The sequence below is a fragment of the Pedobacter sp. AC212 genome (assembly GCF_979258625.1).
Window position 1 is genome coordinate 2,652,891 of sequence record NZ_OZ409870.1, and the last position, 115,343, is coordinate 2,768,233.

Here is a 115,343-nt window from a genome sequence, read left to right on the forward strand (position 1 = left end):
CCATCCTGATGAAAATATTTTTTGAAATATTTCGGTGGCACTTCTTTACTGATACTCACAGGATATTGGTTTCTGGAAGCAATTTCAATGCTTTTGTCGTCAATATCAGTAGCAAAAATTTTAATATCAATTTTCTTTTTCGATTTCTCTACACATTCATTGGCTATAATGGCAACAGTATATGCTTCTTGTCCGGTGCTACAGGCACAAACCCATATTTTCAGCGTGTCACCAGCAGATTTTTCTTTTAAAACTTGATTAACCTGATCGGCAAATGCTTCAAAAGCACCTTTATCTCTAAAAAATTTAGTTACTCCAATTAAAAAATCCTGCCCTAAAATGGCAACTTCCTTTTCGTTTTTTCTCAGAAATGCGACGTATTGATCGAGCGTTTTGATACCATTCTCGTTCATCCTTCGCCCAATTCTCCTGATGATTGTTGGCGTTTTATATAAATTAAAATCGTTGCCACTCTGTAAATGAACGAGTTTAAAAATCTCATCCAAGAGCTTTTCATTTATTTTGCCATTCTCAAGAACTTTCACAGGCTCCTCATTAACATAGTTGAAAAGTTCCTTGTGCATATCTGGCGCAGCAAGTATATGATCTACATTGCCAGATGAGATTGCACTATTGGGCATTCCATCAAACTTTGCGGTTGAGGGTTCCTGAACGATAACCATACCGCCATTTTCTTTAATGGCCTGAATCCCTTTGGTACCATCAGTACCTGTGCCTGAAAGTATTACCGCGATTGCTTTTTCTCTTTTATCTGTGGCTAGCGTGTATAAAAAATGATCTATCGCAGTGTTAGGTGCTTTGATAACGGACTTGTCTGCCAGTTTTAATCGCCCCTGGCTTACCGTCATTAATTTGTTGTTGGGGATGATATAAACACAATCTTGTTGAATAGCCATGTTATTGGCTGCTTCAAAAACCTTCATGTGGGTATGCTTGGCGACAAGTTCTACCAGCAAACTTTTATAATCTGATGAGAGATGTTGAATAACTACAAAAGAGAAGCTGGTGTTGCTAGGCATGTGATCAAAAAACTCATGTATAGCTTCTAAACCACCTGCCGACGCTCCAATTGCAACAATATATTTATCGTATCTTTTTGAAGTTTCTTTAACTACTTGCTCAGTCATTCCGTTTAATTATAAATTTGTTTAGCCCTAAATTCAAAAAGGAAGTTTCTTAAAGATTCCGCCATTTCCAACTCAGTATCTTGCCAATCGCTAGATTGCCCGTAAATAGTTTGTAACCATTGTTTAAATGAATTTCTTGGATGATAATTAACACCGTCTTTTTCGAATTTTATAGCCTGATTAGGATCTCCGCCCCACTTAATATCTTCTATTACCTCAGGCCTAAAGCAAATCAAAAACTCTCCTTTGCTCGCTTCAATTGGAATAACCAGTAAACCACTCGCTACAGGAGCATAGTTTTTCGCCTCCTCGTAAATTTCTCCTAAATTTTCATTCGCAAAAACTTTATTAACCCCTTTTCCTTCAAGCCAAAGTACAAGATTTTCCAAATCATCTATATCTGGTACAGTGCCTAAAGTTTTAATTTTTCCGTTTAAGCTCAAGGCCGCACCAGTAGCATTAAACAACGAAAGCAGGTTTTGGTTTTCGTCTGTTAAAATTCCTTTAACGATGTCGTTTTCGGAGTAAACCAAATCGGTAATAATACTTCGTTGATGCAACAATTTAGCGTGATCCATTAACTGCTCATGTTTTATAATGGACGAAATCCGATAGGAAATTTCCATGCTTAACCAATCAAAAACTGATCTGCTTTCTACGCTGAGGGATTTGCTGGTAATGTGGTGGCAGGAGATTAAACCCCACAAGGTACCATCGACCATAATGCGTATAGACATAGATGCGGTTACATTCATATTGGCCATATATTCCAAATGTACGTTGGCTACACTGCGTAAATTACAATCCGAAAGATCTAAGAAACCATTGGTAATAGGATTAATAACCGGGAAAAGTTTAATGGTTTGATAATTTCTATTCGGAATCAAACGAAATGGATTTTTCAAATACAGTGCTCTGGCTTGTTTCGGAACGTCAGAAGCAGGAAATGTCTGCCCCAAGTAACTTTCTAAATCACCAGTTATCTCTTCGGCTATTACGGTTCCGTTCCAGTTTTTATCGAAACGATACATTCTAATCCCATCAAAACCAGAAATTCTTCTAATCTCTTTAATACTCGCCTCAAAAACATTTTGCAGGCTTTCGGTACTTTCTAATGTGGAAATAAACGATCTTACTTCCTGAAATACTTTGGTAAAACTTCGCTCAGGTTCGTTATCTATCTTTTCTATTTCAAGGATGATAAGATCTTTTTTAACATGTGCCAGAATATTTACTGGTTCAGCAAGCGATCCATTTTTTAATGTAAACTGGAAGGGCAAACGATTTCTCAAGCCTTTGCTCACTCCGGCTTCAAAGTGTTCAAAATCTTCATCAGATAAATACTGCTGAAAAGCATTAGATATGCATTCTTTGGCGATACAACCAATTATTTCGTTAACATTTTCACTGGCTTGAATGATATTAAGATTTTCGGTATCTAGAACTAAAAGATATCCGAAATCTTGTATGGAGTTGGTTTGATGGATGGCAAGATTTCCACAAAATTCTGCATCGTAATTATTTTGTTGACTCATTTTTTTATTTTTCACGCCCCGTTTTCAGCAACGTTTAGGAGATAGATTTAATGTGATGGAACTACATATTATTAAATAGCAACGAATTAGGTTTTTAATTAATAGCATTTGAATTATGAGCAGCTCTGAACGCATAAAAATATACAAAAGCTATCTAAAAACCATTCTTTATATCTAAAATGGTACTCCTTTTAATTTTAGAAAAAGTGCTTCCGTTATCTACAACAAGTGCTAGGCATTTTTTAAATCTTTTAAAACATTATAGGCCAAACAGAACTTTAGTATTTAAAATTTGATGATGAATCGTTATGAAAATAAAATAGCGCTGATTACAGGAAGCAGCCAGGGAATAGGAGAGGCTTGCGCATTGAGATTGGCCAAAGAAGGTGCTGACATTATTTTAAATGGGCGCAAATTTGACGAACGCGGAGAAAAATTGATCGCCGAAATCGAAGCCATGGGCAGAAAAGCCAAATTCTTAGCTGCTGATGTGAGCAAAACTACCGAAGTTTTAAAGCTGATTGATGATGCAACAAAAGTTTTTGGATCGCTGGACATTTTAATCAATAATGCAGGCTTAGAAAAAAAAGCAGATTTCTGGGAGGTAACAGAAGAAGATTACGACATTGTAATGGATACGAATCTCAAAGGTGTTTTTTTTGGCATTCAGGCTTTTGTTAAATATTGTAAAAGAGAAAAGCGGGCGGGTACCATTATTAATATGAGTTCTGTTCACGAAGAGATCGTATTTCCCCACTTTGCCGCGTACTGTGCCAGTAAGGGAGCATTAAAAATGTTGTGCAGGAATTTAGCGACTGAACTTGCAACTCTAAATATTCGAATTAACAATGTTGCACCAGGTGCAGTAACCACCCCAATTAATCAAGATTTGTTAAATAATAAAGCACAGCTGGAGAGTTTGTTAGAGAATATTCCGATGCGGCGCATGGGTAAAGTGGAAGATGTTGCTGCAGTGGTGGCCTTTTTGGCTTCTGATGAAGCAGGTTATGTAACAGGCTCTACTTATTTTGTTGATGGTGGTTTAACTTATCACTACGAAGAACAGTAAGCTAAAACTTACTGGTTCTTCTTTCTATTTGTTTATTTAATTCTACTGCTGCGCTAATTAAAGCCAAATGGGTAAAGGCTTGAGGAAAATTGCCTAGGTGTTCCCCTTTTTTTCCTAATTCCTCACTGAACAAATGCAGGTGATTGGCATAACCTATCATCTTTTCGAAGTTCTCTACCGCACGTTCTATTTCTCCACTTTTAGCCAAAGCTTCAATGAACCAAAAAGAACACATATTGAAGGTGCCTTCTTCCCCTTCAAGGCCATCGATATTTCTTAAGCCGTTGTTGTAGCGATAAACCAGAACATCAACCAGTAATTCTTCATCAATAACCTTCATAGTAGAAAGCCAACGCGGCTCTATAGGAGAAATAAAATGAGTCAAAGGCATTAGCAGAACGCTTGCATCTACATGTGTCGCTCCTTTGTATTGTACCCATGCACCCAGTTTTTCACTCCAGAAATTGTGATAAATATCGTTGTAGATATCACTCCTAATTTGATGCCATTCATTTTCAGGATAGGGAAAAGAGCGATGTTCAGCTATTTTAATTGCCCTGTCGAGTGCAACCCAACACATTAAACGCGTATGGAGAAACTCTTTTTTCTCACTTCTGATTTCCCATATTCCATGATCAGCCTTTTTCCAGTTTTTGATCACCTGGGCAATTTGTTTTTCGATAAGGGTCCAAAACTCATAGGTGATTGGTTTATACGATTTATTATAGATGTAGATCGTGTCAATCAACTCTCCGTAAATATCAATTTGCAATTGTTTTGCTGCAGCATTACCGATCCTAACGGGCTTAGAAGAACGGTAGCCTTCAAAATGTTTCAGATCTTTTTCTTCGATGCTTGTTTCTCCATCAATTTGATAGACCAGCTGCAAATCAATTTGTTGGCAGAGGCTAAAAATCCAGTCGATGAATGCGGTTGCCTCATCATTAAACCCTAATTTTAAAAAGGCATACATGGTAAAGGCCGCATCGCGAATCCAGGTATAACGATAATCCCAATTTCGGTTTCCTCCAATCGCTTCTGGAAAGCCAAAAGTGGGGGCGGCTACAACAGAACCATGTTTTACAGAAGTAAGGAGCTTTAGTGTGATAGCCGATCGTCGTATCAGTTCACTGTATCTTCCGGTGTAACTGGTTTTGTTAATCCAGTTAATCCAAAAGTCTTTCGTTTGGTGATAAGATTGCTCTTTATAAAACTCAAAGTCTTTTCCTGCTTCACCATTTTCTAAAAATTCGATAACGATTGTGGCCACTTCTCCCTCCTCTAAGGTAAATTCACTATAACCGTTTTTCTTGGTCACCCTTAGGGCTTTATCCGAAATCATATTGATTTGCAGATTTTCTTTCTTGCAGGTAAACTTAATTTCTGTTTCCAAACATTCGGTTTCGTAGTCGCTTTCTGAATATCCAAAGCGAGGAACGCAACTCACCTTAAAATTGATACTTCCACGTACGGTTTTAATTTGTCTTACGATAGCACTATTAAGCGCAACATTCCCTTTTTCAATAGGCATGAAGTCGGTTAGCTCCGCTATTCCTGCATCAGAAAAGTAGCGGGTCAGTAAAATTGCAGTCCCAGGCAAATAGAGTTGTTTGCTGGTGAAATTTTCTAAATCGGGTTCAACGGCGAAAAAACCACCTTTTTTCGAATCGAGCATGGTGGCAAATACGGTAGGAGAATCAAAATTTGGTGCACACATAAAATCAATCGACCCTTGTAAGGATACTAAAGCAACGGTTTTGAGGTTGCCGATGATGCCGTAATTTTCAATTGGCTGAAAAGGTCGTTTTGTGTGATTCATATCTGCTAATAATGGGTCAATCCTTTAATAAATAAGTTTAAACGTTTTTTTGTTTGCTTACCTCAGCATTTGGCTAGCACCCGCAAGAATGTTTGGGCAAAAAAAAATCCCGACTAAATTTTCGTTAGTCGGGATCATTATATCTTTTGGAGGTGTTTACACTAAGAAACCGCCACCCAGTAAATCGTTTCCTTCATAAAAAACTGCAGATTGTCCTGGTGCAATTGCCGATACATTATGATCAAAAACTACACGCATTCTGTCTTTTTCTTGTACAATGGTACTTAACATGCCAGCATCTTTATAACGGATTTTGGTAATTACATCGTTCATTGGTTCTTCAATGCTTGCATATTTAATCAGGTTAATGTTACGCACCATTGCTTCTCTACGTTCCAATTCTTCAGCTTTTCCTAACACAACGGTATTACTTTCTGGCAATATCTGAGTAACAAACATAGGTTCGCCAAATGCTACACCTAAACCTTTACGTTGCCCTATGGTATAGAACGGATAACCTTTATGCTGGCCAACAACCATTCCATTGCTTAGAATAAAATTTCCGCCGGCAACTCTGTCTTCCAAATCTTCAACTTTATGTTTCAAGAAAGCCCTGTAATCATTATCAGGTACGAAGCAAATCTCGTAGCTTTCTGATTTTTTAGCCAACTCTTCCTGACCCATATCCAATGCCATTTGTCTGATTTCGGACTTCGCAAAACTTCCTAATGGAAATTTAGTTCGCGAAAGATTTTCTTGCGAAACACCCCAAAGCACGTATGACTGATCTTTATTTTCGTCTTTTCCTTTTGAAATAACATAACGCCCGCTATCTTGCTGGCGGATGTTTGCATAATGACCAGTGGCAATAAATTCGCAATCCAGTTTATTAGCACGTTTTAACAAGGCTTCCCATTTAATATGCGTGTTGCACAAAACGCATGGATTTGGAGTTCTTCCAGCTAAGTATTCATCAACGAAGTTATCAATTACATAGTCGCCAAATTCATCGCGAATATCTAAAATGTAGTGTGGAAAACCATAGTTTACCGCAAGTGTACGAGCATCGTTAATACTATCTAAAGAGCAACAACCGGTTTCTTTGCTACTTCCACCTGCACTGGCGTAATCCCAGGTTTTCATGGTTAAGCCAATTACTTCATAGCCTTGCTCATGCAACATTACTGCCGCTACCGAACTATCAACCCCGCCACTCATGGCTACCAGAATTCTACCGTGTTTACTCATTTCAAAATAATTGGATGCAAAAATAAGGTTTATTTACCTCAATTTTTTTAAAGCAAGTCAGTTACTTGTAAAAAGCAGATCGTACATCCTTTCAAATCTTGACTCAAAAAGCCTTTCTGAATGCCTGTTTCCTTATGATTCGCTATTTCTCATGCTACTTTCCCTAAACAAGGGTTTTGGACGGTCGTTAGCAAACCTGATGTTTAGCAGGCCACTTTGTGTCTAAACCTGATCGTCAGCGGTTCCCGATTTTTCATCGGGATAAGCAAAGAGCAGGACTGAAATGAACTAAAAGCACAGAAACTTGCTTTCCAAATCGAAAATAGGTTTCCATGTCAATTGTATTTTTTCTATTGATTAAACGATTTAGTTTAAGATTTTATGCAGATTAGTTTTTTAATTAATACCTTAGAATCTTCAAAATATAAAGTTTCAATTTTAAACAAATATGATTAAAAAAGTTATCCTGCCTTGTTTGTTATTGTCGTCATTTATGGCCTCGGCACAGCAGAATTTAGTTCAATATGTTAAACCAATTATTGGTACCTCAAAAATGGGACATACGTATCCCGGAGCTACGGTTCCGTTTGGTGCGGTACAGTTAAGTCCGGAAACAGATACGCTATCTTACGAGGTAAATGGCAAATATAATGGCGACGTTTATAAATATTGTGCAGGTTATAAATACGAAGATAAAACGATAACAGGCTTCAGTCATACGCACTTTAGCGGTACAGGTCACTCAGATCTGGGTGATTTTTTAATTATGCCTACCCAAGGAAAGCTCCAGTTAAATCCGGGTACGGCCGACAATCCAAAAGGCGGATATCGCTCTGCATATTCTCATGCAAACGAAAAAGCTGAAGCGGGTTACTATAAAGTAAAGTTGGATGACGACAATATCACTGCTGAATTAACGGCGACAAATAGAGTCGGGATGCATCAGTACACCTTTCCGAAATCAGATCAATCGCACATCATTCTCGATTTGATGGCTGGAATTTACAATTATGAGGATAAAACCGTATGGACTTATGTTCGCGTAGTTAACGATACTTTAGTTACAGGCTATCGCCAAACCAATGGTTGGGCAAGAACACGTACCGTTTATTTTGCTATGAGTTTTTCTAAACCTTTTAAAAGCTATGGCCGTAAGAGTTACGATGCTAAACAGGCATATCGCGGTTTCTGGGGTAAGTTTAACCAGGATCAAAACTTCCCTGAAATTGCTGGTAAAAAGCTAAAAATGTATTTTGATTTTGATACGCAGGAGGGAGAGAAGGTAAAAATTAAGTTTGCGCTATCTCCGGTAAGTCAGGAAAATGCCTTGCAAAATATGCGTGCTGAAATCTCGGGCTGGGATTTTGATAAAGTTAAAACGCAGGCACAAACTACCTGGAATAAAGAATTGAACAAAATTCAAGTTAGTACTTCGAACGATAATAAGATTAATTTTTATACTGCACTATATCACTCATTTATTAATCCAACAACTTACACTGACGTAAATGGAGAATATAAAGGTTTGGATCAGGGCATTCATAAAGCAGAAGGTTTTACCAATTATACTACTTTTTCGCTATGGGATACCTACCGGGCTTTGCATCCTTTCTTTAATATTATGCAGCCAAGTAGAAGTAATGACATGGTAAAATCGATGATGGCCCATTATGATCAGAGCAGTTTAAAAATGCTGCCGATTTGGTCGCATTATGCAAACGATAACTGGTGTATGAGTGGCTACCATAGTGTTTCTGTTTTGGCGGATGCAATAATTAAAGGCACCTACAACGGCGATGCAAACAAAGCTTTAGATGCCTGTGTAACAACTGCTAAACACCGCGATTATGAAGGGATTGGTTACTACATGGATAAGGGTTATATTCCTGCAGAAAAAAGTGGCGTATCAGTTTCAAACACTTTAGAATATGCTTATGATGATTGGGCGATTGCACAATTGGCAAAAAAATTAAACCGAATGGACGTTTATAACGAATTTATTAAACGCTCTAATAACTGGAGAAATAACTACGATGCTGCCTCGGGTTTTATGCGTCCACGTTTAGCTGATGGAACTTTTAAAAAGGCATTTGACCCTAAAGACACAGAAGGACAGGGCTTTATTGAAGGCAACAGTTGGAATTACAGTTTCTTTGTGCCACATGATCCCAGTTCTTTAGTGGAAGTAATGGGCGGAAAAAAGAAATTTGCAGCTCGTTTAGATTCTTTATTTAGCATGCATTTGCCTGATGAGTTTTTCGCTCATACAGAAGATATTACACGTGAAGGTATTATTGGCGGTTACGTTCATGGAAATGAACCCGCACATCACGTGGCTTACCTATACAACTGGACGGACGAGGTTTACAAAGGGCAGGCACAAATTCGCCACATTCTAAATATGCAATATAAACCTACTGCTGATGGCTTAGGTGGAAATGACGATTGCGGCCAAATGAGCGCCTGGTATATGTTCTCAGCAATGGGCTTTTATCCGGTTGCACCAGGTTCAGATGTTTATTCGTTAGGAAGTCCGCTGGTTAATAATGCTGTGATTAATTTAGAAAACGGAAAAACCTTTACTGTTGAAGCAATTAAGCAAAGCGATAAAAATGTGTACGTTCAAAAAGTAATGTTGAATGGTAAGGAAATTACAAACCATCAAATAAAGCATACTGACATTACTAATGGTGGAAAGCTAACTTTTTATATGAGCGCTAAACCAAAGAAATAAGATTCAAAATCATCTTTATTGTTGTTTAAACCGCTGGCTAGGGCCAGCGGTTTTTTTGTGGGGTTAAGGGCCCGAACGATCAATTGGTTGCGTAAGAATATTTTGCGATAATCTATCACTAACAGATTTAGAGAAACTCTTCTAATTTTAAGATAACCAATAACATTCGATCAAAAAAAATGAAACGCCCAATGAGGCTACCAATTTTTAATTGATGGAATTCTCTAGGTAAACAAAGATTTTGATTGATAATTTTCAAATAATTGTAGATAAATTTCACTATTTTCACAGATAAGTTTATGGTAATCATTTAATTACAAGTATAATCTTATATGAAATTTGCCTATGATCAACACTGCTCTAGATTTCATTTCGAAAGAAATTAATGGCTATTTCAACCATCTTATCGGAACAACAAACGAAGATTATATTGTTGTTTCGAATCTCGTTTACGATGGCAAACTAGCTATTCCTCATCAAAGCCTGGGCTTAACCTTAATTAACATTGAAGAAGATCTTGTTGCCAAAAATCAGTTTGTAACTGTAAGAAACATGCCGGGTGAGGTTAAATCCAGAAATCCTGGTATGGGTCTTAGCTTATACATCCTAATCTCCGCAAACTTTTATTACGAAGCAACTATAACGACTCGAGCGGATTATCTGGGAGGTTTGGAAAGGTTATCGCAAGTAATTTCTTTCTTCCAGAATAAAAATGTTTTTACACCGTCCAATTCGCCTCAATTATCTATCATAGATTCTAACATTGAACAATTAAGTATAGCGCTTGTGAATCTTAATTTCGAACATATGAACCATTTATGGAGCGCTATCGGACACAGTTATCTTCCTTCGGTAATGTACAAAATTCGTATACTTTGTGTTTGAGAGCACGTACAGCAGGTTGCGTATGGAGTAGTTGAAGCTATTTCCGTTAATAAATTTGAAGACCAGGAAATCAATCTTTTAAAAGAAATGCGACATAAGCTTGAAAAATCAATTACTTAAAAAATGGCTTTAAAATACAAAAATCCTGGAGTTTACGTTGAAGAGATTTCAATTTTTCCACCCTCCATTGCCCAGTTAGAAACTGCTATACCGGGTTTTATTGGTTATACCGCTAAGCGAGAAAAAAACGGAATTGCTTTCGATTTAAATGTACCACAGCGCATTGCTTCGCTTTTAGAATTTGAACAATATTTTGGGTTAGCGTATCCTGAGCTTTTGGAAGTGACCATAGAAAATCCGGATAAGGGTTCTAATATGCCGAAGATTGCAGTAAATCCAACAACTACACTTTCAGGCTATCTACTTTATTATCATGTAAAAATGTTTTATGATAATGGTGGCGGTCCATGTTTCGTTGTTTCTGTAGGTGATTTTGCCGAAATACCAGTCATAGTTAAAAGCGATTTAAAAAATGGATTAGACGCGTGTGAAAAAGAGGATGCTATTACTTTACTCGCTATTCCAGAAATTACAGCGCTATCGTCGGCGTCGGAAATATTAGAACTGAACGATGCCATGCTTGCTCAGTGCGCAAAGTTGAAAGATCGATTTTCCATACTTGATGTGCCACAATCTGGCTCGGCTACGCCTATTCGCGATGCCGATACATTTCGTAGCGATTTTGTTAGCGCTGATCATTTAAAGTATGGAGCAGCTTATTATCCGAAAATTCAAACAAAAGCTACCTATAATCGTACCGCTGATGATTTTATTAAGATTGCAGCTGATAATAGGGGTATAGGAACAAACAATGGTATTTACAATAAGGTTGTTGATACTAAACAGTCAATTACCAAAATTATTGATACATCTAATCCCATTACTGCATTAAAGGCCTCTGGAACTATAACTTTCGAATCTAATGATCTTGAAAATCATTCTATCTGCATAGCAGGTATCAGTTTTAAGTTTGGAGGAAGTGATGGTATCCCTTTAGGAAGCGGGGAGGTATCTGCCGAATCACTTAGGGCAGCTATTGCGGCTAACCCCAATCTTTCTGCTCTGGTAGCTGCAACTGTAGATGTCGCTGTTGTTATCTTAACTGCGGTTACCGCCGGAAATGACGGCAATAACATTACCATGGTTTATGATCCGAAAGGAAACATACCCGCTGTTACTTTGAGTGGCCCAGCTTTAACTGGCGGTTTTGATAGCATAGATTTTACGTTATTTCACGAAATTAAGGCTGCATTAAATGCATATACCGTTCCACTCTATCCATCAGGAATGGTGGCTGGAGTAATGGCCAGGGTAGATAACAATAGAGGCGTTTGGAAAGCTCCGGCAAATGAAAGCATCAGAACAGTTGATAAACCACTAGTTAAAATTAGTGATCAGGAACAAGATTACCTCAATGTCGATCCTATCGGAGGAAAAAGTATAAATGCCATTAGGAATTTTGATAGTAAAGGCACTTTGGTTTGGGGCGCCAGCACGTTGGCGGGAAATGATAATGAATGGCGATACGTTCCTATTCGGAGATTATTTATCATGGTGGAGGAATCTATCAAAAAAGCAACCGAGTTTGTTGTATTCGAACCAAATGATGCCAATACCTGGATTAGGGTAAAAGCCATGTGCGAGAACTTTTTAAATCAATTATGGCGCCAAGGTGCACTTGCAGGGGCGAAACCAGAACATGCCTATTTTGTAAATGTAGGCTTGGGCGTAACCATGACATCCCTAGATATTTTAGAAGGAAGATTAATTATTGAAATCGGTTTGGCTGCGGTTCGGCCGACCGAGTTTATTATATTGAAATTCTCTCTTTTATTAGTAAAATCCTAAAACATTGAACCCAAATACAAAACGCTGTGATGAACATCGAGAACCAGTGAAACACCTGACATTACCTTTCTCAAATTAGATTAATCCGTAATTTTCAGCATGTGTTTAGAGTCAACTTTAGAAATTCTCGAGATCTGACCATTTTTCTTTTGTACCAATCCAAATTTCACTCGGCTTAATAGAATTATCCCATCAAAGCAAAAAAATAATTTCATACAAAGTCAAATTTATCCTCTTCAAGAAAATCGATTTAGGAATAGCTTAACTGGCTTTTTTATTTTGATGTTAATGAAATTATACTAATATTTGTTTTTAGTGCTAACCGAATATTTTTATAGCTTATTATTAAACGATGGAATTAATTATTAAGTGAAGATTAATTAACACTGAAAAATTAGCCTGCTTAAAAACCGCCATTAATGAGATACATCTTTAGACTATTCTTTTTAACATTCACTGCTCTTTTTTATGTTGCCTCAAGTTATGCGCAACATAAAACAGAAAAGTATTTGAAAAGGGTAGATATTATCGAAAAAAATATCAACAGATATTTTTTAGTAAAAGACAAAGGCTTGTATTTGGAAAACATCGGGAAGCACGAGAAACCGTATTCCTATCTGTGGCCTTTATGTGCTTTGATCCAGGCGGCAAATGAAACTGAGGTCCTTGGAAGGAAGCAAGCAATGAAGCCTGTAATTTCTGCGATAGACCAATATTATACCACAGCATCTCCCTCGCCATCCTATCAATCGTATATCAATAAAAGTTCACGATTTTACGATGACAACCAATGGATTGCAATCGCATATCTGGACGCATACAATCGGACGAAAGATTCGATTTATTTAACAAAAGCCAAAGAAATTTACCAATGGCTATTAACCGGCTACGATGAAAAACTTGGTGGAGGATTATACTGGAAAGAGGATGAAAAAACATCTAAAAATACCTGTTCAAACGGACCGAATGTTTTGGTTTCACTACAATTATACAAAGCCACTAAACAAAAGAAGTACCTGGATACCGCGATGCTTGTTTATAATTGGACGAATAAAATGCTTCGATCTCCAGAAGGCATATTTTATGATGCCATCAGCATAAAAAATTCAAAAATAGACTCGGCAACATACACATACAACACTGGTACAATGTTGCAAGCCAATGTAATCCTTTATCAAATTACAAAAGATAAAAAGTATTTAGATGAGGCGAAGTTTATTGCCGGTAATGCCCAAAAACATTTTTACAGCAATAATAAACTTGGCGACCATTATTGGTTCAATGTTGTTTTAATGCGTGGTTATCTCGAGTTGTTCGAAGTTGAAAAAGATCCTCGTCGACTATCATTTCTAATTGATGAAGGCGAGCGAATTTGGGCGGAAGAACGAGATGACAACGACCTCTTAGGAAAACAAAAAAACAAATTGCTAATTATGCAAGCGGCAATGCTGGAATATTATGCCCGGTTGGCGCAACTTAAATTAACCAAATTATAATAAACATCCATAATGAAAAGACGAACATTTATACAAAACACCGGTTTATTAGGCGCTGGGGTTTTGGCATCAAAATTTTCTCTGGCAGCAGATCTTGTACCTGAGTTTCCAGTAGTAAGGGTTACAGCGGGGAAGAGACATTTTCAAAGCAAAGCAGTAGATGCTGCTATCAAAACATTCCAATCGAATGTTAAAAATCCAGAGTTAGCCTGGCTCTTCGAGAATTGTTTTCCAAATACTTTGGACACCACTGTTTATTACGAGGAAAAAAAAGGCAGACCCGATACTTATGTAATCACTGGTGATATCGATGCGATGTGGCTTCGCGATAGCTCTGCGCAAGTTTGGCCCTATCTTCAATTTATTAATGAAGATGAGCCACTAAAAAAACTTATAGCTGGGGTAATTATTCACCAAACTCAATGTGTATTAAAAGATCCATATGCCAATGCTTTTTATGGCGATCCAAATAAGGTAGGTGAGTGGAAAACTGATAAAACTGCCATGCAGGCTGGTGTGCATGAGCGTAAATGGGAGATCGATTCTTTATGTTATCCGATTCGTTTAGCTTATCATTATTGGAAAAAAACTGGTGATAAAACTCCATTCGATGCCGATTGGAAAAAAGGCATTGAAGCCACCTTAAAAACTTTCAAAGAGCAGCAACGCAAAGCGGATAAAGGACCATATCACTTTCAACGTGAAACCACTCAACCGACAGATTCATTGCCAATGGCAGGTTATGGTTTTCCGGTAAATCCTGTTGGCTTAATTTGTTCGGCTTTCCGTCCGAGTGATGATGCAACTATTTTCCCATTTTTGGTTCCATCCAACTTTTTTGCGGTATCAAGTTTAAAACAAGCTGCAGAAATGATCAAGGCATTACAGCCTGATAAAACATTAGAAAGCAGCCTGTTAAATCTTTCAAGTGAAGTGAGTGCTGCGCTCCAAAAACATGCCATTATCAATCATCCAAAATATGGCAAAATTTATGCCTTCGAGGTTGATGGTTTCGGGAGTGCCTATCTAATGGATGATTCTAACGTGCCAAGCTTACTTAGTTTACCTTATCTAGGAGCCATGAGTGTTGATGATCCTATTTACAAGAACACCCGAAAATTTGCACTCTCAAAAGATAATCCATACTTTTTTAAAGGCACCGCTGCGGAAGGTATCGGCGGTCCTCACGCTGGTCAAGATATGATTTGGCCAATGAGTATCACCATGAGGGCTTTAACCTCAAAAGACGATACAGAAATCAAATATTGTATCGATACGCTTCGTAAAACTCATGCGGGAAAAGGTTTTATGCATGAATCGTTTAACAAAGATAATCCGGCAAACTTTACCCGTGCCTGGTTTGCTTGGTCAAACACGCTATTCGGCGAGTTATTATGGAGAACTTACCACGAACGACCGAACTTGTTAAAAGCATAAATATTTGGCTGCCCGATTGTTTTAATTCGGCAGCCAAATTTTATTTAGGTTTTGAGAGCTGATCGGGTATCTTGTGTAAAACGAATGTTATAAAAGTAAGCGGCTTTTCTTCCCGAATTTATTTTTGTAAATTGTGCAACATTATCCCTATTAACACTTGCAAACAAATAACAATAACATTCTTGCTGATATAGAATCAATTGGCAAAATTCCTGCAGTTGCAAACATTTTAGAAATAGTTTGCAATGCTACAGGCATGGGTTTTTCTGCAGTTGCCAGAGTAACCTCAGACAAATGGGTGGTTTGTGCCGTTAATGACAAAATAAATTTTGGTTTGATTCCTGGTGGGGAATTAGATTTAGAAACCACAATTTGTAATGAAATAAGGCAACATCATGATCCGGTGATTATCGATCATGTTTCCGAAGATGAGCAGTTTGCTAATCATCATACGCCAAAAATGTACGGCTTTCAAAGTTATATCTCTGTTCCAATCGTAAGAAAAGATGGTGATTTCTTCGGTACACTTTGCGCCATCGATCCTAAACCAGCTAAACTTAACAACCCCACCATAATAGGGATGTTTAAGATGTTTGCTGATTTGATTGCCTTTCATTTAGATACGATGGATCAATTGGCGGCATCAGAAGAGCTTTTAAAAATTGAGAAGGAAACCGCTGAAGTTAGAGAACAGTTTATTGCCATTTTAGGTCACGATCTACGCAATCCATTAAATGCAATTTCTAATAGTGCGCAATTGTTGGCCCGTATCAATCACGAAGATCGAACGCAAAAGTTGGTTAACATCATTAAAGATTCTTCATTCCGGATGAACGGCTTAATTGAAAATATGCTCGATTTTGCAAGCGGCAGATTGGGAGGCGGGATTAACATTTCTCCAACTCCTGATGAAGATTTAGAAAAGATTTTGTACCAGGTTATCGAAGAGATTCACGCCATCTCTCCTGATAAGAAAATGAAACTGAACTTTGATATTGCACATCCCATTCATGCCGATGGAAAGCGGATTGCGCAACTGTTTTCTAATTTGTTGGGCAACGCCTTGGCTTATAGTTCAGCAGATTCTACTATCGATATCTCGGCGGTAACCAATGAAAGTCAGTTTACACTTTGCGTAGCTAATCCTGGTAAAAAAATACCTGAGGCTGCAATGGAAAGGTTATTTCAACCCTTTTCGAGGGGAGAGGTAGAGCCAAACCAAAAAGGACTTGGTTTAGGTTTGTACATTTCTTCTGAAATTGCAAAAGCACACGGTGGATCACTTGAGGTTACCTCTAACGAAGATAATACTTGTTTTACGCTTATTCTACCGACTTTAAAATGATTGTAAATGATGATCTTCCTACATCGACACTGTTAGAACTCAAATTGGGGCAATACATTGAAAATGCGAACGCTTCTGGTAAAATTACGAAAATAGAAATTCAGGAAACTGATGAGTTTTTACAATTTTTATTCGGATTGGATAGCCAAAGGGAAATTGTAGTGCGAAAGCTAAAACAAGTTTGTTGATTAAATCCCGTAGCCGAAGATTAAATTACTTATTACAATTTGATAGGTAACAATCGCAAACTGCAAGTCCAACAGGTAATTATGCCGATAATTCATCTTATTTGCGAGTTCCATCCAGCTACTTCAAAAAGCTTCCTCTTCAAGCATTGTAATTCTAATACAAATTGGTGGCGATAGTATTTTTAAACTTCATCGTATTTGATTTTTTGATGAAGTTCCAGCACAAAAGCATCTCATATTCTGATCGATATAATTTAACTAATCGCAAATATTTTTTAAATTGTAAAAATATTCTAACCAAATATTTTATTTATGAAAGTAGATTACATCGCTTTATCTGTTCCTGTATTTTTTATTCTGATTGGGATAGAGCTTGCTTATAACTTTTATAAAAAGTTGAATTATTATAGGCTAAACGATAGCATCTCGAACTTAAGTCAGGGGATAGGGCAGCAGCTTACAGGTATTTTCATGAAAACAGCCTTGTTCTTTGGTTATAAATATATTTTCGAACATTGGCGCTTGTTTGATCTGCCAAAAACCATTTGGATTTGGATCATACTTTTCATAGGTGTTGATTTTTTCTATTACTGGTTTCATCGGATGAGCCATCAGGTAAATGCACTTTGGGCGGCACACATTGTTCACCATCAATCAGAAGAATATAACTTGACGGTAGCGCTTAGACAAAGCTGGTTTCAAGGTTGGTTTAGCTGGGTTTTTTATTTGCCTTTAGCCTTTGCAGGTTTCGACCCAATAATGTTTTTAACGTTAAGTTCTTTCAACACTTTGTACCAATTCTGGATTCACACAAGAGCCATCAAATCAATGGGTTTTCTAGAATATATCCTAAACACGCCGTCGCATCATCGTGTTCATCATGGCTCCAACCCAAAATACATTGATAAAAATCATGCAGGTACGCTCATTATTTGGGATAGGCTTTTTGGTACGTTTCAAAAGGAAGAAGAAGAAGTTTATTATGGGATCACTAAACCTTTGGCAAGCTGGAATCCCTTTTGGGCAAACCTCCATTATTGGGATGATTTAGTTAAAACAGCTCGGCAATCACCAAAAATAAGCGACAAGATCAAGGTTTTTATCAAGCCTCCGGGATGGTTTCCTGATCATTTGGGAGGTTTTCAAAATGCACCTGAAATAGATGCAACAAGCTACAAAAAGTATAATCCCGAATTTCAGTCAAAGCTTATGGGATATGTCTTAGTTCAATTCCTAATAGCCTTGACTGCTGGATCAGTAATATTGTTTTCTTATGCCAAATTAGATACGATATCACTCGTTTCAGGTGCTGTTTTCACACTTTGTACATTAACAACATGTGGCGCTTTGCTAGAGCAGAAACGATGGTTAGCAAAATTTGAATATTTTAGATTAGCACTTGGTTTTCTCTTGGTGGTAGTTTTAAAATTTCCAATAGGCTATCAAGTAATATTTGCAGGCATACAGTTAATATCCGTAATTTGGTTCTTCAATTTGCAACAGGCAAACCCTAATACTGATGAAAACTAAGTTATTCTCTATTATTTTTGCAATCGTATTTATTATCCAGCTTTATGCAGAAACAGTTGGCAATATCCAATTGCGTAACTTCTCCAAACCGCTAATTGTTATTACTCTTCTGGCATGGCTTTACTTAAGCACAAATCTTAAAGGCAGGTTCCATAAACGTATTTTTACAGGTTTGATTTTTGCCCTCGCAGGAGATATATTTTTGATGCTGCAAACAGGTCGATCTGGTTTTTTTATATACGGATTAATCGCTTTTTTACTTTGCCACATTTTTTATATCAGGGCATTCATTCTAGATCATAAATCAAACCCTAGCCTAAAAAATGGATTTTTTTTATGGGTTGTAGGTGCTTTGATCATTTTTTGTGTGGGCTTGTTTTTCTACCTACAACCTTTCCTTGGCGCCATGCAATTTGCCGTTTTATTTTACGCCATTATTATCACTTTCATGGCGATAATGGCAGTAAATCGATACGGTAAAGTAAATATCTTTAGTTACAAATTGATTGTTTACGGAGCCTTGTTTTTCCTGCTTTCAGATAGTGCGCTGGCCGTGAATAAATTCGCACTACCCATTCCACAGGCAGGCGTTTTGATTATGGCAACTTATATGATTGCTCAATATTTAATTGTCTACGGAACAGTAGAAAGGAAGTTAGTAGTTACGAAGACGGAGATTTAAGAAATGCTTTTAGTTTTTGGAAAGCAGTGTTCTGCAATTATCGGTTACAGCAGTCCCGCTATCCTTTCTCCCGATGAAAAATCGCGATTCATCCTATCGGGTTTATTAAACTCAAGAAATTGCAAAAAAATACCTCTTCAGCCAACAAGCAACCGTTGACTGAAGTCAACGGCAATGAATAGTAAAACGGCAAAAAATAGCTGTAAATCTGTGCTTATCTATGAAAATCTGTGGTTTAATTTCTGAATTTTGATCTTTAATCCTTCTACTTTTTCTCCTTATCTAAGACAGTAAAAACCTGTACTAATCTTTCTCCATTTTCATCAACTAAAGTTAAGGTATGTTTCCCTGGTGCCGGACTAATAGCCAATTGATGGTAATTGCTGGTGGTTGCTATGTATTCATTATCGATATGCCAGTAAATCTTGGAATTCTGATTCCGATGTGCAGCATTTAATACGATTTTACCTCTTGTTCCATCGAGTTCTAAAGGGATATAAACAATTGCACCGTTTTTAGGATAAATCAATTCCATCACATTATTACCGCCGTTGTTCTCACAGCCGATCATAAATGCAGGTAAGCTTTTGTAATCGCTATTTTTAATTTTATAATAATATTCCATCGCTGGCGGCAAAATAAACCAGCTTTTGTGTTGCATATTGGTTACGCTTTCGCACTGGTCGGTTACCCGGTAAGTTCCAGTTCTATCCAGGTGAACCAGTTTGTGAAAAGGGCAGGCTGCTGTTTTCTCGCCAGACGCTGGGATCCATTCATTCACAACATCAGGGCAATTTTCTCCTGCCTTGTAACCGCTTTGTTTGCAAACTCTAGTTTTTCGAAGTTTTGTAGTTGGGGTTTCAAACCATTTTCCGTTCGGCAGCAACCTAAAGATATCGAACAAAACCGGTGCAGCAGCCTCAATACCAACCAACCCCGGGCGACCCTCACCATCGGCATTGCCCACCCATACGCAGACCACATAATTGGGTGTCAGGCCAACCGCCCAGGCATCACGAAAGCCAAAACTCGTGCCTGTTTTCCACGCCACTCTTTGAGAGGATGAAAACTGCTCCCATAAACCTTCATCACCAGGGCGCATTACTTCTTCCATAGCATTAAAAGTGGCCCAAATAGCACCATGATCTAAAAATGAATTGCGTTGATAATCTTTCTCATCCTTTTTATCGGAAGCAAAATAAGTAGCTTGATTATAATCGTTTGGATTATACAAACCTTTATAAGTGTTGAAGTGGTTCAACGTACGAACCATGCCCATGTACGTATTGGCTAAATCCCACATGGTCACTTCACTACCACCTAAAATTAACGATAAACCGTAATGGTCGGCAGGTTGATTTAAAGTGCCGATTCCAAGCTTTTTTAGCTTATCATAAAAACGTTCATACTTATATTGCTGCAACATTTTTACCGCTGGAATGTTCAGGGAGCGGCTCAATGCTTTATCAGCTGAGATTGCACCATCGTAGCCTAAATCATAGTTTTGCGGAGAATATCCGGCTATTTGAGTCGGGATGTCAGGAACCAAAGTATGGGGCAAGATAAATCCGTCATTGAGCATGCTTGCGTAGAGAAGGGGCTTCAGTGTGCTCCCCGGACTGCGTGGTGCTTTAATCATGTCTACATGACTCTCCAGATCCGCATTTTCAGGTTGATAGATATTTCCAACATAACTAACCACATGCCCGGTTTTTGCATCCAGCACCAACGCAGAAATATTGTTAATGTCGTTTGCTCTATATCGGTTATTGTATCGCTTTAAAATTGAATTGATCTTAAGTTGAATATCTTCGTTCAGTGTCGATCTAATCTTGGTAGAACTTATCTCAAGACTTGCTCGTTCTGCTTTAAACCGGTTAAGTAAATGGGGTGCGTTTTGAGGTAAGGGAAGAGGTTTGCCAGGAACAGGTTCGAGTTTAGATAGATTCGCAGTAGGTTGGTCTATGTATTTCAGCCTAGCTAATTTATCCAGCAAATCGTTTCTTTTTTTTATTAAACGGACAGAATTTTTGCCTGGACGAACCAGTGAAGGACTATTTGGAAGAACAGCCAAAGTGGCCATTTCACCCCAGGAAAGTGTCTTAGCATCACGGCCATAATAGCGCCAGCTTGCGGCTTCCAACCCGACAACATTACTGCCAAAGGGTGCATTGGCCGCATAAAGATTTATAATTTCTTCCTTTGAATACTTTAATTCTAAGCGTAAAGCCAAAATCACTTCTAACAACTTCTGCCAAATGGTTCGGTCTTGCTGTCGCGACAATCGAATTACCTGCATGGTTAGCGTACTGCCTCCACTCACAACACTTTTGGCTTTAAAGTTTTGTCGCATGGCTCGGCCCATCGCTAAAAAATCAAGGCCAAAATGATCGTAAAACCGTTTATCTTCAAAAGCAATAATGCAGGTTTTAAATTTTACCGCAACTGAATCAGCCACGGGGAAACGCCACTGACCATCGCTTGCAATAGCAGCACTAAGCAAATTTCCATTGTTGGCTTCAATAACAAAAGAGGTGGGAGATTTAAAGAGTTTTGAAGGTAAGGAAAAAAGAAAAACCAAAAGCATGACCAAACAAGCGATATCGGCGATTAAAAATGCTTTTGGGATTTTGCTCATTGGTTTTGTAAGAATCGATTTGCTTTATCACCCCTAACCCCTCCTAAAATAGGAGGGGAATTGTAAGAAATAAGGGTAATTTTCTGTATTTATTATTGGTTTTGGGATTAAACCCACCAGCTTAAAAATTATTGTAAAATTTTCAACCCGCAGTGTCTAATTCCCCTCCTTATTTTTAAGGAGGGGTTAGGGGGTGGTTTTTCATCGCCATTATGGCGTGAATTTTCTTAAAGAAACCACTATTTTACCACCTGCACCCATTTTCCAGCTTGTGTTGCTGAAATATCGTTGTTATACATCGCCTCACATTGAACTGCCGATAGATAATACTTTCCAACATACGACGCGTTGAGCAATACTTTGTACACCAGGCTTTCGTTTTCTCTGATATTGAAGTAGGTAAAAACCCGATCATCACGAATATCTTGATAAGTAAATGGAGATGAAGCCAGGATACTTTGGTTATCATTAACACGAGTGTTGATAATCTCCCAACCCGAAGGGAAAATTTGGGTTAACGCCATTTGTTCGTAATAGCCCATTCTTCCTGGATTTTTTACAGCTACTTCAGCATAAAAATCGGTTCCCTGTTTTAATGTTGTCGGATCTAAAGTTGTTCCGTTTAAACGTTTGTAGCTTACGTTCATATCCAAAACTTCAGGTCTGTTTGGTAAAAAGTTATTCTGACCTGCAACAGGTTGTCCTTCTAAAACCAAACGAACAAACAACACGTTATTGCCATTGTTGGTGATCGAAGCCGTACTGCCTTTGAAGCTAACTGGAGTGCTATTCAGATATTGATCTGAATTGACAGGAACTGATTTTCCATCTAACACGTATTGATATTGTAGTTTATTTGATGACTGATTAGAACCGCAGAACTTACCAATAGCCAATAAACTATAGGCCGTTGTTTGCGTACTGTACCAGGTATTTTCACCCAGTTTGGCAGCCAATGGTTGAAGTAAACTCGCCGCTTTTGCTTTTTGGCCAAGCAATGTAAGTGTCTCCAAAATCATTGCCTGATCGCGAACGTCAGAACCATAGGTGCCTCCGAGCTGTTTATAAGGCTGAATTGAAGTGTCTAATCCACTAATCATATTGGAGGCAACATTGCTTTGTCCGGCCAATTTGTACGCCGCTGCTAATCGCCATTTTGCGGCCACTGATAGATATTCGAATGCTTTCAAACGGTTCATTGCAGCCATTTCTGGTTTTTTTGCCAGCGCAAGCATGTATAAACGATATGCCTGAGATAAATCTCCGCCGTAAAAATTATTGCTATTAGGAGCCCAATTTGCAGCTTTTGTTTTTTGATAACGTAACAGCTCATCCAGCAAACCAACTGGTAATGTATAGCCAGCATTTTGAGCTTCCACTAAGAAATGACCAGCATAGTTAGTTCCCCATTCATCAGAACTGCCTTCGCCAGGCCAGTAAGATAAGCCTCCATCAGTGGTTTGGAAACCTTTCAATCGGGTAATTCCAGCCTTGATGTTTTTCTCTGTTTTGGCTTTTTGCTGTTCATTTAAAGGACTTAATCTATCCAGATACAATTGAGGGAAAATACCCGAAGTAGTTTGCTCAATACATCCGTGAGGATATTGAATTAAGTAACCCAATCGCTTGCCTAAATTAATAGCTGGAATTGAAGAAACCTCCAGTGAACCCGAATTGGTACCTGCCATCCCGATAGGTTGATAGTTTACCGCCCATTTGGTATGCGGTTGAACGGTAGCCGACACCACATTGGTGATATAAGGATTAGGATTTCTGATGTCCATCTCTACATCGTAGTCCGTTTTTTCGTTGCCACTTTGAGCAGTCACTTTCACTTTTGCGATGCCCACTTTATCTGGTGCTTTAACTTCAAAATAAGCCATTTGTTCACCAGTTTTTTGATAGTAGAGTTGTTGTTTATTTGTTCCCTGTACAATTAAATTACTCGCTTGAAGTTGAACAGAAACGTTTTTCAAGTTGTTTTCTGTGGCAAAAACAGTAACCGGTAACGTAAACGTTTCACCCGGACCAATAACCCGCGGTAGGGTAGCTAAAACCATTAAAGGCTTTTTAACCTGAACCGATTTTTCTGCAAAACCATAGGCGGCATCTTGTCCGGCAACTACCATCGCTCTTACTGCACCAATGTATTGTGGTAATTTGAATTTATGCGTTTTGCTTTCGCCTTTACCAATCGTATATGGCCCCATAAATTTCACCACCGCTTTAAATCGATTTGCCTTTGCAGGGTTTAGATTTTTATTAATGCTTCCATCGCCACCAATACTTAATATGCGTTCCAGATTTCCACCCCAAGCACCCAACACATAATCAAATAAATCCCATGTTTTAACACCTAAACCTTCTCGTGCATAAAATGCACCATGTGGATCTGGGGTTTTAAAACGTGTTAAATCCAATAGGCCTTCATCAACCAAAGCAATGGTATAAGTCATGGCTTTGCCGTTTTGTTCACCAACGGTGATCGTATTTTCGGTTTCAGGCTTAATTTTATCCAACATTTTAATTGTTGGTTTCAAAATTGTTTGCGGGTCTTCAACAGAAATAGGTATTGCACCGTACATCCTGATTGGTAGATCGTTTACCGTTTGCGCATGAGGCTGTAACAAGGTAATGTTCGCAAAAACGTTTGGCGCCATTTCTTTTTCTGCCTTAAATTTATATTGCGTTTGGCCGGCTTTGGTATCAATCCAAAACGTTTTTAAAACGCGACTTCCATTTTCGATAGAAATTAGTGCCCTGCCATCTTTTGCGGTTGGAATAGTTAAAGTAATGTCTTCGCCAACGGTAAATTTTCCTTTGTTAGCTGTAAACGATAACATCGATGCCTCTGTCGGATTTGCACTTTGTTCACGCTGTGCCCATCCCGGCCAATCTACATAAACTGATTTTCCGGTTACGTGACCACCATTTTCATCCCGAACTAGAATCAAATAACGACCCCATTCTGGTTCATCGATCCGTAAATTCCAACTGCCTTTTCCGTTTGATAAATTCACCTGGTGCGTTTCGACCAACTTATTGTATTGGTTTTGAGTAAAATTTGAATAGGTATATTGGTTATCTTGTTCCCACCACCAACGCCATTGCGTTTTATACAATTCTATTTGAACAGTTTTACTTCCAGCCAATAATTTTCCATCAGTATTTACATTTACGATGTCAATTTTATGATCTTTTCCAGTTACCAGCATACCGCTTAGCTTATCGCCTTTTTCCGGACGGACACCAAGATAGCTCTTATAAACATGGTAAGGAATGCTGAAGTTATCAATACTGAAATTACCACCTGGCTCGAAAACTTTTGTAGTAAAGTTGGCTCTTAAAACCCCCGGAGCAGTATTGTTCTCATTTAAATTGGTATTGATTTGGGCACTTCCAGCTCCATTTAAAGAACCCTCGAAAATAGTTTTTACCTGAGATTCGAAATTAATGGTAGGATTATCAAAACTAAAACCTTCAAAACCTTTAAACTTGGTCTCGGTAGTATTTAAGTTAACATCAACCTTAGCTTTTAAATTTTGCGCCGGAGAACCGAAAAGCCATTTAGCCGTTAAGGTTGCCGCAGATGTACCAGAACTCAAATAAGTTCTGTTGCCTACATTAAAATCAATTTTTAAACGGTTGGGCATTACCGTTTCAATCTTAAGCGTTTTAGTAAATGTAGCGCCACCAGCTTTTACTTTTGCCATCCAGTTTCCAGTAGGGGCGGTATTTTCGGTTGAAGTTTTGAAACTGTAAAATCCATTTAACGGTTTGCCGTTAATCAACCGTTTATATAACTGCCCTTTCGGGTTATAGAACTCCATGGTCACTGGATAGTTGGCAGGTAATTTTTTCTGCTTGTCTTCTAATATAAATGACACAAATAAACTATCGCCCGGACGCCAAACGCCGCGTTCTCCATAAATAAATCCTTTCAAACCACTTTGAACAACGTCACCACCCACATCAAAGCGACTCAATGGCAATGAACTTCCATCATCTAATTTTAAATAGCCACGCTCCGAGCCATTTTTTGCAATTAAAAGAAATGGTTGTCGTTTCAAATCGAATCTGGCAAAACCATCTCCATCTGTTTTAGTGGTAAAAATAATTTGCTTTTGATAATCCATTAATTCAAGATCGATACCGCTTAAAGGTTTTGCCGTTAATAAATCAGTGGCTACAATGAGCATGCTATTATCATTTCCACGTTTCGCAACCAAACCAATGTTCGATGCAATTAAATTTCTGCTGGCCCAACGTTGGGTGGTATAAAATGATGAGGTACATGGATTATCTTTATCAGCCCAACGATAGTTTTGTGGGTAATAATTGTTATAACGCATCCAAAAATCGTCATCTTCGTCAATTTTCTCCCCGTAACTATCGCCATCTCCATATTCTTCTTCGCCGTCTCCATCGCCTGCCGTTTCTTCACCGGCTTTACAGTTATAGGCATTATATTCTCGGCGAAAAGCAATGGTAACCCGATACATAGCACCCGGTTCAGTACGAATCATCTTATCCAAATCTAAAGTGAAACGATTTTTCTTATGAAGGTTTAAAGATTTATCCTCATCTAAACGAACTGTTTTTTGAAGGATTGGCTTAGCTACCCGTCGGAGTTCATTACCATCTTTGTAACTATTGGTTTGGAAAAATTGAGGGATGTTATTTTCGTATATTTTGATTACCGTTACATCTACAGCTTTTAAATTGATGGCCTCAAAAGGCAAAACCAACTTACCTGAATTTGGCAGGATTGTTCCTCCACCAGCTATAGTTACCGAAGGAATCTTGTCTTCGAAAACCAGATTTGCTGTTTTTCCACCTGTTAACGTTTTGCCATTAATATTTTCTACGCCGTTGTTCACGTTGAAAATATAATCGCCTTTCAGCTCTTCAGCGGCGTAAACTTTAACCTGGCTGGCATCTATGGTGTAACGCAAATCACTCAGGTTACCAAGTGAAATCAATCCGGTTAAATCTTGCCCTACACCAATCGGCTCCGAAAATTGCACCAAAGCGTAATCTTCTTCACCTTGGATGGCTTTCATATCCAAAATTTCGAACTTGCTTAAAGAAGGAATTCTAATTTCTTCTTCACCTTTTTGGTCAGCATCAATGGCATCTCCATCCCATTCAATTTTCAAAGTTTGATCGGATGCCTTTTTCTTAATGCTATCGATAGTGAATTTCGAAATGTTTTTCGCAGGGTCGTGTTGCCATTTTACTTTTAATTTTTGATCAAAATCCAGCTCAATGATCTTTTCAATCTTAGAAATTTCTTCAGCATCTGCCGTTGCTACTTCTCCGGTTAACTTCATGTAATCCATAGAAGTATTATTTTGAGAAACCAAACCATTTTGGGAAAGCATCACGCCAGGCGTAATCACCTTAAACTCAAAATCGAAATCTTCCAAACCTTTTTCGGTGGCAGAAACTTCAGAGAGTTTAAAAGTAGCTTCATATTCTTTGCCTGGTTTCATAGGTTCATCTGGACGGAATTCCACAGTTTGCGGATCTATCCAATAGGTTTTTCCAGAGATGGATGGCGAAAAATCGAATAAGTCTCTTGAATCAGCCTTGCCTAAATCTTGCATTCCACTAGCAGCATTGGCTAAATGTACCCGAATAAAACTCTTTTTTGAGATGGTACCTGAGGTATAAGCCTCAATGTATTTTGCATAAGCCTGGTTCTCTTCATTTGTTTTTTTCTTGCGACCAAAATAAATAAAGAGAATTGCTGCAATTGAAATCGCCAGTAATCCAATAAAAATAAATTTCTTTTTTGAGGATGATTGATAGGTAGAGGGCTGTTCCATTTTCTAAATGCTGATTAGATGTGATTCAAAATAAACTAAAATTCTCGTTAAACTGAATTTTGTTGAAAATTAGGGTCTTGTTGGGATTTAGCTACTTAAAATTTGTATATCCATAAAGCTATTCTTTTTTAATTATCGATTTTTTCCAGATGTATATTTGTAGAAACTTCTTTATTTTCTGCCCGCTTCGAACTATTATTTGTATTGATTTGCTTGATACTTTTACACATTTGAACTTCCTTTAGCGTTTTCTATTTGTACTTTTCGTTGGATTTAGATAAGTTTACAAATCACCTAAAAAAACCAGATATGTTTAAGAAACTCGTTATTTTTTCCGTTCTCATTATGATAGTAAATTTTTCTTTTGCGCAAAAAAATGAAGTGGAGAATGCAGTAAACAAGCTAACGAAACTGATGGTTACTCCTGATAGTTTAGCCTTAGATAAGTTGATTTTGAATAATTTAAGTTATGGCCACTCCAGTGGAAAAATAGAAACCAAACAACAGTTTATGCAATCGCTATTGTCTGGATCATCTGACTTTGTTGATATTAACTTAACCGATCAAACGGTTACCATTCAGAATAAAACAGCTTTGGTGCGCCACACGCTAAATGCGAAAACCAACGATAAAAATGTTCCCGGAAATGTGAAATTAAATATCCTGCTGGTTTGGAGTAAGGAAAGAGCAGGGTGGAAGTTGCTTGGTAGACAAGCGGTTAAGGTGCCTTAGTTAGTCCAAAGTCTCTAGTCCGGAGTCTTGCGTTTTGGATTTAGATAGTAATCAATCGGCTTTTCTGCAGCTAAGGTTTGACTTCTGACTCAGCACTCACGACTCATTTGATCATCACACCTGGTCTGTTAACCAGCGGAATTTTAATCAAATTAGAATCGATAATACTTTCAGGAAGGAAAATAAATTTCTTATCGTAAATGGTTGAACCGACATAATAGCTTAACCAATATTCATTCGTTAACCCGAAAACTTCTGGATCAATGGCTTCAACGCCCTTGAAATCCTGAGCTTTCATATCGCCAATGAAATGCCTTAATACAGAGGTTTTAACTTGCTTGCCATCTTTTTCACCATAACCTTTTGAGCTGATTAAAACATTTGTAATTGGCTCGTTTTTTAAGTTAACAAGATAAACAGTCCAGTTTTTTACTTCTGGAGTTTCACTCATTAATACAACAGCCATTGCAATATCTTCAACTGAATTTTCTGGTAAATCGGCTTTCATTGAGATTAAGGATAAAAGAACAAGGAACAAAGACCAAGAATTTTTAGGAATTTACTTCTAATCTTTAGTCCTTGTTATTTTTTTTGTTCTAAATTATTTTTTGGATAAAAGAACAAGGACTATATTTTTAAGGTATTTATCCTTAATCCTTGTTCCTTACTCTTTATTCGAGGTTTACTTCTTACTTGCTACAGTCTTTTTTGCCGGAGCTTTCTTCTTAGCAGGAGCTTTTTTCTTCACTTCAAAAGCTTTAGGTACCTGTTCAACAATCATTTTTTTAATTACCTCCAAATCTACATCAGCCAATTCTTCAGCTGTATATTTTTGTTTAGTAGCTTCGTTGTTTCTTAATTTCAGCATCAATTTGCCAAAACGAATGAAGGGTCCCCAACGGCCATTTTCGACTGAAATTTTTTCAGCATCCCAAGTTTTGATATAGCGGTTAGCCTCTTTTTCTACTTTTTTGCCAATTAGTGTCTCGATATCAGCTTGCGTTAAATTATCAAAATCGTAACCTTTAGCGGGAATATTGATAAATAAGTCGTTCCATTTGATGAAAGGACCAAAACGACCCTTGCCTTTAGTTACACCTAAACCCTCATAATAGGCGATAGGTGCATCGGCATCCATTTTCTCTTGTATAATTTGAACAGCTCTATCATAAGTAACAGAAAGAGGCTCTTCATTTTTAGGTAGCGAAATAAAAGCCTCGCCCCATTTAACGTAAGGTCCGAAACGGCCTACACCAATCATTACCTCTTTGCCTTCAAAATCGGGTAATTGCATTGGTAATTTAAACAATTCCAGTGCTTCATCTAATGTTATAGTAGCCACTGATTGGCTACGCATTAAACTCGCATAACGTGGTTTCTCTTCTTCATCAAGCTCGCCAATCTGAACCAGCGGACCAAACTTACCAACCTTTGTGTAAACATTTTTACCTGTCGCCGGATCCAGCCCTAATAAGCGTTCACCTGTGGCACGTTCTGCTGTCTCTAAAGTCGTTTCAACTTCCGAATGGAAAGGATTGTAGAATGAGTGTAGCATTTTGGTCCATTCCTGCAAACCTTGGGCAATCTCGTCAAATTCTTTCTCCACTTTAGCTGTGAAGTTGAAATCTACAATTCCTTTGAAATGTTCAACTAAAAAATCGTTTACCACTTCGCCAATATCAGTAGGGAAGAGCTTCTGTTTTTCAGCACCCGTAATTTCTGATTTCGTATCCTTGGTTACTTTTCCATCAGCCAAAATAATGGCTGTAAATTTACGCTGTTTACCATCTCTATCTTCTTTAACCACATAACCACGATTTTGAACCGTCGAAATGGTTGGTGCATAAGTAGAAGGACGGCCGATGCCCAGTTCTTCCAGCTTCTTAACTAAACTGGCCTCCGTATATCTTGCTGGCGGACGAGAATAACGTTCCGTTGCCTGCATTTCTTTTAAAAATAATTCTTGCCCTTTGGCTAAGGGAGGTAAAATTGAACCGCCTTCTTTTTCTTCGCCTTCATCATCATCCGTAGATTCTAAATAAACTTTTAAGAAACCATCAAACTTCAAAACTTCTCCCTCTGCAACTAAATGCTCTTTTCTGGTAGATGCCGTAATTTGAGCAGTTGTTTTTTCGAATAACGCTTCGCTCATTTGCGATGCGATGGAGCGTTTCCAGATTAAATCGTACAAACGTTTTTCAGAAATATCGCCATCAACAGTATGTCGATCGAAATAGGTGGGGCGGATGGCTTCGTGAGCTTCCTGTGCACCTGCCGATTTTGTTCTGTAAACTCTTTGTTGGTGGTATTTGTCGCCATATGCCGATTTAATTTCAGCGGCAGCAGCGTTTAAAGCAGTTTCTGATAGGTTTACAGAATCTGTTCTCATGTAAGTAATCTTTCCGGCCTCGTATAAGCGTTGCGCAACCTGCATTGTCCTTGCTACCGGGAATCCTAATTTACGCGATGCTTCCTGCTGTAGGGTAGAAGTCGTAAATGGCGCAGCAGGATTACGTTTTGCCGGCTTGGTTTCTAAGCTAGTGATGTCAAACTTAGCTGAAGCACAGTCTTGAAGAAATTTTTCTGCATCGGCTTCACTTTCGAATCGTTGTGGCAATTCGGCCTTAACAACCTCTTTTCCTTTACCTGTAGAAAATTGAGCAGTGATTTTATATGCAGCAGCAGCCTTGAAGTTTTGAACTTCTCTTTCTCTATCAACAATTAAACGAACTGCTACAGATTGCACACGACCTGCTGAAAGAGAGGGTTTAACCTTCTTCCACAATACAGGGGAAAGTTCGAAACCTACTAATCGATCTAAAACACGACGAGCCTGCTGTGCATTCACTAAATTATAGTCAATACTTCGTGGGCTATCTATTGCTTTTAAGATTGCAGGTTTTGTTATTTCATGGAAAACAATACGTTTTGTTTTTTCTACTTTCAGTCCTAAAGTTTCAAACAAGTGCCAGGAAATGGCTTCCCCTTCACGGTCCTCATCGGATGCTAGCCATACCATTTCGGCATCTTTAGCAAGTTTCTTTAATTCGGCTACTAATGCCTTTTTATCGGCAGGCACTTCATAGGTCTGGGCAAAATCGTTTGCAATATCAATCGCCATATCGCCTTTAGCTAAATCCCGAATATGGCCATAGCTCGATTTCACAAGGAAATCTTTGCCTAGGTAGCCTTCTATAGTTTTAGCTTTTGCGGGAGACTCGACGATTAATAAGTTTTTAGCCATGAAATAACGATTTTGTGCAAATAAAGCTATAATTAAAGTATAAATCCAAACTTGCGCATTATTTAATACAATTTTTTTTTGAATTTTTCTTGAAATTTAACGTCAGAAAAGCTTCATTGACCCGAATCATCACTTAATTTATCACTGCATTTATTTTTTGCCAAAGCGCATTATCAAATCCCGAAACGGCGAACGAAGGATTGGCTGGGTCAGAGGCATTACCCATACGCACGATAACCATACTTTTGCTCGGTATTACATAAATACGTTGGTCTGATGCGCCCATAGCAGCATACATATCACCTGGCGCATTCGTAACTAAACTGCCTTGAAAAATACTTTGACTTCCCGGTATCATATGACTCCCTTTACCATTTAACCACCATAAATAACCATAAGAAGGATTTATATTTTGTGATGTATTTGTGCTTTCAGAGAAGAAGGTTTCATTTAAAATTTGCTCGTTGTTCCATTTTCCCTTGTTTAAGGCTAGCAAACCAAATCTGGCCATGCTTCTGGTATTGCTGTTATATATTTTAAAAATAAATCCGTCATTCCAAAAACCATCCATACCTATTTTATTTTTTATTTTGGTATTGAAATAGGCTTCAAAACTTTGCTTGCTTGCTGCAGAAACCACATCCATCAGTTTTTGAAAAACATTAGCATAGGCCCACCGATTCCCAGCATCAGCTACATAAGTCAATTTCGATTTGATCACTAATTCGCTGCTTTCATCCAATCCTGATGTCATAGTTAAGAGATGTTTTACGTTAATTAGATTTTCTTTGACGATAGGTTCGCTGGTCCAACCCATGCCTAGATACTGAGATACTGCATTGTTTAAGTTTAATAGGTTTTCTTGTTGGGCAATACCGGTTGTGGCAGAAACGAGTGTTTTACCGGCACTATTCCATTCCCAGGTGGCGTCTTTTGTATGACCATTAAAATATTCTTCCAATACAATCCTTCCGTTAACTAAAATCATAAATGATTTAGAATTTTTCTCTGCAAGATATTTTTTTAAGTCCTCTACAGCATTTTGTTTCCAGCCGAGACTCGAAATCGATTTTGTTTCCCAATCACTTGAAGTCGTAGGAGGAAAGTACATGTGCTCAGAATTTGTCGGAGCTGGTTCATCAACTTTCTTTTTGCATGCAAGAAGTGATACAGATATAATTATAAGTATGATTTTAATTTTCATAGCAACAAAGTTTGGTTCATTGGTACGACATAGATTTATACTTTTGGTTTAATTTTGAGGATTATCATTTAATTTACATGCAAATCACATGAGTGAAAACTATTTGTGTCTATATTCGTATATAAAAACAAAAAACAATGATCAATACTATCCTTATCCTATTAAACTTTTTGGTGCCAAATCCGCCAAAGAATGTTTACGATTTCAGCTTCAAAACTATTGATGGCAAAGAGGTCAAATTATCTAAATTTAAAGGCAAGAAAATTTTAATTGTCAACACGGCCTCCAAATGTGGATTTACGCCGCAATATGAAGATTTAGAAAAACTCCAAAAGCAATACGGTAAAAAAGTGGTGCTAATTGGCTTTCCAGCAGGCAATTTCGGTGGACAAGAGTTTTCTACCAATGCTGAAATTAAAGAGTTTTGCACTGGTAAATACAACGTATCTTTCATGCTTGCCGAAAAAAGCAGTGTAAAAGGCGATGATATTAGTCCGCTGTTTAAATATTTAACTTCGCAAACCAACACCGAAGAACAAGGTGATATTAAATGGAACTTTGAAAAGTTTTTGATAAATGAAAAAGGGGAATTGGTTCACCGTTTCCGCTCAAAAACAAAACCAATGGATCAGGCGATTGTGAAGAATTTATAAAAAATAAACATCTGTGGCTTCAAAACCACAGATGTTTATTTAAAAATTAATTTTCGCTGTCGAGTTGCTCGTTTATTTCTCTTAGATAATCTTTCCTCATAAAATAAAAGACGCTAACACTTAGTATTAGGAGAAACCATCCCAAAAATGATCCTGATACGTTATTAAGTTGTTTTTTCTGGTATTCCAGATCTTCGGGAGCATTTTAAGAATGAATATTTGGATTACTGGGTAGGTAAACTACCGATAGCGTATCGCTTACCGGTACCTCTAGTATCTGTTTATCTTTTTTGTATATTTTATCCTTTACCTGATAAGAGTACGAAATTGTCATGTATTTGCTTGTTTGACCTCTTCTATGGTAATCACTATACACCGTGTCGTACGTTGCAAGAATTGTTTTTCCTTCTTTAATAAGTAATTCAGAAAAATGAATCTTAGCAGTTATATCGTTTTTCTCAGTATTCATGTAATGTCTAATCAATAAAAATATTGATAGGGAAAATACAGCCACACAGAGAATAAGTATTTTCAGTTTTGCTTTGCTATTCATTCTTTAGCTCTTCTCTAAAACGCTTTTCCAAACTAGTGCGCTCAACACTGCTCCTACAATTGGCGCCGCAACAAATAGCCAAACTTGTTTTAAAGCTTCGCCTCCAGCCAATATCGCCGGACCGATGCTACGAGCAGGATTCACAGACACTCCTGTGATTTTGATGCCTACAATATGAATGAGTACCAATGAAAGACCGATGGCTAAGCCTGCGAAACCACCATTGATATTTTTAGTAGAAGTTGCTCCAAATATCACCAACAAGAAAATAAAGGTGAATACAGCTTCAGCAATGAATGCAGCAGTAGAGTTATACTCTGCTAAATAATCTTTTCCCCAGCCGTTCGAACCTAAAGCCCATTCTTTCATTTCAAAATTTTCCTGGTTACTTACAATTAGATAGAGCAAACCAGCACCTGCAATAGCACCCAAAATCTGGGCAACAATATAATATGCTGCTTCTCCGGCTTTCATACGGCCAGCTACTACCATACCAATGGAAATTGCCGGGTTAATGTGACAGCCAGAAATGTGCCCTATCGCGTAAGCCATCGCAACAACAGATAAGCCAAATGCAAAAGAAATACCGAGTAGGCCAACGCCTGTAGTGCCGTCTGCACCGGCTATTACTGCGCTACCGCAACCCATTAAAACTAATACTAAAGTGCCTAGAAATTCGGCGCTAAATTTTGAGAATTTACTTGTCTCCATTTTATTTTTATTAAAAGATTAAAAAAAACAATAGGGGGAGATTTTGCTCAAATGTAAATTAAAAATTATGATTTTAAAATTAGGGCTTTATATATTCTGGATTGAAGTGGTTTGGAAAGAGAAAGGGGCTTAAATCCTTAAGCCCCGAATAAACCAAACAAACTATTTATGAAGTATATAGATAACCAATAGCTCGAAAAAAAGTTTGAAAAAAAATAAATTTACTATTTAGCTCTTCAGAGATTTTTTGTTAAGCCTATCTAAACCCCATTTGGTTAACTAAATAAGTTTAGTTGATCAGGAACGTATTCCGTTGGATTAAAATGGTATGTAGATTTTTGAACGTTGTTATTATTTACATAAAATAACGGAGTTTCCTGATCACGCGATGCTACCTGAACAAACGTTTTTCCGGCTACGTTTTTGAAAATTTCTTCAACTAAAACAGGGTTATTATTATCTTTTGAAAGGTGACTAAGCAATAGGTGGGTCATAAAAGCAGGCTTATGATTTTGAAAAAGCTCAAGGGCCTGTGTGTTGCTTAAGTGCCCGTGGCCACTTGTAATTCTTCGCTTTAAAAAATAAGGGTAGCTTCCGCTAGCGAGCATGTTGGGACAATAATTTGCCTCTAAAAATGCTGCATGGCAGGTTTTGAACTGCGTAATCAATCTATCGCAAATGGCGCCAATATCAGTAAAAACTCCAACCCGCACATCATTGCATTCTATGGTAAAGCTATACGGATCTGCAGCATCATGAAATTTAGAAAAAGCAAGAATGTTCAATTTGCCTATTTTAATTTCTTGTAAATGAGAAATAGTAAAAACATTATCTTCAATTAAAGTCAGCTTGCTGCTCTTATAAGTAGGCGTACTAATATAAACAGGTAGCTGATGTTTTTTTGCGAAAACGCTTAAACCTTTGATGTGATCGCTATGTTCGTGTGAGATGAAAATGGCTTTGATTTTTTTTAAAGATAAACCTAGCCGATTGATTCGGGTTTCTACCTCTTTACAAGTCAATCCGACATCTACCAAAACGGCTTCGTCATCGTTACCAATGTAATAACAATTGCCGTTGCTGCCCGAATTTATAGAGGTAAAATATAATGCCATTTTGAATTTGCAAGGTACGGCTTATTTGCATAATCATAAAGTAAATTATACCCTTGCACCATTATGTTCTACCAAACGAGATAGTAAAGGGAGAAAAGCTTGTATAAGCATAATCTCTTCTGTTGAGAAAATCTTTTCCATCGTTTGTACAAGCCACTCTTCTTTAATTTTTCTTGTGGCGATGATATGTTTTTCGCCCAGTTTAGTTAAGCTGATAAAAGTTTTTCGTTTGTCGTCTGCACTTGGTTGGCGTTCGACACATTTCGCCTCTACCAACCGATTGATGATTTGAGAGATTGCCTGCTTAGAAACCCGTTCCAAATCTGCCAGCTCTGTAGATAACATTTTACCATGCTGTTCCAGTAACGACATCGTCAGTAGTTCAGCATTACTAAATGAAGAACTCACATTCTGTTTCCGCAACTGTCTGGTTAAACGGGTAACTGTGCTTCTTAATTTAGCGGCAATTTCTTGAGTTTCTGTTTGCATTTTTAGTAAATAAGCTTTACAAATATACGGTAAATATTAATTTATTATTCTCTCCTGATCCAAAATAATGTCTCGTTTATGATTTTAAAATGATTAAATATCCTGTTTACAATTTCTTGTATCCCGTTTAAAATCTTACTTTTGTAAAGTTACTTTACTATTTTAGATATGGGTATTTTTCGTTCATTAAAACATTACAATTATAGATTATTCTTTACAGGCCAAGCCATTTCGCTTGTAGGCACCTGGATGCAGCGTGTTGCGGTAAGTTGGTTGGTGTACCAAATCACCGAATCTGCATTTTTACTGGGTTTAATTACTTTTTTAAGTTTGATCCCATCTTTAGTTTTGGCGCCATATGCCGGGAGTTATGTGGATAGACATAACAAGTACAAAATCTTAATGATTACTCAGGTCATCCTGATGCTTCAAGCTGGAGCGCTTGCGGTAATGATTTGGTTTAAAGTTTATGATATATTCTGGATTGCTGCTTTATCGCTTGTTCAAGGCCTGGTAAATTCGTTTGATGTGACTGCCCGACAGTCGCTTATGGTTAATCTGGTAGAGGACAAAGAAGATCTACCAAATGCTATTGCACTTAACTCTTCGGTTTTTAATGCAGCCAGATTGGTTGGCCCAGCCTTGGCAGGAGTAATTTTAAGTACGTTGGGAGAGGATATGTGCTTTTTGATTAATTTCCTCAGTTTTATTGCAGTAATTGTTTGTTTAGTGATGATGAAACTGAAACTGCAAGAGCACCCAAAATCAAGAGAAAATATATGGGTTGATCTTCGAAAAGGTTACGATTATTTAAAATCATCGCCAGATTTAGCATCAATGATTATAATGATGGCAGCGTCAAGTCTGTTAGTCATCCCATTTACAACCTTATTACCTGTTTTTGCAAAAGATATTTTCAACGGAACAGCAACCACTTTCGGCTGGTTTGAAAGTGCTGCAGGTTTCGGTGCCTTTTTCGGTGCAATTTATATGGCCACACTAAAGGTGAATCAAAACTTACAAAAAATAGTGATGGTTTCAGGCATCCTGCTGGCTGTTTCTGTAGTGGCTTTAGCCATTAGTCCTTCGTTAATTTTAGCATTAATCTGTACAGGTTTGGCTGCGCTGGGTTTAATGGCGCAAACTTCATCCATAAATACTTACTTGCAAACGCATGCTGATGATTTAATGAGGGGAAGGACCTTGAGCTATTATATTATGGCTTATCAGGGCGTTTTACCAATAGGAAGTTTGCTTATGGGGTATCTCGCACATCAATTTGGTACACAAACAGTTGTAGCTTTCGAGGGCCTAGCCGGGTTGCTTATTGTTGGTGCTTTTATTTACAATGAGAAACATCGAAATGAGATTAAAAATAATGCTGTTTCGCTTACGTAAACAAAGGAAACTTCCTCGTAGAAAACTTGTTACCTTGTTCTTTTAAAATCAAATCCAATCCAAAGCCTTTCAAATAATTCAATATATTTGGCATTGTTATTTGCGTTAAATTACTTTATGGGGGTAGCTTAATCGTTTAAAAATTGCTTTTATACATTCCGAAAGCATGATAAGTATGTGCTGCTACCCTAAAAATTAAATCATTATGCCCAATTTAAAATTTAGAGTTTTTTTACTTCTATTTACGCTTCTTTCATCTATTTGCTTCTCACAAGTTAGTTCAATACAAAACATTCAAGGTAGAAATATTCAAAGTCTAAACGGCAAATGGAATTATATTATCGATCCCTATGAAAATGGATACTACGATTATCGTCATCAGCCGTATGATCAATCCAAAACAGGAACAGGCGGTTTTTTTGACGATCGGGAGCAGAAAGATAAATCCGAATTGATAGAATACAATTTTACTGGTTCTCCTCAAATGAATGTGCCCGGCGATTGGAATTCGCAGTCGGAAAAACTCGAACTTTATGAAGGCACAATCTGGCTGCGTAAAAGATTTGACGCCAAACCAGAGAAGGGTAAGAAATACTTTGTCTATTTTGGAGCTGTTAATTATGAAGCCCATGTTTATTTAAACGGTAAAAAACTCGGTGTGCATAAAGGTGGTTTTACGCCTTTTCAATTCGATGTAACCAATAAATTAAAAACTGGCGAAAATTCACTCGTTGTGAAGGTTGATAATACCAGAAGGCCGGATGAAATTCCAACTGTAAATACCGATTGGTGGAATTACGGTGGCATCACACGAGAGGTGTATATAGCTGAATTCCCTGATCATTTTATCAGCGATTATAAATTGCAGCTGGTAAAAGGAAACAATAATTTAGTTAGTTTTTCTTTAAAATTATCAGATGCCACTGCTGGACAAGATATCACACTATCAATTCCGGAATTAAAGCTTGAGAAGAAATATAAAACAGATAGTGAAGGAAAAGTTAATGATGAATTTACCTGGAACAATTTAAGTTTATGGTCGCCTGAAAGCCCAAAATTATATGCTGCAAACATTAAATCTGATAAAGAAAATATCGATGATAAGATTGGTTTCAGAACGATAGAGGCAAAAGGCGATAGTATTTTGTTAAACGGGAAATCTGTTTTTTTAAGGGGTATTTCGCTTCATGATGAAAATCCTATACTGGCAGGACGCCTGCGTTCTGATGGAGATATGCGAATGATGCTGCAATGGGCAAAAGATATGAACTGCAATTATGTTAGGCTGGCACACTATCCTCACAATGAAAAAATGCTCCGTTTGGCCGATGAAATGGGCCTAATGGTTTGGGCTGAAGTACCGGTTTATTGGACCATCAGCTGGACAAACCCAGCCACCTACGCCAATGCCAAACAGCAGCTTACAGATTTAATTGTTCGTGATAAAAACCGGGCAAGTGTAATTATTTGGTCGGTTGGTAATGAAACGCCGTTAAGCGATGCCCGTTTAAGTTTCATGAGTAATTTGGTGGAAACTGCCCGCACTTTAGATGATACCCGTTTAATAGCAGCTGCACTCGAGGTGCATCGCGAAGGAAACACGATGATTTTGAATGATCCGCTCGGCGAAAAAATTGATTTGGTAAGCTTTAATGAGTATGCTGGCTGGTATTTCGGCGGTGTGCCAAGTGAAATTACAAAATACGATTTCAATATTAAATATAATAAGCCAGTGGTAATAAGCGAATTTGGTGGCGATGCATTAGCGGGTTTCCATGCTGATGAAAATACACGTTGGAGCGAGGAATATCAGGAAGCTTTATACAAAAATCAAATTACGATGTTGAGCAAAATAAAATCATTAAGAGGGATTACCCCTTGGATTTTAACGGATTTCAGATCGCCGCGTAGGCAGCATCCAGTGTACCAAAATTTTTGGAATAGAAAAGGCCTTATCTCTGAAACTGGCGAGAAGAAAAAAGCTTACTTCGTATTGAAAAATTTTTATGGTGAAATGCAGGAGAAGTATAAGTAACAATCCAGCACAATGGCTATAGTCGTTGATAGATAAATGGTTATCTAAAAAGTTTAAAAATAATTGCTAATAATTATCATTTTGTGACTTTAATGAATCTTTTATTCGGAAATTCGAAGTTTGAAATGAATGATGGCCAAACAAAAGGCTGTTGATTTAAAAAATATAAAATGAAACAAAAGCTAAGTATCCTATTGGTTTTAGCAACTGTATTTACAGCAGTTGCACAACAAAAAAAACCTAGTCAAACAGTTGAAAAGTATAACATCGGAAATAAAAAAGTAACGGTTTATACTACCGCTGAAAAAACCGATTATCGCATAAGCAAAACTGAAACTTTAAATTTTGTAGAGAATAAGCAGCCTTTTGAAACGGAGCCGACTATTTTTGTAGATCCTACAATTAAGTATCAAACGCTGGTAGGCATTGGTGGAGCACTTACAGATGCTTCTGCAGAAACATTTGCCAAGCTTTCTAAGAAAAACCAGCAAGAATTACTAGCAGCATATTACAATAAAGATAAAGGTATTGGTTACACTTTAGCACGTACCAATATAGCTAGTTGCGATTTTTCGAGCGGAAGTTATGCCTATGTTCAGGATAACGACAAAGATTTAAAAACATTCAGCGTTGCGCATGATGAGCAATATAAAATTCCTTTAATAAAGCAGGCAACTGCTGCTGCCGGAGGAATGCTAGCGCTTTATGTAAGTCCGTGGTCGCCCCCAGCTTGGATGAAAGATAATAATAGTTTAATTAAAGGTGGACATTTATTGCCTCAGTATCGCCAGAGTTGGGCCAACCACTATGTAAAATTCATTAAAGCCTATGAAGCCATGGGCATGCCAATTTGGGGTTTATCTGTTCAAAATGAGCCAATGGCGAAACAAATCTGGGAATCTTGCGTGTACACTGCAGAGGAAGAACGTGATTTTATTAAAAACTTTTTAGGTCCAACTTTGCAAAAATCAGGATTGAGTAGTAAAAAATTAATCGCTTGGGATCACAATCGTGATCAGATTTTCCAAAGAGCAAGTACAATTTTAAACGATAAGGAAGCTGCAAAATATGTTTGGGGAATTGGGTTTCACTGGTATGAAACATGGACAGGCAGTGGAATGCAGTTCGGAAACGTTCGCCAGGTGCATGAAGCCTATCCTGATAAAGCGTTAATTTTTACTGAAGGATGTAAAGAGAAGTACGATGTGAATAAATTGGACGACTGGACTTTGGGCGAGCGCTACGGTTATTCAATGATTAACGATTTTAATGCGGGCACAGCTGCCTGGACAGATTGGAATATTTTGTTAGATGAAAATGGAGGTCCAAACCATGTAGGCAACTTCTGTTTCGCTCCGGTGCATGCAGATACCAAGAATGATAAGTTGATTTATACCAATGCCTATTATTATATGGGGCACTTTTCTAAATTTATTCGTCCTGGAGCGAAAAGAATTGGTTCTGCATCCAGCCGTGACCTATTACAATCTACGTCGTTTTTAAATTCCGATGGAAAATTAGTTGTTGTGGTGATGAATCAATCGGATGAAAAGCTAAAGTACAGCTTATGGATAAAAGGTATGGCAGCAACAACAACTAGCTTGCCGCATTCCATTGCCACGTTAGTCGTAGAATAATAAGATAGAAAACTAATAGCAGAAATATCCAGCAACGGTTTTCTATCAAAAATCAGGTTGTTATGCTAGCCGGACTTTTAGATAGAGCATTTAGAAACGGACTTTTCGCTGTGTAAAAAATTAAGTTTGACGGCGGTTTTGGTGCTTTTTCGGGAGTTTAAATTATGGAAATGAAATATAAAAAACTGGAACAAACCTGGCGCTGGTATGGTCCGAACGACCCGGTAAGTCTGCAGGATGTTAAACAGGCCGGTGCAACCGGAATTGTAACTGCTTTGCACCACATTCCACATGGCGAGGTTTGGCCGTTGAAAGATATCAGGGAGCGCAAAGCGATTATTGAAGCTGCAGGTTTAACCTGGTCGGTAGTGGAAAGCGTACCTGTTCACGAGGCGATAAAAACCCGCAGACATGATGCGGAACACTACCTGGAAAATTACCGGATTTCACTTCGCAACCTTTCGCAGTGCGGCATCAAAACGGTATGCTATAATTTTATGCCTGTTCTGGACTGGACACGTACCCAGCTCGATCTGGAGATGGCCGACGGGTCAAAGGCACTTTATTTCGACTGGATCGATCTAGCCATCTTTGATCTGCATATCCTGAAGAGAGAAAATGCGGAGGCTGATTACAATTCATCCATCCTCAAAAGAGCAAACGAAAAATTCGCCACGCTGAACGAAGCGGAACTGCAGGATCTGCGCACCAATGTGCTGATGGGCATTCCCAACGAAAAGGAAATTGAGCTGGAAACCCTTAGGGCCAGCATAAACGAATACGCGGCAATAGGTACGAAGGGACTGAAAGAAAACCTGAAATTTTTCCTTAACGCCATTGCCGGAGTTTGTACCGAAGAAGGGATAAAGATGACGATCCATCCTGATGACCCGCCTTATCCAATTCTGGGTCTGCCACGGATAGCGAGTACGCTGGAAGATTTTGAATATATCATCAACGAGGTAAATCAGGCCTTTAACGGCGTTTGTTTTTGTACCGGATCTTTGGGTGCGGGAATGAAAAACGACACCCTGGCCATTTTTAATGCAGTTAAAGAGCGGGTTTATTTTGCGCATCTGCGCAACGTTAAAAAAGATGATGACGGCAGTTTTTATGAGGCCGACCATTTGGGCGGTGATGTAAACATGTTCGAGATAATGAAGGCACTGACGGAAGAAAATGCCAAAAGAGAACAGCCGATTCCTTTCCGTCCGGATCATGGGCACCAGATGCTGGATGATCTTGCAAAGCAGACCAACCCAGGTTATTCGGCCATTGGGCGTTTACGCGGACTTGCAGAACTGAGAGGTTTGGAAGTAGGAGTAACTGGAAACTATTAATTTTTATAACAATACCTGCCAAATAATAGGCGGGTATTGTTTTTTACAATCAAGTTATGGCTTGAAATTTGAGCAACTCGCATTATGGAAAACAAATCTAATCCCGGTAAGAAAATTTTAACTCCTTCAGTAATTCATGATGATTTACCAGAAGTTAAAAAACCAGAGCACCTGCGTAAAATAGCATTGCAACATGATGATATGTTACCTGAAAATCCAGAAAGAAATTACCACCATGATGAGCTTTTCAAGTCATCAACATCTAGCCATGATGAGATAAAACATGCGGATGATGATGTTTGGAATGGGGAAGATGCCTAGCTATTTCGTGCTGATATCAGCTTTCATGAGGTAAACATTATTTTTTAATGGATAAATATAAGGACAGTATAATCCTTTAAATTGGTTAACATCGGCTAATATTTTTAGATTGCTCCAGGTTCCATTAATACTTTTGGCATCGCGATAAACCATGGCATGGAATTTACTTTTCGCGATTGGATCATAAGCTGAATCGTAGCTGTAAGCAATGATCCATCGTTGAAATTTCTTATGATATAGGAGGGAGGCCTCACCAATGGGTCCGGGTATAATAATGGTCGCTTTACCTTCATCAGCTTTGAACCACTTTTTCGAATCACCATTCCAATATTCGTATTGATTTAAATTCAGCATTTCTTTTTCCTTAATCCTAGCCAAATATCCCGGCCCACCACGACCGGCTAAGCTTCCTATCATATAAACAAAACCATCCCTCTTGGCATAACAGATCTGAGAAAACTTACTATTGCCATTAAAGGTTACTTCTTCTTTTCTTGTCCAGGTTTTTCCGTCATCTGCTGAGGCATACAACGAAGAAAAGTTAGTAAGCCATCGGCCATTTTTACCTGCCCAATCAAAAATGTTCATGTAATGCACATAATCTGTTTTACCTACTCGAATAACTGCTGTTGGAATAGAGGTATTGTATTTTTTAGGATTCGTCTTTCCACCAGCACAAATTTCTCTGGCACTTCCGTTTTCATCCAATACCATAGAATCAATTGTAATTCCATCCTCCAGATTATTGTCGCTGGAAAATGCCAGAACATTTGATCGCCAATTAGCACCATTGCCACCGCCTTTACCATCTTTTTCAGCAATAAATTCTCTTCCATGGGTATCACCGAAAAAGATCCCGACTTTTGAACCTTCCATTTGCCAAAAAATTCCCAGATCAGTTCCACCAACATCATAGTCCTTTGCAGTATTATTCGGACTGGGAAGTTGTTCACCTTTGAGTGGTGTTCCTGTTAATCGAGCGATTTTTTTGACATTACTCAATTGTAATTCAGGAGTTTTATTGTTTTGTGCCAAAGCGCAAAGGCTATTGAAAGTAAGGAAGGCAATGGCTAAGCTAAAAGGTTTTAGTAGTTTATTAAATTGATATGGTGTCATATTGGTTTTCATTTGGTTAGCAGACTAATGTAAGTATATTAGCTAAAAAAGAAACCAAAATAAATGATTTGTTACCGAACATTTCCTGCAAAAGTTACCGAGTTTTAAATATGGGGATTTCGAAACGTTTGTAGCTCTTTTTTGTTATTTTCATCTACATATTAATAGTTTCAATGCGAAATTTTTTACAAAGATTATTAGGAAAATGGGTAATTAGCCTCTCTAACAAGTTTGGTTCTCGACCTAATCAGATACGTATTCACGAAGCATTGACGAAACTTTATGAGACTATTTTGGGCGAGCCCGGCAAACGAGGACTGGTTTTCGATATACAACCGGATGATAAATTTATCATTTTTTCCGATCAGCATAAAGGCGCAAGAGACTATGCTGATGATTTCGCTCTGGCAGAGAAAAACTATTTAGCGGCGCTTGCTCATTATCATCGAGAAAATTTTCATTACATCAACCTGGGAGATAGTGAAGAACTATGGGAAAATTTAATGGAATCTGTAATTAAACACAATAAAGCTACTTTCGAGGCAGAGAAGGCATTTATACTCTCTGAATCGTTCACAAAGATATTCGGTAATCACGATTTGTACTGGGATAACGATCCACTTGCTGGCTTCAACCTAAATAGAATTTACGGAAAAAAGATACCTATTTATGAGGGTGCGATTTTAAGAACGACTATAGCAGATAGAAAATTAAATATTTTCCTTACTCATGGTCATCAAGGTGATTTACAAAGTGACGGAAATTGGTTTAGTAAGTGGTTTGTTAGTACAATTTGGGCACCTTTACAATCCTTTTTGCGAATTAACCCTAATACTCCGGCTTACGATAATCAGCTTAAAACCGAACATAACAGCATGATGTATAGCTGGCAAATAAAACAACTAAATACCTCGCTGATTACCGGGCATACGCATCAGCCTGTTTTTGCTTCACTCACTCATTTGGAGCGGATCTATTTAAAGTTAAAAAGAGCGACTTTAAGTAATAATCAACAAGAAATTGACTTATTAAATGCCGAATTGAAGAAAAGAATTCGGGAAGGGGATGAGGCGCCAGAATTTAAACAGTACAAACCGGGCTATTTTAATAGTGGTTGTTGTTGTTTTAGTGATGGCGATATTACGGGCATTGAAATTGAAAATGGAGTAATACGTTTAATCAAGTGGTCATTTCTGAAAAATGGAACTCCAGAAAGAATTGCGCTTGAGGAAATGAGCTTGGCAGAATTGCTCGATTAATTATTTAATCGGTAGCTGAACAAAAAAAGTAGTGCCCTTATTTTTGCCTTCACTCTCTGCCCAAATTTTACCTTTATGCATATCTACAAACATTTTCACAGCTGTAAGGCCCAAACCATTAGAATTTTCGCCATGAGTTGGTATGGCGCTTAGATCTGCAAATTTTATAAAAAGTCTTTCCAAATCAATATCATTTAAACCTACGCCTTCATCTTTAACAGCTATCGTAATTAAATTTTCTTCTTGCTGATGCGACAATGTGATGATTCTATTTTCAGGAGAAAATTTAATTGAATTATGTAAGATGTGATAAAACAGTGCCGTTATCTTTTCATCGTCGCCAAAAATTTCTAAAGCCGAATTTATTTTAATATCAAAGTTTTGACTTTTTTTATTAGCTAGTGGCGCTAGTTTTTGGGTAACCGAATTTAAAATTTCTCTGAGATCGATTTTATTTTTTTGTGGTTTAAACGAACCACTTACTTTTTTAGCCGAGCTTAAAATTTCGTTTAAACTACCGACCATTTTTTTTGATTGCAAATTAATTTTTGAAGCAATCAAGCCCGCTTTTTCATCGATGTTTGGCATTCTACTCACCAATTCCGATTGCAGAGAAATAGTAGTCATCGGATTTTTTAAATCGTGAATGAGTACATGCAAGCGATCATCCTGCGCAGTAAGTGTTTGTCTGATGGCAATCCTGGTTTCTAATTTATCAATAACTAGTTCTGCTAATGTTGATAACATTTCTTTTTGTTTTTCCGTTGGTTCTGCCGTGATAGCGCCAAACACATAAAGTGCTCCAATTACAAAATGATCAGGAGATTTGATGGGTACAGCTATATATTTAGTTTGCTCATCACTTCTTGCGCTATTATTTGTTGTTGCCCCCCAGTCTTTTAAGTATTCTGGAGATAGAAAACTATCATTCTTTGACAATTCAATCTTCTTTCCAACTTGCGATTTTATAAAAATATCATCGTTGGTTATAAAGCAAATTCCAGCATTTTCCACTTCAAAAATGGCAGCCGCCAACCAGCTGATATTGTCGTATGTGTGCTCTGCTGGTGAATTTAAAATTTCATAATATAAAAGTTTTTCTAATCGGCTGTCGCTATTAATTGGGATAATGTTTTCAGGCATGATGGTATTTTTAGAATGCTGATCCCGGTGAGAACAGCAATAATGTTAAAGGTAAAGATTATCCTCAAAAGGATAAAAAAAGAAACAATTATATAGTAAATTTAGTTAATATACATATTGAAAATATTCGGATAAAGAATTCGAATTAACGATCAAATCAACATAAAAATGAGATTATATATTGAACGAAAACCCGTTAAGGTAAACCCCGATACCAAACGTGTTATTGCCCGTTTTTTTTTTAACGGAGAGGAAAGAGCACTTGAGGTGATCAGAAAAGTTTTAGAGTTTTCTGACGAAAAAGTTTTTTCCTTAATTTCGCCAATTCTGCAGGAATACTCAAAAAGACATAGGAATATCACAAAGATTTTAAATCGGCATTGTAAAAAGCTTAAAAAGCAGTTCACCACATTAAATACCGATATGGAAGACCTTGATCAATATAAGCGGTTATTGATCGGCGCTTATTTTACACACGAATATTCAATTGAATCTGCTGCTTTTTTTAATCCCAGTATTGTAGATGATCCTGATCAAACGGATTTAGTGGAAGGTGAGAAAAGAGTAATTATAAGCTTCAGGGCTGTTGGAGAAGGCCACATTTCATCAATTGTTTTCCGAAGGGCATTAATTGATAAAAATAATAATATTCAGGTGCTGCCAGTGGGCGATTATGTTGATGAAGCTGAGGTGGTGAAAAATGCAATTTATGTTAAAAAGCTTTTTCTTAAAAAGGCTGCCTATGCACAAATTGATCCTTCGGTTTTAGAGGAGATTGAAGCTAAATTGGATGATAAGTTTGAGTATACTGCATTAAGTAATATCATTAAAGATTCTAAAAGCTTACATAAAGATAACCCAGTTAAATCGGTTGAATTCGATAAAGTGCTTTGGCTTTCTGATACCTACCACACGATAAGTTTTTCAAAAGATACCGATATTTCAGATCGTGTTATTTTCCCGATCTCAGAGTTTGAAAGAAAAGGAATTGAAGATGCCAGGTTTGTAAAATTTATAAAAGATGATGGAAGAGTAGTGTATTACGCGACTTATACCGCATTTGATGGATCACTTATCATTCCGAAATTGGTACAAACGGAGGATTTCTATGAATTTAAAGTGATTCCGCTATATGGAGATGGTGCACAAAATAAAAATTTAGCATTATTCCCCCGTAAAATAAACGGGAAATATGTAATGATGAGTAGGATAGATGGGTGGAATAATTACATCATGTTCTCTGACAAAGTGAATGTTTGGGAAAATCCAATTTTGCTAAAACAACCACGTTACTGTTGGGAGCTTGTACAAATAGGAAACTGTGGTTCGCCGATTGAAACTGACAAGGGTTGGCTGGTTATAACCCATGGTGTTGGCCCAATGAGGAGATATTGTATTGGGGCAGTGTTGTTAGATTTAGACGACCCAACCAAAGAAATAGGGCATTTAATGGAACCACTAATTATACCCAATAATGATGAGCGTGAAGGTTATGTTCCAAACGTGGTCTATTCTTGTGGGTCAATTATCAGCAATGGAGAGTTGATTATACCTTACGGTTTATCCGATTACAGTTCTTCATTCGCAACCGTAAATTTAGAGTTACTTCTAAATCGTTTATTAGAAAACAACGATAAATAGTTAAACTCTAATGGACAAAAAAAGGCTGATTCAGATGATGAATCAGCCTTTTTTTATTTGCTCGAACAGTCTATTTTTCTACTTTTTCATTTTCTACTAATGGAGAAGATAATGTTGCATATTCAGCTTCGGCAGCCTTTAATACGGCTAGGTGGGAGATAAAATAAGCTAACGTACTTTCAGCGCCTTGATTTCTATTCACACTGTTAAACTGTAAGCCATCGGCACAGCCATGGGTTTCGAAATCGTACAGAGGAATGTGGAGGCTGTTTTTGCCTAAAAACCACTCGTAACTTACCTGCATTAAGTCAAGGTATTTCTCTTCTTTGGTAATCTCGTAGGTTTTGGCATAAAGCAAAACCATCGCCATTGTTTCAATAGCTTGTTGATCATATATTGGATTTTTACCATGCTTTTTCATCCAACCATCATTCCCAACAGGATTTAGATAACCATTTTCGAAAGAAAACTTATTTAAAAATTCAATACTTTCCATAGCGATTTTATACGATTCTATATTACCGGTAGCCTCATAGTGATGAAGAAGTGCCAACGGTAAAATGGCGTTATCGTAAGTCAAAATATCTTCAAACCAATGCCATTCGCCATCTTTATTAATGTTATACGCTTGTTTAAGTGTATTTGCCAAGGTGTTAATTTCATTGATTAGTAATTCATCACCATGGTGGGTTTTTAAATAATAAGCTACTCCAATGATGGTGTTAGCCTGGCCTCTCAAATATTTCAAACTTTTAAAATGAGAAACGGAATGTGAGAATAATTCTCTTCCGAATTCTCGGTAAGAGTTATTTGGGGCGACATTTATTAAATAACCTAATGACCAAATGGTACGACCAAACGAATCTTCAGATCCAACTTCATCCAGATAATTTCTGTTAAAGCTTAAAAAATTCCTAAAATTTCCATCTTCCCGCTGCATGTATTGAATGAAACTTAAATAGACTGGAATTAGCTTCAGGGCTTTTTGATTTTTATCTTGCTCAAAAGCCATTAAAGCCATAATTAATGCTCTGGCATTATCATCTATACAGTATCCTTCCTTCAAATTCGGAATTCCAAAACGGGCATGCTGTATAATTCCTGTATCATCAGTCAACAAAGAAATATGACTTAAATTTAGAGCCGGCATTCCTTCAACATCAATAATCGGCGGCACAACTCTAGATGGTTTCTGGCCTGCGAATAATGCCTCCTCTAAAACGTTCATGTAAACATCTCCAATAGCTGGCCACCTTAAATTTAACCCATATTGGTATGCATTTGATTTAAGTTGTTGATGCTTATTTTGATCATTTAATAATTCATTTACTACATTTGCTAGCTGCTCATCGTTTTTAAAATCGAACAACTTACCTCTGTTATCTGCAAGTAATTCTTGCGCATGCCAATACGGAGTAGAAACTACAGCTGCACCTGCTCCAATAGCATATGATAGTGTTCCACTGGTGATTTGCGCTTCATTTAAATACGGGGTAACATAAATGTAGCAGGCAGTTAAATATTGATGTAATTCTTCTTCAGAAACAAATTTATTTACAAATGCAATGTTATTTTCCACACCCAGCTCTTTAGCTAAAGCTTTAAGGCTATCGCGATATTCCTCTCCATTATGTTTAACAACACCCGGATGTGTGTTTCCTAAAATCACATATAAAACATCAGGATGTTGGGCAACGATGCTCGGAAGCGCCTTTATCATCGTTTCTAATCCCTTATTACGACTAATTAAGCCAAAGGTGAATAGCACTTTCCTGTTTCTAAATAATTCACTTTGAGCAACTTCATTATTTAAAATAGGCTCCAGATCTGGAACGCCATGTTCAATTAATTTTATTGATGATTGTGGAATTTGGTAAATGCTGGTTAAAAATAAAACTGCTTTTTTACTCATCACCACTATTTTCGAAGATTTTAATGCAATCTCTTTAATAATGGTTTGCTGCATGAAATTGGGTTCTTTTAATACCGTATGCAGGATGGTAATAAAAGGCTTTTTTAATCTGTTGATAAATGAGAGTAAAAATACCCCGCTATTACCACCATAAATTCCAAATTCGTGTTCGATGATGCAGGTTTCGATATCACTGTTATTTATGAAATCTGCAGCTTCTAAATAATCTTGCTGATTCTGCTGTCTTATTACAAACTTAACTTCCTTCGGATAGGCATGCTCATCAAGATTATCTGATTCATTTAATGCAACAACGAAACTATTTTGAGCATCATAAGAAGAGTTTAAGCTTAAAGCGTTAACTAAATTCTGATTGAATGTTGCTAACCCGCATTCGCGTGGAGGATAAGTGGATATGTATGCAATCTTCATAAGTACTAATAGGTTGATATACCTTATTTAACATAGCCAATGGTAAATGGTTTTGTTTTCGATAGATTTCTGTTGATTATGACAAAACAATATGAATTATCGTCTTGTTACCTATAAAATTTAAACATTATTGCTATGAGATCGATTTGGAAAGGTTCAATTGGATTCGGTTTAGTTAATATTCCTGTAAAATTGTTTTCAGGAGTGCAAACTACGCACCTGGATTTTGATATGCTTGATGAACGCGATCATGAAAAAATTAGGTACATGCGTGTAAATGATAAAACGCATAAGGAAGTACCTTTTGATAAAATTGTTAAAGGACATTTTCTTAAAGACAAATACATTATTTTAGATAAACACGATTTCGAAGAAGCTTCACCGGAAAAAACTAAAATTATTGAACTCGAAAATTTTGTCGATATCAAAGAGATAAATCCTATTTATTACGAAACCTCATATTATACAGAACCAGAGAAGCAGGGTCGAAAGGCTTATGCACTGCTATTAAAAGCATTAGAAAAATCTGGCAAAGCCGGTGTAGCTCGGTTTGTTTTAAGAAATACCGAAAACCTTTGCGTTATTCATCCTATGGAAGGTGTAATTGTAATTACCAAAATTCGGTTTGAACAAGAGATTAGAAGTTTATCAGACATTAATAAAGTAACGGACATCACAATTACTAAAAAGGAGATGGACGTCGGTTTAGCGCTGATTAAACAATATAGTTCGGAATTTGATTTAAGTGCTTTTAAAGATGACTACAGCGAAGAATTGTTAAAAATAATTAAGGCAAAAGCCAAAGGCAAACGAGCCACAGTAAAGAAAATGAAACCACAAAAAGCGACGAGCGATGATTTATATGATCAATTGATGCAAAGTTTGGGATCAAAAAAAGGAGCTTAAGTGTGTTGGAATGAAAAAAAAGGAGGCCTTATCGCCTCCTTTTTTCGTTATCTTATTTGAAGGCAGCCTTTAACTGTTCTGCTGCATAAGCTTGAGCCGCTTTAGCTTCTGGAACAACAAGGGCCATTCCGAAAAATTCATGTGTTACGCCTTCATAATTTCTGCTATTCACCTTCACGCCAGCTTCAGCTAGTTTATTGGCTAATATTGTTCCATCATCATGCAAAGGATCAATTTCTGCAGTGATGATAGTGGTAGGAGGTAAGCCTTTTAGATTTGCATTTACCAGCGAAATTTTTGGATTTTGTGCTTCAATCATTGTGGTTAAGTATTTTTCTGTAAACCAACCCATCATTGCTTTATTTAATGGTTTAGCATTGGCATAAAGCTTATAAGATTCTGTATCCATATTTGATTGTGCAATAGGATAAATCAAAACCTCGTGTAAAGGGATCATTATATTTTTATCTCTTGCCGTAATAGATACATTCGCTGCTAAATTACCACCGGCACTCTCGCCAACAACAGCAATTTTCGCTGGGTCACCTTTTAAGCTAACTGCATTTTTGACTACCCATTCATAGGCTGCAAACGCATCGTTGTGCGCCGTCGGGAATTTATTCTCTGGAGCAAGCCTGTAAGCAACGGATACCACTACAGCATTAACCTGTTCTGCTAATCCCTGTGCAGAGGCATTGTAAACATCTAAGTTGGCAATAACAAAACCGCCACCATGATAATAAACAATCACTGGATATGGACCATTTCCGGCTTTAGGAGTGTAAATGCGAACATGAATTTTTCCACCAGCAACATTGATGTCCTTACCGCTGGTATCAACTTTAGGTGCTGGAACTTTGATCTCATTTTGCTTTACTAAATCCATAACGGCATCGGTTGGCGTATGGTTTTTACGAGCAGCAGCTGGATCTAAGGTTTCCAAAGGCTGATCTCCATAACTCGCTAGTTTTTCAATTACAGTTTGCATTTCCGGTTTAATTGTTTTACCCCACTCTGGCGGAGGACCGGCTGGTTTCAACGCTACGACAGTTGACGAATCGGCCATTACAGAATCTGTAGTGTTTGTTGTTTTATCTCCACTGGTGCAGGCAGATAGTGACATCGCCAGCGCACAAAGGGCAGATGACAACTTTAATAAATTGGTTTTCATAGGATACTTTTTTTTATAAATGCTTCTTCTATAACGTTATCAGGAAGTTAGAGTTTGGTTTTACACACAACCTTTTAGAATTTAATCGCTTTCCAAACATCTACACCAATTAACTTGTTCTATAAAAAACTAAATAATATGTTAACAGAAATTACAGGGTTACCCGATAATGTATTTGGTGTGAGGGCTACCGGCGAAGTTACCAGTGATGATTTGAAGAACGTATTGTTACCCGGCTTAAAACGAACGGCAGATCGATTTGACGAAATAAGGTATTTATTGGTGTTGGAAACTGATGTAAAGAATTTTACCGCTGGTGCCTGGGTTCAAGATGCTAAGGCGGGGTTACAAAATTTCACTAAATGGAAAAAAATAGCTGTTTTAAGCCACGAGAAAAGTGTAGAATGGTTTTCAGATGCATTCTCAATAGCAACTCCAGGTTCATCAAAAGGTTTTAAACCAGATGAACTAGAAGAAGCCAAAGCGTGGTTAATTACTGATAACTAAATTAAATATTCAACTATGAAATCCGCTCTATTTCACGCCACAATCGGGATGAGTAATTTAGTTGGCGCATGCAGTGAGTAGGGTTTTGTTAACTTAAATAATTAAAAACAGATGAAAAATTCAAAAACTTCGGCAGAAAAAAGCAAAGCTACTGCACCAAAAGATGAAAAAGCAAAAGGAGCCGATGAAAAGGTTACTTCGGCAAAAGACGCTAAAAAAGTAGATGTGAGTAAGGAGTCGCCTAACAAAGACAAAAGTAAGTGAGTTTAATTTATGAAGATAGATTCGGATAATATTAATCGGTTTTACGATAAAATTTTTGATTGGGTAATAGCGAAAGGTCCGGCTGTTCTTTTAGGTATTGCTGTATTAATTGTTGGTTTATGGCTTATTAAAATTTTTAGTAAATGGTCAAAAGCAGCAATGACGCGGAGGGCAGTAAACCCTTCATTAACACCATTTCTTACTAGTCTAATCATCATTACGTTAAGAGTGCTTTTGGTTTTAACCGTAATGCAAATTATCGGAATCCAACTGACATTTTTAACTGTATTAGTGGGTGGTATAGGAGTAGCCGCCGGTTTAGCGCTATCAGGTACTTTACAAAATTTTGCAAGTGGGGTGCTGATACTATTGCTAAAACCGTTTGTAGTAGGCGATAATATTATCGCTCAGGGGCAGGAAGGTACAGTAAAATCAATACAGATTTTCTATACCATTGTGAAAACTTTCGACAATAGATCAGTAGTAATACCGAACAGTAAATTATCGAATGAAGTAATCATCAACATCAGCAAAGAAGGCGTAAGAAGGCTAGATATTGAAATTAAGTTTAGTTATGGGATTGAATTTGAGCAAATAGTCAAAGTTTTTAACCAAACGGTTGACGAATTTAAAAAATGCCTCAACACTCCAGAACGTAGAATAGGGGTATCGACTTTAGAAGATAGTGGTTACAAAGTGGCCATGAACATTTGGGTGAAAGCTCATGGGTTTATGGATACAAAGTTATCTTTTCAGCAAGAGTTAATGAAAAATTTAAAAAATGGCGGGGTAAAATTACCTGGAATGCCAGACTAATTTATGCTTTCAGAAGTGCATAAATCTTATCCATCAGCTCATCAATATTAAACGGCTTCGCCATAAAGTCATCGGCAGAAACCCCATCAAGTGTGTAATTGGTGGCATTATAACGGGCGGAAATCATTAACACAGGAATATGGCTGGTTGAGTCTTTCTCTTTCAATTCTTTCAAAAGAACTCTTCCGTCAATATCCGGCAGCATGATATCCATGATGATAACATCTGGATTAAACTCGGATACATGCTCAATAAAATCTGCGCCTTTGTTTAACCCCGCTACATTAAAAGCTTCGCTTTCTAAGATAAGAGTAATAACATCTAAAATTGCATGGTTATCTTCTATAACCAGAATGTTCTTTTTTGACAAGGTTGGGATGATTTTTAAATTTTGAACAAAGATAAAATAAAAAATAAATCTCTAAACTGAATATAGCAAATTAGAGTCATTCTAAAAGAACAGTAATATTTGCCATTTAGAAAATTCTAATACTTTTGTAAGTGCTAATACATCCTATGAATAAATTTTCTGTTGATTTAACCAATTGTGATAAAGAGCCTATTCACATTCCCGGCAAAATTCAGTCGCATGGTTTTTTAATCGCTATCAATAAAATTGATTTCACTATCACCTATATAAGTGAGAACACAAGCGATTATCTTTCTACGCCAGCTAAAAATTTATTGGATCAGCCTATTTCGGTATTGTCAAATCATTTCGCTCATGAACCTGATTTTAATATCGAAAACTTATTAAAGTTAGGGGTGATTAGGAAAAGTTTCGATGCCATTAGTCCATATCCCATTGCAATAAACGAAAAGCCATTTTATCTTATTATAAATACTTCAGTTAACGATTGGCTTTTAGAATTTGAGCCAGTAAGTTTACAATATGATATTCAAAGTTTAGTTGGCAGATCGGCCTCTGCAATGCTGCAAGGTAAATCGGTATCAGCCTTATTAAAAGGAGCCGCTTCCGAAGTTAAAAAGCTTATTGGTTATGATCGTATCATGATTTATAAGTTTTTAGATGATGGACACGGAGAAGTAGTAGCCGAAGAAAGGGAAGATCATTTAGAGCCATTTTTTGGTTTACATTATCCAGCGACAGATATTCCGAAACAAGCAAGAGAATTGTATAAGCTAAATTTAACACGCCTAATTGCAGATGTTAATACCGATGATTCTCCTATAATAACTTTCAACGAAGCCACCGCATTAGATTTAACTAACGGAAGTTTGCGAGCTGTTTCGCCTATCCATATCCAATATTTAAAAAATATGGGGGTGTATTCGAGCTTTAGTATTTCGTTAATCGCAAATGGCGAGTTATGGGGTTTGATTGCTTGTCATAATTATAGTCCTAAATTTATAGATTATAAAGCTCGCGAAGGCGCTAAGCTCATTGGCGAAATTTTGTCTTCTGCATTGGAATACAGACAGGAAGAAGAAAATTCGGAAACAGTAGAATTATTCAACAACACTGCGAATGTACTATCTGAACACCTCAATCGAGATAAGTATCTAGTTGAAGCACTAACCAATTACGATGAAACGTTACTGAATGTTACTCATGGAACCGGTGTGGCGATTGTTTTCGAAAACGAGCTAAAAACAATTGGTGAAGTTCCGGATGATGAGTCGATATGGGAGTTAGTCGCCTGGCTTAAAGATAATAGCGACGAATCGATTTACTATACGCATCGGCTTTCCGAAATTTTTCATCCAGCGAAAAAGTATAAAGATATAGCATCTGGAATCTTGGCATGTTCGCTAAGTAAAGATCCCGTTGAAATCATGATCTGGTTTAAGCCAGAACAAATATCTACCGTTAATTGGGCAGGAAATCCTGATAAACCCGTAACCGCTTTTGTGGATGGATTAGCGAGTCTATCTCCAAGAAAGTCTTTCGAAACTTGGTCTGAAGTGGTTAATAATACATCCGAAGAAATGGATGCCGGAAGAGATTACTTCCGTTTTGCGCATCCGGGAAATTATCGTTGCTCACATTAATAAGAAAGCCAACGAGATTAGATTGTTAAATGAGAAACTACAATCAGCTTATGAGGAACTGGATACTTTTAGTTATACCATTTCTCACGATTTGAGAACACCGCTTACCTCTATAAAAACCTATGCAGAGCTGATGTTGAAAAACAAAACGCTGGATGATAAGGGAAAGAGCATGCTGGATAGGATTGTTAACAGTGCTAACAAAATGAATTTTCTAATCAAGGAGATTTTAAATTTAGCTCGTGTAGGCCGTTCTGAAATCGTTTTTGAGACGGTAAATATGCAATCGTTGTTAGCTGAGGTTAGCGCTGAAGTCTGGTCGGCTTTTAAAGCAGACAATGCCGAATTGATTTTAGGGCAATTGGTTGATCTGAAAGGTGATAAAACAATGATCGCTCAAGTTTTTACAAATCTTATCAGCAATGCTGTAAAATACTCGTCAATGGTTAAAAGCCCTAAAATTGAAGTGAGTGCTGTTATAGATGGTGGAGAAACTATTTATACGATTAAAGATAATGGTATGGGAATTGATAACCGTTATTACGACAGAGTCTTTGAGCTTTTTAAGCGCATGGAAAATGTTAAGGATATTGAGGGAACAGGTGTGGGTTTAGCCATTGTAAAAAGAATAGTTGAAAGACATAACGGTAGGGTTTGGTTTGAAAGCAAACTCCATGCAGGTTCAACTTTCTATGTGGCTTTTAAAAATAAATAGAATGACGCCAGACATATTTTATGTAGAAGATGATACGGATTATGCATTTTTTATGCAGAACGCCGTACAAGAAGTTAAAGAAACGCTAAATCTGAGTATTGTAGAAGACGGAAAAGAGGCTTTGGAAAAATTGCAGGCTTTCGCTGATACTAAAACCAAACCGAAATTAATTTTATTGGATTTAAACTTACCAGGTTTGTCTGGGTTAGATTTATTGAAATTTATTAGAGATATTCCTTACTTAAAATCTGTTCCGGTGATTTTATTCTCCACCTCAGATCATCCGGATGATGTAAAAGCATCAATAGAGTTTGGTGCCAATGCTTATTTAACAAAACCCGATGGCTACGATAACTTACTGAAATGTGTACACTCCGTACACGACTTTTGGTTTAACCAGCATTTACGTTTAAATTAATTTTTTTAGATATAACAATAAAGATTCGGGCTTCAATCCGAATCTTTTCTTTTTTACAATTTACTTTTAGATATCACCTAAATATGATTGCCAATTTATTGAGAACGGAAACCGCTGAAAATCATGCGGCATTAGAATCTTTAATGTTTGTAAATGAAATTATGAACAATACATTAAGCATTGAAAACTATAAAAAACTATTAACCATTAATTACATTATACATCAAAAATTAGAAAATAAGTTAGCCAATATGTTAGATACTGATTTGGCTGATCGATTGGATATGAAGAACAGACTAAAGTTAGCTGCGTTGGAAAAGGACCTGGCGTATTGGCAAATTGATAGTTTGACTTTGCCAGCGCTTAACTTCGAATTATTTGTGCCTGAAAAAAATAATGCAGAAGTATTAGGCGCATTATATGTGCTGGAAGGCGCTACACTGGGCGGAAACGTAATTAAAAAGCATATTTTGGCTAACCCTAATTTTTCTAATCACGAAGGCGGTTTAAACTATTATGGTGTTTATGGGGAAGAGTTAGGTTCAAAATGGAAAAATTTTGTAACTATACTGAATGAAAGTGTTATAAGTGCTGATTACGAGCGATGCGTTAGAAGCGCTAATGAAACCTTTAATAATTTGATCAAGTTATCAAAACAGCTTAATTAGGTTTTCAAATTCGGCCTGATAAAATCAAAAAAATACATCTATAATACTGCTAAGGCATTTTTTTGATTGTTAGAATGTGCAAAACTTCTTTCAAATTAAAATTTGCTTTCTGTTGTTAATTCAAGGTAAATATGTATTATTGAAAAAAATAAATTTTTTAAACCTTAAAAACATCAATTAGCGATGGAAAAATTCTCAAAAGTTAAAGCTGCTGTTGCTGCGATTGAAGCAGATGTAGAAAAATTTTATAATGCTGGCAATGCAGCTGCTGGTACTCGTGTGCGTAAAGCAATGCAAGATCTTAAAGTTTTAGCACAAGAAATCCGTGCAGAAGTAACTGACAAGAAAAACTCTGGAAAATAATATTTCGCGAGTAAGAACAAAAAGGGTTTCGGTATGCCGGAGCCCTTTTTGCGTTTAGTGCATTTTGAGCAGCTATCGTTATCCCAAACTTACTATCTGCAACAGAGGAGCAAATCTTAATTATTAGTTTGCAGTTTGTAACGTGACTAACGCTAACAGGCAATTTGCTTGTTAGAGATTGTAACTTTAAAAGACAGTTTGGGAATTAACATGTGACAATGCAATAATAGAGCATCCAACAATTAACCCGAAGCCCTATAAAAGATAAAGCTCCCCATCGCGGGGAGCATCTATCCAACTAACAAAACATATTTTTTAATTTGAGCGCAAATAATTCAAGCTAACCTTTTCTAACCAACTTATATTCAAATACAGGTTTTCCACGCTCACCACCATCGCTTCCAACACCCATACTTACAAATCTTAGTTTATAAATATTACCAGCACCATCTTTAATAACATAGAAACGGTCAGTTTTAATACCTGTCCCTGTAGTTGATCTCCACTTACTTCCTATGGCATCTCTGGTCGTCAAAAAAGTTAAAGTTGATAGATTTGATTCGGCGAAGGATGAATATGTTAATGTGCTTGTATTTAGAACTTCCGCTGCAGAAACACCCGTTAGATTGTTAATCGCGATATAATCTTGAAACCAATATGGTGAACCTAAGCCAGAATTGTATGTTCCATAACTCCAGGCAAAATCCCATTCTGTTTTTCTAGATTCAGCACTTACAGCTTTATTACTCTCTAGTGAAACGAAAACCAGGTTATAATCAGCATTCTTTGCAACATCCAAAGTTTTAATGGCTGTTTCACTTAATCTTGCATATTGAATTTTATAGCCAGCTCCATTACCGGTAATCCTAACTTTAAACCACTTTTCTTTTTCTTTGCTTCCTTCAAAACTGATTAAGAACACTTTATTCTCCGCATCAACAGCGCTTATTTCAGGGATTGCTGTTTTAGTAACGTCACCATCCCAGTTATCAACAAGTGAAACAGTTGTGGGGTCGGTGATGTCATGATTCAAGTTTACTGAGGTTCCCGGATCTGCTACTGTCACAGCAGAGATATCACTTTTTGAGGTAGATACAGCAGTTGTTTGGTATGCTGCATTTAGGACAACTCTAAATCTACTATCTGAAGTTAATCCAAAATTGAAACTTTTCCTGTCAACAGCTGTCGCTTTATCCGTACTCAAATCAGCATAAACGATATTTGCGTAATTTGATTCAGCAGTTTTACCGCTAAGGGTTAATGTACTTCCATCAGAAGGTGGCACTATAATTATAGGTTCTTCGCTATCTTTTTTGCAAGCCGTAAAAGTTATCGCCAAAGCAGCAATCGCAATCATTGAGTTAAGTTTATTCATGTTCTTATATATTGTGTTTAAAAATTATTTGTTCCAGTTAAAAGTTAAGCCAAAGACATAAGAGCGGCCATAGCTATAGGGTACTGCACCACCACCCGTATTATGTGCGCCTCCAGATGCGGTTGAAGTATTGCTCAAACGGGTTACATTAAACAGGTTTTTAACACCTGCATTGATGGTGATGCATTTGTAAATGCTTTTGTTCAACATCAAATCTGCTAAGCTAAACCCACCAATCTCAACCAATTGGTAGTCCATAATATTGGTATTTACACTTTGATAACTCGGAACAGCGCCTGAATATTTATAGAATAGACTGATGTTTCCTCTAATTTTTGGAAAGCTGTATAAGATCGTTGCGGTAATTTCAGGCGACCAGGAAAATTCAGGTATTGGCAACTCGGGATTATTTTCTAATTGTTCATTATATCTGCCGATGTAGGATGCACCAATGGTTGCGTTCAAATTTTTATAGATGATGGTATTGTCTAAGGTAAATCCTGCAGTTTTAAATTTTGTTACATTAAATAGCGTAGTCATCGTTGCATCTTGTGCCGATTGGGCAAATGAGATTCGGTTTTTAAAAAGATTATAGAATCCTGCCAAGGTTGATCTGACTTGTAAATTGTCAAGTTTTAGTCCCGCCCAGGTTAATGAGCCATTAAAACTATTTGACTCTTCAGCTTTTAAATTTGGATTACCAATAATGTTATGACTGGCATCAACAAAATCATAGTATAACTCTCTCAGTGCTGGCGATCTAAAGCCACGGGCGTAAGCCAATCTCAAATCGAAATTTTTGCTTAAAACAAACTTGGTGTTTAGTGATGGAATAACAGGAGGAGCGGGGTACACCGAATTTTTGACAAATCTTAATCCCGGCCTGATATTTATCCCTTCAATAGGTTTAATCTCTGATGAAATAAAAAGCGCATAATCATTATTACTGGCGAACCATTAATTCGTTGTCCACTTGCTGCATCTCTGTTAAATTCAAAACCTGGTTGAAAGGAAATTTTGGAATTTAAAATATACTGTGCTGTGGCCCTAAAAATAGTGGAGTTAAATTTGGCAGTATCCTGCTTTCCTTGTTCGGTACTGAGCACATCTGCACCTGTACTGAAATTGTGATTAATGGTTCTGGTTAAACGTTTCAAATCTGAATAACCAACTATGGCAGTTAATTGTAATGAATTACTAAATCTCCATTCAGATTGTAATTGATTGGTGTAACGCTTGGTTTTATAAGTCTGCCATTCAGCAATGTAATTCAGTGTATTCATACCGCCACGGCTAATAATTTCTTCCCGCAAACCATCCAATCTGTACAAAATATTAAAATCTTTATTTCTATACCCAATCTTTGTATTGGCAAGCCACTGCTCTTTTGGTTTCCACCGATTGCCACTCGCTAAATCCTGATCAACAATGTCTCTGGAAGTAGTGCTTGGTTTAATGTTCCAGCCAGCAAAATCGTTATGCGTTACGCCAAGCAAGGCACTCCAGCCGTTGTTTTGCCAACTTAACCCAATATTTTGAACGTGATTTCCTTTGTCCGAAAATGCTTTGTACTCGTTTCCAACAGTTTCCTCCTGCAATCTTGCTGTGATATTTAACACCGATTTTCCAGCACGTTTGGTAATAATATTAATCACACCAGCTAAGGCATCAGCCCCGTAAACAACCGACATTGGCCCTTCAACAATTTCAATACGTTCAATGGTATTAATATCAATTTGGTTTAAACTTTCCCTTGTATCCGATCGATCAATCGTGGGTACGCCATCCAGTAAAACCTTAACATTTCTACCTGTCATGCCCATTATGGTTACATCGGTTGTTCCCAATGTTAAATCATTACTAAACCTGAAACCTAATTCGGTATTTAAAACTTGCTGTAAGTTAACAGCTCCACGTAAACGAATTTTTTCTGCACTAATCGTTCGCACATTGTAAACTGAATTTTTTAACGATTGAGGACCAAACTGACCAGTAACCACAACATCTTTCAATTCAGTTGCCTTGGTGGTATCTGTTCTAATTTCCTGAGCAACAGTTAAAAATCCAAAAAACATCAAAAAGATGGATAAATATATTTTCATTTATTTAGACTAATTATAAATAATTGTGCAAATTTGTCGATAATCAGAAACATCAGATAACGCCAAACGGATAATTAATGCCGTGATACGGATTAAAAAAATGGGAATTAAAATATCAGACTATGCTACAGAAGAACCTATTTATTCAAATACCTATCCATATAATTTTGAAGTTGCAAATGATATTGATGAACACAGTAGCGAAATAGCGAATGCTGATTATCAAATAAAAATCAGCGAGAAATGGTTTGAAGGCATCCATGTTACTGTTGCAGACATTGAAACCAATCAGCCTAAAGATTTTAGATACAGCTCAGCTCAAGAAAATATTGGCTTCCTGTATTGCATCGAAGGAGTACTTTTTATTAATAAGGCCGATGAAGCAAGTGACCCGGTCATTATAAACGCTAATCAACAGTCTATTGCTTTTGGGCAATTAAACAATACCATACTCCATATTAATGGAAAGGTTAAATATTTATATATTCAACTTACCTCATCCTATTATCAAAGAATCGCAAATAAAACATTCGAAGCAGAATCATTTCCAAAAGAAAAAACGGTAACACCAGAAATGGAGCTACTCTTTCAATCCATTATCAATTCAAAATATGCTGGTAGAGCAAATCGGTTGTTTATCGAATCTAAAATTTTTGAACTGATTATATACTATATCGATCAGCAACATAAGCCAGAGAGCTTTCTTATTAAGAAAGATGATGTGGATAAAATTCTATTAGCAAAGAAGCTGGTGGAGTCTGATCTCCAAAAACCGCATTCGCTTGTCGAGTTAGCAAGAAAGGTTGGTATAAACGATTACAAGCTTAAACGTGGTTTTAAAGAAATTACGGGATATACCGTATTTGGTTATTTGTATAAAATTAGAATGGAACAGGCTTACCATTTCCTAACTCAGGATAAAAAAAGTGTAAGTGAGGTATCGTATTTAGTAGGTTATAAAAATCCACAGCACTTTATATACGCTTTTAAAAAGCTTTATAAAATATTACCAGGAAGTTTGAACAAAATCTAAAACTCCACGCAAACGTTTGTGTTGTTTAATCTTTGCCTTCGTTTACAATTAGGTCTGATTCTACTATGGTGTTATAAAATGCTTGATTTTCTGAATTGGGACTATTCATTAAATCGAGAAGAATGTTTGCTGCCTTCTGTCCCTGTAAATAGGGATATTGTTCTACTGATGCAACTGGAGAATGATCTATATAGCTTATAATGGGTAAGTTAGCATAACTAACAATGTCAAAATCATTAATTACATTGAGTTTCTTAAAATATTTGATCAAAAATAAGGCAACATAATCATTAAAGGCTACAATTGCAGTGGGTTTCCTTTTATGATTTAAAAATTGATTTGCAGCTTCTATCGTACCTTTTTCAGTTAAATCGCAATTAACGATCGAAGACGGATCGAACTTCAGCCGGTTAAAGGTTATGGCTTGCATATAACCATCTTTTCTTTCGTCGCTCGCGAATAAGGTGGTCGGCCCATTTATCATTCCAATGCTTCTATGGCCTTTTTTAAGCAGGTAATTTATAGCCTTAACGGTTGCGCTTTCTAAGCTGCAAGCTACATAATGAACATTTTTGAATGGAGGAATGCGGTCGAAAAATACCACAGGAATATTAAAAGAATTTAATTTTTCAAAGTGATCAAATTTTGACGTGTCTTTACTGATAGAAACCAACAAGCCATCAACACGTTGATTTTTCATCTTTTCTACCAATTTCACTTCCTGATCATAATCATCATGCGATTGGGCAAAAATAACAGTATAATTCTTTTTTAATGCCTCATCTTCAATTGCAGATATAGCTGTGGAGAAAAAATGCTCTGATAGTTCAGGTAAAATTACACCAATGGTATAGGTTTTGCCCTTTTGAAATAAAATTGCAGCATTATTTGGCTCATAATTTAGTGATTTTGCCAACTGCTTAATTTTTTCTCTTGTTACTGCTCCAATACTGGGATGATCATGTAAGCCTCTAGATACGCTAGAAGGAGAAATGTTCAAAAGTCTGGCGATTTCTTTTATAGTGGTTGGTTTGGATTGCATTTTGACTGCTAAACTATTTCTTCATGATGTAATATTACGAAATAAATCAAACGTTTGCGTTGTTTTTTTACTCCATTTCCTATAATCAAGATTTAAATATCGATACATTCGAATATCTTTTAATGGGTAACCAATATAAAATATTTGAGCTTTATGGATAGAAGACAATTTGTTAAAAACGCAGGACTAACCACTGCTGCTTTTGCAGCCCTTCCAGATCAATCTATTTTTGCATCACCCGTTGATGATAAAATTAAAGTGGTGATGATCGGAGTAGGTTTAAGGGGCCAAAATCATTTGGAATTGCTTTTGAAAAGAAATGATGTAGAATTGGTGGCTATCTGCGATATAGACGACAGGATGTTAACAATGAGTAAAGCCATAGTTGCGAAAAGCGGTAAGCCAATGCCAAAGATTTTTACAGGTGATGAAAATGCCTGGAGAAAAATGTTGGAACTAAAGGGCATTAAAGCTGTAATCATTTCTACTCCATGGGAACTGCATAAACCCATGATAATCGGTGCAATAGATGCAGGCATAAAATACGTAGGATCCGAAGTATCGTTGGGAATTAACTTGCAAGATCATTGGGATGTGGTACACGCTGCTGAAAAAGGAGATGCACATGTGATGATGCTTGAAAATGTTTGTTACCGGAGAGATGTTCTTGCGGCATTGAATATGGTTCGACAGGGTGTTTTCGGGGAGATGATTCATTTTCAAGGCGGTTACCAGCATGACTTAAGGGAAGTTAAATTTAACGATGGCGTTAATCCATACGGACATGGGGTGGAATTTGGGGAGAAAGGATTTTCAGAAGCCAAATGGAGAACAAACCATTCTGTTCATCGTAATGGTGATTTATATCCTACACACGGTGTCGGCCCGATTGCTCAATGTATAGATATTAATAGGGGAAACCGGTTTTTGAAGCTAAATTCCTTTGCAACCAAATCTCGTGGCTTGCATAACTATATTGTTGAAAAAGGAGGTACAAACCATCCGAATGCTAAAGTGAATTTCAGATTAGGAGATATTGTAACGACCACAATTGATTGTGCAAACGGCGAAACGATTATTTTGCAGCATGATACTAATTTACCACGCCCTTATTCTTTAGGTTTCCGTTTTCAGGGTACAAAAGGTTTATGGATGGATGTGAACAAAAGCATTTATGTAGAAGGCATAAGCAAGCCACATGCTTGGGATAATGCTAAAGAGTGGCTGGAAAAGTATGATCATCCGCTATGGAAAAAATACGGAAATGATGCCCAGGGTGCAGGACATGGAGGTATGGATTTCTTTGTGATAAATGCGTTCATCGAATCAGCCAAGAGGAACCTACCTACACCGCTTGACGTTTATGACGCTGCAACTTGGAGCGCCATTACACCGTTAAGTGAACAATCAATAGAGCTAGGAAACGAAACAGTGGAGTTTCCAGATTTTACAGGAGGCAAATGGATGAGCAGAAAGCCAATATTTGCTCAAAATGATGATTATTGATAGGAAGCGATTATGCGATCACTAAGCAAGTGATGAAGTAAAACGAGAAGTGTTATAACCACTTCCCGTTTAATGGCACTTCAAATAAATGAATTCACTTGAATTACATAAGTTATCTAAGCTATATGTTAAGCCGGTATCAAAGTTATCACTTTAAAGCGTTCAAAGTTAATTTTTATTGAAATTGCCAAAGGCCCCAGAACATTTCTGGGGCTTTTTATTTTGCTTTCCGCTGACTTAAGTATTGAAGTGATGGTCAATCTAATCCGTACATTGGCCAAAATTTTTCTTAATGATTGCGCTATATTTTTTACTCTTATTTGTCGTCTTATTTTTAGTGATCACCAACCTTCCTGTTTTTGGAAGATTACCAAGAGGATTAAGACTTGAGAGAATCCATCAATTGAGCAATTATCGTGATGGTGCTTTACAAAATCAATCGATCACCCCAATGCAGCCTGAAGGCGTAAGTTTCTTCAAGGTACTGAAAGCTTTCTTGTTCGATAAACATCCAAATAAGATTCCTCAAAAATCTTTAAGACATATCCAACCGGATTTGAATAGTAAACCAGCAACGGCTGCTCCAGAAATTATTTGGTTTGGCCACTCTTCTTATTTAATTAAAATGGATGGTTTAAGGATTTTAGTTGATCCAGTTTTTAGTCAGGTACCGTCTCCATTTTCTTTTATTGGGAGTAAAGCTTTCGCGGGGACTGACTTTGTGAAAGCTGAAGATTTTAAAGATCTTGATGTGATTTTAATCACTCATGATCATTATGATCATTTGGACTATCAAAGCATCATAAAATTGGCTCCCAAAACCGCCAACATTATTACATCAATAGGGGTGGGCTCACATTTGGAAAGATGGGGAATTTCTCCAAACAAGATTAAAGAGTTGTGTTGGAATGAAACTACTAGTTTGTTGAATGGAATTACCTTTACAGCGGTACCGGCAAGGCATTTTACAGGGCGAAAATTCAAACGTAATCAAACACTTTGGTCGGCGTTTGTGCTGGAGTATAAAAATTGGAAACTTTTTCTGGGCGGAGATTCTGGATACGATAATCATTTTAAAGAAATTGGAACCAGGTTCGGTTCATTTGATATTGCTTTACTCGAGTGTGGGCAATACAATGCCTATTGGCCTCATATACATATGTTTCCCGAAGAAACTGTACAGGCGGCGATTGATTTAAATGCAAAAGTGCTAATGCCTGTGCACTGGGGTAAATTCAGCTTAGCCATGCATCCTTGGGATGATTCTATACAAAGAGTGGTCGATGCAGCCCATGAAAAACAAATGCCAATTGTTACTCCTCAATTAGGTGAAACCGTGATTTTAAACACTGAAATGCCAACTTTCAAATGGTGGCTTGATCAATAAATTTTAAACAAAAATATAGTTCTGCTGTTTAAAAACTAAAATCAACTGATATGAAAACCGATCTTGTAGAAATTTTTCAAACCATAAGAGCCAGTGTACAACCATATGCCACTCGAGGTTATACTGTACACGAAAATTCTGAAACGGGTTACGATCTTTACAGCGAAAAAAATATTCAATACGACGACATTAAAGTTACTGAAAGGTTTTTCGTAGGATTGTACATCAATGGAAGCGAGGTAGAACTTAAGCTGAATAGCAAAGATTTCACATTTAAAAACCAAGCCCTTGTTAGCTTTGGGGATGATAAACTGGGATTGAAAATTTCAGAATTGGATGAAGCAAAATTGAAAGAGATAGAAACGTTAGTTGAAATTCTTCACACTCACTTTAAAGAAAATGAATGGATTTAAAGTTGTTTGATTAATTTTGCGCCAATCAGCAAATTAATCGAATAATTGAACAGTCTCCAACCACCCATGATATTTGCATGGCATACACAACTTAAATCGGCGCTAGCTGATTTCAATGTGGAGTGCCATTTTTTTTTGGAAGAGGAGTTTAATTTGCTTTCTATTCATAATCAATCCCTTGTTATCCATTTAGTAAATATCGACAATACGTTTACGCCACAACAGTTAATTGGTCTACAACAATCATACTTAATCAGGGGAATCAAACTTATTCATTTATGGGAAGACGTTTGGTATAGTAGAACCAACCAGGTTCTGGGAAGAATTTCTTCGATTTTAGGGCTCAATAAAAGGATCCACGGAAGAAAAACCATTGTTCAGAAAATTGATAAGTCTATTGCGCAAACATTTCTAAACGAAAATCATTTACAGGGTTTTGTAAGTAGCAGGCACAAATTTGGGTTGTTTGAGAAAGATGAATTAGTAGCTGTTGGTACTTTTTCTGCACTTCGCAAAATGAATTATGAAGAAAATTATAAGTCAGCAGAATTAATCAGGTTTGCGGTGAAGTCTGGATATTCTGTTGTTGGGGGGCTAAGTAAGTTAATCACGCACTTTTCAGCGTTGTATAATCCTGATGATATCATGACTTATGCTGATCGGGATTGGTCGGCGGGAGAGGTTTACCAAAAGTTAAACTTTATCCGAACCGATCTATTAAATCCGCAGTTTTTTTCGTTAGATATAAATTTAAATCGGATCATAATCAAAGAGAATTCATTGTCATCTGCCGCCGTATTTAACACTGGAAGTCTAAAGTATATCCTGAAATTTTAATATGAAAGATTTTAATCTTATTATTATTTTGGGAGCAACTGCTTCAGGTAAAACAAAATTAGCAGCCCATGTTGCACACGCCATTAACGGGGAAATAATCAGCGCTGATAGTCGCCAGGTTTTTAAAAGAATGGACATTGGAACTGGGAAAGATCTTGATGAATACACGATTCAAAATAGTAAAATACCATATCATTTGATAAATATCTTGGAGCCTGGGGAAAGATATCACGTAGATGCCTTTAAAAACGATTTTTATCGGGTATTTGGTGATGTTACTGCAAGGGGTCGAGTTCCTGTTTTATGTGGTGGTACTGGCATGTATATCCATAGCCTACTTCAAAGCCAAGAATATACCGCCGTTCCTGTAAATGAAAGTTTGAGAGAAAAATTGCAACTTGAAACTAAGGATGAGTTAATATCGAGGCTTAAAGAATATAACGATGTAGATTATGTTGATTTGAATTCCAAGAAAAGGTTGATAAGGGGAATTGAAGTTGCTACATTTTTAGCGCACAGCGATATCACCATAAATACAGCTCCAAAAATAAATCCTATTGTATTCGGACTTAAAAACGAGGTTGAAGTAACCCGAGCAAAGATTTTAAAACGATTGGATGATCGTTTATCATCAGGCATGATCGATGAAGTTGAGAATTTAATTTCAGACGGAGTTTCAAAAGATATCCTAGTTTTTTATGGGTTGGAGTATAAATTTATTGTAAACTACTTAAATGGCCTAATGGATTATGATGAATTTAAATTGAGGTTAGGAATTGCTATTTGCCAATATGCGAAACGCCAAAATACATTTTTTAGAAAAATGGAAAAAGACGGTGTTCTAATAAATTGGCTTGATGCATCATTGCCTACTAACCAAATAACTAAACAGATTTTGGCTAAAATTTCATTTTAGTTTATTTTCGGAAAATCATAATAAGCACGTTCTTATTACGTTAACCGCTTCATTAAACAAAAAAGCTCTTTTGGCACATATTTTGTATTTGTTTCACATATAGTTTAACTCAAAAAAATAACTTATAATGAAAACAATTACTAAAATTATTGCTACCTCAGCAGCTGTAGTGGCTCTATTCTTTACAACAAATGTTAATGCACAATCTCGTAATTTAGGTATCGGCTTAAATGTTGGTGCTGGAACAACTACTGGATTGGGTTTAGTTATCGGTGGTGATATCCGCTACCAATTTAACGTAGATAAACAATTATCAATCCCTGTAACTGCAGGTTACAACAACTTTTCTCTTAAAGATAGTTACGGAGGCGGAAGCTTTGGTATCATTCCTGTAAAAGTTGGTGCTAAATATTTCTTCAATGATTCTGGCGCAGGTGCATACGGCTTGGCTGAATTAGGTGCTGGTTTTGGTACTACTGAAGGATCAGGAACTTCGTTTGTTTATTCTCCTGCAATTGGTTATTCATGGAATAACGGCTTAGATTTAGCTGCGAAATACGAAGGATATTCGAACAACGGAAGTATTGGTTTTGCTGGTATCCGTTTAGCTTACGGATTTAGCTTGTAATCCATCAATAAAATAATTCAAAAAAAGCCTTGACGAGAGTCAGGGCTTTTTTTATTTTAAAAATTTCTGAATAAAATGAAAATTATAAAATCTGTTAGAATCAATTTATCGTATATAATCCAAAACCCTTAATTAATAATTTAAATTTATCTAACATGAAAACAATTACTAAATTTTTTGCAGCTGCACTTGTCGCAGGTGCTGTTTTTACAGGATCAAACCTAAATGCACAAACCATGACGACTATGGATGCCGGATCTACCAACAATGGAATGGCCTTTAAGGTAGGGGTGGGATTAAATGGTGGTTTGTTCAAGAAAAGTTCTCCAATGGAGTATGCTTATGGCGCCGATTTAAAACTTCAATGGGATTTAACTAAAGATGTTGCTATTACAGCATCTGGAGGTTATACAAAATTAAAAGGTAGAAATAACTCATTAGATTTTGGTTTTATTCCTGCCAAAGGTGGTGTTAAAGTTTTTGCTATTGAAAGAATGTATTTAGCTGTAGAAGCTGGTGCAGGTTTCGGTATTGAAGATGGCGCTAAAACTAACTTTATTTATACAGGTGGTCTTGGTTATGAGTGGGATAATGGTCTTGATATTGGTGCAAGATATGAAGGTTATGTAAATGATGTAGCTTCTACAACTTATTTCAGACAAACAGGTCAGTTTGCTTTGAGAATCGCTTATAATTTTAAATTATAATTATAGCATCATATATTTCAGAGGCCTCGCAATTTGCGGGGCTTTTTTTGTTTAATTAATATTATAATTGCTATTTTGAGCGGAAAACCAAATACAATGAAAAAAATATTCGGCATTGCCATATTAGCTACATTACTGGCCTGCAACCAAGCAGAGAAAAAAGCTACAGGTGATAAAGACACTCCCCAGAACAATGCAGCGAAGGTATCAAATGAGGTAAAGATCAACGATGTTAAAAAATCAGAGATATTAAATCAATATGTAGATCTTAAAAATGCGTTGGTAGCTTCAGATGCTGCAGTTGGACAAAAGTCTGCGAAGGCGTTAGAGAAAAGTTTAGCAAATTACGCAGGTTGTGAACCCACGGCAGAAATAGCAGCGAAAATTGCAGGCACTAATGACCTTGCCATACAGCGCAAAAATTTTACTGTTTTAAGTGCAGATATCATTGCCTTATTCAAATCAACAGAGATAGAATCAGGAACACTTTATGTTCAACATTGCCCAATGGCTAACAAGGGAGATGGAGGAGACTGGCTATCGAAAGAAAAGGAAATCAAAAACCCTTATTATGGTAATGAGATGCTTGAGTGTGGAAGAGTTGCAGAAGAGATCAAATCAAAATAGCATGAATGTCGGGAAAAATTAAGCATGATTGTTACGTCTTTTTGACTGATTATTCATATTAATTTAACAGATTTGTTATGCATGTATATTAATTTTATATAATTTAGAAAGCTATAAACACAATACAATAATATGTCAGATATTGCAGAGATTAAAGTTGATGGTAAGACAGTAGAATTGCCAGTAATTACAGGAACAGAAGATGAAAAGGCCATTGATATCTCTAAGTTAAGAGATCTTACAGGCTTTGTAACCTTAGATACTGGTTTTAAAAATACTGGTTCTACAAAAAGTAAAATCACTTTTTTAGATGGTGAAAAAGGAATCTTAAAATATAGAGGATATTCTATAGAAGAACTTGCCGAAAAATCCAGCTTTTTAGAAGTATCATATTTGATCGTATATGGTGATTTGCCAACTCAAGAGCAATTAGATGCATTCCAGGATGAAATAAGTAAGCATACCTTGATTCATGAGGATATGAAGAAATTTTTCGATGGTTATCCGTCGAGATCTCATCCAATGGGTCAACTTGGTTCTTTAATTTTCTCACTATCAACATTCTATCCAGAGTGCTTAAAGCCTAACCAAACTGCTGAGGAGCAAAATCTAACCATTATTAAGTTATTGGCTAAGCTGCCTACAATCGTTTCGTTTATTTATAAAAAAGCATTGGGTCATCCGCTTATCTATCCAAAAAATAAGTATGATTACGTAACCAATTTCCTTTGGATGACATTTGGACAACGTACTGAGGATTACGATGTGAACCCGGTTGTTGTGAATGCCATGAACAAGTTACTGATTTTACATGCAGATCATGAGCAAAATTGCTCAACATCTACTGTTCGAATAGTAGGCTCATCAGATTGTAATTTGTATGCTTCAGTTGCGGCAGGTATCGCGGCACTTTGGGGGCCACTACATGGTGGTGCAAACCAAGCTGTTATCGATATGCTTGAGCTAATTAAGAACGATGGCGGAGATACAGAGAAATGGATTGCCAAAGCGAAAGATAAAAACGATCCTTTCCGTATGATGGGCTTCGGACACAGAGTTTATAAAAACTTTGATCCAAGGGCAAAAATCATTAAAAAAGCTTGTGATGATATTTTGGAAAACTTGGGTATTGATGATCCGATTTTAGAAATAGCTAAAAAATTAGAAGAGGCAGCATTAACTGATCAGTATTTCATTGACAGAAAGTTATATCCAAACGTAGATTTCTACTCAGGCATCATTTACAGAGCATTAGGGTTTCCATCTGAAATGTTTACCGTGTTATTTGCCCTGGGTCGCTTACCGGGATGGATTGCTCAATGGAAAGAAATGCATGAAAATAAAGAGCCGATTGGTCGTCCACGTCAAATTTACGTTGGTGAAACTGATAGGGCGTTCGTTGATATTAAGAGCAGAAAATAATTATTATTTAGTCCATAAAAAAAGCTTCAGAATTTCTGAAGCTTTTTTTATACCCTTTATTTTCATCAGGTTACTACGTAATAGATTAAGTTGAGCATCACCATTTCAGTTAATTTTAGTGATAGGAAGTATAATATAATGATCATGATCATCTTCCCAACTACTTTTTTCCGTTGGTAAAATATTTTCAACGCATTAAACATATACCAGCAGATCCACACGAAAATAGCTGTTCCGATGAGGCTTGACATGTTGGAATCTTCGCCGAAAATATATTTTATTAACGGTTTGGTAAATATGGAAACGATAAAAAATGCAGTCATTCCATGTATTGTGAAGATCAGGTGATCCAGATAATAAATGTGATTTCTTCTAAAATTCCACATAATGAAAAGTGCAAGTAAAGGCATCATCAGAAAATATTGCTTTGGTCTGTTATGTTCAAGGGTTTCCTGAATAACCTCCGCTTTTTCTCCGATTGAGATAGCACGCTTCTTGATCATTCTATCTAACCAATTATCCTGCTCTATAGGATTTAAAGTTTTCTGTCTGGCTAAATATGCAGCATAAGTACTATCATTCCGATCATCGTGTATTTCACTAAACTTTCCAATTATCTTAGTTAACGAATCCGATCGATTAGCTTTATTCAGCTTTTTCAGATTTTCTAAGGCTATTTTTTGATCTTTGAAACTTAAGGCTTTAAAATCTTCTCGATCTAAATCTTCAGTGATATGCTTCGTAGTTTCATTCATAATGCCTGGTACTGCTTTTACCAGTCCGGCATTTTTCAATACCTTGTTTACACTATCTAATGTAGCTTTTCTTTTTTGAGTTTCGGCGGCAGTTACTGGCTTGTGTTCGTTTTCTATTTCGACATGAGTAGGTGAGTAGGCAACCAAAAAATAAACAATAGACACAAAAATGTACATGCTTACCGGATTGATATACCTGGCTCTTTTCCCAGCTAAATAATCTAACGTAACCTGACCAGGTTTAGTTAAAAGGGGAACAAGTGTTTGAAAAAATTTATTATCGAAATGGAAGTAATGTGCAATGCTATGGCTAATGAAGCCCCAAAAACTTTCTTTTAATTCTAGATTGGGTTGCCCACAATTGCTACAATAATGTTTTTCTACATGCGAGCCACAATTTAAACAATTGTGTTCCTTTCTATACTTACCAGCTGACATAGGTGATTTCGAAATATTTAGTGGGTAATGGCATCAATAGCTTTCTCTTCTGCTTTGGTGTGTTTGTGCTTAAATAATAATGCAAATAAAACGGTAATGATTAACGCATAAATGGCGAATGTTAGCCACACACTGTGCCAGTTTATAACCGGTATTGCTCTACTCAATTGACCATTATCTAAAACAGAAATTCCTTTTGAACCTAGGAAACTAATTAATAGCTTATCATTAGGTTGTGCTGAAACTAATGTTGCTAATTCTTGAATAGTAGTGTATGCACTTGTAAAATATTTTTGAATGATCCAGCCCGATGTTAAACTTCCTAATATTGCTCCAAATCCGTTTGTCATCATCATAAACATACCTTGCGCTGAGGAACGCATTTTTGGAGTAGTTGAGGTTTCAACAAATAATGATCCTGAAATGTTAAAAAAGTCAAACGCCATTCCATAAACAATGCAACTTAAAATGATCATCCACAATCCATCTGCCGGGTTTCCAAAGGCAAATAAACCAAATCTGAATACCCAAGCCAGCATAGAAATAACCATTACATTCTTAATTCCATACCTTTTTAAGAAAAAGGGGATGGCTAGAATGAACAATGTTTCGGAAATTTGAGAAATTGATAAAATTAAGGTGGATCTTTTTACTACATAGAGTTCAGCATATTGGGGAAACATTTTAAATTCATCAAGAAACACATCTCCATATGCATTTGTTAATTGCAATGCTCCACCTAAAAACATTGAGAAAATAAAAAATAATGCCATTTTATAATCTGCAAATAATTTGAACGATTCTAGCCCTAATTTTTGCACCAATGATTTTTTTTCGCTAATCAACTTTAATGGTTTACATGCAGGAAGAGTAAATGAGTAAATGCCTAATGCAAAAGCACTTACTCCTGCTATGTAGAATTGATTTGCACTTGCTTTATTACCTGTTAAATTGGTAATCCACATGGCCACAATAAATCCTACGGTTCCCCAAACCCTTATTGGTGGAAAACTTTTAATAACATCAAATTCGCTATTTTTAAGCGTTGTATAGCTAATAGAATTGCTTAATGCGATGGTTGGCATATAAAAACACATTGCCAATAATATTACCCAGAAGAAGCTGTTAGGACTTGTAACTTGTGGTAAGTAAAACATTACACAGGCATACAAAATATGTAAAACTGCATACAGTTTTTCTGCATTAATCCATTTGTCTGCCATAATACCAGTTAAGGTCGGCATGAAAAGGGAAGCAATTCCCATTGTAGAAAATATGATTCCAAAGTCTGCACCATCCCATTGTTTGGTTCCGAACCAATAGTTTGCAATTGTAATAAGCCATGCTGCCCACACAAAAAATTGCATAAAGCTCATCACGGTTAAGCGGAACTTAACATTCATCATATTAGTTTGTTTGATTTTTTTGAAAGTAAAGGCTGAATATAGAACTATTTTAAAACATTATTCAAAAATGAACCCAAATTATTTTAAACAATTTGGGTTCATTTTAAATTTCCATTTTTTAGGAGGATTTTAGGTAAGAATCAATAACAATTTATTAGGAAGTTCCTCTTTTATTTAACTCATCTCTTAATCGGGCGGCTTTTTCATAGGCTTCGTCAGCAATTGCTTCCTGGAGTTTCTGTTGAAGTTCTTCAATTGTTAAATCGCCAAATCCTTGCTGTTGCGATGAACTTGGCGTTACATCAGCATCAGGTTCTTTGGCAATCGAATCCATGTTTTCTAAAAATAGAAAATCATTTCCTTCAATTACAATCCCTGCAGAGGCCAGTATAAATTCGTACGTATAAATTAACGCGTTAAACCGAACGGCAAGTGCAATTGCATCTGAGGTTCTCGCATCAATTTCGTGGGTGGTTTTTCCATCGCTACAGATTAGTTTTGCATAAAAAACACCATCGACCAAATTGTAAATAATGATTTCTTGTATGTTGATATGAAAGGTGTCAGCCATTGATTTAAATAAATCGTGGGTTAATGGCCTGCTCGGAGTCATCTTTTCAATTTCAATAGCAATTGCCTGAGCTTCAAATGCGCCTATAATAATGGGCAACCTTCGGCGGCCATTTACTTCTCCTAAAACCAGGGCATAAGCACCAGATTGAGTCTGGCTGTAAGATAAACCTACAATATCTAATTTAACTTTTTTCATATATCGTTTTCAAACCTCACATATATTTAGATATGCGAAGTTTAAAGTAATTTATTATCCTTTATGCGCTTTTAAAGCTTCTATTAATTTTGGTACAACTTCAAAAGCATCACCAACAATACCGTAATCTGCTACTTTGAAAAAAGGAGCTTCAGGATCCTTGTTGATCACCACGATTACTTTTGATGAACTTACACCAGCCAAATGTTGAATTGCACCAGATATGCCGATGGCAATATATAAGTTGGGGCTAATTGAAATTCCTGTTTGACCTACGTGTTCTGAATGCGGTCTCCAATCTGCATCAGAAACTGGTTTTGAACAAGCGGTTGCAGCACCTAATAAACCAGCTAACTCTTCAATCATTCCCCAGTTTTCAGGCCCCTTTAAACCACGTCCGGCCGATACCACTAATTCAGCATCTGGAAGTGAAACTTTATCAGTTGCTCTTACAATATCTTTGATAACAGTTCCTAAGTCTGATTGTTTAACATCAGCAGAGAAGGTTTCAATAGCAGCTTCGTTGTTATTTTCTTTCACACCAAAGGCATTCGGGTTTAAGGCTATTACCTTATTTGCCGATGTTAGTTCGGTAATGGCAAAGGCTTTACCGGAAAATGCAGTTTTCTTAACCGAAAATTTTCCATCTGTACTAGGCAACTCAACAGCTCCATCTGCCAAACCAGCTTTAAGTTTCACTGCAATACGAGGCGCTAAGCCTTTACCAGAGAATGAATTCGATAATACGACGATGTCTGCATTTTCTTGTCCAGCAGCTGCAGCAATTACGCTTGCGTAAGCCTGGTTTACAAACGTTTTTAACTGATCTACACTTACATTTAAAACCTTCGATGCACCGTATTTACCTAACTCTTTTAATTCACTTTCTGCAACATCGCCAATAGAAATGGCAACTAAATTGGTCGATTGTTGATCGGCAATGGCTTTGGCGTATGAAACTGCCTCGAAAACAGATTTCTTAAACTTCCCTTCAGCTTGTTCTACATATACTAATACTGACATATTTTTATCTTAAATCTCCGATGGAGATGTTTATCTACTCAATTAATTATCTCGGTTTATTTCAAGTTCAAACTTAACTAGATCCGTTAAATCACTTTCGCTTCACTATGTAGCAAGCCAATCAACGACTCCGTTTGATCTGCAGGAATTAATTTCACCGTACCGCGTGGAGCTGGAGTTTCATATTTAGTCACCTTGGTAACTTCCTCAATCGACACTGGATCAACAACAGCTAAAGGTTTTGTTCTTGCGCTCATAATACCACGCATGTTAGGGATTTTTGGTTCAGCAACCCCTTCAGCACAGCTTGCTACAAACTTGCCTGAAACGGTAACTACTTCTTTTCCACCTTCAATTTCTCTTTCTACAGTTGCATTATCTCCATCGATTTCAAGTTTTTTGATGATTGAAATTGAGGGTATGTCTAAAAATTCTCCGACCATTGCGGCTACCTGATTTCCATTATAATCAATAGACTCCCGTCCGGTTAAAATAATATTGAAATCTTTATCCTTTGCATATTCTGCAATTTGTTTTGCTACGAAATAGGCATCACGTGGAGCAGCATTTACTCTTACGGCATCATCTGCTCCAATTGCAAGTGCTTTCCTGATGGTTGGATCGTTTGCAGCTTCGCCAACATTGATTACAGTTACTGTTCCTTTACCACCTTCAGTTAACTCGATTGCTCTTGATAACGCAATTTCATCATAAGGATTAACAATATATTGTACTCCGGCTGTATTGAATTCGGTATTATCATTGGTAAAAGTTATTTTTGTCGTCGTGTCGGGCACGTTACTGATACAAACTAATATTTTCATATGTTAATTTGGGTTTTAGTGAATATGAAATTATCAAAGCTTAAAGTAAGGCTCCTGATTAATCATACTATTGGTCTTATTTATATATGGTCTTTCTGCAAATTTAATTAAAAAAGCAAGGAAATAAAATGTCATCAAGCCGTTTAGCAAAGTTATTGGAGTTTTTAGAAAGTGATCCGAACGATCCGTTTATACTATATGCCTTAGCCACAGAGTATAACACTCAAAATGACAAAGAAAAGGCCTATTCTTTTTACCTTCAGTTAACGGATAAACATCCAGATTATGTAGGAACTTATTATCATTTGGGTAAGTTATTGGAAAAAGATGATCAAAAAGATAAAGCGATTGAAGTATATCAAAAAGGAATGGCTGTAGCCCGTAACAAGAGAGATATGCATGCATTTTCTGAGTTACAAGGTGCGTACAACACTGCTGCAGGTTTAGATTATGAGGATGAATAATTTAGTCAGTCCTTTTCAATTATTTGTTTATTGCTAATCCGCTAGAATAAATGCAAGCTAAACCCATCGCTGCTAAAAAGCAGTGGCTATTTATCAGGAATGTCGTTTTGTTCACCTTCACTTCTTTCGGTGGCGCACAAGCTCATTTAGCATTGCTGTTAAAGTATTTCGTTAAAAATTCCAAGTTTATTTCGGAAGAAGAGTTACTGGAGCTGAACGCTTTAGCACAGGTTTTACCGGGGCCAGCATCTACACAAACACTGGTGGGGATAGCCTGGAAAGTTGGGAAACTGAAGCTGGCAATCCTTACTTTTTTGATTTGGATCTTGCCAACAGCAGCAATTATGACATTTGCTGCGATTAGCTATGCCTTGCTTGATCAGAAGCAAAAGTTTAGCGATATTCTGGAGTATATTCAGCCCATAGCGTTGGGTATTGTGGCTTATGGAGCCTGGCAGTTGGGTAAAAAAGTTTTGTCTTCACAAGTGTCCATTTTCTTAGCCATATCTTCCGTTGTGGCGACCTTTGTTCTGCGTAATGCCTATGTATTTCCGCTAGCAATTTTAGTTGGTGGGATAATTTCTTCCGCAATTGAAACGCCTAAAGAGGAAACGGAATTAAGAGTTAAACTTTTCTCGAATATTAACCCGAAGAAGATGATTTACTTTTTAGGTGCACTACTTTTATTCGCACTTGTTGGTGCCATTATCAACAGAACATCACCTTTCAGCTTGCCAATTCGTTTGTTAGAAAACTTTTACAGGAACGGAATATTGGTTTTCGGCGGTGGCCAGGTGCTTGTCCCGTTAATGTTTACTGAGTTTGTAGAGATGAAGCATTATCTGCCTTCATCAGGTTTTCTGTCAGGTTTTGCGTTACAGCAAGCGCTTCCCGGCCCAACATTTTCATTCACCAGTTATCTCGGGGCATTAAGCATGAAGAACTTTGGCTACGGCGTATGGGGACAGGTACTGGGCGGCTTAATTGGTGTAATCGGAATTAATTTACCAGGATTAATTTTGGTTTTATTTATCGTTCCTTTTTGGGATGATTTGAAAAAAATCTCAAGGATTCGCTATAGTCTTTCTGGTATCAATGCGGTAAGCGTAGGTTTCATTATTGCCGCCTTTATCCTGTTGCTTATCCCGATGGGTTTTAACTGGTTGTTTTTAGGGATAATGGTAGCCACATTTCTACTTTTAAACTTCACCAAAGTGAGCCCGCCTGTTATTGTTTTAGCAGGAATATTATTCGGATATCTTTTCTAAATAAAAAAAGGGAAACTTTTCGATTTCCCTTCAACTATTTACCTCATTAAAATGGTGGGTCTTCATCATTGTAATCGTCCATTTTTGATGGTCGAATAATCACATTGCTTTGTTTTTCAAAATCTTGTGATGGGTACATTCCTGCAGATGGATCTGCTGAGGCAAACGAAGTTGGTGCTGTGAAATCCTCTTCCAAATCTGTAAATTTAACAAACTTACCAATAAATCGAAGTGGTACAATTCCGGTTTCACCATTCCGGTGTTTAGCAATAATTACCTCGCCAATTCCCGCTTGTGATCTTCCTTGCTCATCTTCGGTAATCCCATAATATTCTGGGCGATAAAGGAATAACACCATATCTGCATCCTGTTCAATTGAACCCGATTCACGCAAATCGGATAACATCGGTCTCTTTCCTTGCAAACCAGGTCGGCTTTCTACCGCACGACTTAACTGTGATAAGGCTAGAACGGGAACATCTAATTCTTTGGCAACTGATTTCAAAGCTCTTGAAATACTACCGATTTCTTGCTCACGGTTACCGCCACCTTTACCGCCTTCACCTTTACCATGCATCAACTGCAAATAATCTACAATTACTAATTGAATATCGTATTGCGATTTTAGTCTTCTACATTTTGCTCTAAATTCAAAGATATTTAGTGCTGGAGTATCATCAATAAGTAGGGGAGCTTCAGTTAAGCGACCGATTTTACTGTGAAGCTGCTGCCATTCCCACTCTTGTAAATTTCCTTTTCTGATTTTTTCTTGCTCTATTTCAGCTTCTCCCGATATTAAACGGTTAACTAACTGAACAGAAGACATCTCTAAAGAGAAAACTACTGTCGGTTTTTGAAAATCAACTGTCGCATTCCTAGCGCAGGTAAGTACGAAGGCGGTTTTTCCCATCGCCGGACGAGCAGCGATAATTACTAGATCTTGTTTTTGCCAACCTCCGGTAATGCGATCTAACCCTGTAAATCCAGTCGGAACACCCGTTAAGCCATCTGTTTTTGTTCGAAGTTCTTCTAGGGTCGCTAATGATTGTTTGATAATATCGTCCATTTTCTGCGTATCTCTCCGCAAGTTATTTTGGGCAATATCAAACAATCCTTTTTCCGCATGATCTAATAAATCGAAAATATCAGTGGTATCTTCATAAGCATTCGTAATAATATCAGTAGAAATTCTAATCAATTCACGCTGAATATATTTTTGGGAAATAATCCGGGCGTGATATTCAATATTTGCGGCAGAAGCTACACGGTTAGTCAGATTAGTAATATAATAAGCTCCGCCAACCATTTCTAAAGTACCCATCTGGCGCAGTTCTGATGTTACTGTTAAAATATCTACTGGTTTCGATTTTTCGAACAGCATGTGGATGGCTGCAAATATTTTTTGGTGGGCTTCATGATAAAAAACCTCAGGCTTTAAAATGTCGATAACAGCCGAAAGCGCATCTTTTTCCAACATCAATGCACCTAAAACTGCCTCTTCCAAATCTAATGCTTGGGGAGGCAATTTACCCATTGAACTCACTGTTGTATTTAATCTTGCTTTTCGGGATGATATACTATTCTTTCCGCCTTGTTCGTTATCGATACTCATTTTACAAAAGTAGTTAATTTTTGATCCGAATGTTTTAACAAGTTCTTAGCTGTTTGTTAACAAATTGAAGAAGAATAAGATTAAGTTTTCGTTATTTTAAAAAGATCTCAAATTTTTGAACAACAAAATGTTGATAATGGAAGGGTGATAAACATGGATTTATAGGGAATGGATAACTGAGGGAATAGGAATCGGTAATTGAAATAGGTGAATAGGGAATAGGGAATAGGTGATGGGGAATAGGTAATTGTAGAAAATGTAACAGTGCTTTTCTTAAGTTAGACTAATCAACTTCCTATTTCCAATTATTTATTACCTATATAATTCGATTGCCAATAAAAATCAATCCTCTGATTTATTCCCATATTTTCCAATAGCAAATAATTTTGCTTGCCTTGCCGGAAAAACAATTACTTTTGCAAACAATTTTACATCATGGATAATTTTAGAAGACCGCAAAGAGCAAAGGAAAATAATGAGTTTGTATTTGGCATTAGAGCTGTAATTGAAGCAGTGAAAGCTGGTAGAGATATTGAAACGATTTATCAACAACGTGGTCTGGGCGGAGAATTATTTCTGGAATTAAAAGCACTACTTAAAGATACCTTGATCCCATTGAACGCTGTTCCAATTGAGAAATTGAATAGAATGTCTCAGAAAAATCATCAAGGTGTTATTGCTGTTATTTCTCCTATCACTTATCAAAATATTGAGGATATTGTTCCTGCTGTTTTTGAAAAAGGCGAAGTGCCGTTGATATTGGTGTTAGATAGTGTTACTGATGTACGTAACATGGGTGCAATTGCTCGTACAGCTGCTTGCGTGGGCGTGCATGCTATTGTAGTACCGTTAAAAAATGCCGCACAAATTAACGCAGATGCTATTAAAACTTCTGCGGGAGCACTATTTAATATCCCAATTTGCAGACATGCTAACCTTCATAAAACCTGTTTGTTTTTGCAAGAAAGCGGTTTGCAAATTGTAGCCTGTACCGAGAAAACCACAGATTTAATTTACTCTCCAGATTATACCATGCCAACAGCAATCGTTATGGGGTCGGAAGATGAGGGGATTTCCAACGATCTTTTAAGAGTAGCAGATCATTTAGCAAAAATTCCAATGGCTGGCAAAATAGAATCATTAAATGTGTCAGTTTCTGCGGGTGTTATTTTATATGAGGCTGTAAGACAAAGAACTACCTAAGGATGGTGTCCTTTTAATTTCTTAGTTAGGAATATAATTATGTATTTTTAATTAGAAATTCCACTTATGCTTCCTGCAAAGAACATTACCGAAGTTATCACTCATTTAGATGATATTATCAATCAAAGCATTGCCAAAAAATCCAGAGCGGGATATTTTGCTTGCTTGTATCGAAAAATGACCATCGCTGTTCAAAATGGGATAAATGACGGTTTGTTTGAGGACGGACAGCGAATGGAAAAGCTTGATGTGATTTTTGCAAATCGATATATCGACGCTTATTTCTGTAATTTGAACCAGACTCCACTAACTTCTTCATGGAAATCTGCTTTCGACGCCAGTATACAGCCTTACACTGTCATTCAACATTTATTAATGGGCATGAATGCACATATTAACTTGGATCTAGGTATTGCTGCTGCTGAAACTGCAAAGGATTCTGATATTCAGTTGATTAAAAAAGATTTCAATTTTATCAACAATATTATTGGTAGCTTGATAAATATAATCCAAAAGGATTTAGAAGAGATTTGCGCCCCAATGAAATTATTAAAATATGTCGATAATAAAAGCAAAGAATCTGTAATCAATTTTAGCATTACAGCGGCAAGAAATACCGCTTGGGCAAATGCTGTTGGCCTTTCTGTTCTGCAAAAGAATATGTATCAGGGCTACATCAAAAATCTGGATGATAAAATTAATGTAGTAGCCAGAAATATTATAAATCCTAACTTTTCTCAAAGCTTAGTTTTAAGAACAGTTAGGATTTTCGAACCAAAAGATGTTGGTGAGATTATAAAATTTTTGAAAGATTAAATGAATCTATTTCCGAATCTGGATTTAACTTCGGCTACAAATTCTTTTACTTTTTGCTCCTCATTACGTGGGCAAATCATTAACATATTATTGTTTTCCACTACAATGTAATCATGTAGTCCTTGTAGGATGACCAGTTTATCTTTCGGTACATTAACCATACAATTCGACGAATCGAACATAATCACCTGTTCTGAGGGAATTACCGCATTGCCAACATAATCCTTTTCAGCCATTTCATAAATTGAAGCCCAGGTACCTAAGTCAGACCAGCCAAAATCAGCAGGTAAAACATAAACATTATCAGCCTTCTCCATAATACCAAAATCGATAGATATATTGGTGCATTGCAGATAAGCATTATTTATAAAATCATTCTCTCTTTCGGTATTCATTTCTGAACGGCCCTGATTGAAAACTTCGTACATATCTGGTAAATGCCTTTCAAATGCTTTCAAAATTGATTTTGCTGACCAGATAAAAATTCCGGCGTTCCATAAAAAATCACCACTTTGGATAAATGATTTGGCTAATTCCAAATTTGGCTTTTCGGTAAATGTTTTAACACGATGTAAATCAGTATCGGTATTTAGCACATGGTCGGTGTGCTGAATGTAGCCGTAACCCGTATCAGGTCTGTTAGGTTTGATGCCCAACGTAATCAAACAATCATTTTTTGAAGCGGCATCAAGCGATTGCCCGATGGAATCGATAAAACCATCTATGTTAGCAATGGTATGATCTGAAGGTGCTACAACGATAGTCGCATTAGGATTAAGCTCATGTATTTTTAAACTTCCATAAGCTACACAAGGGGCCGTGTTTCTTAATAAAGGTTCCGCCAAGATTTGATTATCTGAGAGCTGCGGTAACTGTTCTTTTACAAGATCAGCATAAATCTCATTGGTAACGATAAATATATTTTCTGGTAAACAGATTTTTAAAAACCTTTCGTAAGTACTTTGGATCAGTGTTTTACCAACTCCAAAAAAATCGATAAACTGCTTAGGGTATTCTGTTCTGCTCACCGGCCAGAAGCGACTTCCGACTCCGCCAGCCATTATTAGGGCGTAATAATCTTTATTCATTTTATGATTTAAAATTACACTATTCCTTCATTCAAAAGATCGTGCAAATGGATAATTCCAAAGTAAGTGTTTTGTTTCAGTACTAGCAACTGCGTAATGTTATTTTCCTTAATTATGTGTAGTGCTTCTACTGCAAGAGCGTCGTATTGTATACTTTTTGGCTGCTTTCCCATAATATCTTTGGCCTTCAGTCCAGTAACCGAATCATTGTTCTCAAGCATCCTCCTGATATCGCCATCGGTAATTACACCAATAACACTATTTTCCTCATCAACAACAGCAACAGCACCCAAACGGTTTTTGCTAATTTCTATTAATACATCCTTAACGGAGGCCGAGGGATTTATTGAAGGTTTTTCATTAGAAAGGGCCAGATCTTTGGCCTTTAAATAAAGCTTTTTTCCCAATGATCCTCCGGGGTGATATTTCGCAAAATCAGACTCATTAAATTCTCTACATTCTAAGAGACAAATAGCCAATGCATCGCCCAAGGCAAGTTGAGCCGTTGTGCTGGTAGTTGGTGCTAAATTATGTGGGCAAGCCTCTTTTTCAAATGAGGTATTTAATACAAGATCTGCCTGTTCGGCTAAAAAAGATGCCAATTCTCCAACCATTCCAATCAGTTTATTTCCTGCAGATTTAAGCAATGGGACCAACACTTTTATTTCTGGAGTATTTCCGCTTTTTGATAAACAAATAATGACATCATTTCTTTGAATCATACCCAAATCGCCATGAATTGCATCTGCGGCATGCATAAAAATAGCAGGCGTGCCAGTAGAATTAAAAGTAGCAACAATTTTTTGAGCGATAATAGCGCTTTTACCTATGCCCGTTACAATAACTCTTCCATCACAATTTAAAATGGTAGATACCACTTGCTCGAAATCATCGTTAATGTTTTTCGCAACATTTAATATCGCTGCTGCTTCAAGCTCTAAAGTGCTTATGGCTGATTGGATTATGTATTTTTTACTTTTCAAAGAGAAAATAATTGTTGGTGAATACTTGAAATTCTTGTAAAATTATGTTATTTTGGATAGAAAAATAGCATCGCATATTTTATTACACAAAATGGACGTGAAAAAGTCGTTATTTGATAACCTACAAAATTTCTTTGGGTTTGATAATTTCAAAGGTGATCAGGAGTCGATCATAACAAATATATTAGAAGGCAATAATACTTTCGTTATTATGCCAACCGGCGGAGGAAAGTCTATTTGCTATCAATTGCCAGCATTAATGAGCGAAGGAACGGCGATTGTAATTTCTCCTCTAATTGCATTAATGAAAAACCAGGTGGATCAATTAAGGGCATTTGGTGGAAATGATAGTATCGCACACTTTCTTAACTCATCTTTAAATAAGTCTGAAATTACACAAGTTAAGTCTGATCTTTTAAGTGGCCAGACGAAGTTGTTATATGTTGCGCCAGAGTCGCTGGCTAAACAAGATAATATCGAGTTCCTGAATTTAATAAAAATCTCTTTTGTCGCGGTTGATGAAGCGCATTGTATATCGGAATGGGGTCATGATTTCAGACCTGAATACCGTAAAATAAAGCAGGTGATTGGAGGCTTGGGCAATAATATTCCTATTATAGCTTTAACAGCTACTGCCACACCAAAAGTTCAGCAAGATATTATGAAAAACCTTGGCATGACCGAGGCTACACTATTTAAATCGTCATTTAATAGGCCCAACCTATTTTATGAAATCCGCCCAAAAAGGGATATCACTAAAGAAATCATAAAGTATATTAAATCTAATCCAGGGAAATCAGGAATCATTTATTGTCTCAGTCGAAAAAAAGTAGAAGAAGTTGCAGAAGCGCTAAACCTTAATGGAATTAGTGCTTTGCCATATCATGCTGGTTTAGAACCGAAAATTAGAGCTGAAACACAAGATCGCTTTTTGATGGAAGATGCAGAAGTGATTGTAGCGACAATTGCTTTTGGTATGGGGATAGATAAACCTGACGTTCGTTTCGTTATCCATCACGATGTGCCTAAAAGTATGGAGGGTTATTACCAGGAAACTGGTAGAGCTGGCCGTGATGGGGGCGAAGGAGTTTGTATTGCTTTCTACGCTCAAAAAGACGTAGATAAGCTTGCTAAATTTATGAAAGATAAGCCGGTTTCTGAACGCGAAATTGGTACACAAATTTTAAAAGAAGTTATTGATTATGCTGAATCTGGCGTTTGCCGGCGTAAGCAGATACTTCATTATTTTGGAGAAAATTTTAATGAAACAGGTTGCAATTGCATGTGCGATAACTGCAAAAAACCTAAAAAACAATTCGATGCGGAAGAGCAGCTATCAACCTTGTTAAAATTCATCGAAAAAACAGGCGAGAAGTTTGACGATGCACATTTACTAAACGTGTTTTTGGGCTTAGAAACAGCACAAACCATTGCTTACGAGCATCGCAAAGTTCCAGAATTCGGAATCGGTAAAGAAGAAGGAATTCTGTTTTGGAAATCAGTTATCCGCCAGGCCGTTCTAAATAATTACCTTTTTAAAGATATTGATAATTACGGTTTATTAAAGCTAACTAAACAAGGAAGAGACTTTATTATCAATCCTTACAGCTTGAAATTTATCTTAAATGAACCGATTGAAACGGGCGCAGATGATGATGATGATGATGTAAAACAAGGTCCTGGAGCATTAGATACCCACTTGCTACAGCTGCTAAAAGATTTACGTAAAAAAATTGCCAAGCAAAAAAGTGTTCCACCCTTTGTTGTTTTTCAAGATCCATCTTTGGAGGAAATGTGTACGCATTATCCCATTACAATGGAAGAACTTCGACAGATACATGGTGTTGGCTCTGGTAAAGCAATGAAATTTGGTAGCCCTTTTATTGAGTTAATTAAGAAATATGTAGAAGATAACGACATTGAGCGACCAATTGATTTGATTATAAAAACTCAAGCCAATAAATCGCAAATGAAAGTTTCTATTATTCAAAATATTGATAGACAGATTGGTTTAGAAGATATTGCGGATTCAAAAGGAATTACTTACGAAGAGATTTTAAAGGAGGTAGAATCAATTGTAAACTCGGGCACTAAGCTTAATCTAAACTATTTTATTGATGAAGTCATTGATGATGATAGACAAGATGAGGTTTTTGATTACTTCCGTGCTGCCGAAAGCGATTCGATCGATGAAGCACTTAACGAACTTGGCGAAACTGACTATACACGCGAAGAAATCCAATTGATGCGAATAAAATTCATGTCAGAACTAGGGAACTAAAATTAGATTTGAGATAAAGAGACTAGATTTTAGACGGTTGACGTTTGAAATCTCAAATCTCAAATCTCAAGTCTCAAATCTCAATTATGCTAAACTATTTAGATAAAATAAAAAATACAGAATCCGGAAATTTCTTTTTGATGGCTGGTCCATGTGCAATAGAAGGTGAAGATATCGCCATGCGCATTGCTGAAAAGATTATAACGATTACAGATAAACTTAAAATCCCTTACATCTTCAAGGGTTCTTATCGCAAAGCAAATAGGAGCAAAGGCAGCTCTTTTACTGGGATTGGCGATGAAAAAGCCCTAAGGATTTTGGAGCGTATTGGTCGCGAATTTGGCGTGCCTACCGTTACAGATATTCACGAAAGTGGTGAGGCTGCAATGGCTGCTGCATATGTAGACGTTTTGCAGATCCCTGCTTTTTTGTGTCGCCAGACTGACTTGTTGATTGCTGCTGCCGAAACTGATAAAGTAGTTAATGTAAAAAAAGGTCAATTTCTTTCTGCTGGTTCAATGAAATTTGCAGTTGAAAAAGTGCGGGAAGCTGGGAACGAAAAAGTAATTTTAACGGATAGGGGAAATACTTTTGGCTACCAGGATTTAATTGTTGATTATCGGGGTTTACCCGAAATGCAAAGCTTCGGTGTTCCCGTTGTGATGGATTGTACGCATTCGTTACAGCAACCAAATCAGGCGAGTGGTGTAACTGGAGGTAAACCCGAGTTAATTTTAACCATTGCTAAAGCTGCCATTGCAGTTGGTGCAGATGGCTTGTTTATCGAAACTCACCCAGATCCAGCAAATGCAAAATCAGATGGGGCTAATATGTTGCACTTAGATTTATTGGAAGAAACTTTAACCAGGTTAATCCGGATTAGGCAGGCTATTCTTTAAAAATGATAAACTCAAAGGTATTTCTTACTGCCGAATGGCGAAAACTTGCTTTGGCACAATATGCTGTGGATAAGGCTGTGCTTTCGAAATACATACCGCCCAATACAGAATTGGATGATTGGCAAGGTAAATATTATGTGAGCTTAGTTGGTTTTATGTTCGTAGATGTAAAATTGAGAGGCTTTAATATCCCGTTTCATACCAATTTTGAAGAAGTTAATCTTCGTTTTTACGTTAAGTACCAAGACGGTGATGAGTGGAAGAGGGGCGTTGTTTTTATAAAAGAAATTGTGCCGTTGCCAGCCATCACCTTTGTGGCAAATACAGTTTACAAAGAGAACTACCAGACCTTGCCGATGAAACATGTTTGGATTGAGCAGGAACATCAGCTTGAAGTGGATTATCTTTGGAAGAACAAAACCTGGAATAAGTTTTCTGTTACCGCTTCATCAAAAGCTGAGGAAATTGTTGTGGGCAGCGAAGAAGAATTCATTACCGAACATTATTGGGGTTATACCAAGATTGGATTGAATAGAACTTCTGAATATGGCGTAGAACATCCACGCTGGGAAGCTTACCCAGTTAAACAATACAAAATTGAAGTTGATTTTGGGATTAATTACGGAAGTGATTTCGCTTTTCTTAACCATGCTGAACCAGATTCAGTAATGCTCGCAGAAGGCTCAGAAATTAGGGTTTTGAAAGGGAAGAAGTTTTAGCAGTAATAGTATTTTCATAGGCTAGTTCGCTATAAACCGGTCGTCATTGCGAGAAACTATTTTTAATAGTTTCGAGGCAATCTCACTTGATAAAATAATGCCACAAATGGGATTGTGGCAAACGCACTTCGCTGTAGGTTCAATCGGTGAAAAGTCGATTTCGCCAGCCTGCCGCAGGCAGGCAATGACGGAAAGTTAAAAACGTCAATGGTAGTGGAACGAAAAATCTGTTGACAAACAGCTCATGCCTTTCTAATAATCCAAGACAGATTTTGTTTTCTATTAAAAATTAAATTTTAGTTATCAAAAATGATGTTCTTCTATTGCTTTTTCGCCCGAGCTCGGTTTTATTATCTGCAATTGGTTTATTTGCCCCAAATCCTTTAAACGTGAGTCTTTTGGCTTCAATATTGTTTTTTAATAAATACTCATAAACGGCATTTGCCCGATTAAGTGATAACTTTTCGTTCAATTTAGCATCCCCTATATTATCTGTATGACCTTGAATTTCGATATCGACCGTTGGATTTTGATTTAAGAACTCAATCAATAAATCCAGTTCTCTAATTGATGCCGGCAAAAGATTGTACTTATTAGTGTCGAAGAAAATATTTCTCAAAGTTACATTTCCACCTTGTTTAATTTTTTCGATGTAAACTTCTATTTGGTAGGGCTTGTTAATATCGCCAGCCTTTAATTCAAAGTTTTCAGAATAAAACAAATAACCTTCTGCATTAACATTGAAAAGATAATTACTTCCGATAGGCATAACAGCTAGAAACTGGCCAGTTTCGGGGTCGGTATAGTCATCAAAAAGTGTATTGTTTGATTTTAAATCGATAACCTGAACATTGCTTTCTATCGTTTTCTTGGTGTCCTTATCTCTCACAATTCCTTTAACATAAGAAACTTTCATTGGTTTCGCAATTTCCGGCAAACCGAAACTATAAATATCCTGACCACCGAAGCCGTCTTTTAGGTTAGAGGAAAACATTCCCATGTTTCCATCAGCACTAACAATTAAACCGCTCTCATCATCAAATGAATTTATTGGATAGCCAATATTAACAGGTTTTTGAAACTTTCCTCCAACATCCATTCTGCTGTAGTAAATATCTTTGTTTCCAAAACCTGGCCATCCATCTGAGGAAAAGTAAAGTGTCTTTCCATCAGCGTGTAGGAAGGGGGTGTTTTCATCGTAAATTGTATTTATTTCAGGACCAAGATTTATAGCAGGTCCCCATTTGGCATCATCAGTAATAGTGCTTTTCCAGATATCGTAGCCTCCCGAACCGCCGGGACGGTTGCTGATGAAATATAAAGTTCTACCATCTGGACTAATTGCAGGTTGCGACTCCCAATATTCAGAATTTACAGGTTTGCCAATATTATAAGGTTCGCCCCAATCTTTGCCTTCACGGTGAGAAACATAAATATCACATCGACCCAGCCCATCTGGGCGATTACATCCCGTAAAAAATAAATATTTTCCATCTGGAGATATCGTTTGAGCGCCTTCATTATATCTAGTCGTATTAATGTTGGCTGATAAAGGCGTAGCTAAATTCCATGAATTATTCTTGAATTGAGAAGTCCAAAAGTCTTCGTTCCCGTTCGTTAGGCGTGTAAATACCAATGTTTCTCCATTGGCTGTTAAAGCAGGGAAATACTCTGAGTCGTTTGTATTAACGCCATCTCCTAGATTAGCTGGTGCGTACTTCACGGGCTTTTTAATTTCAAGGGATGCAAAATCACAGTCCATTAAGTATTTCCTTGCTCGTTTTCCCCGGTCAGAAGAATTATCTAATAATAAGAATTCATTAAAATGTTTTTTTGCCTGATCGTATTCTTGTGTGGCAAATTCCATCTCGGCTAAGCCATACATCACTTCAGGAGCTACATTTTTATTGATCAGTAATGCTTTTTGGTAAGCGACTTTAGCATCTGGATATTTCTTTTGCGCTTTGTAAACGCCGCCGAGTAAGGCGAATGCATTTTGAAATAGGGGATCTGCCTCAACAGCACTTTTCAAAACTTGCTCAGCAGATGCATAATCTAATTTCTCAATGTATGGTCCTGCCTTTTCGAAAAAAGTTTGTGCTTTTCTGTTAGGTGAACTTTGAGCATAACAGAAAACAACTGATATACTAAAGAATAAGAGAAACCAGTATTTCATTACATCAACATTTGGTGATCAAAGCTAATGTAGACTATTTAAGGAATATTTAAAAATTTATGCGTTTGCAAAGAGATCTCCCATTTCGGGTTAGCCATTACGTACTCAATAATCATTGGGGTAATTTCCTTGGATTTTGACCACTCTGGCTGAAGATAAAGCTTACAGGTTGGCGATACCATTGCCGCATATTCCTCTGCCCATTTAAAATCACTTTTATTAAAAACAATAACTTTCAACTCGTGGGCGAAAGGGGTAATATCGGGTCTGGGTGCTTTAAATTTCTTTGGTGATAAACAGATCCAATCCCAATGGCCTGAAAGAGGATAAGCACCCGAAGTTTCAATAAATGTTAAGATACCTCTATCTCTAAGTTTTTGAGTGAGGTAGTCAAGATTGTAAATAAGTGGTTCACCGCCAGTAATTACCACAGCTTTGCCTGGGAACTTATCTGCATTTTCTACAATTACATCAGCAGGAGTTAAGGGATGCATTTCAGCGTCCCAGCTTTCTTTCACATCGCACCAGTGGCATCCCACATCACAACCACCTAAGCGGATAAAATAAGCTGCTTTTCCGGTGTTGAATCCTTCGCCCTGTATAGTATAGAACTCTTCCATTAAAGGAAGTAATGTGCCGTCTTCTGGTATATCTTGTTTCATTTTTGAGGATGCAAATATCTTAAAAAAATACGGTGTAGCGGTTCCTCTTTTAAAAATTAATGTAAAGATGAAATAAGACTGATATTTAAATAGTTATTTTAGCTGGATGAAGTGGTTCAAAGCGCTAAATACTAATCAAATCCCGAATGCCAATTCAATAAAGACCCTTGAGGTTAATGGCAAACAACTCTGCGTAATCAATAATGAAGAAAAAATTGTGGTAACCCAATCTTCTTGCCCACATGCTGGCGGCCACTTTTCTGGTGGTTGGTGCAAGAATGGTCATCTGATCTGTCCGATACATCGCTATGAATACAGTTTGGAAACCGGAAGAGGTGCGGAGGGTCAGGGCGATTATATTGACATTTATCCAAGTGAGTTGAGAGAAGATGGCTTGTATATTGGTTTTGAAGAAGGTTGGTGGAGTAAACTTTGGGAATAAGTTTAACCACAGATAAAAAAGGATGGACACAGATAGAGTTAAGCAAAAATATTAGCCACCGAAACCTTAATGAATAGAAACGAGCTTAACTTCTGTGTTTTCGTTGCTAACAAATCTGTGTTTATCTGTGTCCATCTGTGGTTAAATCAGTTTAGTAAATACCTTTTAAAAAACTCTTGACAATTTAAAACTTCTATCTCAGCAAAATAGAAATCATCAACATCTTCGGTAATGATGCATTTACAGTTAACAGATTCAGCAGCATAATATTCTAATCCATCTTCAAAATCATGAATAGACTTGTTTGCAAGTGTATCTGAAACACCTTTTGATAAGTTTTCAGCAATTTTAATATGTTGACAGAGCAAATCGATTTTCTGTTTCGCTAACAGTGATTTATGTTTTTTTTCTGCAAAGTAAAAAGCAATTGCTAGGCAAAGTGGCGAAGTATAAACTTCAAATTTTGGATGAGATGCCAAACTTAAAATCCTTGAAGAATAAGTAAAAAGGGGATATTCTTTATTCAAAACTGAAACTAAAACGTTTGCATCTAAAAATATCTTCATCGATTATTTTTTAGAAGAAAAGAACTCATCTTTTGATGCTTTGCGGCCAGCCTTAACGGTTTTTTTATATTCTACTTCGCCCTCTGCAACCATACTTACCCAATCAGAAATGGGGTAATCTTCTAGTGATTTATAATCACTGGAAGTAACTTGAGTTAACAAATGCTCAATTAAACGCGATAGGCTAATATTGTTATCAGCAGCGTATTTCTTAGCCTTTGTTACTACGTCTTGGTTAAAGCTTAGAGTTAGTTTCGAATCCATAACATTATATTTATAATCAAATATAATTATTTTACGTATAATAAAAAATATTTACACGTAAAAAAGCAATCCATTATTTGAATTGCTTTTAATTATTTTTGAACCGTGGATTTTTCGCTTTGGCGTTTAAGCTTTCAGCTTTAAGAATAAATTTCTTTCCTGGCTGATGCTAATGTATTCTTCAACAAACCTACAATCGTCATTAAACCGACTCCACCGGGAACAGGTGTAATGTAAGATGAAATTGGCGCTACGTTTTCGAAATCTACATCTCCATATAATTTGAAACCAGATTTTGTTTCAGTAGATGTTTCACGGTTGATGCCCACATCAATAATTATAGCGCCCGGTTTTACCATGTCGGCGGTGATGAAATTCTTTTTACCAATTGCCGCAATAATAATATCGGCTTGTAAAACCTGTTCTTTTAAATCCTTTGTGCGGGAATGCGTAAGCGTAACTGTGCAGTTGCCTGGGTTTGCATTCCGGGCCATTAAAATACTCATCGGACTGCCAACGATATTACTTCTTCCTACTACTACACAGTGCATCCCAGAGGTATTAATGTTATATTCCTGTAACATCAACAAAATTCCATAAGGTGTAGCAGGGATGAAGCAGGGTAGATTACGCATCATTCTGCCCAAGTTTACAGGATGAAAACCATCGACATCTTTACGGTAATCAATAGCTTCCGTAACTTTCTCAGGGTCTATATGTTTTGGTAAAGGGAGCTGGACAATTAATCCATCAACATCAGCATCTTGATTAATTTCTTCGATTTTAGTCAATAATTCAGCTTCAGTAACCGAATTATCATAACGGTGAAGTGAAGATTTGAAACCCACCTTCTCGCAGTTTTTCATTTTACTGGCCACATAGGTTTCGCTTCCGCCATCGTTGCCCACTAAAATGGCAACCAAATGAGGCTTGCGTCCATTGCTATTTAAAAATTCTGCAGCTTCTTCAGCAATCTGAACTTTAACTTTTTCTGATACGTATTTACCGTCTAATAATTTCATTGTTGAAGAGATGTGAAAAGTGAGATTTAAGATCTGAGATCGAACAAATGGTCTAATGTCTCATGCCTATTATCTCATATCTAATTTTTAATCCAATTTCAAAACCGCCATAAATGCACTTTGTGGAATTTCTACGTTTCCAACCTGGCGCATGCGTTTTTTGCCTTTTTTCTGTTTCTCTAATAATTTACGCTTCCGGGAAATATCACCACCGTAACATTTAGCTGTAACATCTTTACGTAAAGCACTGAGTGTTTCACGAGCGATCACTTTTGCGCCAATAGAGGCTTGAATTTTAATTTCGAACTGTTGACGAGGAATTAATTCTCTTAGCTTTTCACAAATTTTCTTTCCGAAATCGTAAGCGTTACTTCTGTGAATGAGTGAAGAAAGGGCATCAACCGGTTCATCATTAATTAACATATCTAAACGAACCAGATCTGATTTGCGGTAACCCACCTGGTGATAATCGAAAGATGCGTAGCCCTTTGAAATGGTTTTTAACTTATCATAAAAGTCGAAAACAATCTCGCCCATTGGCATTTCGAAAACCAGTTCAACCCGATCGGAAGTCAAGTAGGATTGATTTACAATCATTCCTCTTTTCTGAATACAGAGTGACATTACAGGTCCGACAAAATCGGCTTTAGTAATAATATTGGCTTTGATAAATGGTTCCTCAACAGAATCCAGTTTGCTCGGATCAGGGAGGTCTGATGGATTGTTTACAAAAATCTCATCTCCTTTTGTAGTATGAGCGATGTAGGATACGTTAGGAACGGTTGTAATTACCGTCATGTCAAATTCACGCTCTAAACGCTCTTGAATGATCTCCATGTGCAACATTCCCAAAAATCCACAACGGAAACCGAAGCCTAAGGCTGCCGAACTTTCAGGTTCAAATACGATAGATGCATCATTCAGCTGCAGCTTGTGCATTGCTTCACGAAGTTCTTCGAATTCATCGGTATCAACAGGATAAATCCCGGCGAAAACCATTGGTTTAACTTCTTCAAAACCTTGAATTGCATCTAAAGAAGGTCTGGCAGTCGTTGTAATAGTATCACCAACTTTCACTTCTCTGGCTTCTTTTATCCCTGAAATGATATAACCCACATCTCCGGTTTTAACCACGCTCCGTGGTGCCATATCTAGTTTCAAAATTCCTACCTCATCAGCAAGATATTCCTTTCCTGTATTGATAAACTTAACCTTATCGCCTTTTTTAATCTCGCCGTTTACCACTTTGTAATAAGCGATAATTCCTCTAAAAGAGTTAAAAACCGAGTCGAAAATTAAGGCTTGTAACGGTGCTTCAGGATCGCCAACAGGTGCTGGAACACGATCTACAATGGCTTGAATAATATCGGGAATTCCTAAGCCAGTTTTCCCCGATGCAGGAATAATATCTTCGCGTTTGCAGCCAATTAAATCAATAATCTGATCTTTGACTTCCTCAGGCATCGCCCCAGGCAAATCCATTTTGTTTAAGATTGGAATAATTTCGAGGTCGTGTTCTAAAGCTAGATACAAATTCGAAATGGTTTGTGCCTGAATCCCTTGCGAAGCATCTACAATTAATAAAGCGCCTTCGCAAGCAGCGATAGAACGCGAAACTTCATAAGAGAAATCGACGTGTCCAGGGGTATCAATCAAGTTAAAGTTATATTCAATATCTCCAACCTTATAGTTCATTTGTATGGCATGACTTTTAATCGTTATGCCTCGCTCACGCTCCAAATCCATATTATCGAGCAATTGCGCCTGCGCTTCACGCTGCGAAATTGTCGCTGTATATTCTAATAACCTATCAGCCAAAGTGCTCTTGCCATGGTCGATATGTGCAATAATGCAAAAATTACGTATATGCTTCATCTTTGCGCAAAGATATGTTTTTAAATGGAAAATTTACCGTCGAAAATGGAATGCAAATCGGCCAATTTTTTTATAAAACAAGGTAGTATTTGCTGATTAGAAAATTAATGATTTCTTCCGATCAGGAGCAAAAATGTTTAGTCGTTTCGTTATCTTATTTCCCGAAAAAAATTCGGTTATTTCGAAGGAGCAATCTCAATTAATAGCATATAAAATGCCTAGTTACCATTGAATTTAATTGCTAAAGCATACGATATATTAAATTAGCTGCTCAAAAGTCAACATTTTTTGCTTTTCAGCCTCAGGTATTATAGTTGGTCTTTTTGTGTTAGTGTCAACCGCTATGCAGACTGTTTTTCCTTTACTGCAAATTACTTCCTCGGTTCCCTTTAGTTTTACAATTTGGTACTCCAAGTCAAAGCTTGTATTGCCAATTCGTGATGTTTTCACATGAACAGCTATTTTATCATTCATCACAATCGGCAGGATATAATCCAGTTCAGCATGAGCAATGACGATTCCAGTTTTATTCCAATCCCACTTTACAATTTCTTCCCAATACTTAGTTCTCGCAATTTCCAAGTAGGTAAAGTATACTGAATTATTCACATGGCCCATTAAATCAAAATCAACAAAACGAAGATGAATGTTCGTTTTATAGTTGAATTTGTCGGAAAAATCACGTATTTCTGACAATTTGTCTTTTGATTTCGATTTATTTTGCCAAAATGTCTTAAAAATCATAAAAATTTGGTTTGGTATGTAAGTTGAATAACGACTGATATCAGATTAAAAAAATAAAATTAAAGATATGACACTTGTAAATTTTAACAACAGAACCCGCAACACAGCACCTTACTTTAACAATGTTTTTGATTCATTGTTTAGTGAAGCAGTAAGTAAAAACAAAATGGTTGATAAATCGCCAAACGTTAACATTCATGAAAATGTGACTGCATATGTAATTGAGTTGGCGGCACCAGGTTTGAAGAAAGAAGATTTTCAAATCAACTTAAAAAAAGATACGCTTTCTGTTTGGGCAGAAGTTAAAAAAGACGAAACACAAATTGCCAAAGATTATACCCGTAAAGAATTTGATTTTAGCTCGTTTGCCAGATCATTTAATTTACCAGAAACTGCAGATGGTGAAAAAATTACCGCAGAATATAAAGATGGTATTTTGGTAATTAACATCGGCAAAAAAGACGATACTAAATTACAACACAAAGAAATTGTAGTATCGTAGAACAAAATATTCTCGAAAGAGGGTTTTTCATAATAGTTTAAGTTTAGGTTTTATAAGGTTAACGTTGGATGACGTTAACCTTATTTTTTATATTTAGATTGATTTTAAGTTGAAACATCAAGTTAGCCTAACGTCATTTTTTTGTACTTTTGCGCCATGGAAAGAGAAATTCTGGATACTAAACGTAAAGCACTTAAAATTAATCTTGACCCAAGGATATACGGTACTTTTGCCGAAATTGGTGCAGGGCAAGAAGTTTCAAGGAATTTTTTTAACGCTGGTGCAGCTTCCGGAACCGTTGCAAAAACGATGTCGGCCTATGATATGACTTTTAGCGATGCGATTTATGGTGCTGAAACTAATGGTCGTTATGTGAGCCAGAATAGACTTTTGCAAATGCTCGATCATGAATTTGGCCTACTTAACGAAAGATTATCGGGCGAAAAATATGAGAGTAGAACATTTTTTGCTTTTGCCGATACAGTTACCACACTAAATTATAAACGTACAAATGAACCTCACGGCTGGGTAGGACTTCGATTCCAAAACGAGCCAGGTGGTGCTCCAAATGAAATATTTTTCCATGTTCGCTTGCTTGATACCGATGTAAATATGCAACAGCGTGTGCTTGGTATTATTGGCGTTAATTTGGTTTATGCAGCCTTCTATCTTAATGAAGATCCAAAATTAATGGTTGAATCTCTAGCTGATAATTTAACGATCGGTTCGGTTGAAATAGATTTAATCTCGGTTAAGGGACCGGCATTTCCTGGGGTAGATAATATCTTACTTAATTTATACATGATTATGAAAGATTTTTCTGCGGCAGCTATTTTTGACGCAGATACTCACCCACGCCAAGCTAAAGATTTATTGTACAAAAAGGACATCATGATTTTGCGAACCAAATATGGTCAGAAATCATTACCAAATTTCAATCTATTTAACAAGGCTACAGAGCAATTTAAACGAACCAATAAAGTAGAAGAGGGAAATATTGCTGTTATGATTGAGGTTTTATTGACCAATGTTTTAACGGATGAACAAGAAACTCCAGACCATATTGATTTAGAATCGGTTGCTAAACGTACGCAAGAAATGTGCGATACTGGAAATATTGTGATCGTTTCAAATTTCACTCGTCATAATCGGTTAGCTAAGTATTTGGCTCGTTGTAAGCCAAAAAGTGTTGGCCTTGCTACCAACATTAACAACTTGAAGTTCGTTTTTAACTCTACAAATTTTAAAGGTGAAAATTATTCTGGTCAGTTATTGAGTTATGTTAACGACATGTTCAATACAAATGTTCGTTTGTTTGCCTATCCGTTTTTAGATAAAAAAACAAATGAAGTAATTACAACTTCGAATATGCCTGTTACGCCTGAGGCAAAGCCACTTTTTGATTTCCTTTTAGTTAACGGTTACATCACCGATATTAAAGATTACAGTGAAGATGAAGTAAAAACCGTTTAGTCTTACGCTATCATCTCCGGGATCTCTACTTTGATATCGTAAATGATTATTAAAGGCTTTGAAGGGTAGTTCCTGTTTCAGTAACTCTCAAACTATGGTTTGCGCCACATTTTAGTGCAAAATTATTTCGTTGATGCCCTACAGGGAAGTCAAATGCGATCGGGTAGTTGTAGTTTTTAACTTTTTCCAACACTATCTCATAAATAGTTTTGCCAAACTCTTCGCCAGTATCATCTGGTTTAACTTTGAAACCTCCGATTATCAAACCTTTCAGGTTTTTTAGTTTACCGCTACGTTTCAAGTTCCATAACATCCTATCGATGCTGTAAAGGTATTCACCTGTATCTTCAATAAAGAGAATTTTATCTTTGGTGTCCAAATCGGAATCACTGCCAGACAGTGTTTCAATAATACTAAGATTTCCACCAACTAAAACTCCTTCTACGCTTCCTGGTTTATTATTCATGTTTGTGGGGGCTGAATATCCCATTGGTGCTCCAATTAAGGCATTTTTTATTGATAAGATGGTTTCGATCTGAATGGGTTCTGCTTTCGTCCAATCATCTGGAAAACTGTTACACATTTTGGAGTGAATAGAAGCAATGCCATAGTTTTTGGCTAGGTGGCAATGTAAAACAGTGATATCACTAAATCCGATAATCCATTTTGGATTTTTTTTAAATGATGAAAAATCTAGTTGATCAATGATTCTGACGAAGCCATATCCGCCCCGGGCACACATGATGGCTTTTATATTAGGGTCGTCCAACATCGTTTGGAAATCCTTCAATCTTTCCTCATCTGTGCCGCCGTAAGTGAAATCACGTTTTCCAATTGTTTCACCTATTTTTATTTGGAAACCCCAGCTTTGCATCTGCAAAATTGAAGGCTGCACTTGTTCCGTAGTGATAAAACCAGCCGGACTTGTTATTCCAATCCAATCGCCGCGATTTAAATATGGTGGTATCTTAAATGATGAAGTTTCACTTTCAATACTATTGCCGAAGCTTTTAAAAATGGGCATTACGGTAGCACCTGCAATAAAAGAGGAAAGGAATTTTTTTCTGTTCATCTGGTTTAAGGAAGTGATTGATATAAAAAGCTAATATAAAGTAAATAATTTTTGCTCAAAAGAAAAGGGATCTATATCCATAAATCCCTTTTTTAAACCAAACAAATTAATCTGTAAAAGATTAGTATAATGTGAATTATATAGATAACCCCTGATAAAATAAAAAGTTTGATGTTTGATGAAATTATTTTTTGCTACCCGATTTGGGCATTAGGTTTAAAGTTCAATCGATATAACTAATACACTTGATTATTATATTTTATATATTTTAGCAAATCAATTTTTACTAGAGATAATTCAGTTAAGCTGGAGTCTCCAATCCCGAATTTAAATGAATAAAGCTATTTTTCTAGACCGTGATGGCGTTTTAAATCACGAAATTTATGATTACATCTGTCGAGTTGAAGATTTTAAGATCCTGGAGTATCAAATTCCCGTACTGAAGAAATTATATGATGAAGGTTTTCTGCTTATTGTAATTACAAATCAAGGCGGCATTGCGTTAAAAAGGTATAGCGAGCAAGAGCTGGCAATTATGCATCAAATGTTGAGAAATGCTTTTGTAGCAAAAGGCGCTGATATTGCTGGTTTTTACTATTGTCCACACCATCCAACTGTTGGCGGGGAGTGTAAATGTCGCAAACCTGCCTCTGGAATGATTCTCGATGCTATTGAGATGTATGATATCGATCCTGCTCAATCGGTAATGATTGGGGATAAGCCAAGAGATGTTGAGGCTGCAAATGGGGCAGGAGTGAAAGGTATTCTGATTGAGCCCGACGAGCAGATTAGTTACGAGAAAGTGAAGGAAGTTTTGAGTTTTGAGTTTAAAGTTGGAAGTTTTTAGTTTTGAGATCGGCGTATGCTAAGCGCTGAAGCCGAAAAAGACTCATACTTCCCTTATTCATTTAATATCTTTAAAAATAAAAAAGTCCTAAGTAAGAGTTAAACTCAATGCTTAGGACTTTTTTTAGACTCCAGACTCTCGACTGAAGACTCAAAGCTTATTTACCTGCTGCCTTAGCGTGATCTGCTAAGAAAGTAGCTAAACCGCTATCAGTTAATGGGTGTTTTAGCAAACCAACAATCGCAGCCAATGGAGCTGTAATTACGTCTGCGCCTAATTTAGCACAGTTAACAATATGCAACGGTCCGCGGATTGATGCTGCCAAGATTTGAGTTTCGTAACCGTAGTTATCAAAAATTGTTCTGATGTCTTCAATCAATACTAATCCATCGCTAGAAATATCATCCAAACGACCTAAAAATGGAGAAACATAAGTTGCGCCAGCTTTAGCAGCTAATAAAGCCTGTCCGGCAGAGAATATTAAAGTACAATTTGTTTTAATCCCTTTTGATGAGAAATATTTGATGGCTTTAACACCATCTTTAATCATCGGAACTTTAACAACTATTTTTGGGTTTAAAGCAGCAAGTGCTTCACCTTCTTTAACGATTTCATCAAAGGTGGTCGAGATCACTTCTGCACTTACATTATCTTCAACGATATCGCAAATGGCTTTGTAGTGGTTAATTACATTTTCTTCGCCAGTGATACCTTCCTTCGCCATTAAGCTTGGGTTAGTGGTCACGCCATCTAAAATGCCTAAATCATGTGCTTCCTTGATTTGATCAAGATTTGCTGTGTCAATAAAAAATTTCATGGTTATAAATTCTTAAGTATTTGAGTTTCAAAATTGAACCCTGAAGAATTTAATTCCCCCTTCAGGGGATTAAGGGAAAAGAAAAAAAAGGGCAAGCACCTTCTATCGCACCGCTACAACCTTCTACCCTTGCTATGTTCCCATCCTGGGGGAGTTCAAAGGGAGCTGGTCGTAAAAGACTTGCCCGCCACAAAGGTAGAAAAAGATGTTGTTTTGCAAAATGCATTTTTTTAAATTTTTAGTCATTTAGGCTATCTAACTGATTCATACCAAAATAAAATTAAGTGATGACCACTGTTGCGCAATGCATCTATATAAATGCAGCTGATGAAGTCACTTAAACACGATAATTAATTAGTAAGGGTCAGTGACACTCGAAATTTATTAATAAACGTTATTTTCATATATGATTTTATTTGCTAAATCGTTTTTGTTTGATAAGGCCTGACAAAAGCTATTATTTCGAGAAAAAATCGAATTATGAAATCCGTAAATAATTACTTTTAAAATTAATTATTTTGCAAATAATATGTCGATATTTGCTTTTAAACTAAAATAATCCTAAAAAGCATAACAACTCTGTAATTTAAAATTCGTTTTTTGTATCTTAGTGTTTCCTATACACTAACAACTAACGAGCAAAGAATGGAACCAAACAGTGGATTGTACGATGCGCAATTTGAACACGATGCCTGCGGTATTGGGTTCGTTGCACATGTGAAAGGGCGAAAATCGCATCAAATCATCTCCGATGCACTTACTATTTTAGAAAATCTAGATCATAGAGGGGCATGTGGAGCAGAACCAAATACAGGCGATGGTGCCGGTATAATGATTCAAATTCCCCACGAATTTTTTTATGATGAATGTTTAAAAGCTGGCTTTAGCTTACCAGAAACCAATAATTACGGTGTGGGTCAGTTATTTATGCCAAAGGATATCAGATCAAGAGAAGAGTGCCGTGAACTTATTTACCGTGCTGCAGAAAAGCTTGGTCTGGAGATTTTAGGATTTAGAAAGGTTGATGTAGATACTACTGATATCGGTAACATGGCGCTTTCTGTGGAACCTGAAATTGAACAGGTCTTTATCGGTCGTCCGTACACAGTTAATCCCGGTGCTGATTTTGAGCGCAAGCTTTACATTTTTAAAAACTACCTCATTAAGCTAATCGTAAACACGGTTCATGGTGGTAAAGATTTTTATATCGTTTCCCTTTCTGCGCAAACGATCATTTATAAAGGTCAGCTTACTTCTTTGCAGGTTCGTACCTATTTTAATGATTTAAGCGACAAACGTGTGGTTTCTGCCTTAGGCTTAGTTCACTCACGTTTTGCGACCAATACGTTTCCATCATGGAGATTAGCTCAGCCATTTCGCTTTATAGCGCACAATGGAGAGATCAATACGTTACAAGGAAACTTAAACTGGTTTAGGGCTGGGGTAAAATCTTTTGCGTCTGCCTATTTTACACCAGAAGAACTAGATATGTTGTTGCCGGTTATCGATGAAACGAACTCAGATTCAGGTTGTTTAGATAACGTTATTGAGTTATTGCTTCATGCTGGAAGAACTTTGCCTCATGTATTAATGATGTTAGTTCCTGAAGCTTGGGATGGCAATGAAGATATGGATCCCGTAAAACGAGCATTTTACGAATTCCATGCTACTTTAATGGAGCCTTGGGATGGACCGGCTGCAATTGCATTTACCGATGGCAAGTTAATTGGCGCTACGTTGGATCGCAATGGTTTACGTCCATCGCGTTATGCCATCACTTCTGATGATCGTGTAATAATGGGTTCTGAAGCGGGTGCTTTAGCAATCGACCAGAGCACAATTATTGAAAAAGGTCGTTTAACACCTGGTAAAATGTTTGTTGTTGATATGGAACAGGGACGAATTATCAGTGATGAAGAAATTAAAACTCAGGTTTGTAGTAAAAGTCCATATGCTGACTGGATTAACCAATATCAAATTCGTTTAGAAGAGTTGCCTGAACCACGTGTAATGTTTACGGGACTATCTGAAGAATCTATCTTTAAATATCAGCAGGTTTTTGGTTACAGCAGAGAAGACATTGATTTGTTGTTGAAACCAATGGCTGTTGAGGCTAAGGAGCCAATCGGTTCAATGGGAACAGATACGCCACTTGCCATTTTATCAAAACGTCCGCAACATTTATCAAACTACTTTAAGCAACTTTTTGCACAAGTAACTAATCCTCCAATCGATCCGATCCGGGAAAAAGTGGTTATGAGTTTAGCTAGCTTCATGGGCAGCAATGGTAACTTGTTAGAAGAAAATCCTTTGCAATCACATTGTGTGGCCATCAAGCATCCAATTTTAACTAATCAAGAGTTAGAGAAATTAAGAAGTATTGATACCGGGGTTTTTCAAGCAAAAACATTGCAAACCTATTTTAGGGCCGACGGGAAACCAGGTGCAATGGCGAAAGCTTTAGATCGCTTATGCCGTTATGCTGTTGATGCCGTAGAAGATGGTTTCCAGGTGATTGTGTTAACGGATAGGGCGATCGATTCGGAACATGCTGCAATGCCATCATTATTGGCTGTTTCGGCTGTACATCACCACTTAATTCGTAAAGGCTATCGTGGCGCTGTAGGTATTGTAATTGAGGGTGGAGATATTTGGGAAGTTCATCATTTTGCTACCTTATTAGGTTTCGGCGTTACAGCTATAAATCCATATCTGGCCTTGGAAACAATCAATGGATTTCAAGAAGAATCTGGTTTATCAGCAGAGCAATTAACAAAAAATTACATCTACGCGGTAAACAGTGGCTTGCTTAAGATTTTCTCTAAAATGGGGATCTCTACCTTGCAGTCTTACCAAGGTGCGCAAATTTTCGAAATTCTAGGTCTGAATAAACAAGTAGTAAACACTTATTTCACTGGAGCAGTTTCTCGTATTGGTGGTTTAGGATTGGACGAAATAGCAAAGGAAACTTTGATTAAACATCACCGCAGTTTCGGACCAGCAACACAAACGGAGAATTTATTGCCGGCAGGAGGAACTTACAAATTCCGTCGCAGGGGTGAGGCACATTTGTTTAACCCGCAAACTATACACTTGTTGCAAAACGCGACACGTAAGAATGATTACAACATTTTCAAGCAATATTCAAAGTTGGTAAATGAGCAAACTCAACAAGCTTATACCATACGTGGGTTGTTTGATTTTAATTATACCCGACCATCGGTTCCATTAAATGAAGTAGAGTCTACCGAGGCAATCTTAAAAAGATTTGCAACTGGAGCAATGTCATTTGGTTCAATTTCCCACGAGGCACACTCTACTTTAGCTATTGCGATGAACCGCATTGGTGGTAAAAGCAATACTGGTGAGGGTGGTGAGGATGAAATGCGCTACACCAAAATGGAAAATGGTGATAGCATGCGTTCGGCGATTAAGCAGGTTGCATCCGCTCGTTTTGGCGTAACCAGTTACTACTTAACCAATGCTGATGAGTTACAGATTAAGATGGCTCAAGGTGCAAAACCTGGTGAAGGTGGTCAGTTACCTGGTCATAAAGTGGATGATTGGATTGCAAAAGTGCGCCACTCTACACCAGGCGTAGGCTTGATTTCTCCGCCTCCGCATCACGATATTTATTCAATCGAAGATTTAGCACAGCTGATTTATGATTTGAAAAATGCCAATCGTGCTGCCAGAATCAATGTAAAATTGGTATCTAAGGCTGGAGTTGGAACCATTGCTGCAGGAGTAGCTAAAGCACATGCTGATGTTATTCTGGTTTCAGGTTTTGATGGGGGTACAGGTGCATCGCCATTAACTTCTATTCAACATGCTGGCTTACCTTGGGAACTTGGTTTAGCAGAAGCGCACCAGACTTTGGTTAAAAACAGATTACGTAACCGCATCGTTCTGCAAACGGATGGACAACTAAAGACGGGTAGAGATATTGCTATTGCAGCTTTGTTAGGTGCTGAAGAATGGGGAGTAGCTACCGCTGCCTTGGTTACTGCTGGTTGTATCATGATGCGTAAATGCCATTTAAATACTTGCCCGGTTGGTGTGGCGACACAAGACCCTGAACTAAGAAAATTATTTAGTGGTGATGCAGCTCACGTAGTGAATCTTTTCCATTTTCTCGCTGAAGAATTACGTGAGATTATGGCTGAACTTGGTTTCAGAACCATTCATGAAATGATTGGACAAGCCGATATTTTAAAGGTTAGGGAATTACCAGAAGAAGATTGGAAATTAAAGTATCTGGATCTTTCTGCAATTCTTTTTAAAGCGGAAGATAACGGATTGCCTTTATTTAATACGGAAGAGCAGGATCATGGCTTGACACACGTTTTAGATCATCAATTAATCGCAGCTGCACAACCTGCAATTACCAATAATGAGCCTGTTTTTGCGAGCTTTAACGTGAAAAATACAGATCGTTCATTAGGAACTATGTTATCTAACGAGATTTCTAAAGTGCATTTGGGTGCAGGTCTGCCGCCCGATACCATCAACTTCAAGTTTGTAGGTTCGGCAGGACAAAGTTTCGGTGCATTTAATACCCGTGGAGTTACGTTATCTTTAGAAGGTGAAGCAAATGACTATGTGGGTAAAGGTTTATCTGGTGCTCGTTTAGCCATTTATCCTTTTTCAAATTCAACTTTCATTCCAGAGCAAAATATTATCATTGGTAACGTAGCGCTTTATGGAGCAACTTCTGGTGAGTTATTCGCCCGTGGTAAAGCTGGTGAGCGTTTCGCAGTTCGTAACTCGGGTGCAACCGCAGTAGTAGAAGGCGTTGGAGATCACGGTTGTGAATACATGACCGGTGGTGAAGTGCTGATTCTTGGTGATACCGGAAGTAATTTTGCAGCAGGAATGAGCGGAGGCGTGGCTTGGGTGTATGATGCCAAAGGAACTTTTGCTCGTAAATGCAATAAAGAAATGGTTGATCTCGATCCATTACAAACTGAAGATGAACAAAGAATTCTCGCTTTACTTAAAACGCATATCCGTTTGACTGATAGTAAAGTAGCAGAATTTATCTTAAGCGATTGGAAAACACAATCCAATCATTTTGTAAAGGTATTTCCTAAGGAATACAAAGCAGTTTTAGCAAAACGTAATCAACAAGTAAAAACACACTAAGCCATGGGAAAAGTAACAGGATTTCAAGAATACGATAGAGTTGCGCCCACAAGAGAAGAGGCTAAAACTCGTGTAAAACATTATGGGGAATTTTTAAATGAATTACCCGCACAAGAATTAAACAATCAAGCTGCCCGTTGTATGGATTGTGGCGTTCCGTTTTGTCAATCAGGTTGCCCATTGGGTAATGTGATTCCAGAATTTAACGATGCCGTTTATCAAGGTAAATGGGAGCAGGCAGCGGAAATTTTATTAAGCACTAACAATTTCCCTGAATTCACTGGTCGAATTTGTCCGGCACCATGCGAATCTGCATGTGTGTTAGGTATCAATCGTCCGCCAGTTTCTATTGAAGAAATTGAAAAGCATATTATAGAGATTGCTTTTGACAAAGGTTTTATCAAAGCAAAAGCGCCATTAATCAGAACAGGTAAAAAAGTTGCCGTTATCGGTTCAGGTCCAGCAGGATTAGCCGCTGCTGCTCAGCTGAATAAGGTTGGGCATGAAGTTACGGTTTTCGAACGTGATGATGCACCTGGTGGTTTATTAAGATATGGTATTCCGGATTTTAAACTACAGAAAAATGTGGTGGATCGCCGCATTGATTTGATGAAAGAAGAAGGAATAATCTTTAGAACAAATGCCAATGTAGGTGTGAACGTAGAAATCAGTACACTCTTAAGAGATTTCAATGCTGTAGTGCTGGCTGGAGGTTCAACCATTCCTCGTGATCTGACAATTCCTGGTCGTGAGGCAAAAGGGGTTCACTTTGCCATGGATTTCTTAAAGCAGCAAAACAAACGTGTTGCAAACAGAGAAATTATTGCTGAAGATATTTTGGCTAATGGTAAAAATGTAATTGTGATTGGTGGTGGAGACACAGGCTCCGACTGTATCGGAACCTCGAATCGCCATGGCGCTAAATCGGTGACCCAATTTGAAATTATGCCAATGCCGCCGCAAACACGCACAGAAAATATGCCTTGGCCAAATTACCCAATGCTTTTGAAAAACACTTCTTCTCATGAAGAAGGTGCTCAAAGAGCTTGGTCGGTTAATACTAAAAATTTTATTGCTGACGAAAACGGAAATTTGAAAGCATTAAAGGTAGTAGATGTAGAGTGGGAAATTGATGCTGTTGGACGTCCCGTTTCATTTAAAGAATTGGCTGGTACAGAAAGAGATTTACCATGTGAATTGGTTTTCTTGGCCATGGGTTTCTTGCATCCACAAAAAGAAGGTTTACTCGAAAAGCTTGGTATCGAATTGGATAATAGAGGGAATGTAAAAGCTTCAGAACATACTTATCAAACTAACATTGCGAAGATCTTCGCAGCTGGTGATGTTCGCAGGGGACAATCCTTAGTAGTTTGGGCAATCTCCGAAGGGAGAGAAGCCGCTCGTAAAGTAGACGAATACTTGATGGGAACTACAAAACTGGCATCGAGAGATGCTGTAGCTTATGCTTAGTTAACAGGTTTTTAATTTTTATATTTTTAGGGTCGTGGTGCAAGCCACGACCTTTTTTGTTGACAGGGTCGTCTTTGAGAGGTCAATTTCTCTTTTGGCTGTGGCAATCTCTTAAGTTGTCATCAAGTTTAGGTGGTGTTGAAAGCAGCGACCTTCTTTTATGGATTATCGAATATTAACAGAAGCTAGTTTTTTGCCACGGAAACACTGAATTCACGGAATGGACATCGAAATTTCGTCATGCTGAGAGGTGATTTATTTCATAATCAATATAAATGACGTTAAAACGGTCGTCATTGCGAGGCACGAAGCAATCTCCTTCAATAAAATAATACAACAAATGAGATTGCTTCTCCCAATAAAATAGGGATCGCCTGCCTACCGCAGGCAATGACGGAAAGTTAAAAACGTCAATGGTAATTCATTCCAGCATCTCTATCATTATGTTTATTGACTCCGGCATTTTTTCAGCATCTGTCAAAACAACCTTAGCTGGTCATTCTTGGGTGGTTTCTCTTTTCCAAAAATAGTTCTTCCTCCATATTTCCAGCTTTCAGCTCTTTCTTTTGCAATTACTTTGTCGAAATCCATATTCGGGACGAAATCTGCTTAAGCGTTCCGAGCGATTTGATGCAAAGATTTAATAGCTTGTTGTTTATCTGTATTTCCGATTTTAGCTTTTTCAACTGCATTTTGAAGTACGCTGATGGTTTCATCATATACATTTACGGGAACAGGGAAGGGATGACCATCTTTTCCTCCGTGAGCAAATGAATACCTTGCAGGATCGGAAAAACGTGACGGGGTACCATAAATTACCTCGCCTACCAAAGCTAATGATCGCAAGGTTCGTGGCCCCATTCCTTCCAATAAAAGTAATTCTTCAAAATCTGCTGGTTGCTTTTCTTGTGCCAGCCATAAAATACTGCCTAATCTTTTTAAATCAATGTCTTTTGCTTTTACATCGTGATGTTTCGGCATGACTAACTTTTGAATCTCTGAAATCATTTTCACTGGAGATTCTTCAGTAATCTCCATCATCGTTTGCCTGGTAATATTTGCCTGGCTCGAAGTTAAGTTGAGAATCTGCCCTTGATTGATACCGCAAATTCCGGTGTGCGGTTCGTCAACAAATGATGTGAGGTTTTCAGAATGCCAATGATAACGCCGAGCAGTTGAGCTTTCATCACTCATGCCTTGCTGCACGACTGCCCAATCGCCATCGTTGCTTAAAATAAAGCTGTGTAGGTACAATTGAAAGCCATCTTGAATCGCCGTATTATCTACTTTGGCACTCAATTTACTGGCTCTAACCAACTCCGTTCCATTAAGACCTGTTTGATCTGCAATTCTTAGCAGTTCATTTGGCGTTTCTCGACTGAACTTGCCTTTTCCACCACAGATGTAAATGCCTAATTCTTTGGAGAGTGGGTTAATTGCTTTCTTTAAAGCGCCCATTACAGATGTGGTGATGCCTGACGAATGCCAATCCATTCCCATCACCGCACCCAGACTTTGAAACCAAAATGGATTGCTCAGTCTTCGAATTACTTCAGCTTTTCCATACTCCATCAAAATAGATTCCGTTATTGCCAAGCCAAGTTTAGCCATGCGTTGCGCCAACCAAGGTGGTACCTGGCCGTAATGTAAAGGTAAATCTGCACTTCCTGATCTTTTCAATGCTAACAAAATTAGTAAAAAAAATGAATTGAAGTTAGATGGCTGGTAAATAAAAAAACCTTCAACTCTTTAAAGTTGAAGGTTTGAATTGTACCCCGGAAGGGACTCGAACCCCTGACCCTCGGTTTAGAAAACCGACGCTCTATCCAGCTGAGCTACCGAGGCCCGTTTTGTAACGAGTTGCAAATATAGAAGTTCTATCTAATAAGCAAAAATATATTTTAATTATTTCTGTTGATTTTTTTAGGTCGCTTTTAAAGCTTTAAAAACTAATTAATTAGCTTGATTACAATCTTTACAAATGCCCGAAACAATCAGGTTCATATCCTCAATTTTGAACCCTTTCTCTATTTTCAATGATGGGATTTTAACATCATCAAGGCAATAAACCCTTAAACAGTTATTGCAATTGAAATGAACGTGTTCATCATGATGGTGATTTTCTGTACATGAACTGGAACAAATGGCATAATTAGCCGTTCCCTGTTTATCTAATACCCGATGTATAATCCCCTTTTCTTCAAAAGTTTTCAAAATCCGGTATAAGGTAACCCGATCGATATCCTTTCCAATTACATTCTCCAGGTAGGGTTGAGATGTGGCCGAATTTCGATGAGTAAGCACATCCAGCACTTGTAATCGAGCGCCAGTTCTTTTCAAACCATTTTTCAACAATAAATCCTCGTAGGCTTGCGCTTCAATAGTATTCATAACCTTATTTTTAAATAATCAACTTCGCATTTACAACAGAAACCGGTGGTTGGTAAGTGGCATTATCATTAGTTAATTTTAAAATGCCTTTAACCCGAATGGGTTTGTCTGTAAATGCAATAGCATTTTCCATTTGTATCATCACCATTATAGGAACACCGTTCTGTCCACAAAAATAACATTGATTTATGGGTAAAGTTGCCAGTAAAAATTTTTGATGCTTCTGGCTATTTTTTATGGGAATTAAATATCCTTGCAAATCAAACGTATTGTTTTTAAATCTGGTGATGTTTTCACCATAAATAGGCAGTAACTCGTTTTTCTCCGTTAGTTCGAATTTCACCGTTCCAATTACATCCCAATTCAATGATCTTAACTGATCGTTGTTGTTGTGTTTTTTAGTTTGGGCTGATGCTATTTGAACTATCAGAAACATCAGAATGATTAATCCATTTCTCATTTTAGCAGTTTTGCACCCAACAAAAAGAATTCTGATCGGTTATCTCCAGAATTATTGATTACAAATTTACCTTGTATTTTAATGGGCTTCTCCGTAAATGGGAGCGGGGTGGCCATTTTAACTTCTATCATTGATGGAATATCGCCCGTTCCACAAAATGGGCATGACTCTATCGGAACAATTGATAAAAGAAATTCTGAAAACTTAGATCCCACTTTGGTTGGATAGATATAACCGGGCAATTCTATGATTTTGTTGTTGAGTGCCATCAGTTCTGGAGGGAAAATACTTGCCCACTTTAAGGGCTCAACCTGCTTTTCATACCTCATCCCAATCAAGTTCCAATTTTTGGTACGCATATCTTTATGCACTTTTACTTGTGCTTTTAATTCAAGCATCGAGATTAATAAGAAGGTGATGATTACTATTTTTTTCATTATTTCTCTTTTGAAAGTGTACGGGCAATATCAACTCGATATGTTTGGATGGCTGGCAATATAGAAGCAACGACGCCAATAATTAAACCGGCAATAATAAGGTAAAGTTCGTCAGTTACAAAGTATAATCCTGTTAATCTGGCTTGCGATGATTCTTGATAATGGCCAATCATGTGTAATGCCAAGTGTCCGATAAACAATCCTAAAAGGGCACCACTTACCGTAATTAGCAGACCTTCTAGCATCACCAAGAAAAATAATTTTGATTTGGAGGCACCCAAAGAACGCATAACAGCGAGGTCGTATTTTTTCTCTTTCATTGCGTTGTATAAACTGATAAAAACGCTCAAGGCTGATATTGCCATGATCAATACAGCGAACCATTTTAAAGTTTCTATACCCACACCAATTAACGAAAACAACCTTGCGCTTTCCATCGCAGGAGATGCAGCTTGCATATTGGTGCTTTGATTTACCATTCTGGGAAAAATGACAACCGACATTGGCGACCTGTATTGAATAAGGATGGAGGTAATTTCCTTATTGTTAATTTCAGCTTTTTCAGGCGCTTCGTGTTCATCATGATTGGGCTCATGCATTTTATAAACGCTTCCAATATTGGTTAATATTAAGTTATCCGTAACATTTCCCTGCGCTTGCAGAATTCCTGTCACAGTATATGCATGGTGTTTGTGTTCGTCGCTTGCATCACTTAAACCATGTGCGCCGAAGAATTTATCACCCACTTTTAAATGCGCTTCTGCCGCCACACCGCTACCGATTGTCGCTTCTAAATCTCTCGACCAAAACTTCCCTGCAGCCAATTTTAAACCATATAAACTAACAAATCCCGAATCAGTACCCACAATTCTATGTCCTTGAAAGTTATCTCCCAAAGCCAAAGGAACCGCTCGTTTAACCATTGGGTTTTGCATCAGTTCGGTTGCATCTTTTAACGGAATATTGCCGGTTGGGAAATCGATATGGTAAATGCTACTTAAAATTAACTGAAGCGGACTTCCTTTAGCGCCGACGACTAAATCGATGTCTTTGGCATTTTGCTCCAGCTTATTTCCAATTTGTGTAGATGCCAAAAAAAGGATAGATAAAATGGCTACACCAAATGCCACCAATATAATATTTAGAAACGTGGTGAGCTTATTCCTTAATAGGTTTTTTGTACTTAGCCTTAATATGTTCATTACAATAAATATTCCTTGTTAAGTTTATCTTTTACTCTTTTATCGTGTGTGGCAATAACCAGCGAAGCGTGATTTTCTGCTGCCTGTTGAGTCAAAATTTTAAGTACATTATCAGCATTTTCATCATCTAAACTAGATGTTGGTTCATCAGCAATCAACAAAGCGGGTTTGTTTACCAATGCCCGTGCGATGGAAACTCTTTGTAGTTGGCCTTGACTTAATTCTTCAGGATAATTTTTTGTTTTATCTGCTAAACCCAAAGATGAAAGCAGATCCATTACTCTTGATTTATTAACTTTTACTCCCGCCAAAGAGGAAGCCAGGGCCACATTGTCGAATATATTTAAGCTTTTAATTAAGTGAGGTTTTTGAAATACAATGCCGATATTTTGTCCTCTGAAACGATCCATTTCTTTTTGAGATAAGCTGTAAATATCAGTCTCGTTTAATTTTACTTTGCCATTTTCTGGTTTCAATAAACCTGAAATGATATTTAACAAAGTGCTTTTCCCACTTCCCGATGCACCTAATAACAACCACTGTTCTTCATTAAGTATTTCCCAATCTGGAAATTTTAGAGTCGGACCGTTATGGTAGTTATGGGTTAGCGATTGAATACTAATCATATTTATTTTGATTTTTTTATTACCTGAATGTTTTTGATTGCGTAGCGGCGATAAAGTTCTTGTGCATTATCGGTGCCGTGCTTGCAAGCAGGGTTTAGGGTGCAAATGAAAGAAAGTGCAGCAACAAAAAGTAGTTTAATTTTTCTTTGCATGGTACAAATATATAATCCTTTTCTAGTAGGTAAATTGTTTAAATAGGATAGTTAAAATATAATTGATTGTTTTATTGATGGATGTGCTTACAGCTTTTTGCCAGTTTTAGGTTGAAGAAATGTGCTCCAGCAATTGTAAATCCGCCAAGCGGAATTAAAATGGGTTCTAATATTTCGATACCTAAAAAATGCCCCAAAAGTATGGCGCCAAAACCGAGTGCTAAAATTACCATCGGATAGAGGTTATGATGAACTTTTCGATAGGATGTGCTTAAAGCCCATACGCCAATAAATAGGGAAAGAAGAATCATCGAAATTTCTAATGCTGGAGTGGCTAAAAACTCTAATCCCCACAAGGGTAGAAGCGTAAATACAAATGGCAGAAGTGCACAATGAATAGCGCAGGCAGTAGAAGCTGTTATACCCAGTTTATCAAGATTTATCGTTTTAAAATTTTTCATCATCATAAGTTTACCAGTCAAATATAAAAGCAATTAAGTTGCATTTGTTGTTCTTTGCAACTAAATTGCATTTTCATGATAATTGCTTCGACGTTCGTTTGTCAAAATTTATTATTTGATATATTTAAAAATAAATTTAGATTTGTCTAAAAATATATTTAGATAATATCATTCCATGAAAATAGCCATACTACTTATTTTAATTGCTTGCACGTTTTCCAATAGCTACTCCCAAAATGTAATTACAGGTAAGGTTTCGTCAAAAGGAAAAGTACAGGAGAATATTAATGTTAAAATTGTTGGAACCAATAAATCCACAAAAACCGATCAAGCGGGTTTGTATCAGATTGGCAATGTTCAGAGTGGTCCAGTTGAACTGCAGTTCTCGGGGATCAATTATCAATCCAAGCGGATAAAAGCCCAAGTGCAAAACGATACACTGCGTTTAAATGTAGAAATATCGGAGACTGAATCCAACCTTAACGATGTGGTGATAACAGGCGTAAACAGAGCAACATCGCTAAGAAAAAGTCCAGTGCCAATTGCGGTCTTATCTAAAAAAACAATGGATCAAAACGTAAACACAAACCTAATCGAAGCGATTGTAAAGGGCGTTCCTGGAGTTACGGCGGTTACAACAGGGCCAAATGTATCTAAACCATTTATACGCGGACTTGGGTATAACCGGGTGTTGACTTTGTATGATGGCCTGCGTCAGGAAGGACAGCAATGGGGCGATGAACATGGAATTGAGGTAGATGAGTATGGAATAGTGAGGGCTGAAGTGGTGAAAGGACCGGCGAGTTTAACCTACGGATCTGATGCTTTGGCAGGGGTAATTAACATGATTCCCTCCACGCCAAATTTCGAAGATGGCAAATTGAAAGGTGATTTTACCACTAACTTTCAAAGCAATAATGGAATGTTTGGTTCGTCACTGGGTTTAGCTTACATTAAAAATGATTGGAAATATACTTTGCGTGCTACAGGTAAGGCGGCCCATAATTATTACAACAAAGTTGATGGGTATGTTTATGGAACTGCATTTAGAGAATATAATCTTTCAGCAAGTGCGAGGGTAGATAAAGACTGGGGTTTTTCGAAAACGGCTATCACTTACTACGACAACCTCATGGAGATTCCGGATGGGAGCAGAGATTCTACCACTCGTAGATTTACGAGACAAATTTTTGATGATGGAGACGATATTAAAAACAGACCGATAGTGCCTTCAAATGATTTAAAGACCTACACTATAAATCCTTTACATCAGCATATTCAGCATTTCCGTTTTTATAATGCCAGTCAAGTTAAGTTTGCAAATAGCGATTTAAACATATTAGTTGGCGGACAGCAAAGTGTAAGAAGAGAATATAACCATCCAACTATCCCAAATCAGGCTGGACTTTATGTGGTTTTGAATACGTTGAACTATGATGTCAAATACAATCTTTCAGATTTTGCTGGAATTGAAAGTACTTTAGGCATCAATGGGATGTACCAAACAAATCGCAGTAAAGATGCTACAGATTTCCCTATTCCAGATTATGACTTGTTTGATATCGGAGCATTTTATTTCGCTAAAAAGTCTTTTGGGAAATTGGATATTTCAGGAGGCGTGAGGATGGATAGGAGAAATATTAATTGGAATGATTTCTATGTAGGAACGAATGTTTTAACTGGTTTTGGGCAAAAATCTGATGTGAATGATGCTAATGCTGATTT

General features: G+C 37.2%; 98 protein-coding genes, 1 tRNA gene, 1 other RNA gene and 1 pseudogene (2 of these 101 cut by a window edge). 52 read left to right on the top strand and 49 right to left on the bottom strand.

Annotated features, from left to right (window positions below; translation table 11 throughout):
- Nucleotides 1-1,148 carry the beginning of a chemotaxis protein CheB gene (locus ACZZZC_RS11525; protein WP_463487268.1) on the bottom strand. It extends 3,679 nt beyond the left edge of the window, so the window shows 1,148 of its 4,827 coding nt (coding positions 1-1,148); the start codon lies at nucleotides 1,146-1,148; its stop codon lies beyond the left edge, outside the window.
- Between the two features lie 5 nt (nucleotides 1,149-1,153).
- On the bottom strand, nucleotides 1,154-2,683 hold the full coding sequence (locus tag ACZZZC_RS11530; RefSeq protein WP_463487269.1) for a GAF domain-containing protein: 1,530 nt from the start codon (nucleotides 2,681-2,683) through the stop codon (nucleotides 1,154-1,156).
- A 295-nt stretch (nucleotides 2,684-2,978) separates the two neighbouring features.
- On the opposite strand from ACZZZC_RS11530, the gene ACZZZC_RS11535 reads away from it, so the two are divergent.
- On the top strand, nucleotides 2,979-3,752 hold the full coding sequence (locus ACZZZC_RS11535) for an SDR family NAD(P)-dependent oxidoreductase (protein WP_463487270.1): 774 nt from the start codon (nucleotides 2,979-2,981) through the stop codon (nucleotides 3,750-3,752).
- A 1-nt stretch (nucleotide 3,753) separates the two neighbouring features.
- Here ACZZZC_RS11535 and ACZZZC_RS11540 read toward each other — a convergent pair whose 3' ends face one another.
- Nucleotides 3,754-5,571 carry a glycoside hydrolase family 15 protein gene (locus ACZZZC_RS11540; RefSeq protein WP_463487271.1) on the bottom strand — a complete coding sequence of 606 codons (1,818 nt, stop codon included), beginning with the start codon at nucleotides 5,569-5,571 and terminating at the stop codon, nucleotides 3,754-3,756.
- A gap of 156 nt (nucleotides 5,572-5,727) precedes the next feature.
- Complete coding sequence (mnmA, locus tag ACZZZC_RS11545; RefSeq protein WP_056850069.1) at nucleotides 5,728-6,819, bottom strand: tRNA 2-thiouridine(34) synthase MnmA; 1,092 nt, start codon at nucleotides 6,817-6,819, stop codon at nucleotides 5,728-5,730.
- Between the two features lie 448 nt (nucleotides 6,820-7,267).
- Here mnmA and ACZZZC_RS11550 point away from each other — a divergent pair, with 448 nt between their 5' ends.
- From ACZZZC_RS11550 to ACZZZC_RS11590, 9 genes are all read left to right on the top strand, one after another.
- The gene (locus ACZZZC_RS11550) at nucleotides 7,268-9,553 is read left to right on the top strand and encodes a GH92 family glycosyl hydrolase (RefSeq protein WP_463487272.1); all 2,286 of its coding nucleotides are present in this window, start codon (nucleotides 7,268-7,270) and stop codon (nucleotides 9,551-9,553) included.
- Nucleotides 9,554-9,898: 345 nt separating this feature from the next.
- On the top strand, nucleotides 9,899-10,438 hold the full coding sequence (locus ACZZZC_RS11555; RefSeq protein ID WP_463487273.1) for a Pvc16 family protein: 540 nt from the start codon (nucleotides 9,899-9,901) through the stop codon (nucleotides 10,436-10,438).
- A gap of 123 nt (nucleotides 10,439-10,561) precedes the next feature.
- Nucleotides 10,562-12,346 carry a phage tail sheath family protein gene (locus ACZZZC_RS11560; protein ID WP_463487274.1) on the top strand — a complete coding sequence of 595 codons (1,785 nt, stop codon included), beginning with the start codon at nucleotides 10,562-10,564 and terminating at the stop codon, nucleotides 12,344-12,346.
- Between the two features lie 419 nt (nucleotides 12,347-12,765).
- The gene (locus ACZZZC_RS11565; protein WP_463486091.1) at nucleotides 12,766-13,842 is read left to right on the top strand and encodes a glycoside hydrolase family 76 protein; all 1,077 of its coding nucleotides are present in this window, start codon (nucleotides 12,766-12,768) and stop codon (nucleotides 13,840-13,842) included.
- A gap of 12 nt (nucleotides 13,843-13,854) precedes the next feature.
- A complete protein-coding gene (locus tag ACZZZC_RS11570; RefSeq protein WP_463486092.1) occupies nucleotides 13,855-15,279 on the top strand; it encodes a glycoside hydrolase family 125 protein in 1,425 nt (474 codons plus the stop codon).
- 157 nt (nucleotides 15,280-15,436) lie between these two features.
- Nucleotides 15,437-16,624, top strand: coding sequence for a GAF domain-containing sensor histidine kinase (locus tag ACZZZC_RS11575; protein WP_463486093.1), 1,188 nt, complete (start codon nucleotides 15,437-15,439; stop codon nucleotides 16,622-16,624).
- Complete coding sequence (locus ACZZZC_RS11580) at nucleotides 16,621-16,812, top strand: hypothetical protein (RefSeq protein WP_463486094.1); 192 nt, start codon at nucleotides 16,621-16,623, stop codon at nucleotides 16,810-16,812. The genes ACZZZC_RS11575 and ACZZZC_RS11580 overlap by 4 nt, the downstream gene beginning before the upstream one ends.
- 312 nt (nucleotides 16,813-17,124) lie before the next feature.
- On the top strand, nucleotides 17,125-18,342 hold the full coding sequence (locus ACZZZC_RS11585; RefSeq protein ID WP_463487275.1) for a sterol desaturase family protein: 1,218 nt from the start codon (nucleotides 17,125-17,127) through the stop codon (nucleotides 18,340-18,342).
- A complete protein-coding gene (locus tag ACZZZC_RS11590; RefSeq protein WP_463487276.1) occupies nucleotides 18,332-19,024 on the top strand; it encodes a lysoplasmalogenase in 693 nt (230 codons plus the stop codon). The genes ACZZZC_RS11585 and ACZZZC_RS11590 overlap by 11 nt, the downstream gene beginning before the upstream one ends.
- 265 nt (nucleotides 19,025-19,289) lie before the next feature.
- On the opposite strand, the gene pbpC is transcribed toward ACZZZC_RS11590, so the two are convergent.
- Nucleotides 19,290-21,662: a penicillin-binding protein 1C gene (pbpC, locus tag ACZZZC_RS11595; protein WP_463487277.1), complete on the bottom strand. Its 2,373-nt coding sequence runs from the start codon at nucleotides 21,660-21,662 to the stop codon at nucleotides 19,290-19,292.
- Nucleotides 21,663-21,901: 239 nt separating this feature from the next.
- On the bottom strand, nucleotides 21,902-27,493 hold the full coding sequence (locus tag ACZZZC_RS11600; RefSeq protein ID WP_463486098.1) for an alpha-2-macroglobulin family protein: 5,592 nt from the start codon (nucleotides 27,491-27,493) through the stop codon (nucleotides 21,902-21,904).
- A gap of 309 nt (nucleotides 27,494-27,802) precedes the next feature.
- On the opposite strand from ACZZZC_RS11600, the gene ACZZZC_RS11605 reads away from it, so the two are divergent.
- The gene (locus ACZZZC_RS11605) at nucleotides 27,803-28,225 is read left to right on the top strand and encodes a nuclear transport factor 2 family protein (RefSeq protein WP_463486099.1); all 423 of its coding nucleotides are present in this window, start codon (nucleotides 27,803-27,805) and stop codon (nucleotides 28,223-28,225) included.
- A 103-nt stretch (nucleotides 28,226-28,328) separates the two neighbouring features.
- Here the strand turns inward: ACZZZC_RS11605 and ACZZZC_RS11610 are convergent, their stop codons facing one another.
- The 3 genes from ACZZZC_RS11610 to ACZZZC_RS11620 form a co-directional block, all read right to left on the bottom strand.
- Complete coding sequence (locus tag ACZZZC_RS11610) at nucleotides 28,329-28,733, bottom strand: hypothetical protein (protein WP_463486100.1); 405 nt, start codon at nucleotides 28,731-28,733, stop codon at nucleotides 28,329-28,331.
- Nucleotides 28,734-28,907: 174 nt separating this feature from the next.
- Nucleotides 28,908-31,469 (bottom strand): type I DNA topoisomerase, encoded by a 2,562-nt coding sequence (topA, locus tag ACZZZC_RS11615; protein ID WP_463486101.1) that lies wholly within the window; start codon nucleotides 31,467-31,469, stop codon nucleotides 28,908-28,910.
- Between the two features lie 133 nt (nucleotides 31,470-31,602).
- On the bottom strand, nucleotides 31,603-32,673 hold the full coding sequence (locus ACZZZC_RS11620) for a serine hydrolase domain-containing protein (protein ID WP_463486102.1): 1,071 nt from the start codon (nucleotides 32,671-32,673) through the stop codon (nucleotides 31,603-31,605).
- A 137-nt stretch (nucleotides 32,674-32,810) separates the two neighbouring features.
- Here ACZZZC_RS11620 and ACZZZC_RS11625 point away from each other — a divergent pair, with 137 nt between their 5' ends.
- Nucleotides 32,811-33,326: a glutathione peroxidase gene (locus ACZZZC_RS11625; RefSeq protein ID WP_056850054.1), complete on the top strand. Its 516-nt coding sequence runs from the start codon at nucleotides 32,811-32,813 to the stop codon at nucleotides 33,324-33,326.
- 205 nt (nucleotides 33,327-33,531) lie between these two features.
- Here ACZZZC_RS11625 and ACZZZC_RS11630 read toward each other — a convergent pair whose 3' ends face one another.
- From ACZZZC_RS11630 to ACZZZC_RS11645, 4 genes are all read right to left on the bottom strand, one after another.
- Nucleotides 33,532-33,660: a hypothetical protein gene (locus ACZZZC_RS11630; RefSeq protein WP_463487278.1), complete on the bottom strand. Its 129-nt coding sequence runs from the start codon at nucleotides 33,658-33,660 to the stop codon at nucleotides 33,532-33,534.
- A gap of 222 nt (nucleotides 33,661-33,882) precedes the next feature.
- Nucleotides 33,883-34,590, bottom strand: a complete 708-nt coding sequence (aqpZ, locus tag ACZZZC_RS11635) for an aquaporin Z (RefSeq protein WP_463487279.1) — start codon at nucleotides 34,588-34,590, stop codon at nucleotides 33,883-33,885.
- Nucleotides 34,591-34,865: 275 nt separating this feature from the next.
- A complete protein-coding gene (locus tag ACZZZC_RS11640; RefSeq protein WP_463487280.1) occupies nucleotides 34,866-35,705 on the bottom strand; it encodes an MBL fold metallo-hydrolase in 840 nt (279 codons plus the stop codon).
- 45 nt (nucleotides 35,706-35,750) lie between these two features.
- A complete protein-coding gene (locus tag ACZZZC_RS11645; RefSeq protein WP_463486104.1) occupies nucleotides 35,751-36,194 on the bottom strand; it encodes a MarR family winged helix-turn-helix transcriptional regulator in 444 nt (147 codons plus the stop codon).
- 168 nt (nucleotides 36,195-36,362) lie between these two features.
- Between ACZZZC_RS11645 and ACZZZC_RS11650 the strand changes: the two genes are divergently transcribed.
- From ACZZZC_RS11650 to ACZZZC_RS11670, 5 genes are all read left to right on the top strand, one after another.
- A complete protein-coding gene (locus tag ACZZZC_RS11650; RefSeq protein ID WP_463487281.1) occupies nucleotides 36,363-37,592 on the top strand; it encodes an MFS transporter in 1,230 nt (409 codons plus the stop codon).
- Between the two features lie 205 nt (nucleotides 37,593-37,797).
- The gene (locus ACZZZC_RS11655; RefSeq protein WP_463486106.1) at nucleotides 37,798-39,627 is read left to right on the top strand and encodes a glycoside hydrolase family 2 protein; all 1,830 of its coding nucleotides are present in this window, start codon (nucleotides 37,798-37,800) and stop codon (nucleotides 39,625-39,627) included.
- Between the two features lie 170 nt (nucleotides 39,628-39,797).
- Complete coding sequence (locus ACZZZC_RS11660) at nucleotides 39,798-41,264, top strand: glycoside hydrolase family 30 protein (RefSeq protein WP_463486107.1); 1,467 nt, start codon at nucleotides 39,798-39,800, stop codon at nucleotides 41,262-41,264.
- Between the two features lie 170 nt (nucleotides 41,265-41,434).
- Entirely contained in the window at nucleotides 41,435-42,604 is a 1,170-nt protein-coding gene (gene uxuA / locus ACZZZC_RS11665; RefSeq protein WP_463486108.1) for a mannonate dehydratase, read from the top strand.
- Between the two features lie 84 nt (nucleotides 42,605-42,688).
- The gene (locus tag ACZZZC_RS11670) at nucleotides 42,689-42,925 is read left to right on the top strand and encodes a hypothetical protein (RefSeq protein ID WP_463486109.1); all 237 of its coding nucleotides are present in this window, start codon (nucleotides 42,689-42,691) and stop codon (nucleotides 42,923-42,925) included.
- Here ACZZZC_RS11670 and ACZZZC_RS11675 read toward each other — a convergent pair whose 3' ends face one another.
- On the bottom strand, nucleotides 42,926-44,053 hold the full coding sequence (locus ACZZZC_RS11675) for a DUF4185 domain-containing protein (protein ID WP_463487282.1): 1,128 nt from the start codon (nucleotides 44,051-44,053) through the stop codon (nucleotides 42,926-42,928).
- A gap of 161 nt (nucleotides 44,054-44,214) precedes the next feature.
- Here ACZZZC_RS11675 and ACZZZC_RS11680 point away from each other — a divergent pair, with 161 nt between their 5' ends.
- Entirely contained in the window at nucleotides 44,215-45,300 is a 1,086-nt protein-coding gene (locus tag ACZZZC_RS11680; RefSeq protein ID WP_463487283.1) for a metallophosphoesterase, read from the top strand.
- Here the strand turns inward: ACZZZC_RS11680 and ACZZZC_RS11685 are convergent, their stop codons facing one another.
- Nucleotides 45,301-46,443, bottom strand: coding sequence for a sensor histidine kinase (locus tag ACZZZC_RS11685; RefSeq protein WP_463486112.1), 1,143 nt, complete (start codon nucleotides 46,441-46,443; stop codon nucleotides 45,301-45,303).
- Nucleotides 46,444-46,611: 168 nt separating this feature from the next.
- On the opposite strand from ACZZZC_RS11685, the gene ACZZZC_RS11690 reads away from it, so the two are divergent.
- Complete coding sequence (locus ACZZZC_RS11690) at nucleotides 46,612-48,084, top strand: glycoside hydrolase family 130 protein (protein ID WP_463486113.1); 1,473 nt, start codon at nucleotides 46,612-46,614, stop codon at nucleotides 48,082-48,084.
- A 70-nt stretch (nucleotides 48,085-48,154) separates the two neighbouring features.
- Here ACZZZC_RS11690 and ACZZZC_RS11695 read toward each other — a convergent pair whose 3' ends face one another.
- A complete protein-coding gene (locus ACZZZC_RS11695; RefSeq protein ID WP_463486114.1) occupies nucleotides 48,155-50,428 on the bottom strand; it encodes a glycosyltransferase family 4 protein in 2,274 nt (757 codons plus the stop codon).
- A 135-nt stretch (nucleotides 50,429-50,563) separates the two neighbouring features.
- Here ACZZZC_RS11695 and ku point away from each other — a divergent pair, with 135 nt between their 5' ends.
- Nucleotides 50,564-51,334 carry a non-homologous end joining protein Ku gene (gene ku / locus ACZZZC_RS11700; protein WP_463486115.1) on the top strand — a complete coding sequence of 257 codons (771 nt, stop codon included), beginning with the start codon at nucleotides 50,564-50,566 and terminating at the stop codon, nucleotides 51,332-51,334.
- 52 nt (nucleotides 51,335-51,386) lie between these two features.
- On the opposite strand, the gene ACZZZC_RS11705 is transcribed toward ku, so the two are convergent.
- A complete protein-coding gene (locus tag ACZZZC_RS11705; RefSeq protein WP_463486116.1) occupies nucleotides 51,387-52,505 on the bottom strand; it encodes an alpha/beta hydrolase in 1,119 nt (372 codons plus the stop codon).
- Nucleotides 52,506-52,643: 138 nt separating this feature from the next.
- Between ACZZZC_RS11705 and ACZZZC_RS11710 the strand changes: the two genes are divergently transcribed.
- The 3 genes from ACZZZC_RS11710 to ACZZZC_RS11720 all read left to right on the top strand — a co-directional run bounded on the left by ACZZZC_RS11710 (nucleotide 52,644) and on the right by ACZZZC_RS11720 (nucleotide 54,092).
- The gene (locus ACZZZC_RS11710) at nucleotides 52,644-53,012 is read left to right on the top strand and encodes a SpoIIAA family protein (RefSeq protein ID WP_463486117.1); all 369 of its coding nucleotides are present in this window, start codon (nucleotides 52,644-52,646) and stop codon (nucleotides 53,010-53,012) included.
- 111 nt (nucleotides 53,013-53,123) lie between these two features.
- Nucleotides 53,124-53,276, top strand: coding sequence for a hypothetical protein (locus ACZZZC_RS11715; RefSeq protein ID WP_265801052.1), 153 nt, complete (start codon nucleotides 53,124-53,126; stop codon nucleotides 53,274-53,276).
- Nucleotides 53,277-53,285: 9 nt separating this feature from the next.
- The gene (locus ACZZZC_RS11720) at nucleotides 53,286-54,092 is read left to right on the top strand and encodes a mechanosensitive ion channel family protein (RefSeq protein WP_463486118.1); all 807 of its coding nucleotides are present in this window, start codon (nucleotides 53,286-53,288) and stop codon (nucleotides 54,090-54,092) included.
- A gap of 1 nt (nucleotide 54,093) precedes the next feature.
- Here ACZZZC_RS11720 and ACZZZC_RS11725 read toward each other — a convergent pair whose 3' ends face one another.
- Complete coding sequence (locus ACZZZC_RS11725; protein WP_463486119.1) at nucleotides 54,094-54,462, bottom strand: response regulator transcription factor; 369 nt, start codon at nucleotides 54,460-54,462, stop codon at nucleotides 54,094-54,096.
- 146 nt (nucleotides 54,463-54,608) lie between these two features.
- On the opposite strand from ACZZZC_RS11725, the gene ACZZZC_RS11730 reads away from it, so the two are divergent.
- From ACZZZC_RS11730 to ACZZZC_RS11750, 5 genes are all read left to right on the top strand, one after another.
- Nucleotides 54,609-56,105 (top strand): GAF domain-containing protein, encoded by a 1,497-nt coding sequence (locus ACZZZC_RS11730; RefSeq protein ID WP_463487284.1) that lies wholly within the window; start codon nucleotides 54,609-54,611, stop codon nucleotides 56,103-56,105.
- Complete coding sequence (locus tag ACZZZC_RS11735) at nucleotides 56,047-56,820, top strand: sensor histidine kinase (RefSeq protein ID WP_463487285.1); 774 nt, start codon at nucleotides 56,047-56,049, stop codon at nucleotides 56,818-56,820. The genes ACZZZC_RS11730 and ACZZZC_RS11735 overlap by 59 nt, the downstream gene beginning before the upstream one ends.
- Nucleotide 56,821: 1 nt before the next feature.
- Nucleotides 56,822-57,238: a response regulator gene (locus ACZZZC_RS11740; protein WP_056849278.1), complete on the top strand. Its 417-nt coding sequence runs from the start codon at nucleotides 56,822-56,824 to the stop codon at nucleotides 57,236-57,238.
- Between the two features lie 83 nt (nucleotides 57,239-57,321).
- Nucleotides 57,322-57,906 (top strand): biliverdin-producing heme oxygenase, encoded by a 585-nt coding sequence (locus tag ACZZZC_RS11745; RefSeq protein WP_463487286.1) that lies wholly within the window; start codon nucleotides 57,322-57,324, stop codon nucleotides 57,904-57,906.
- A gap of 183 nt (nucleotides 57,907-58,089) precedes the next feature.
- Nucleotides 58,090-58,269 (top strand): hypothetical protein, encoded by a 180-nt coding sequence (locus ACZZZC_RS11750; protein ID WP_010602585.1) that lies wholly within the window; start codon nucleotides 58,090-58,092, stop codon nucleotides 58,267-58,269.
- A 340-nt stretch (nucleotides 58,270-58,609) separates the two neighbouring features.
- Here ACZZZC_RS11750 and ACZZZC_RS11755 read toward each other — a convergent pair whose 3' ends face one another.
- Genes ACZZZC_RS11755 through ACZZZC_RS11765 form a run of 3 tightly spaced genes read right to left on the bottom strand, consistent with a single transcriptional unit; the run spans nucleotide 58,610 to nucleotide 61,746 of the window.
- Nucleotides 58,610-59,644 (bottom strand): HmuY family protein, encoded by a 1,035-nt coding sequence (locus ACZZZC_RS11755; RefSeq protein ID WP_463487287.1) that lies wholly within the window; start codon nucleotides 59,642-59,644, stop codon nucleotides 58,610-58,612.
- A 24-nt stretch (nucleotides 59,645-59,668) separates the two neighbouring features.
- Complete coding sequence (locus ACZZZC_RS11760; RefSeq protein ID WP_463488237.1) at nucleotides 59,669-60,568, bottom strand: TonB-dependent receptor plug domain-containing protein; 900 nt, start codon at nucleotides 60,566-60,568, stop codon at nucleotides 59,669-59,671.
- Nucleotides 60,535-61,746, bottom strand: a complete 1,212-nt coding sequence (locus ACZZZC_RS11765) for a TonB-dependent receptor plug domain-containing protein (RefSeq protein WP_463487288.1) — start codon at nucleotides 61,744-61,746, stop codon at nucleotides 60,535-60,537. The genes ACZZZC_RS11760 and ACZZZC_RS11765 overlap by 34 nt, the downstream gene beginning before the upstream one ends.
- A gap of 100 nt (nucleotides 61,747-61,846) precedes the next feature.
- Here ACZZZC_RS11765 and ACZZZC_RS11770 point away from each other — a divergent pair, with 100 nt between their 5' ends.
- On the top strand, nucleotides 61,847-62,779 hold the full coding sequence (locus ACZZZC_RS11770) for a helix-turn-helix domain-containing protein (protein WP_463487289.1): 933 nt from the start codon (nucleotides 61,847-61,849) through the stop codon (nucleotides 62,777-62,779).
- A 25-nt stretch (nucleotides 62,780-62,804) separates the two neighbouring features.
- Here ACZZZC_RS11770 and ACZZZC_RS11775 read toward each other — a convergent pair whose 3' ends face one another.
- A complete protein-coding gene (locus ACZZZC_RS11775; protein ID WP_463487290.1) occupies nucleotides 62,805-63,821 on the bottom strand; it encodes a LacI family DNA-binding transcriptional regulator in 1,017 nt (338 codons plus the stop codon).
- Between the two features lie 153 nt (nucleotides 63,822-63,974).
- Here ACZZZC_RS11775 and ACZZZC_RS11780 point away from each other — a divergent pair, with 153 nt between their 5' ends.
- From ACZZZC_RS11780 to ACZZZC_RS11820, 9 genes are all read left to right on the top strand, one after another.
- Entirely contained in the window at nucleotides 63,975-65,327 is a 1,353-nt protein-coding gene (locus ACZZZC_RS11780; protein ID WP_463487291.1) for a Gfo/Idh/MocA family protein, read from the top strand.
- A 292-nt stretch (nucleotides 65,328-65,619) separates the two neighbouring features.
- Nucleotides 65,620-66,714, top strand: coding sequence for an MBL fold metallo-hydrolase (locus tag ACZZZC_RS11785; RefSeq protein WP_463487292.1), 1,095 nt, complete (start codon nucleotides 65,620-65,622; stop codon nucleotides 66,712-66,714).
- Nucleotides 66,715-66,764: 50 nt separating this feature from the next.
- Nucleotides 66,765-67,127, top strand: coding sequence for a hypothetical protein (locus ACZZZC_RS11790; protein WP_463486128.1), 363 nt, complete (start codon nucleotides 66,765-66,767; stop codon nucleotides 67,125-67,127).
- A gap of 66 nt (nucleotides 67,128-67,193) precedes the next feature.
- Nucleotides 67,194-67,964, top strand: coding sequence for a hypothetical protein (locus tag ACZZZC_RS11795; RefSeq protein WP_463487293.1), 771 nt, complete (start codon nucleotides 67,194-67,196; stop codon nucleotides 67,962-67,964).
- A 1-nt stretch (nucleotide 67,965) separates the two neighbouring features.
- Nucleotides 67,966-68,880 carry a tRNA (adenosine(37)-N6)-dimethylallyltransferase MiaA gene (miaA, locus tag ACZZZC_RS11800; protein WP_463487294.1) on the top strand — a complete coding sequence of 305 codons (915 nt, stop codon included), beginning with the start codon at nucleotides 67,966-67,968 and terminating at the stop codon, nucleotides 68,878-68,880.
- Between the two features lie 127 nt (nucleotides 68,881-69,007).
- Nucleotides 69,008-69,508 (top strand): hypothetical protein, encoded by a 501-nt coding sequence (locus tag ACZZZC_RS11805; protein ID WP_463487295.1) that lies wholly within the window; start codon nucleotides 69,008-69,010, stop codon nucleotides 69,506-69,508.
- A 155-nt stretch (nucleotides 69,509-69,663) separates the two neighbouring features.
- Entirely contained in the window at nucleotides 69,664-70,215 is a 552-nt protein-coding gene (locus tag ACZZZC_RS11810; protein ID WP_463487296.1) for a hypothetical protein, read from the top strand.
- A gap of 96 nt (nucleotides 70,216-70,311) precedes the next feature.
- A complete protein-coding gene (locus tag ACZZZC_RS11815; RefSeq protein WP_463487297.1) occupies nucleotides 70,312-70,842 on the top strand; it encodes a DUF3347 domain-containing protein in 531 nt (176 codons plus the stop codon).
- A 132-nt stretch (nucleotides 70,843-70,974) separates the two neighbouring features.
- A complete protein-coding gene (locus tag ACZZZC_RS11820) occupies nucleotides 70,975-72,264 on the top strand; it encodes a citrate synthase (protein WP_463487298.1) in 1,290 nt (429 codons plus the stop codon).
- Between the two features lie 65 nt (nucleotides 72,265-72,329).
- On the opposite strand, the gene ACZZZC_RS11825 is transcribed toward ACZZZC_RS11820, so the two are convergent.
- From ACZZZC_RS11825 to ACZZZC_RS11845, 5 genes are all read right to left on the bottom strand, one after another.
- On the bottom strand, nucleotides 72,330-73,457 hold the full coding sequence (locus tag ACZZZC_RS11825) for a DUF3667 domain-containing protein (RefSeq protein ID WP_463487299.1): 1,128 nt from the start codon (nucleotides 73,455-73,457) through the stop codon (nucleotides 72,330-72,332).
- 17 nt (nucleotides 73,458-73,474) lie between these two features.
- Nucleotides 73,475-74,860 carry a nucleoside permease gene (locus ACZZZC_RS11830; RefSeq protein WP_463488238.1) on the bottom strand — a complete coding sequence of 462 codons (1,386 nt, stop codon included), beginning with the start codon at nucleotides 74,858-74,860 and terminating at the stop codon, nucleotides 73,475-73,477.
- 157 nt (nucleotides 74,861-75,017) lie between these two features.
- Entirely contained in the window at nucleotides 75,018-75,632 is a 615-nt protein-coding gene (locus ACZZZC_RS11835) for a bifunctional nuclease family protein (RefSeq protein ID WP_463486135.1), read from the bottom strand.
- Nucleotides 75,633-75,686: 54 nt separating this feature from the next.
- Entirely contained in the window at nucleotides 75,687-76,655 is a 969-nt protein-coding gene (locus ACZZZC_RS11840) for an electron transfer flavoprotein subunit alpha/FixB family protein (RefSeq protein WP_463487300.1), read from the bottom strand.
- Between the two features lie 86 nt (nucleotides 76,656-76,741).
- Entirely contained in the window at nucleotides 76,742-77,479 is a 738-nt protein-coding gene (locus ACZZZC_RS11845; protein WP_463487301.1) for an electron transfer flavoprotein subunit beta/FixA family protein, read from the bottom strand.
- A gap of 128 nt (nucleotides 77,480-77,607) precedes the next feature.
- Between ACZZZC_RS11845 and ACZZZC_RS11850 the strand changes: the two genes are divergently transcribed.
- Together ACZZZC_RS11850 and chrA are read left to right on the top strand one after the other, a co-directional pair.
- Nucleotides 77,608-77,943 carry a tetratricopeptide repeat protein gene (locus tag ACZZZC_RS11850; RefSeq protein WP_265801085.1) on the top strand — a complete coding sequence of 112 codons (336 nt, stop codon included), beginning with the start codon at nucleotides 77,608-77,610 and terminating at the stop codon, nucleotides 77,941-77,943.
- 50 nt (nucleotides 77,944-77,993) lie between these two features.
- A complete protein-coding gene (gene chrA, locus ACZZZC_RS11855) occupies nucleotides 77,994-79,211 on the top strand; it encodes a chromate efflux transporter (protein WP_463487302.1) in 1,218 nt (405 codons plus the stop codon).
- A 46-nt stretch (nucleotides 79,212-79,257) separates the two neighbouring features.
- On the opposite strand, the gene dnaB is transcribed toward chrA, so the two are convergent.
- Entirely contained in the window at nucleotides 79,258-80,823 is a 1,566-nt protein-coding gene (gene dnaB / locus ACZZZC_RS11860; RefSeq protein WP_463487303.1) for a replicative DNA helicase, read from the bottom strand.
- A 435-nt stretch (nucleotides 80,824-81,258) separates the two neighbouring features.
- Between dnaB and rlmB the strand changes: the two genes are divergently transcribed.
- Both rlmB and ACZZZC_RS11870 read left to right on the top strand, forming a co-directional pair.
- Nucleotides 81,259-82,026, top strand: a complete 768-nt coding sequence (gene rlmB, locus ACZZZC_RS11865; protein WP_265801088.1) for a 23S rRNA (guanosine(2251)-2'-O)-methyltransferase RlmB — start codon at nucleotides 81,259-81,261, stop codon at nucleotides 82,024-82,026.
- Between the two features lie 66 nt (nucleotides 82,027-82,092).
- Nucleotides 82,093-82,842, top strand: coding sequence for a DUF5995 family protein (locus tag ACZZZC_RS11870; protein WP_463487304.1), 750 nt, complete (start codon nucleotides 82,093-82,095; stop codon nucleotides 82,840-82,842).
- On the opposite strand, the gene ACZZZC_RS11875 is transcribed toward ACZZZC_RS11870, so the two are convergent.
- Together ACZZZC_RS11875 and ACZZZC_RS11880 are read right to left on the bottom strand one after the other, a co-directional pair.
- Entirely contained in the window at nucleotides 82,839-83,930 is a 1,092-nt protein-coding gene (locus ACZZZC_RS11875; RefSeq protein ID WP_463487305.1) for a mannose-1-phosphate guanylyltransferase, read from the bottom strand. The two genes, ACZZZC_RS11870 and ACZZZC_RS11875, sit on opposite strands and share 4 nt — an antisense overlap.
- Nucleotides 83,931-83,944: 14 nt before the next feature.
- Nucleotides 83,945-84,913 carry a KpsF/GutQ family sugar-phosphate isomerase gene (locus ACZZZC_RS11880; protein WP_463487306.1) on the bottom strand — a complete coding sequence of 323 codons (969 nt, stop codon included), beginning with the start codon at nucleotides 84,911-84,913 and terminating at the stop codon, nucleotides 83,945-83,947.
- Nucleotides 84,914-85,004: 91 nt separating this feature from the next.
- On the opposite strand from ACZZZC_RS11880, the gene recQ reads away from it, so the two are divergent.
- The 3 genes from recQ to ACZZZC_RS11895 all read left to right on the top strand — a co-directional run bounded on the left by recQ (nucleotide 85,005) and on the right by ACZZZC_RS11895 (nucleotide 88,812).
- Nucleotides 85,005-87,194 carry a DNA helicase RecQ gene (gene recQ / locus ACZZZC_RS11885; protein WP_463488239.1) on the top strand — a complete coding sequence of 730 codons (2,190 nt, stop codon included), beginning with the start codon at nucleotides 85,005-85,007 and terminating at the stop codon, nucleotides 87,192-87,194.
- Nucleotides 87,195-87,280: 86 nt separating this feature from the next.
- Nucleotides 87,281-88,093, top strand: coding sequence for a 3-deoxy-8-phosphooctulonate synthase (gene kdsA / locus ACZZZC_RS11890; protein WP_463486141.1), 813 nt, complete (start codon nucleotides 87,281-87,283; stop codon nucleotides 88,091-88,093).
- A gap of 2 nt (nucleotides 88,094-88,095) precedes the next feature.
- Entirely contained in the window at nucleotides 88,096-88,812 is a 717-nt protein-coding gene (locus ACZZZC_RS11895; protein ID WP_463486142.1) for a YqjF family protein, read from the top strand.
- Nucleotides 88,813-89,101: 289 nt separating this feature from the next.
- Here the strand turns inward: ACZZZC_RS11895 and ACZZZC_RS11900 are convergent, their stop codons facing one another.
- Complete coding sequence (locus ACZZZC_RS11900) at nucleotides 89,102-90,988, bottom strand: OmpA family protein (RefSeq protein ID WP_463487307.1); 1,887 nt, start codon at nucleotides 90,986-90,988, stop codon at nucleotides 89,102-89,104.
- Nucleotides 90,989-91,026: 38 nt separating this feature from the next.
- The gene (locus tag ACZZZC_RS11905; RefSeq protein WP_056848802.1) at nucleotides 91,027-91,650 is read right to left on the bottom strand and encodes a 7-carboxy-7-deazaguanine synthase QueE; all 624 of its coding nucleotides are present in this window, start codon (nucleotides 91,648-91,650) and stop codon (nucleotides 91,027-91,029) included.
- 106 nt (nucleotides 91,651-91,756) lie between these two features.
- Here ACZZZC_RS11905 and ACZZZC_RS11910 point away from each other — a divergent pair, with 106 nt between their 5' ends.
- Nucleotides 91,757-92,092 (top strand): Rieske (2Fe-2S) protein, encoded by a 336-nt coding sequence (locus ACZZZC_RS11910; protein ID WP_463486144.1) that lies wholly within the window; start codon nucleotides 91,757-91,759, stop codon nucleotides 92,090-92,092.
- 146 nt (nucleotides 92,093-92,238) lie between these two features.
- Here ACZZZC_RS11910 and ACZZZC_RS11915 read toward each other — a convergent pair whose 3' ends face one another.
- From ACZZZC_RS11915 to ACZZZC_RS11935, 5 genes are all read right to left on the bottom strand, one after another.
- Nucleotides 92,239-92,658 (bottom strand): PIN domain-containing protein, encoded by a 420-nt coding sequence (locus tag ACZZZC_RS11915; protein WP_463486145.1) that lies wholly within the window; start codon nucleotides 92,656-92,658, stop codon nucleotides 92,239-92,241.
- Nucleotides 92,659-92,661: 3 nt separating this feature from the next.
- Entirely contained in the window at nucleotides 92,662-92,922 is a 261-nt protein-coding gene (locus ACZZZC_RS11920) for a DUF6364 family protein (RefSeq protein ID WP_463486146.1), read from the bottom strand.
- A gap of 140 nt (nucleotides 92,923-93,062) precedes the next feature.
- On the bottom strand, nucleotides 93,063-93,944 hold the full coding sequence (locus tag ACZZZC_RS11925) for a bifunctional 5,10-methylenetetrahydrofolate dehydrogenase/5,10-methenyltetrahydrofolate cyclohydrolase (RefSeq protein WP_463486147.1): 882 nt from the start codon (nucleotides 93,942-93,944) through the stop codon (nucleotides 93,063-93,065).
- Between the two features lie 87 nt (nucleotides 93,945-94,031).
- Entirely contained in the window at nucleotides 94,032-95,819 is a 1,788-nt protein-coding gene (gene lepA / locus ACZZZC_RS11930; RefSeq protein WP_463487308.1) for a translation elongation factor 4, read from the bottom strand.
- Between the two features lie 258 nt (nucleotides 95,820-96,077).
- The gene (locus ACZZZC_RS11935) at nucleotides 96,078-96,563 is read right to left on the bottom strand and encodes an acyl-CoA thioesterase (RefSeq protein WP_463486148.1); all 486 of its coding nucleotides are present in this window, start codon (nucleotides 96,561-96,563) and stop codon (nucleotides 96,078-96,080) included.
- A gap of 67 nt (nucleotides 96,564-96,630) precedes the next feature.
- Between ACZZZC_RS11935 and ACZZZC_RS11940 the strand changes: the two genes are divergently transcribed.
- Together ACZZZC_RS11940 and ACZZZC_RS11945 are read left to right on the top strand one after the other, a co-directional pair.
- On the top strand, nucleotides 96,631-97,065 hold the full coding sequence (locus ACZZZC_RS11940) for an Hsp20/alpha crystallin family protein (protein ID WP_463486149.1): 435 nt from the start codon (nucleotides 96,631-96,633) through the stop codon (nucleotides 97,063-97,065).
- 156 nt (nucleotides 97,066-97,221) lie between these two features.
- Nucleotides 97,222-98,538 (top strand): hypothetical protein, encoded by a 1,317-nt coding sequence (locus ACZZZC_RS11945; RefSeq protein ID WP_056848809.1) that lies wholly within the window; start codon nucleotides 97,222-97,224, stop codon nucleotides 98,536-98,538.
- Nucleotides 98,539-98,587: 49 nt separating this feature from the next.
- On the opposite strand, the gene ACZZZC_RS11950 is transcribed toward ACZZZC_RS11945, so the two are convergent.
- The gene (locus tag ACZZZC_RS11950) at nucleotides 98,588-99,610 is read right to left on the bottom strand and encodes a S66 peptidase family protein (protein ID WP_463486150.1); all 1,023 of its coding nucleotides are present in this window, start codon (nucleotides 99,608-99,610) and stop codon (nucleotides 98,588-98,590) included.
- Between the two features lie 331 nt (nucleotides 99,611-99,941).
- Between ACZZZC_RS11950 and ACZZZC_RS11955 the strand changes: the two genes are divergently transcribed.
- Entirely contained in the window at nucleotides 99,942-100,457 is a 516-nt protein-coding gene (locus ACZZZC_RS11955; RefSeq protein ID WP_463486151.1) for a D-glycero-alpha-D-manno-heptose-1,7-bisphosphate 7-phosphatase, read from the top strand.
- A 157-nt stretch (nucleotides 100,458-100,614) separates the two neighbouring features.
- On the opposite strand, the gene fsa is transcribed toward ACZZZC_RS11955, so the two are convergent.
- The gene (gene fsa, locus ACZZZC_RS11960; protein WP_265801112.1) at nucleotides 100,615-101,274 is read right to left on the bottom strand and encodes a fructose-6-phosphate aldolase; all 660 of its coding nucleotides are present in this window, start codon (nucleotides 101,272-101,274) and stop codon (nucleotides 100,615-100,617) included.
- Between the two features lie 86 nt (nucleotides 101,275-101,360).
- Nucleotides 101,361-101,460, bottom strand: an RNA gene (ffs, locus tag ACZZZC_RS11965) — signal recognition particle sRNA small type.
- Between the two features lie 459 nt (nucleotides 101,461-101,919).
- Between ffs and gltB the strand changes: the two genes are divergently transcribed.
- Nucleotides 101,920-106,419 carry a glutamate synthase large subunit gene (gene gltB, locus ACZZZC_RS11970; RefSeq protein WP_463486152.1) on the top strand — a complete coding sequence of 1,500 codons (4,500 nt, stop codon included), beginning with the start codon at nucleotides 101,920-101,922 and terminating at the stop codon, nucleotides 106,417-106,419.
- A 3-nt stretch (nucleotides 106,420-106,422) separates the two neighbouring features.
- Complete coding sequence (locus ACZZZC_RS11975; RefSeq protein ID WP_463486153.1) at nucleotides 106,423-107,889, top strand: glutamate synthase subunit beta; 1,467 nt, start codon at nucleotides 106,423-106,425, stop codon at nucleotides 107,887-107,889.
- A gap of 477 nt (nucleotides 107,890-108,366) precedes the next feature.
- Here ACZZZC_RS11975 and ACZZZC_RS11980 read toward each other — a convergent pair.
- The 9 genes and pseudogenes from ACZZZC_RS11980 to ACZZZC_RS12020 all read right to left on the bottom strand — a co-directional run bounded on the left by ACZZZC_RS11980 (nucleotide 108,367) and on the right by ACZZZC_RS12020 (nucleotide 113,624).
- Nucleotides 108,367-109,569: pseudogene (locus ACZZZC_RS11980) on the bottom strand (DUF763 domain-containing protein).
- 91 nt (nucleotides 109,570-109,660) lie between these two features.
- Nucleotides 109,661-109,734, bottom strand: a tRNA-Arg gene (locus ACZZZC_RS11985).
- A gap of 108 nt (nucleotides 109,735-109,842) precedes the next feature.
- Entirely contained in the window at nucleotides 109,843-110,280 is a 438-nt protein-coding gene (locus ACZZZC_RS11990; RefSeq protein WP_463486256.1) for a Fur family transcriptional regulator, read from the bottom strand.
- A 10-nt stretch (nucleotides 110,281-110,290) separates the two neighbouring features.
- Nucleotides 110,291-110,740, bottom strand: coding sequence for a hypothetical protein (locus ACZZZC_RS11995; protein ID WP_463486257.1), 450 nt, complete (start codon nucleotides 110,738-110,740; stop codon nucleotides 110,291-110,293).
- Nucleotides 110,737-111,177, bottom strand: coding sequence for a hypothetical protein (locus ACZZZC_RS12000; protein WP_463486258.1), 441 nt, complete (start codon nucleotides 111,175-111,177; stop codon nucleotides 110,737-110,739). The genes ACZZZC_RS11995 and ACZZZC_RS12000 overlap by 4 nt, the downstream gene beginning before the upstream one ends.
- Nucleotides 111,177-112,379 carry an ABC transporter permease gene (locus ACZZZC_RS12005; RefSeq protein ID WP_463486259.1) on the bottom strand — a complete coding sequence of 401 codons (1,203 nt, stop codon included), beginning with the start codon at nucleotides 112,377-112,379 and terminating at the stop codon, nucleotides 111,177-111,179. Before ACZZZC_RS12005 ends, ACZZZC_RS12000 begins: the two co-directional genes overlap by 1 nt.
- Entirely contained in the window at nucleotides 112,379-113,005 is a 627-nt protein-coding gene (locus ACZZZC_RS12010; RefSeq protein WP_463486260.1) for an ABC transporter ATP-binding protein, read from the bottom strand. Before ACZZZC_RS12010 ends, ACZZZC_RS12005 begins: the two co-directional genes overlap by 1 nt.
- A gap of 2 nt (nucleotides 113,006-113,007) precedes the next feature.
- Nucleotides 113,008-113,157 carry a hypothetical protein gene (locus ACZZZC_RS12015; RefSeq protein WP_463486261.1) on the bottom strand — a complete coding sequence of 50 codons (150 nt, stop codon included), beginning with the start codon at nucleotides 113,155-113,157 and terminating at the stop codon, nucleotides 113,008-113,010.
- A 71-nt stretch (nucleotides 113,158-113,228) separates the two neighbouring features.
- Nucleotides 113,229-113,624 carry a MerC domain-containing protein gene (locus tag ACZZZC_RS12020; RefSeq protein WP_463486262.1) on the bottom strand — a complete coding sequence of 132 codons (396 nt, stop codon included), beginning with the start codon at nucleotides 113,622-113,624 and terminating at the stop codon, nucleotides 113,229-113,231.
- A 169-nt stretch (nucleotides 113,625-113,793) separates the two neighbouring features.
- Here ACZZZC_RS12020 and ACZZZC_RS12025 point away from each other — a divergent pair, with 169 nt between their 5' ends.
- Nucleotides 113,794-115,343 carry the 5' portion of a TonB-dependent receptor gene (locus ACZZZC_RS12025; RefSeq protein ID WP_463487309.1) on the top strand. It continues 904 nt past the right edge of the window, so the window shows 1,550 of its 2,454 coding nt (coding positions 1-1,550); its start codon is at nucleotides 113,794-113,796; its stop codon lies beyond the right edge, outside the window.

What these genes read in the sequence shown, in the direction of transcription:
- ACZZZC_RS11530 (WP_463487269.1), bottom strand. Translation starts at nt 2,683, where the DNA reads ATGAGTCAACAAAATAATTACGATGCAGAATTTTGTGGAAATCTTGCC.
- ACZZZC_RS11535 (WP_463487270.1), top strand. Translation starts at nt 2,979, where the DNA reads ATGATGAATCGTTATGAAAATAAAATAGCGCTGATTACAGGAAGCAGC.
- ACZZZC_RS11540 (WP_463487271.1), bottom strand. Translation starts at nt 5,571, where the DNA reads ATGAATCACACAAAACGACCTTTTCAGCCAATTGAAAATTACGGCATC.
- mnmA (WP_056850069.1), bottom strand. Translation starts at nt 6,819, where the DNA reads ATGAGTAAACACGGTAGAATTCTGGTAGCCATGAGTGGCGGGGTTGAT.
- ACZZZC_RS11550 (WP_463487272.1), top strand. Translation starts at nt 7,268, where the DNA reads ATGATTAAAAAAGTTATCCTGCCTTGTTTGTTATTGTCGTCATTTATG.
- ACZZZC_RS11555 (WP_463487273.1), top strand. Translation starts at nt 9,899, where the DNA reads ATGATCAACACTGCTCTAGATTTCATTTCGAAAGAAATTAATGGCTAT.
- ACZZZC_RS11560 (WP_463487274.1), top strand. Translation starts at nt 10,562, where the DNA reads ATGGCTTTAAAATACAAAAATCCTGGAGTTTACGTTGAAGAGATTTCA.
- ACZZZC_RS11565 (WP_463486091.1), top strand. Translation starts at nt 12,766, where the DNA reads ATGAGATACATCTTTAGACTATTCTTTTTAACATTCACTGCTCTTTTT.
- ACZZZC_RS11570 (WP_463486092.1), top strand. Translation starts at nt 13,855, where the DNA reads ATGAAAAGACGAACATTTATACAAAACACCGGTTTATTAGGCGCTGGG.
- ACZZZC_RS11580 (WP_463486094.1), top strand. Translation starts at nt 16,621, where the DNA reads ATGATTGTAAATGATGATCTTCCTACATCGACACTGTTAGAACTCAAA.
- ACZZZC_RS11585 (WP_463487275.1), top strand. Translation starts at nt 17,125, where the DNA reads ATGAAAGTAGATTACATCGCTTTATCTGTTCCTGTATTTTTTATTCTG.
- ACZZZC_RS11590 (WP_463487276.1), top strand. Translation starts at nt 18,332, where the DNA reads ATGAAAACTAAGTTATTCTCTATTATTTTTGCAATCGTATTTATTATC.
- pbpC (WP_463487277.1), bottom strand. Translation starts at nt 21,662, where the DNA reads ATGAGCAAAATCCCAAAAGCATTTTTAATCGCCGATATCGCTTGTTTG.
- ACZZZC_RS11600 (WP_463486098.1), bottom strand. Translation starts at nt 27,493, where the DNA reads ATGGAACAGCCCTCTACCTATCAATCATCCTCAAAAAAGAAATTTATT.
- ACZZZC_RS11605 (WP_463486099.1), top strand. Translation starts at nt 27,803, where the DNA reads ATGTTTAAGAAACTCGTTATTTTTTCCGTTCTCATTATGATAGTAAAT.
- ACZZZC_RS11610 (WP_463486100.1), bottom strand. Translation starts at nt 28,733, where the DNA reads ATGAAAGCCGATTTACCAGAAAATTCAGTTGAAGATATTGCAATGGCT.
- topA (WP_463486101.1), bottom strand. Translation starts at nt 31,469, where the DNA reads ATGGCTAAAAACTTATTAATCGTCGAGTCTCCCGCAAAAGCTAAAACT.
- ACZZZC_RS11620 (WP_463486102.1), bottom strand. Translation starts at nt 32,673, where the DNA reads ATGAAAATTAAAATCATACTTATAATTATATCTGTATCACTTCTTGCA.
- ACZZZC_RS11625 (WP_056850054.1), top strand. Translation starts at nt 32,811, where the DNA reads ATGATCAATACTATCCTTATCCTATTAAACTTTTTGGTGCCAAATCCG.
- ACZZZC_RS11630 (WP_463487278.1), bottom strand. Translation starts at nt 33,660, where the DNA reads ATGACAATTTCGTACTCTTATCAGGTAAAGGATAAAATATACAAAAAA.
- aqpZ (WP_463487279.1), bottom strand. Translation starts at nt 34,590, where the DNA reads ATGGAGACAAGTAAATTCTCAAAATTTAGCGCCGAATTTCTAGGCACT.
- ACZZZC_RS11640 (WP_463487280.1), bottom strand. Translation starts at nt 35,705, where the DNA reads ATGGCATTATATTTTACCTCTATAAATTCGGGCAGCAACGGCAATTGT.
- ACZZZC_RS11645 (WP_463486104.1), bottom strand. Translation starts at nt 36,194, where the DNA reads ATGCAAACAGAAACTCAAGAAATTGCCGCTAAATTAAGAAGCACAGTT.
- ACZZZC_RS11650 (WP_463487281.1), top strand. Translation starts at nt 36,363, where the DNA reads ATGGGTATTTTTCGTTCATTAAAACATTACAATTATAGATTATTCTTT.
- ACZZZC_RS11655 (WP_463486106.1), top strand. Translation starts at nt 37,798, where the DNA reads ATGCCCAATTTAAAATTTAGAGTTTTTTTACTTCTATTTACGCTTCTT.
- ACZZZC_RS11660 (WP_463486107.1), top strand. Translation starts at nt 39,798, where the DNA reads ATGAAACAAAAGCTAAGTATCCTATTGGTTTTAGCAACTGTATTTACA.
- uxuA (WP_463486108.1), top strand. Translation starts at nt 41,435, where the DNA reads ATGAAATATAAAAAACTGGAACAAACCTGGCGCTGGTATGGTCCGAAC.
- ACZZZC_RS11670 (WP_463486109.1), top strand. Translation starts at nt 42,689, where the DNA reads ATGGAAAACAAATCTAATCCCGGTAAGAAAATTTTAACTCCTTCAGTA.
- ACZZZC_RS11675 (WP_463487282.1), bottom strand. Translation starts at nt 44,053, where the DNA reads ATGAAAACCAATATGACACCATATCAATTTAATAAACTACTAAAACCT.
- ACZZZC_RS11680 (WP_463487283.1), top strand. Translation starts at nt 44,215, where the DNA reads ATGCGAAATTTTTTACAAAGATTATTAGGAAAATGGGTAATTAGCCTC.
- ACZZZC_RS11685 (WP_463486112.1), bottom strand. Translation starts at nt 46,443, where the DNA reads ATGCCTGAAAACATTATCCCAATTAATAGCGACAGCCGATTAGAAAAA.
- ACZZZC_RS11690 (WP_463486113.1), top strand. Translation starts at nt 46,612, where the DNA reads ATGAGATTATATATTGAACGAAAACCCGTTAAGGTAAACCCCGATACC.
- ACZZZC_RS11695 (WP_463486114.1), bottom strand. Translation starts at nt 50,428, where the DNA reads ATGAAGATTGCATACATATCCACTTATCCTCCACGCGAATGCGGGTTA.
- ku (WP_463486115.1), top strand. Translation starts at nt 50,564, where the DNA reads ATGAGATCGATTTGGAAAGGTTCAATTGGATTCGGTTTAGTTAATATT.
- ACZZZC_RS11705 (WP_463486116.1), bottom strand. Translation starts at nt 52,505, where the DNA reads ATGAAAACCAATTTATTAAAGTTGTCATCTGCCCTTTGTGCGCTGGCG.
- ACZZZC_RS11710 (WP_463486117.1), top strand. Translation starts at nt 52,644, where the DNA reads ATGTTAACAGAAATTACAGGGTTACCCGATAATGTATTTGGTGTGAGG.
- ACZZZC_RS11715 (WP_265801052.1), top strand. Translation starts at nt 53,124, where the DNA reads ATGAAAAATTCAAAAACTTCGGCAGAAAAAAGCAAAGCTACTGCACCA.
- ACZZZC_RS11720 (WP_463486118.1), top strand. Translation starts at nt 53,286, where the DNA reads ATGAAGATAGATTCGGATAATATTAATCGGTTTTACGATAAAATTTTT.
- ACZZZC_RS11730 (WP_463487284.1), top strand. Translation starts at nt 54,609, where the DNA reads ATGAATAAATTTTCTGTTGATTTAACCAATTGTGATAAAGAGCCTATT.
- ACZZZC_RS11735 (WP_463487285.1), top strand. Translation starts at nt 56,047, where the DNA reads ATGCCGGAAGAGATTACTTCCGTTTTGCGCATCCGGGAAATTATCGTT.
- ACZZZC_RS11740 (WP_056849278.1), top strand. Translation starts at nt 56,822, where the DNA reads ATGACGCCAGACATATTTTATGTAGAAGATGATACGGATTATGCATTT.
- ACZZZC_RS11745 (WP_463487286.1), top strand. Translation starts at nt 57,322, where the DNA reads ATGATTGCCAATTTATTGAGAACGGAAACCGCTGAAAATCATGCGGCA.
- ACZZZC_RS11750 (WP_010602585.1), top strand. Translation starts at nt 58,090, where the DNA reads ATGGAAAAATTCTCAAAAGTTAAAGCTGCTGTTGCTGCGATTGAAGCA.
- ACZZZC_RS11755 (WP_463487287.1), bottom strand. Translation starts at nt 59,644, where the DNA reads ATGAATAAACTTAACTCAATGATTGCGATTGCTGCTTTGGCGATAACT.
- ACZZZC_RS11765 (WP_463487288.1), bottom strand. Translation starts at nt 61,746, where the DNA reads ATGAAAATATATTTATCCATCTTTTTGATGTTTTTTGGATTTTTAACT.
- ACZZZC_RS11770 (WP_463487289.1), top strand. Translation starts at nt 61,847, where the DNA reads ATGGGAATTAAAATATCAGACTATGCTACAGAAGAACCTATTTATTCA.
- ACZZZC_RS11775 (WP_463487290.1), bottom strand. Translation starts at nt 63,821, where the DNA reads ATGCAATCCAAACCAACCACTATAAAAGAAATCGCCAGACTTTTGAAC.
- ACZZZC_RS11780 (WP_463487291.1), top strand. Translation starts at nt 63,975, where the DNA reads ATGGATAGAAGACAATTTGTTAAAAACGCAGGACTAACCACTGCTGCT.
- ACZZZC_RS11785 (WP_463487292.1), top strand. Translation starts at nt 65,620, where the DNA reads ATGATTGCGCTATATTTTTTACTCTTATTTGTCGTCTTATTTTTAGTG.
- ACZZZC_RS11790 (WP_463486128.1), top strand. Translation starts at nt 66,765, where the DNA reads ATGAAAACCGATCTTGTAGAAATTTTTCAAACCATAAGAGCCAGTGTA.
- ACZZZC_RS11795 (WP_463487293.1), top strand. Translation starts at nt 67,194, where the DNA reads ATGATATTTGCATGGCATACACAACTTAAATCGGCGCTAGCTGATTTC.
- miaA (WP_463487294.1), top strand. Translation starts at nt 67,966, where the DNA reads ATGAAAGATTTTAATCTTATTATTATTTTGGGAGCAACTGCTTCAGGT.
- ACZZZC_RS11805 (WP_463487295.1), top strand. Translation starts at nt 69,008, where the DNA reads ATGAAAACAATTACTAAAATTATTGCTACCTCAGCAGCTGTAGTGGCT.
- ACZZZC_RS11810 (WP_463487296.1), top strand. Translation starts at nt 69,664, where the DNA reads ATGAAAACAATTACTAAATTTTTTGCAGCTGCACTTGTCGCAGGTGCT.
- ACZZZC_RS11815 (WP_463487297.1), top strand. Translation starts at nt 70,312, where the DNA reads ATGAAAAAAATATTCGGCATTGCCATATTAGCTACATTACTGGCCTGC.
- ACZZZC_RS11820 (WP_463487298.1), top strand. Translation starts at nt 70,975, where the DNA reads ATGTCAGATATTGCAGAGATTAAAGTTGATGGTAAGACAGTAGAATTG.
- ACZZZC_RS11825 (WP_463487299.1), bottom strand. Translation starts at nt 73,457, where the DNA reads ATGTCAGCTGGTAAGTATAGAAAGGAACACAATTGTTTAAATTGTGGC.
- ACZZZC_RS11830 (WP_463488238.1), bottom strand. Translation starts at nt 74,860, where the DNA reads ATGAATGTTAAGTTCCGCTTAACCGTGATGAGCTTTATGCAATTTTTT.
- ACZZZC_RS11835 (WP_463486135.1), bottom strand. Translation starts at nt 75,632, where the DNA reads ATGAAAAAAGTTAAATTAGATATTGTAGGTTTATCTTACAGCCAGACT.
- ACZZZC_RS11840 (WP_463487300.1), bottom strand. Translation starts at nt 76,655, where the DNA reads ATGTCAGTATTAGTATATGTAGAACAAGCTGAAGGGAAGTTTAAGAAA.
- ACZZZC_RS11845 (WP_463487301.1), bottom strand. Translation starts at nt 77,479, where the DNA reads ATGAAAATATTAGTTTGTATCAGTAACGTGCCCGACACGACGACAAAA.
- ACZZZC_RS11850 (WP_265801085.1), top strand. Translation starts at nt 77,608, where the DNA reads ATGTCATCAAGCCGTTTAGCAAAGTTATTGGAGTTTTTAGAAAGTGAT.
- chrA (WP_463487302.1), top strand. Translation starts at nt 77,994, where the DNA reads ATGCAAGCTAAACCCATCGCTGCTAAAAAGCAGTGGCTATTTATCAGG.
- dnaB (WP_463487303.1), bottom strand. Translation starts at nt 80,823, where the DNA reads ATGAGTATCGATAACGAACAAGGCGGAAAGAATAGTATATCATCCCGA.
- rlmB (WP_265801088.1), top strand. Translation starts at nt 81,259, where the DNA reads ATGGATAATTTTAGAAGACCGCAAAGAGCAAAGGAAAATAATGAGTTT.
- ACZZZC_RS11870 (WP_463487304.1), top strand. Translation starts at nt 82,093, where the DNA reads ATGCTTCCTGCAAAGAACATTACCGAAGTTATCACTCATTTAGATGAT.
- ACZZZC_RS11875 (WP_463487305.1), bottom strand. Translation starts at nt 83,930, where the DNA reads ATGAATAAAGATTATTACGCCCTAATAATGGCTGGCGGAGTCGGAAGT.
- recQ (WP_463488239.1), top strand. Translation starts at nt 85,005, where the DNA reads ATGGACGTGAAAAAGTCGTTATTTGATAACCTACAAAATTTCTTTGGG.
- kdsA (WP_463486141.1), top strand. Translation starts at nt 87,281, where the DNA reads ATGCTAAACTATTTAGATAAAATAAAAAATACAGAATCCGGAAATTTC.
- ACZZZC_RS11895 (WP_463486142.1), top strand. Translation starts at nt 88,096, where the DNA reads ATGATAAACTCAAAGGTATTTCTTACTGCCGAATGGCGAAAACTTGCT.
- ACZZZC_RS11900 (WP_463487307.1), bottom strand. Translation starts at nt 90,988, where the DNA reads ATGAAATACTGGTTTCTCTTATTCTTTAGTATATCAGTTGTTTTCTGT.
- ACZZZC_RS11905 (WP_056848802.1), bottom strand. Translation starts at nt 91,650, where the DNA reads ATGAAACAAGATATACCAGAAGACGGCACATTACTTCCTTTAATGGAA.
- ACZZZC_RS11910 (WP_463486144.1), top strand. Translation starts at nt 91,757, where the DNA reads ATGAAGTGGTTCAAAGCGCTAAATACTAATCAAATCCCGAATGCCAAT.
- ACZZZC_RS11915 (WP_463486145.1), bottom strand. Translation starts at nt 92,658, where the DNA reads ATGAAGATATTTTTAGATGCAAACGTTTTAGTTTCAGTTTTGAATAAA.
- ACZZZC_RS11920 (WP_463486146.1), bottom strand. Translation starts at nt 92,922, where the DNA reads ATGGATTCGAAACTAACTCTAAGCTTTAACCAAGACGTAGTAACAAAG.
- ACZZZC_RS11925 (WP_463486147.1), bottom strand. Translation starts at nt 93,944, where the DNA reads ATGAAATTATTAGACGGTAAATACGTATCAGAAAAAGTTAAAGTTCAG.
- lepA (WP_463487308.1), bottom strand. Translation starts at nt 95,819, where the DNA reads ATGAAGCATATACGTAATTTTTGCATTATTGCACATATCGACCATGGC.
- ACZZZC_RS11935 (WP_463486148.1), bottom strand. Translation starts at nt 96,563, where the DNA reads ATGATTTTTAAGACATTTTGGCAAAATAAATCGAAATCAAAAGACAAA.
- ACZZZC_RS11940 (WP_463486149.1), top strand. Translation starts at nt 96,631, where the DNA reads ATGACACTTGTAAATTTTAACAACAGAACCCGCAACACAGCACCTTAC.
- ACZZZC_RS11945 (WP_056848809.1), top strand. Translation starts at nt 97,222, where the DNA reads ATGGAAAGAGAAATTCTGGATACTAAACGTAAAGCACTTAAAATTAAT.
- ACZZZC_RS11950 (WP_463486150.1), bottom strand. Translation starts at nt 99,610, where the DNA reads ATGAACAGAAAAAAATTCCTTTCCTCTTTTATTGCAGGTGCTACCGTA.
- ACZZZC_RS11955 (WP_463486151.1), top strand. Translation starts at nt 99,942, where the DNA reads ATGAATAAAGCTATTTTTCTAGACCGTGATGGCGTTTTAAATCACGAA.
- fsa (WP_265801112.1), bottom strand. Translation starts at nt 101,274, where the DNA reads ATGAAATTTTTTATTGACACAGCAAATCTTGATCAAATCAAGGAAGCA.
- gltB (WP_463486152.1), top strand. Translation starts at nt 101,920, where the DNA reads ATGGAACCAAACAGTGGATTGTACGATGCGCAATTTGAACACGATGCC.
- ACZZZC_RS11975 (WP_463486153.1), top strand. Translation starts at nt 106,423, where the DNA reads ATGGGAAAAGTAACAGGATTTCAAGAATACGATAGAGTTGCGCCCACA.
- ACZZZC_RS11990 (WP_463486256.1), bottom strand. Translation starts at nt 110,280, where the DNA reads ATGAATACTATTGAAGCGCAAGCCTACGAGGATTTATTGTTGAAAAAT.
- ACZZZC_RS11995 (WP_463486257.1), bottom strand. Translation starts at nt 110,740, where the DNA reads ATGAGAAATGGATTAATCATTCTGATGTTTCTGATAGTTCAAATAGCA.
- ACZZZC_RS12000 (WP_463486258.1), bottom strand. Translation starts at nt 111,177, where the DNA reads ATGAAAAAAATAGTAATCATCACCTTCTTATTAATCTCGATGCTTGAA.
- ACZZZC_RS12005 (WP_463486259.1), bottom strand. Translation starts at nt 112,379, where the DNA reads ATGAACATATTAAGGCTAAGTACAAAAAACCTATTAAGGAATAAGCTC.
- ACZZZC_RS12010 (WP_463486260.1), bottom strand. Translation starts at nt 113,005, where the DNA reads ATGATTAGTATTCAATCGCTAACCCATAACTACCATAACGGTCCGACT.
- ACZZZC_RS12015 (WP_463486261.1), bottom strand. Translation starts at nt 113,157, where the DNA reads ATGCAAAGAAAAATTAAACTACTTTTTGTTGCTGCACTTTCTTTCATT.
- ACZZZC_RS12020 (WP_463486262.1), bottom strand. Translation starts at nt 113,624, where the DNA reads ATGATGATGAAAAATTTTAAAACGATAAATCTTGATAAACTGGGTATA.